Raw genomic sequence first — 112365 nt, 5'->3', positions numbered from 1 at the left:
CCGCCTACGTCCTGCTCCTGGTGGTCATCGGACCGCTCACCGCCCGCTGGACCCAGCCCGTGGCGGTATGGCTCACCGGGCGCCGCACGCCGCCCGCCCCGCCCGTGCTCGCCGCGGTGCCCTCACCGGCGAAGTCCCCGGAGACGGTGCCGGACCGGCTTCCGGTCCAGGACCAGGACCCGGCCGGTCGCGCCTGAGCCCGGCCCGCCCGGGGCCCGCGTACGGCTCCGGGCGGGCCCGTGTCACTGCATGCGCAGCGCCGCGGCGAAGTCCATCTTGTCCTCCAGGCGGGTCAGGTTGCGGCCCGTCAGCGACTCGATGCGGGTGATCCGGTAGCGCAGCGAGTTCACGTGCAGGTGCAGCGCCTCCCCGCACCGGGCCCAGGAGCCGTCGTGGTCCAGGAAGGACCGCAGCGTGGGGACCAGGTCACTGTGGTGGCGGCGGTCGTACTCGAGGAGCGGGGACAGCAGCCGGCGGCTGAACGCCCGCCGGGCCTCCGCCGGGATCAGCGGCAGCAGGGACATCACGTGCGAGGCCATGTCGGCGGGGCCGCACACGCCGACGGACGATCCCGGCCCGGTCCCCGCCGTACCCGGCGCCGCCGCCACCCGGCGGGCGTGGCGTGCCTCCGCCAGGGCGTGCCGCAGGTCGGCCGCCTCCTCGACCGGGTCGCCGAGCCCGAAGCTCAACCGCTCACCGTCCCGCAGCGCGAGGGGTAACGCCCCGCCCGCCACGTGCCGTACGGCCCCGGACGTCAGCCCCCCGCCCCGCGCCAGGAGGACGAAGGCCACCGCCTCGCCCGCGTCCCCGGCCGCCGCCACCGCGATCCGGTGCGCGGCGTCGGGCCCCAGGCAGCGCGGGTGCAGCAGTACCTCCTCCAGCAGCTCGGCCACGGGAGCTCCGCCCGTCGGGGTGTCCAGCCGGGCCGTCACCGGTTGCCAGCGGACCGCCTCGTCGGGCCCGTTCGCCGCGGTCAGGGTCGTGGCCAGACGGGCCGCGGCCTCCGTCGCCGCTGCCACACCGCCCCCCGCGGGGGACTCCAACGCGCCGAGCAGCCGCCCCGCGGCCCTCCGCCCGGGGGCGCGGTCGGCGTACCGGCCGGCGCGTTCCACCGCCATGAGGGCGGCCAGCCGTTCCACGAGGTCGATGTGTTCGCCGGGCCAGTCGCCGCTGTCCGCCTCGACCGCCACCAGCCAGTCGGTCGGCGCGGCCGAGGCCGCCGGAGCGGACCGTACGGGGAACAGCGAGTAGGGCGCGGCACGGACCGTCGTGCGGTGCGGGGCCCGCCTTGTGGTCCGCTCGGCGGTCAGGAACCGGCCGGCGAGGGCCGTCGCCGTCTCCTCGGCCAGGGCCGGTCGGGTGCCCGCGACCAGTCGGCCGGTCGGGGACAGCAGGTGGGCACGCAGGTCCAGTTCGGACAGCAGCAGTTCGAGGAGGGCCTCGGCCCCGCCGCCCGTGCGGCCGGTCGCCGTCAGTCGCCGGTGTCGGTCCACCAGCGCCGCCAGGTTCCCGAGCCGCGCCCCGGCCTGCCGGCGGGCGACGAACTCGGCGATGGAGGTGAAGGAGACGTCCACGCCGATCGCCAGCAGCGGCAGTCCGTGCCGGGTGCAGGCCTCCTCCAACGCGCTGGGCACGTGCCCGAACTCGGCCTCGCCCGCGCCCAGTGCGGCGGCGCCGGCCTCCACGAGGATCCGCACGAAGGCGTCGGTGCGCTCGGGATCCTGCCGTAGCCAAATCAGCCCGGTCAGCACGAGGTCGCCGGGAGAGACGAACCGCCGCGGGTCCGGCAGGTCGATGGTCACCGTGCGGTGCACGGGCCGGTCGAGCGCGTCACCGCCGTCCCGACCGTCCCGGCCACCCCGACCGTCGTCGACGAGCCGAAGGAGCCGGGACGAGATCACATCGCGCAACTGCATGGCCCCAGCCTGTCATGACCCCGCCCGCGGCCCCGGTGCGGACCACATGGTGGGCGAGGTAAAGAAAGCTTGACACGATGTCGTGAGTCCTTGACACTCCACGTGTCTGGTTTTCTTGACATGAGCGGTGGTGGTGGCAGTGGCGGTGGAAGAGAAACGTGCCTGGATCATGCTGGTGGTCGCGGTGACCTCGTACGCGGTGTACCTGTGGTGCGTACTGGAGCGCCCCGCCGGGGTGGCGCTGGATCAAGCGCCCTACGCGGCCGCCCTGTTGTGGACGGTCGGGCTGTCGATCGCCGCCTCCGTCGCGGGGCACGTCGCGGTGGCGGCCTTCGCCTCCGCGGAGGACAACACCAAGGACCGGCGGGACCGGGAGATCCACCGGTTCGGCGAGTACGTCGGCCAGTCGTTCGTCGTGATCGGCGCGGTCGCCGGACTCCTGCTGGCGATGGTCGAGGCCGCGCCCTTCTGGATCGCCAACGCGATCTACCTGGCCTTCGTCCTGTCGTCGGCCCTCGGCTCCACGGTCAAGATCGTCTCCTACCGGTTCGGATTCCACCCGTGGTGAAGCCGACGAGGGTCACCAACACCATCCGGGCCCGGCGCTTCGCCCACGGCGAGATGACCCAGGCCGAACTCGCGCGCCGCATCGGCGTCAGCCGGCAGACGGTCATCGCCATCGAGCAGGGCCGCTACTCGCCCTCCCTGGAGATGGCCTTCCAGATCGCCGCGGTGTTCGGCCTCCCGCTCGACAGCGTCTTCCAGTACGCGGGCGGTTCCACCACGCCCGACACGCCCGCCACGCCCGCACCTTCGGGTGACGAGGGAGGAACCCCATGAGAGCGATCGTCCAGGACGTCTACGGGCCGCCCGAGGTGCTGCGCCTGGAGGACGTGCCCCGGCCCGTGCCCGGTCGGGGCGAGGTGCTCCTGCGGGTGCACGCCGCCGGCGTCGACCAGGGCGTCTGGCACCTGATGACCGGCCGGCCCCACCTGATCCGCGCCGCCGGCTTCGGTCTGCGCAAACCCAGGAACCGGGTCCGAGGCCTGGACGTCGCGGGCCGGGTCGAGGCCGTCGGTCCCGGCGTCACCCGCTTCGGCCCGGGCGACGAGGTGTACGGCATCTGCGACGGCTCGTTCGCGGAGTACGCCTGTGCCAAGGAGGACCGCCTCGCCCCCAGGCCCGCAGGACTCACCCCCGAACAGGCGGCCGCCGTACCGGTGTCGGCCGTCTCGGCCCTCCAGGCGCTGCGCGGCACCGGCCGCCTCCGACCCGGCGGGAGCGTCCTGGTCATCGGGGCGGCGGGCGGCGTCGGATCGTACGCCGTGCAACTCGCCAAGGCCCTCGGGGCCGGCCACGTCACCGGGGTGTGCAGCGCCGGCAAGGCGGACCTGGTCCGCTCGCTCGGCGCCGACGACACCGTCGACTACGCCACCGAGGATCCCGTCGACGGCGCCCGGCGCTACGACCTCGTCCTCGACATCGCCGGGAACCGCCCGCTGCGGAGCCTGCGCAGGGCGCTCGCCCCGCGCGGCACCCTCGTCATCGTCGGCGGCGAGAGCGAGGGCCGCTGGATCGGCGGCAACGACCGCCAACTGCGGGCCCTGCTGCTGTCCCCCTTCGTACGGCACCGCCTGCGGGCCCTCGCGTCCGCGGTCCGCGCGGACGATCTGCTCGCCCTGGCCGAGTTCATCGACTCGGGCGCGCTCGTCCCGGCCGTCGACCGGACGTACGCCCTGGCCGAGGTTCCGGACGCGATAACGCAGCTGCGGGCAGGTCGGGTACGGGGCAAGGTCGTCATCCGGGTGTGACGCGGGCCCGCCCCCGCTACTGTTGCCGCCCGTCGTGCCCCGGACCGTCGAGCAGGCGGGCCGCCGCCGCGCGCATCTCCACCTTGCGGATCTTCCCGGTGACGGTCATCGGGAACTCGTCCACGACGTGCACGTAGCGCGGGATCTTGAAGTGGGCCAGCCGTCCGTGGCAGTACGCGCGGACGGCGTCCGCTGTCAGCGGCTCGGCCCCCTCGCGCATCCGCACCCAGGCCATCAGCTCCTCACCGTACTTGGGGTCGGGCACACCGATCACCTGGACGTCCAGCACGTCCGGGTGGGAGTGCAGGAACTCCTCGATCTCGCGCGGGTAGAGGTTCTCGCCGCCCCGGATCACCATGTCCTTGATCCGGCCGGTGATGGCGAGGTAGCCCTCCCCGTCCATGACCGCCAGGTCCCCGGTGTGCATCCAGCCCTCCGGGTCCACGGCCTCGGCCGTCTTCTCCGGCTCGCCCCAGTAGCCGAGCATGACCGAGTAGCCCCGCGTGCACAGCTCGCCCGGAGTCCCGCGCGGCACCACCCGGCCGGTGTCGGGATCGATCACCTTGACCTCCAGGTGCGGGCCTACCCGGCCCACCGTGGAGACCCGGCGCTCCACCGGATCGTCCGCCCGGGTCTGCGTGGACACCGGGGAGGTCTCCGTCATTCCGTAGCAGATCGACACCTCCGTCATCCCCATCCGCTCGATGACCTCGTTCATCACCTCGACCGGGCAGGGCGAGCCGGCCATGATGCCGGTCCGCAGGCTCGACAGGTCGTACCCCTCGAAGCCCGGGGCGGCCAGTTCCGCGATGAACATGGTGGGCACCCCGTACAGGGAGGTGCACCGCTGCGCCTCGACCGCCGCCAGGGTGGCCACCGGGTCGAAGGCGGGTGCGGGGATCACCATCGCCGCACCGTGGCTGGTGCAGGCGAGGTTTCCCATGACCATGCCGAAACAGTGGTAGAAGGGCACCGGGACGCAGACCCGGTCCTGCTCGGTGTAGCCGCAGGACTCCCCGACGAAGAAACCGTTGTTGAGGATGTTGCGGTGCGAGAGCGTGGCGCCCTTCGGGAAGCCCGTGGTGCCCGAGGTGTACTGGATGTTGATCGGATCGTCCGGGTTCAGGGCGGCCTGCGCCCGGACCAGCGCGGCCCGATCGGCCGTTCGCCCCCGGGCGAACAGCGAGTGCCACAAGGGTCCGTCCAGCAGGGCGACGAACTCCAACCCGGCGCGGCGGGAGCGCACCTCCTCGATCATCGCCGCGTAGTCGGAGGACTTGAAGCGTTCCGCCGCGACCAGCAGTCGGATCCCCGACTGGCCCAGGACGTACTCCAACTCGTGCGAGCGGTAAGCGGGGTTGACGGTGACGAGGATCGCCCCGATCTTCGCGGTGGCGTACTGGACCAGCGTCCACTCGGCGCGGTTGGGGGACCAGATGCCGACCCGGTCGCCCTTGACGATGCCCAGGTCCAGCAGCCCGAGGGCGAGGGCGTCCACGTCGGCCGCCAGCTCCGCGTACGTCCACGTGCGGCCGGCGGCCACGTCGACGAGGGCGTCGCGCTCAGGATGCGCGCGCACCGTACGGTCGAGGTTGTCCCCGATCGTCTCGTCCAGCAGTGGAACCTCCACGCTTCCGGACGCACAACTCGACGCGACGGACACACGTACCTCCTGGACTCACCGCCGCCGCCGCGGTGGTGGCGGCAGCGGACGGGCGACGGGCTGACGACGGGCGTGCGCGCGGCCCCGGTGGGCCCGGCGCGCCCATGATCCTCTCCAGGGCGCCCCGGGCCAACCCCCTGGGCCGTCGCCTGAGACCTACAGGCCGAACCGGGCCGCGTACGTCGTCGCACCCGCGGCCGTATCGCCCGCCCAGCCGACGTAGCCGTCGGGGCGGATCAGGAACACCCCGTCCCCGTAGGCCCCGTACGAGGGGATCCGCACGGCGCGGACGGCGGGCGAGTCCCGGAGCCCGGTTCCGGGGGTGGTGGTGTCCGGGCCGACGGTCAGCAGGGTCCAGTGCGGGCCCCTGAACTCCGTGAAGAGGCGAACGCCGTCGCGCAGTCCGTCGGGCGCCCGGTCGCCCGCCCGAAGGGCCTCCTCGGGCAGGCCCGCGCGCGTCTCGACCGCGAGTGACGAATCCCGGTAGCCGAGGCCGAGTTGGCTGGTGGCCCCGCCGCGCCGGGTCTCGCCGCGATGGACCCGGGTCGACAGGCCGAGCATGTCGGCGGCGACGGGCAGGCGTTCCTCCTCGTAGGTGTCGAGCAGGGCCTCGGGGGCGCCGCCGCTCAGGACCGCGCCCAGCTTCCAGCCGAGGTTGTACGCGTCCTGGACGCTGGTGTTGAGGCCCTGGCCGCCCGCGGGCGAATGCACGTGCGCGGCGTCGCCGGCGAGGAAGACGCGGCCCGCCCGGAACCGGTCCGCCATCGCGGCCCGCGGCCTGAAGTCGGAGGCCCACCTGACCTCGGTCACGTCGGTGGGCGCGAGGTGCGAGCGGGCGGCGACGGCCGTGCGGATGCCGTCGAGGGAGAGGTCGGGCTCGCCCTCGGGGAACTGCGCCATCACCTGGAAGTCGTCCGTACCGGCCAGCGGGCAGACGGAGAGGTAGCCCCCACCGGGCGCCGGCGGGAAGAGGTGCCAGTGGTCGCGGTCCAGGCCGGTGATCCGGACGTCCGCCACCAGCATGGCTGAGGGGTCGACGGTCTCCCCGGTCATGCCGATGCCCAGGGTGCGCCGCACCGCGGACCGGCCGCCGTCCGCGGCGACGGCGTACCGCGCGCGGACGGGCGCGCCGGACGCGAAGCGGGCCGTCACCCCGTCCGCGTCCTGGGACAGGCCGACCAGCTCCCGGCCGAACGCGACCGCCGCGCCCAGCTCGCGCAGGCGGCCGTGGAGGATCTCCTGCGTCCGCCACTGCGGCACCATCCAGGGCGTCGCGTACGGCGAGCCCTCGTCCGGCTCGCCCGGGTCGAACATCGCGTGCTCGCCCTGCCGGGCCCCGTCCTGCCAGACCATGCCGACCGGGTACGGGGCTCCGGCCGCGCGGACGGCGTCGTGCAGGCCCAGGTCGTCGAGCACCTCCAGGGTGCGGGGCTGGAGCCCTTTGCCGCGCGAGCCGGGGAACAGGCGGTCGGCCCGTTCGACGACGAGGGCGCGCACCCCGCGCCGGGCGAGGTCGACGGCGAGGGCGAGCCCGGTCGGGCCGGCGCCGACGACGAGCACATCGGTGTCCTGATGCACGGGAATCTCCTTAACGCTGTTAAGTGGCTACCGTCCGAGAGTGCACTTAACGGTGTTAAGCTGTCAAGCGTGGCAACGAGGAGAACCCCCAGGCTGGACAAGAGGCAGGCCGTCGACACGGCGCTGCGGCTGCTGAACGAGGTCGGGCTCGACGGCCTGACCCTGCGCGCGATCGCCAAGGAGTTGGACGTCCAGGCGCCCGCCCTCTACTGGCACTTCAAGAACAAGCAGGAACTGCTCGACGAGATGGCCACGGAGATGTATCGCCGGATGGCCGCGGCGGAGCCGCCCGCGCCGGACGCCACATGGCAACAGCGCCTCACGGCGACCAGTGCGGGCCTGCGCGCCGTGCTGCTCGGCTACCGGGACGGCGCCAAGGTCTACAGCGGCTCGCGCTTCACCGGCACCGAGCACGCCGTCCGGATGGAGGAGAACCTCCGCGCGTTCGTCGATGCCGGATTCACCCTCCCCCAGGCCGTCCGGGCCACGTCCACGGCCTACTTCTTCACCCTCGGCTTCGTCACCGAGGAGCAGGGCGTCGAGCCCGTCGCGGGTGAGCGCCGCGAGGGCTACGACGTCGACGAACGCGCGGCGCGGATGGCCGACTTCCCCCTCGCCGCGGCTGCGGGCGCCGAGCTCTTCCAGGACTACGGAACGGGTTTCGAGGAGAGCCTGCGCCTGCTGATCGCGGGCATCGAGGCGCGGTACGGCATCGCCTGACCCCGCCCGGTCGCCGCCCCGCGGGGGCGGACCCTCACTCCGGGCGCAGGCTCATCACCAGGTCGCGTGGCAGGCCGTGGGTGTCGTGCAGGTAGTGGAAGTCGCCTTCCTCCAGCGGACCCCGGAACCGGGGCCGGGCCAGTACCCGCCGGCCGCGCTCGAGGAGCCGGCCGAAGCGCCGCTCCTCCTCCAGCAGGATCCGGCGCACCTCGCCCGGGTCCACGTCCTGCCGGAAGTGGTCCAGGGTGTGCCGCAGCAACTCGTCCGGCAGGTCACCGAGACCACGCGAGCGCTCGCCGCGCCACAGCACGGTGAGGACCCGCCGCACGAGCCGGCGCAGTACGTAGCCCCGGCCGGTGCCGGCCGGGCGGACCCCGTCGCCGATCACGACGACGGCGGAGCGCAGGTGGTCCTGGACCAGGCGCAGGGACGGCTCGTCCAGGGCCCACAAGGCCGGTACGAGGCGGCGCCAGGGGTCGAACACGTCGCAGTCGAACACCGAGGTGCGGCCCTGGAGCAGGGCGGCCAGGCGTTCCAGACCGAGTCCGGTGTCGACGTTGCGCTGGGGCAACGGGACCAGCGAGCCGTCGTCGAGCCGGCGGTGGCGCATCATCACGTGGTTCCACACCTCCACCCAGCGGTCGTCGCCGGTGGGGGTGGACGTCGGTGGGGTGTCACCGGTCCACAGGAAGATCTCCGAGTCGGGTCCGCACGGGCCGGTCGGCCCGTTCGACCACCAGTTGTCCTCGACGGTGGGCTCCACGGGAACCCCGAGGCCCTGCCACAGCTCCAGGGAGGCGGTGTCCGGGCCGATCCGGTCGTCGCCGCCGAAGACCGTGGCGTGCAGCCGTCCCGGATCGACGCCCAGCCCTTCGGTGAGCAGCCCGTACCCCCACTCCAGGCTCTGCGGGCCCTCGTAGTCGCCCAGCGACCAGGTGCCGAGCATGTCGAAGACCGTCAGGTGGGTGGCGTCGCCGACCTCCTCCAGGTCCGTGGTGCGCAGGCAGCGCTGGGTGTTGACCAGCCGGCTGCCCAGCGGGTGGGGGCGCCCCTCCAGGTGGGGGGTGAGCGGGTGCATGCCGGAGGTGGTGAACAGGACCGGATCGCCGGGCGGCGGCAGCAGCGTCGAGCCGCCGATGAGGCGGTGGCCGCGCTCCTGGAAGTATTCGACGAACGTGCGGACCACGTGTTCCGTCTGCATTGGGGTGGCTCCTTCGCGTGGGGCGGGGAGGCACCGGACGACGGGAACCGCGAAGGCGGGGGATCCGGACGAGGAAACGTCACGGGAGCCACCGGCGGACCGTTGTCCGGTCGCCGGGGGAGGGGGAACGTCAGGCGGCGGCCGGCGAGCTGGTCGCTCGCGCGGTCGCGGTGGTGGTTCGGCCGGTGACGTTCATGGGATCGACGGTAGCGGGCCCCCTGCGCCGCGGCACCCGAATTTCGGCGTGGGGGGCTCGCACGTACGGGGGCGGCGGGGTGCGTTCCGCACTCCGCCGCCCGCCGGGGTCGGCGCACCGGGATCAGCGCACCGGGCCCGTATCCGCCTCGCGGTGCATGCCCGTGCACAGGGCCCAGATGATGAAGACGTTGATGGCGATCAGCACCAGCGCCCACAGGGGGTAGTACGGCAGCCAGAGGAAGTTGGCGATCGCGCCCAGGCCCGCGATGGCCACGCCGAAGTAGCGCGCCCACAGGGCGCCGCTGAGCACCGCGCAACCGGCGAGGACGAGGATGGCACCGAGGATCACGTGGATCCAGCCCCAGCCCGTCAGGCTGAGCCGGAACACGTAGTGGCGGGTCATCAGGAACAGGCCGTCGCGCGAGATGGCCGCGATCCCCTCGAAGATCGCCATGATGCCGCCGAAGATCATCAGTGCGGCGGCGAAGACGGTGGTCCCGGACGTGTGCGCGTGCGTGGGGCTCGGGTGCGCGCGCCCTGGTTGGGGTCGGGTGGCGTCACTGGCCATGTGGGTCTCCTCGGATGGCAGAGCCGGACGAGCAGCCGGGACGGGTGATCCCCCGATTCAGCGTGGCACAGGGCCATGGCGTCGGCACTCCGGCCGGGAGGAGGCGGTGGCGGGGCCGCGCGTGTCGACGCCGACGCACGAATTCGAGCGTATGTTCGGATCCAGGGGTATCGTGGAACCATGCACGCGCTCCAGGGCTCCCTCTTCGACCAGACCGACGAGATCCGACTCGGCCCGCTCGCCGGGATGCGACGCACGCACCTCGGCGCCGGGGCCTGGGTGGACCGGCTGCCCGGCTGGCTGACCGGAGCCGACGCCCTCTTCGAGAGCCTCGCCGGCGAGGTCCCGTGGCGCGCCGAACGCCGGCAGATGTACGAACGCGAGGTCGAAGTGCCCCGGCTGCTCGCGTTCTACGGGGACGGCGCGGAACTGCCCCACCCCGTCCTCACCGAAGCCCGCACGGCGCTCGGCCGGCACTACGCCGCCGAGCTGAACGAACCCTTCGTCACCGCCGGTCTGTGCCTCTACCGCGACGGCCGCGACAGCGTCGCCTGGCACGGCGACCGCACCGGCCGCTCCGCGACGCAGGACACCATGGTCGCGATCCTCTCCGTCGGTGATCCCCGCGACCTCGTACTGCGCCCGCGCGACGGCGGCGCCACCCTGCTCCGGCTGCCCCTGGGCCACGGCGACCTCGTCGTCATGGGCGGCTCCTGCCAGCGGACCATGGAGCACGCCGTCCCCAAGACGCTCCGCGCCGTCGGCCCCCGGATCAGCGTCCAGTTCCGCACCCGCGGCGTCATGTGAGGACACGGCGCGCCGCCGCCCCGGGCGCCGCCGCGTTGAGGTGTCATGGGACCCGCCCGAACCGCACCCCTCGCGAGCCGGATGGGATCGAAAGCCGGTGAACATGAGCGTCGAACCCGACCGGGGCCGATGGGCCGGCCTCACGCCCGCTGCCGGCGGCGTCGTCATGGCCGCCGGCATCCTCTCCGTCGGCCTGGACCTCGTCGGCCGCACCTGGATCTCCCTCGTGGCGCTCGCCGCCGCCGGCGCGCTGTGGCTGGTACTGGCCGCAGACTTCGCGGGCCTGCTCGTCGCCGACCGCGGCCGGTTCCGGGCCGAGGCCTACACCCCCTCCGCCCTCACCGCGGTCGCCGCCACCACCGTGATCGGCACCCGCGTCGCGCAGCTCGACCGGCCGGCCGCGCAGAGCGTCGCCACCGCGCTCCTGGTACTCGCCGCCGTCCTGTGGCCCGGGCTGCTCGGCGCCGTCGTCCGGCACTGGCGCCGACGGATGCCCGGCGCCGCCTTCCTGGCCTGCGTCGCCACCCAAGGCCTCGCCGTACTCGCCGCCACCCTGGCCGACAGCCGGCACGTCGAGTGGCTCGCCCGCGCCGCCCTGGCCTGCTTCTGCCTCGGCCTGCTGCTCTACGCGCTGGCCCTGCCCCGCTTCGACTTCCGGGAGGTCACCGGCGGGGCGGGCGACCACTGGGTGGCCGGCGGAGCCCTGTCCATCACGGCCCTGGCGGGCGCGAAACTCACCGCCTCCCCCCTCTGGACCGGCGCCGCGCACACCGCGCTGCGCACCCTCACCCTGGCCTGCCTCGCCGTTTCCCTCGTCTGGTACGCCGTCCTCCTCGCCGCCGAAGTGCGCAGCCCCCGACCGCACTACGACATCCGCCGCTGGTCGACCGTCTTCCCGCTCGGCATGACCGCCACGGCCTGCCTGTCCGCCGCGGCCGCCACCGGTCCGGGGTGGCTGCGTCCGCTGGGCGAGGTGCTGCTCTGGATCGCGGTCGGAGCGTGCGTCCTCACGTGCGCGGCCTTCTGCCTGTCCCGCCGGGGCGGCCGGTCCCGCCCCGGCCCCGGTTCCGGCGCACCCGGGCCCTGACGCCGTACCGGGCCCGTGCGGGCGCACCGCACGGGAGGCGGGCCGGCCCTTCCGGTGGCGGGACGCGGGGGCACTCAGTAGGGTCCCGGCATGGCGTACACGTTCCAGGTGACCATCGACTCCACGGACCCGCACCCGCTCGCCGACTGGTGGGCCGAGGCCCTCGGCTGGGAAGTGGAGCCCAGTGACGAACAGTTCATCCGCGGCGTGATCGCGGCGGGGCACGCGAGCGACGAGGACACCACCACCCACCGCGGCGTGCTGGTCTGGAAGCTCGGCGCGGCCATCCGCCACCCCGAGGGGCTCGAACAGGCGCCGCGCGTCCTGTTCCAGTTGGTGCCGGAGCCCAAGACCGTGAAGAACCGGGTCCACCTCGACGTCCGCATCGGCGAGGACGACCCGCAGGGCGTCGTCGACCGACTCCTCGCCATGGGCGCCACCCACCTGCACGAAGCGGCCCAGGGCCCCTTCCGCTGGACCACCCTCGCCGATCCCGAGGGCAACGAGCTCTGCATCACGTACTGACGGGACGTAGGCTGCCCGCGTGAACGTCATCCTCCTCGGCGCAACCGGCATGATCGGGCGGGGCGTCCTGCGCGAATGCCTGCGCGACGACGCCGTCACCGGCGTCCTGGCGATCGGGCGCACCCCGCTCGGCGTCAGCCACCCCAAGCTGCGCGAAGTCGTACAGCCGGACCCGTCCGACCTGTCGGCCCTCGCCGCCGAGCTGCCCGACCACGACGCCTGCTTCTTCTGCCTCGGCGTCTCCTCCGTCGGCATGAAGGAGGAGGAATACCGCCGCGTCACCCACGACCTGACGCTCGCCGTGGCCCGGCCGCTCGCCGCCGCCAACCCCCGGCTCACCTTCGTCTACGTCTCCGGCGAAGGCACCGACAGCACCGGCCGGGGGCGCTCCATGTGGGCCCGGGTCAAGGGTCGAACCGAGAACGACCTCCTGGAACTCCCCTTCAGGGCCTACATGTTCCGCCCCGGGATCGTCCAGCCCGTCCGCGGGGTGCCTTCGAAGACCCGGCTCTACCGCACCCTCTACACCGTCACCGCGCCGCTGATCGCGGTGCTCCGGCGGATCAATCCGAACCTCGTCACCACCACCGAGGACCTCGGCCGCGCCATGATCGCCGTCGCCGCTCGAGGTGACGGGGTCCCCGGGCGCGAGGTCCCCGGCCGCATCCTGCGCCCCCGGGACATCAACCGCCTGGGCGCCGCTCCGACCAGGCATAATTGACTACCGGACACCCCCTCCCACAGGCGAGAATGAGCCATCTCAAACCGGGAGGAACCCATGAGCCAGGACCACCTGACTCTGCATGACCTGGTGCCCGCCCAGGCACTGGCCGAGTCGATCGCCGCAGGGTACGTCACCCGCAAGCCGCACCCCGAACTGCCGCTGTCGATCTACACCTACACCAGGTCGGCCCAGTACGAAGGCGTCTGGAACCAGGTCACCACACGGTGCCGCGGACTCGTCGCCGACGACAGCACCGGCGCCGTCGTCGCCCTGCCGCTGCCGAAGTTCTTCAACGTCGGCGAGCACGAGGCCGGCATGCCCTACGCGCCCGCCCTCCCGGACGAGCCGTTCGAGGTGTACGACAAGGTCGACGGCAGCCTCGCCGTCGTCTTCCACTACGCGGACCGCTGGCGGGTCGCCTCCAAGGGATCCTTCGTCAGCACCCAGGCCACCTGGGCCCAGCGGCGCCTCGACGGCAAGGACACCGGCGCGCTGCGCCCGGGCGTCACCTACCTCGCGGAGATCCTGTACCCGCAGAACCGCATCGTCGTGAACTACGGCGAGCGCCGCGACCTCGTCCTGCTCGCCGCCTTCGGTCCGGACGGAACCGAGGTCCCCCTCGCCGAGGCCGCCACCCACTGGGACGGCGTCGGCTCCGTCGTCAAGGTGTGGCCCGCCATGCCGCTGGGCGAGCTGATGGCGCTGACGGAGTCCAACACCATGCCCGGCGGCGCGCCCGCCACCGGCACCGACGCCGAGGGCTTCGTGCTGCGCTTCGCCTCCGGCGTGCGCGCCAAGGCCAAGCTGTCCGAGTACGTCCGGCTCCACCACGTCCTCACCGGCGTCAACGAGCGCGACATCTGGCGCGGCCACGGCATCCAGCGGTTCGCCGACGTGCCCGCCAAGCGGCTCGCGCAGGGCCTCAACTGCACCGTCGCCGAGGTCGAGGCCTCGGGCGGCAAGCCGTTGGACGCCCTGCTGGAGCAGGTGCCCGACGAGTTCGACGCCTGGGTCCGCGAAGTGATCGCGCGCCTGGAGCAGCAGGCGGCGGAGCACGAACGGGCCATCGACGAGGCCTACGCGGGCCTCGCACACCTGGCCGCCGACCGGGGCGCCTTCGCCCGCGCCGTGAAGGAACTGCCGAACCGGGACCTCCGCCCGGCGATGTTCCTGCGGCTCGACGGCCGGCCGACCGAACTCGCCGGCTGGCGACACGTACGCCCCGACGTGGCCGACGCCTACACCACCGACGAGGAGGGCGCGGAGGGGCCCGCCGGCACTCCCCGTCCCGTGCCCGGGGACTCGCCGCGCGCCGTCGTACCGGCCGCGGCCCGACCGACGGCCCCCGCCGGTCGGCAGTCCGTCGTGCGGAACTCCGCAGCGGGCGAGGCCGCTCCGCGGGAAGCCGCGGACGGCGACGGGGCCGGGGCGACCGTGCTGCCCGTCGTGCACCTCATGACGGGACTGCCGGCCTCCGGCAAGACGACCGCCGCCCGCGCGCTGCAGGCGCGGTCGGGCGGCCGGATGCGGCGCGTCAACCTCGATGACCTGCGGGCCATGCTCGACCTGCCGGACCCCGAGCGGAGCCGGTCCTTCGCCCACGAGCAGACCGTCCTGGAGATCCAGGACGCGGCCGTCCGCGCCGCCGTCGACGGCGGGTTCGACGTGGTCGTCGACAACACCCACCTGACCAAGAACATCCCGAAGCGACTCAAGGCGGCGGTCGGCGGCCTCGCCACCTTCGTCGTGCACGACTTCACCGACGTGCCCCTGGAGGAGTGCCTGCGCCGGGACGCCGCCCGGGAACGCCAGGTCGGCGAGGAGATCATCCGGATCCTGGCGGACAAGCACCAAAAGGCCCGCAAGGGCGGCTGGCGGCTCACCGCGGAGTGGATGAACGGCGGTTCCGGCGGGGCGGCCCTGCCCGCCGTGCGGCCCTACGTCCCCGACCCGGCGCTGCCCTCCGCGGTCATGTGCGACATCGACGGGACCCTCGCGCTGATCGGCAACCGGGGACCGTACGACTTCTCGCGCTGCGAACTCGACCTGCTCAACGAGCCGGTGAGCCGCGCCCTGGACGCCTTCCGGCGGGCCGACGGCGACGTGATCGTGCTGCTGTCGGGGCGCAGCGAGGAACACCGGCCGCAGACGGAGTCCTGGCTGCGGAGCCACCGGGTGCCCTACGACGAGCTGTGGATGCGGGCCGCCGGGGACGTGCGCCGCGACGACGTGGTCAAGGCGGAGCTCTTCGACGCGCACGTGCGCGACCGCTACGCGGTCCGCGTCTCGCTCGACGACCGGGACCGCGTCGTGGCGATCTGGCGCCGGATGGGCCTGCCGACCTGGCAGGTCAACTACGGCGACTTCTGAGGGGTGACGCCGTGACGGTCCTCATCGTGGACGCCGCGAACGTGGTGGGGTCCGTCCCCGACGGCTGGTGGCGGGACCGGCGCGCCGCCGCCGAGCGGCTGCGCGACCGGCTCGCGCTGCGGGACGCGGGGGAGGAGATCATCCTCGTGGTCGAGGGCGCCGCCCGGGGCGTCCCGTCCGTGCCCGGGGTACGGGTGGACGAGGCCCCCGGCAGCGGTGACGACCGGATCGTCGAGCTGGCCGCGGCCCACGCGGGCCGCGGCTGCGTCGTGGTCACGGCGGACCGTGAACTGCGCGAGCGGGTGCGGGCGTACGGAGCCGAGTGCGCGGGGCCCCGGAGCGTACGCCCGCCGCAATGACCCGGAAGGTCAGCGGCACCACTTCACGGGCGTGATGTTGTTGACGTAACGGGCGGAGACCCAGGCCTCCCGGTGGTCCATGCGGCGCTCGTCGCCGCGGGGGCCGTCCGACTCGTCGCCGCGGACCGGCTCGCCGTTCATGTCCTCCTGGCGGTCCTTGCGGTCCAGGAGGTACCAGAGGTCGTTCCCGTCGACGCGCTCACCGCGCTGCTTGCACTCGATCGCCAGCTTCTGGTTCGGGTACACCTTGCCCAGCTCGTACCCGCGCGTGCTCGGCTTGCTGCGGACCTTGAGCGGCCCGCGGGAGACGACCTTGCCCAGGGCGTGGCGCGGCTTGGGGTAGATGACCGGCCCGCCGGTCTGGACGTCGTCGTACACGTCTTCCTGCGCGGGCCGGTCGCCGAACGGACCCTCGTCCGCGACGGAGACGCCCGCACCGACCAGGCCGAGCACCAGGCTTCCGGCGGCGAGAGCGAGGATGGTCCTGGTGGGCTTCAGCATGAGCCGCTCCTCTACGAAGACTTCCGCCCGGCCCGCGACGCGCGGCCCGGGGCGGCAACCAGGCGGCTGCCAGGGACGACTATGGCGAGGCGACGCCGCCTGGGCCGTCCGACGCACCGCCCTTTAGCCCGATATGCCCAATGCGCGACCGGGGTCGGGATGGCGCGCCGGCGGCCCCACAGGCTGTCCGGTCTCCGGGCGAGCCGTTCCGGTAGGGGGCAACTGCCCTTCCTACTCAGGTGATCGGGTTCACGTACTCAGGCGGCCGGCCCCCCGCGCCGGCTACGGTGTGCGGAACAGGGGGAACCGACGGCAGTTCAGGGGGCGGTCATGCGTCGTGCGAGGGCGTTGGCGGGAGCAGGGGCACTGGGCGGGGCGCTCGTGGCGTCCCTGCTCCTGGCCGGGTGCGGTACGGACGCAGGCGGGGCCGAGCCGGGGCCCGGTCCCACCGGGACGGCCGCCACGGCGAAGCCCTCCGGGACGGTCGCCGGCGCACCGCCCGCCGGGACGCCCGTGCCGCTCCCCTCGGGCTCGACGCCTCCCGGGACCCTGCCGACCGCGTACACCTTCACCGCCGACCCGGCGCGCGTCCCGCGCACCGCCGAGGACGCGCGCCGGTTCACCCGGGCCGCCGCGCTGGACCCGGACTCCTGGTCGGCCGGCCTGGTCCGGCACGACCCGTACGAGGGCGGTGGCGACCGGCCCGTCCTGTCGGCCGATTGCGCGTGGTCGCGCGGACCGCTGCCCGCCGACGTGCTCGACAGCCACACCCGCAGGATCGACATGCCGGCCAAGGACGGCAAGGGCCGCGTCCTCGGCTCCGTGACGCTCACCGTGCACCGCGACCAGGCCTCCGCGGACCGCGACATGCAGGACACGGTGCAGCAGAGCTTCCGCTGCCCCGACCAGGACCTGGGCGGCGGGCAGTTCCTGCGCGGCCTGATGTCCATGCACCAGCCGAAGGAGTCGGTCCTGAACGCCGACGCCTCCCTGTTCGAGTCCGGAAAGTTCGTTTCGGCCGAATCGGGCGGCGCCGGCGCACCGCAGGGCTACGTGTGGACCAAGTCCCGGATCGGCAGCGTCGTGATGGCCCTCTCCGTCAAGGGCGCGCAGGGGTACGAGACCCGCGACCTGCTCCTGCTGGCCGCCGAGGGCGCCGCCAAGGCCCTGTACCGCATCGAACTGGAGCTGAAGTGAGCCGCCGAGCCACCGCACGGGGCGGGAGCGCCCGCTGATGCGGCCCCTGCACGCCGTCGACCCGGCCCGGGTCGGCGGCTACCGCATCCTCGGCCGCCTCGGCGCGGGCGGGATGGGCGTCGTCCTGCTCGGCCGCTCCGCCGGCGGCGCGCTCGCCGCCGTCAAACTCGTCCGCGCCGAGTACGCCGACGACCCCGCCTTCCGGGTGCGCTTCCGCCGCGAGGTGGCCATCGCCCGCCGGGTGCGCAGCCCCTGGGCCGTGCCCGTCGTCGACGCCGACACGGAGGCCGCCGCGCCCTGGCTGGCCACGGAGTTCGTGCCCGGGCCGCCGCTGAGCGACGCCGTCGCCCGGACCGGTGGACTACCGCCCGACAGCGTGCGCTTCCTCGGGGCGCGGCTCGCGGAGGCCCTCGGTGCCGTCCACGGCGCCGGCCTGGTGCACCGCGACGTCAAGCCCGCGAACGTCCTGCTCGCCACCGACGGACCCCGACTCATCGACTTCGGGATCGCCCGGGCCCTGGACGACACCGTGCTGACCGCCACCGACGTCGTCATCGGATCCCCGGGCTTCCTGTCCCCGGAACAGGCACAGGGCGGCCGCATCGGGCCGCCGAGCGACATCTTCGCGCTGGGCTGCGTCCTGGCGTACGCGGTCACCGGACGCCGACCCTTCGGTTCGGGACCCGTCGAAGCCATGCTCTTCCGCACCGTCCACGACACCGCCGACACCGTCGGGATCCCGCACGACCTGCTGCCCGTCATCGCCGGCTGCCTCGCCAAGGCACCCGCCGACCGGCCGACGGCCGAGGGGCTCCGTCAGGCCCTGACCGGGGACCTGCCCGGCCCCTGGCTCCCCGCGCCGCTGCTCCAACTGATCGCGGAACGCTCGGCGCGGATGCTGCAACTCCCCGACATCGAACCGACCCGCCCGACGGCTCCCGTGCCCGGCCCCGACGCCGCCCCGGGCACCCAGGCACCGCCGCCCGCCGACCCGGCCCCGCCCGCGGCCGTCCCGGTGCGTCCCGCACCGCGCCGCCGTACCGTCCTCGCCGCGGCCGCGCTGACCCTGACGGCCGGTGGCGGCGCGGCCGCCTGGTTCGCACGGCGCCCCGACCCGCCCCGGGAGCCCGAAGCGCGCCCCGAGCGACCCACCCTCGCCATCGGCCTCCAGGCCGACCTGACCGGCCCCGGCCGGGCCGTCGGCGAGGCCCAGCGCGACGGCGCCCGACTGGCCGTGGAGGAGCTCACCGGCCGCACCGAACTGCCCTTCGCCTACCGGCTGTCCGAGACCGACGACCGGGGCGCGGCCGGTCCCGCTGCCGCGGCGGCCGAGGGCTTCGCCGCCGACGCCTCGGTGGTGGCCGTACTCGCGGCCACCGGAGGGCCGGCCGTCGCCGCCGCGCTCGGCCACTACGACCGGGCGGGCCTGCCCCTCCTCAGCGCCTCCGACGGGGACACCACGCGGATCAACCGCGTCTTCACCTGCCTGCGGCCCAACGACGCCTACCAGATGCGGCCCGTCGTGGAATACCTGACCGGACGCGACCGGGGCACGACGATGATCGTGGACGACGGGACCCCGTACGGCTGGCAGACCACCCGTGCCCTCAGCGAGGCCCTGCGCGCGGGCAAACGGCCCGTCACCCCGGCGACGGTGGCGGCGGACGCCGACCACGCGGCGGTCGCCCGGGACGCCGCCGGTGCGGGCGCGGTGCTCTACGGCGGCGGTCCCGCCGGCGCGGCCCGCTTCGCCCGGGCCCTGGCCGGAACGGGCTACCGGGGCAGGGTGATCGGCACCCGGGCGGTGCACGACCCGCTGTTCCTCGCGGAGGCGGCCGGGAGCGCGGAGGGCTGGCTGGTGGTCTCCACCGCCGTGGATCCGTCCGCCGCTCCCTCGGCCCGGGCCTTCGACGCCGCCTACCGGGCCCGGCACGGCCGCCCGGCCCCGCTGCACGCGGCCGAGGCCTACGACGCGGTGCACCTGTTGGCCCGGTGCGCGCAGGGCCTGGGCCGCAGCCGGGTGGAACGCGGTGACCTGCTCGCGACGGTGCGCGCGACGACGTACGAGGGGGTGTCCAAGAAGTACGCCTTCGAAGCGGCGAACGGTACCTTCACCGGCGACGGCGGCCTGTACTTCTACACGGTCTCCTCGGGCCGGTTCCGGCTGCTCGGGGACCGCCCGACGGTCTGGCCCGCGTGACGGCGCGGTCCGTGCGGGGCGGACAGAACCGGCCGGAACTGGCCGATACGCGAGCACCCTTTCGGGGGACTCCCGTTCGGCGCCGGCGTGGCTAGCATTCTCGTAAGTGCTTGTCGTGCAATCCCATATGGGATTGCGTGATCATGAGTGTCCGACGAGAAGGGGACCGAACATGCGGTTACGCAATGGGGTCGTGGCGAGCGAGATTCCCGACGTGACGTGGGTGAAGAGCAGTTCCAGCGTGGGCAACGGCAACTGCGTGGAGGTCGCCGCACTCGACGGCGGCGGGGTGGCGATGAGGAACTCGCGCTTCCCCGACGGACCCGCGCTGGTCTTCACGGCGGCCGAGATCGAGGCGTTCGTCGACGGCGCGAAGCGGTCCGAATTCGATCACCTGGCGGGATGACGGCCGGACCTCGGTCCGTTTGGCAGGCCGAATTCCGGGCTAAATCGTAGGCCAAAGCTTGGACGGTCGGGTGGAGAGACTCCATGGTGATGACTGGGACCCGCCTCAGTCGTATAGGAGTTCACATGCCCGCGCTCCCCGAGCCGCTGCCCGATCATCAGGTCGCTCCGGTACTGCCGCTGGGGCGAGAGCCGGGCCGGGCGGCGGCCGGCCGCGTCCTGGGGCAGGCGCTTCGCGGGTTCCGTGAGGACCGCGGCCTCACCCTGCGGGACGTGGCCCCCGTCATCCGCGGATCCGTCTCGAAGATCAGCCGCCTGGAGCGGGGCGAGAGCCCGCCCAAGCCCAAAGACGTCATGGACCTGGCCCGGCACTACGGACTGGACGCCGAGGAAACGCGGACGCTCGAACGGCTCCTGGAGTTCGCCCAGGACTGCGAGTGGTACGAGCAGTACAGCGACGTGACTCCCGGATACCTCAGGCGTCTCATCCAACTGGAGGGCGACGCCGAGGAGATCTGTCTCTACGAGAACCTCGTGGTCCCCGGCATCCTCCAAACGCCCGACTACGCCGCGCACATGGTCCGGGCCGTCATGCCCAGCGCCCCGCACGAGGAGATCGTCCGGGTCGTACAACTGCGCACCCAGCGCCGCCTGCGCCTCATGGAGGCCGAGGTGCCGCGGTTGACGGTGTTGCTCGACCAGGGCGTCCTCAAGCGCCGTTGCGGCAGTGCCGAGGTGATGCGCGAACAGCTGTCGTACCTACTGAGCGCCGGCGACACCGCCAAGGTCAACATCCGCATCCTCGACATGACGTCGGGATACGTCGCCGCACCGCCCTACCCGATCACGCACCTCACGTTCCGCGACGGCGGGCCCGGCGAGCTGGCCTACGTCGAGCACATCAACGGCGCGAACTACGTGACCCGGCCGCGGGCCCTGGACGACCACCGCAACGCGCTGAGCAACCTGCGGGTCGCGGCGGCCTCCCGGGACCGCAGCCGGGAACTGATCGTCGAGGCGTTGGACGCCTTCCGCTGAACCGGGTTCAGCGCAGGCGACCCACGCCGCCCCATTCGACCCAGTCCTTCGGTCGGAGCTCGGCGGGGGGCGGAGTGCTGTCGGGCCGCCAGTCGACCACGTCGACCAGGCGCGGTTCGAGGATGTCCAGCCCGTCGAAGTACCGCTCCACCTCGTGGGTTTCGCGCACCCGGCCCCAATGGCCGTGCGTGCTCACGTCCATGAGTCGGGTGACGTCCTCACGCACGACCGGATCGTCGCTGACGAGCTGGCAGATCACCATGAAGCTGCCCGGCGGCAGCATGGCCGCGGTCCGGCGCACGACCGCCGCCGGATCCAACTCGTCGCCGGTGTCCGGGATGCAGTGCAGGACCGACACGAACAGGGCGGCCATCGGTGCCTCCCAGTCCAGGAAGGTGTCCGTCGCCCGCCGGATCGATTCCGTGTCCCGCATGTCCCGCGAGATGACCAGGGTGCCCGCGTTGTCGTGGAGGGTCGTCTGGGCGTGCGCGAGGACCATCGGATCGTTGTCGACGTACGCGACCTTGCAGCGGGGATCGACGCGCTGGGCCACCTCGTGGACGTTGTCCTGGGTGGGGAGGCCGGATCCGTGGTCGAGGAACTGCCGGATGCCGTAGTCCTCGACGAGGGTCCGCACGACCCGGGTGAGGAACGCCCGGTTGTTCCGGGCCAGGAGCTGGGTGCTGGGCGCGATCTCCAGCAACTTGGCGCAGGCGGTGCGGTCGCTGTCGTAGTTCTCCACGCCGCCCAGGAGCCAGTCGTACATGCGCGCCACGCTCGGGGTGTGCATGTCGATCACGGGTGGCTGGGGGTTCTGCCCTAAGTCCATGTGCCCTCCTCGTGGCCCTGTCGGGCCTGTGCCGTGGAACCGGCCCATGGTAGGGAGTGCCCGGTACCCCTGCCAATGGTCCGTACCCGGTTCCGGCCGTCCTGCGGGCGGTGGCCGCCCGGTGATGTCGTCGGCCCTCAGTAGGTGACGACGATCCGCCGCGCCGGTCCGTCCACCCGGATGTTTCCGCCGACCGGCACCACGAGTTGCGGGTCGGTGTGGCCGAGGTCGACGTCGAACACGGCCGTCGTGTCCGGGGCGTACTCCCGCAGCGCCCGCAGGACGGCCTCCCGCTGCCGCTGCCGGAACAGGGCCCTGCCCGACGGGTCGAGGAGGTTGTCGAACGACCAGCTCTTGGCCCGCCCCATCAGCAGCGCGGGGAACTGCCGCAGGAGCCCGCGCTCGCCCATGCTCCGCAGGACGCGGTACACCTCCTCGGCGCGCGGCATGTCCTCCGAGGTCTCCAGGAACAGGACCCGGCCCGCGTGGGATGCCGAGGGCCCGATGCGGCCTGCCATCAGGAGTTGGGCGAGGATCTCCAGGTTGCCGCCCCAGCCGGGGCCCTCGACGACCCGGTCACCGCCGTACCAGGTCCAGCCGTCGACCGGCTCCGTCGGCGGTTCCGAGTCGAAGGTGCGCGGGTCGTCCCAGGGGCTGTTGACGTCCCCCGAGGCGGACGCCGGGGTGAGTTCGTACGGGCCCGAGGTGAACAGCGCCGCGCGGAGCGAGGCCGCCGTCGCCGGGTGCAGCTTCCCGGGTCGGCCCAGCTCGACCATCACCGAGCCGCCGTGGTAGGCGACCATGCCGAGGTCCCGCAGGAACAGCAGCAGGTTGGTGTTGTCGCTGTACCCGAAGAAGGGCTTGGGGTGGGCGGCGAGCAGCTCGCGGTCCAGGTACGGCAGGACGGCGATCTGGTCGTCGCCGCCGATGCTGGCGATCACGGCCTTGACCTCGGGGTCCGCGAAGGCCGCATGGAGGTCCGCGGCCCGTTCCGCCGGCGTCGCGCCGAGGCGCCGGGTGGTCGGATACTCCACGGTCCGCAGCCCGAAGTCCTCGCGGAGCCTGCGCAGGCCCAGCTCGTGCGGCAGCGGGAACAGGCCGGGCAGCCCTGCCGAGGGGGACACCACCGCGACCAGGTCGCCGGGGCGGGGCTTGGCCGGGTGAACGGGCTCGATCATGGTCATCGGGTGATCGTAGACGAGGCCGCGGGCCGGTCCCGAAGGAGTTGCGCGGAGCCCTCCGACGGCCGCCGAATCGAACGGACGTGCGTCGCGGTCCGGGTTGCGGATGCGGGGCGGCGTGGGTCGCGCCACAGTGGGCCCATGGGTATTGAAGACTACGGCGGCGGGCCCGGCGCCCAGCAGACCGGCGTACTGGTGGTCACCACCAACGACGTCCCCGGATACCGGGTCGAGCAGGTCATCGGAGAGGTCTTCGGACTCACCGTGCGCTCCCGGCACCTGGGCAGCCAGATCGGCGCGGGGCTGAAGTCCATGATCGGCGGCGAGCTGAAGGGCCTGACCAAGACCCTCGTCGAAACCCGCAACCAGGCCATGGACCGCCTCATCGACCAGGCCAAGGCGCGCGGCGCGAACGCGGTGCTGATGATGCGCTTCGACGTCACCGAAGCCGCGGACATCGGCACCGAGGTGTGCGCCTACGGCACGGCGGTCGTGCTGGTGCCGGCTTCCTGACCGGGCGCCCGCCCGCCCCCACCCCGTAAGTCCAGGACGGCGACGCGCTTTGTCCATGGGCCGACAGCCGTGCGGTCCGCAAGCTGACAGATCAGTGAGCGGACCGCACGGCTCCGGCAGTCGTGCGGTCTTCCGCGTCAGGAAGCGCCGACTCCCGGAGGCCCGATGCGCACCCCCCTCTGGCCGGCCGCGACAGCGGTCGCCGGCCTCATCGCCACCCTGCTCGGCTCCGCGCCCGAGGCGGTCGCCCCGCCGGCGGCGCCCGGCGCCGCCCCGCTGACGATCACCTCGGCCGAGCTGTCCGTCGCCGTGGACGGCGCCTTCCCCCGCGTCATCGGCTACACCCGGCGCGCCACCGGCGACGTGCTCCACGGCAACGAGGATCCGCTGGGCGCGATCCTCGTCAACGGGACCGCGCACACGCCCGCGGTCACCGCGGTCGCCTCCGCGTCGGCCGTCGACTACGCGCTGAACTTCTCCGGAGTGACCGTCAGATTCCGCCTGTCCGTGACGGGTTCGGTCGTGGAGTTCAAGGTCACCGCGATCGAGGACACGCCCGCCCTGCGGGTGCGCAGCCTCTCGATCCCCGACCACACCCTCGTCAGCGTCCGCAGCGACCAGCCGGGCGCCGCACTGTCGACGGCGACCATGCACACCGCCACCACCGGAACCGGTGACACCTTCACCCCGGTCACGGGCACCACCGCCGTCGACGCCGCCGCCGGCACCGTCATGTACGGCATGCTCAACACCGGCCGGCTGGCCGCGGCCATCGAGTCCAACTCCCTCCACGACCAGCCGTCGGGCGGCGCCGCCCGCGAGAACGGACGGATCGCCAAGCAGATCACCGACCAGGGGGCCTACCGGCGGGCCGGCCTGTGGAGCGGCGCCTGGCTGTACCGGGCCCAGGGCGCGGCGGACGCCGACACCGAACCCCTCCCGTACGCCAGGGTCGCGATCACCGCCGACCGCAACGCGGACTCCGTCGTCGACTGGCAGGACGCGGCCATCGCCCACCGCGACATTTGGACCCCGCCCACCGGCGCCCAGGACACCGCGCGCCGCGTCGTCCAGCGCATCCCGTTCAACTTCGCCTCCCAGGCCACCCACCCCTTCGCGCAGACCCTCGACGAGACCAAGCGGGTGGCCCTCGCCACCGACCACCTGGGCCAGTTCGTCCTGTTGAAGGGCTACGCCTCGGAGGGCCACGACTCGGCCCACATGGACTACGAGGACATCGGCGCCAAGCTCGGCGGCGCCGCGGACCTCAACACGCTCACCACCGTCGGGCAGGCCTACAACGCCGACTTCGGCGTCCACGTCAACGCCACCGAGGAGTATCCCGTCTCGGACACCTTCGACCCCGCCCGTCACAGCGGCGGCCTCGGCTGGGACTGGCTCGACCAGTCGTACTACGTGGACACCCGCAAGGACGGTCAGTCCGGCCAACGGCTGCGGCGCCTGGCGGACCTCAAGGCGGCCGCGCCCGGACTCGACTTCCTCTACGTCGACGTCTGGTACGGCGACGGCTACGTCTCGCGGCAGCTCCAGCGCGAGATCTCCGGACTCGGCCTGCAACTCGCCACCGAGTTCCCCCACACCCTCACCGAACAGTCGCTCTGGCACCACTGGGCCACCGACGTCAACTACGGCGGCAGCGATCTGAAGGGCATCAACTCCACCATCGCCCGCTTCCTCGCCAACCACACCAAGGACGACTGGATCGCCCGCCACCCGCTGCTCGGCGGCGCCGAGGTGAGCGCCTACGAGGGCTGGCAGGGCAAGAAGGACTACCCGGCCTTCCTCCGCACCACCTTCGGCGTGAACCTGCCGACCAAGTACCTCCAGGAGTCCCCGATCGTGAAGTGGACCGCCGACACGATCACCCTGGCCAACGGAACCACCGTGACCACCTCGGGCGGCACCCGCAGGATCACCACCGACGGCCGCACCGTCCTCAGCGGCTCCGCCTACCTCCTCCCGCGCGACGGCAAGCTCTACCACTGGAACGACGCGGGCGGCGTCACCACCTGGAACCTCCCGGCCGGCTGGACCGCACCGAAGCTCTACCGGCTGACCGACACCGGACGCCGGCTCGTCGGCGACCTCCCCGTCACCGGCGGCCGGATCACCGTCGACGCCGCCGCCCGCACCGCCTACGTGGTCACCGACGGCGCCGCGCCCGACCGGCCCGCCCCCCACTGGGGCGAGGGCACGCCCGTGAAGGACCCCTCCTTCCACGCGGGCGACCTCTCTGCCTGGACCGTCACGGGAACCGGCGCCGCCGTCGTCCGCAACACCATGGGCCAGCAGGAACTCACCTTCGCCGCCGGGGCCTCCGGGACCGTCTCCCAGCAGCTCACCGGCCTGACCCCCGGCACGTACACCGCCTCCGTCTGGGTCTCCACCTCCACCGGTCGGGCCGCCGGCCTCACCGTCACGCCGGCGGGCGGCGGACCCGCCGCGTCCGTGTACGCGGACTCCTCACCGCTCGTGAACACCCTGGGCGGTAGCGAGAAGAACGGCACGCGGATGCAGCGGATGAAAGTGTCCTTCGACGTTCCGGCAGGCGGGTCCACGGCCGACCTCGCCCTGTCCGCCGCCACCGGAGCGGGCACGGTGTCGCTGGACGACGTACGGGTGGTCCGCTCCGCCCGCACCCCGGCGGGTGGACACTGGTTCGCCGAGGACTTCGAGAGCGTCGACGCCGGCTGGGGCCCCTTCGTCCTCGGAGGCGCCGGCGGATCGGCCACGGACCCCCGTACGCACATCGCGCAGCGCAACGCGCCCTACACGCAGGCGGGATGGAACGGCAAGCTCGTCGACGACGTGATCGGCGGCCGGAACTCCCTCAAATCGCACGAGGAACGCACCGGCCTCGTGTACCGCACGCTGCCCCAGACCCTCCGGCTCACCCAGGGACGCTCCTACCGGGTGACCTTCACCTACGAGAACGGCTTCGCCGACGACTACCGGTTCGTCACCGGAGCGGGCACCACCGAGACGTCCACCGTGCTCGGCGAGGCCCGCACCCCCACCACCTTCACCCGGACCTTCACCGCCGGCGCCGACGCCTGGATCGGCCTGCGCAAGATCAGCCCGGAAGGCTCCCACAACGAGGCCGACTTCGTCCTCGACGATCTGACCGTCGATGACCTCGGTCCGGCCGGCGGCGGCGAACTCCTCGTCCCCCAGGACCGGATGCGGGTCAGCGCCGTGGACAGCCAGGAGACGACCGGCGAGAACGGCGCCGCCGCCAACGTCCTGGACGGCGACGCCGCCACGCTCTGGCACACCCGGTGGTACGGGGCCACCGCGCCGATGCCGCACGAGATCACCCTCGACCTCGGAGCCACCTACGACGTCAGCGCCCTGCACCTCCTGCCCCGCCGGACACAGAGCAACGGACGCATCGCCGACCACCAGGTGTTCACTTCCGTCGACGGGGTGAACTGGGGAACGCCCGCCGCCTCCGGCACGTTCGCCGACGGCGCCGCCCAGCAGGACGTGACCTTCGCCCCGAGGGCCGCGCGCTACGTCCGGCTCAAGGTCACGAGGGAGGTGGGCGGCAACCCCTGGACCTCCCTCGCCGAGCTCAACGTCGGCCACCGGCCCTGACGCCGGAACACCGCAAGTGGCCCCGGCCGGCGCCGACCGCCAGTACGGTGGCCTCCCGGGACGAGGAGGAGCGATGACCCGACGCAAGTCAGCGGCAGAGGTGTTCGACGCACTGGGGGAACGGTACGAGGACCTGTTCGGGCAGGTCCCCGGCCAGCTCGAAGCCCTCGACTGGCTCGCGGAACGGCTTCCCGCCGGCGCCCGGGTGCTGGACGTCGGCAGCGGCACCGGCCGGCCCACCGCCGAGGTGCTGGCCCGGGCGGGACACGCCGTCACCGGCATCGACGTCTCGGCGGCGATGGTCGAAGCGGCCCGCGCCCGGGTCCCCGGGGCCCGCTTCGACCAGGCCGACGTACGCACGTACGCGCCGCGGCCGGGCGGGTACGACGCGGTGTGCTCCTTCTTCCCGCTGCTCGTCATGGACCAACCGGACATCGCGGCGGCGCTGCGCCGCATGGCGTCCTGGGTGGTGCCCGGCGGCTACTTCGTGCTGGCCACGGTGCCCGGTGACATCCGGGGCCTGGACATCGAGTGGATGGGCCACCCGGTCACCGTCAGCAGCCTCTCCACGGAAGTCCACCTCTCGCTGCTCGCGGAGGCGGGCCTCGACGTGGTGCGCCACCACACGGCGTTCTTCACCCCGACCGACCCGCTCGCGGGCCCCGAGGAACACCTGTTCTGCTACGCGCACCGGCCGGCCTGAGCCGGACCGGTCCGTCCGGGAGGCGCTCCGGAGCCGTCGGCACGATCGCCCGGTGCGTCAGGGCAGCGGAGGGCGGCCCGCCTGCTGGGCGCGGAAGCGCACCGGCGCCGTCCCGACGCGGCGGCTGAACAGGCGGCTGAAGTACGCGGGGTCCTCGTAGCCCACCCGGCGCGCTATCCCGGCCACCGGCAGGTCGGTGCGCGCCAGGAGTTCCTTCGCGCGGCTCAGCCTGATCCCGAGGAGGTACTCCTTGACCCCCTCGCCGGTGGTGCGCCGGACGGCGCCGCGCAGTTCCGCCAAGGTGATGCCGAGGCGCGCGGCGTGCTCCGCGACCGGGATCGGCAGCAGCGCGTCCCTGGCCAGGGCCTCCATCACCGCGTCCCCGTGCCGGGACACCTCGGCGCGGGCATAGCGCAACGCCACGAGCAACGCGTGCACGGCGGCGGCGGCCTCCACCTCCAGCAGCGGCCCGCCGCTCCGGGCGGCGCGGACGATCCCGTCGACGACGTGCCGCACCCCGGCCGTTGCGCTCAGCGGCACCAGGGGACGGTCGGGGGTCACGTAGCCGAGGTCCGTGTACGCCGCCACGGCCGGTCCCGCGAAGTCGACGAAGCACTCGTCCCAGCCGCCCGGGCCCGGGCCGTAGTGGTGCTCGACCCCCGGCACCAGCCACAGCAGGGCCGGCGCGGTGACCGGCTGGGGCGGCCGCCCGGCGTGGGCGAACCAGCCCCGGCCCCGGGTGACGACGACGGCCACGTGGTGGTCCAGGAACCGGGGCCCCACCACCGGGAGTTCGCCCTCCTGCACGCCCACGCCGAGGCAGACCAGGCCGAGCCGGCGATGCCCCGCGGTCGGCGAGAAGTACCGCATCCAGCTGTTGTACGGAGGCGTCGGCATCTGCGGATTGTGATCCACGGGCCCGGTGGTGCTCAAGGGGCCGCGGCCCCCGTCCCACCCCGGGGTCCCGGCTCGGGCCGCCGCTGCCGGGCCGCACCCCCGGCGCGGGACCGGCGACCACCACCTGGCACCGGGGGCGGCCGGGCCCGCCGGGGCTGCTCCTCGGCCACGCCGCCGGGTCGACGGGCGAGATCGAGGAAGGAGCGGCCCTGCTCGGCGCGGCCCCGCGGAAGCAACGTCAAGATCATCGACGTTGACAGGGGCCTGCACAGTGCGTCTAATGGTGCCCGGTGTCGCGTGACTCCGGCCACAGAGCAGTGGGCCGGCCGGTGATCGGGCGAACACCCTTCACACCCGAGGACGCGCCTTGAGCCAGAGCTCCGCGCCCCGCAGCTGACGCCTTCGCGGCCGCACACCGGCCCCGCACAGCTCCGCAGCACCTCCACCCCCCCCCGGGCATGCCACCACGACCCCGCCGCGCCGTTCGGCGTCGGCGGGATCCTCCGTCCGCATGCCTGCCCCGCCCTGCCGCGCCTCGCCCCGGTCCGTACCGTCGGCCCGGTGGCGTGCCCGCTCCCGCCCTGAGAGGGAAACAGTCGTGCCCACGTCCTTCAACCAGTCCGTCATCGAGGAGTTCCGAGCCCACGGGGGGAAGGTGGGCGGCCCGTTCGAGGGATCGGAGCTGCTCCTGCTGACCACCACCGGCGCGAGGTCGGGCGCCGAGCGGACCACGCCGCTCGGTTTCGTCCGCCACGGCGAGGGCCTCCTCGTCGTCGCCTCCAACCTCGGCGCCCCCCACCACCCCGACTGGTACCACAACCTCCTCGCCCACCCCCAGGTACGGGTGGAGCTCGGCGCCGAAAGCTTCGAAGCCCTCGCCGTCCCGGCCGAAGGGGCGAGGCGGGAGGAACTCTTCGCCCACGTGCTCGACGCCGAGCCCGGATACGGGGATTACCAGGACGCGACGGACCGGATCCTGCCGGTCGTGCTCCTCGGACCGGCCGACCCCGACGGGTGGCAGTCTCCCGGAGAGGTCCGCGACCTCGCGGCCAAGGTCATGGAGGTCCACAGCTGGCTGCGGGCCCAACTGCGGCACGTGGGCGTCGAGACCGAAGCCCACTTCACCGCCCGCGCCTCGCACACCGGCCCGGGCGAGCCGCCGCCGCCGGGACTCGGCCTGCAGATCCGCCAGCGCTGCCTGGCGTTCTGCCAGGCCCTCGCGTTCCACCACGCGAGCGAGGACGACCACCTGTTCCCCGGCATGGCCCCCCACCACCCGCACCTGGCCGCCACGTTCGCCCGGCTGCGGGAGGAACACGAGGAACTCGCCCGGATCCAGGCCGAACTCGTGACCCTGCTCCACGGCGTCCACATCGCGGAACCGGACCGGTTCCGCACCGAACTGGCACGGATGACCGCCGAACTGACCGCGCACCTCGACCACGAGGAGGCGGAACTCATCCCGCTGCTCGCCGAGATCCCCTGGCCGCCGCTGCCGCCGGGCCGCGACTGAACGCCGCCAACGGTCGGGGGAGGGGAACGAGGACCCGTGCCGGAACCGGGGCGACGAGCTCCCGGGACGGTCCGGGAAAAGTTTTTCGGAAACGGTGACAACCGAACGGACCGCCGCGCGTCGTGCGGGGGTGAAGGGCGTGGTTGAGCGCCCTCGACCCGACCGTGGAGAACCACTGTGAAGAACCTCAAGCGCGTCCCCCTCTCCGCCCGCCGGGCGGCCGTCGCCCTCGCCGTCGCCGCGGGAGCGACCGTCGTCCTCGGCGGGCCGGCCGTGGCCGCGCAGGGGGCGGCCGGTGCTCCGGTGCCCACCGCCAGTGCGACCCCGAGCGCCGCGCCCAGCGGCGTGCCGACGCACCCGGCCGGCGCGAAGCCGACCCCGTCCGCGAGCGTCGGGGCGAGCTCGAAGCCCGCCCCGAGCACGAGCGTGCCCGCGAGTGCGAAGCCCACCGCCCCGACGAGCGCGAAGCCGAGCCCGAGCGTCAGCGCGCCGGGCAGCGCGTCGCCGTCCGTCCCGGGTGCGACGCCGTCCGCGACGCCCTCCGCCGCTCCCGGCGGATCCGAGCTGGCGCATACTGGCTCCTCGGCGACCACCGTCGCCCTCGGCGCGGGAGCGGCCGGGCTCGTCGCCGTCGGTGGCGGAGCCCTGTACGCCGTACGGCGCCGCGCCGCCAACTGAGGACCTCCGTGCTCGACCTCGCACCAACCATCGGCCCCCTCACGCCCGGGTTCGCCCGGGCGTGGCGGGGCTTGTGGTGGTGGCTCTCGCGCCGCGACCGCACCGCCCCGCCGGCCGGTCCCGGCACGCGCCCGTACGCGTACACGTACGACCACGCCCGCACGTACGACCACGCCGGGACCTTCGGCGACGACGGGACGCGCGGCGCGGACGAGCCACCGCCCAAACCCACCATCAGTGAGCTCTACCACGCGCACCGGCTGGGCATGGTCCGCCTCGCGGTGCTCCTCGTCGACGACCCGGCCACGGCCGAGGACGTGGTCCAGGACGCCTTCACCGCCCTGTACCGCCGGTACGGAGAACAGATCACGGAGGTGGACAACGCGCTGGGCTACCTCCGCACCTCGGTGGTGAACACCTCGCGCTCCGTGCTGCGCCGGCGGCGCACCGCCCGGGCGTGGGTGCCGCCGGTGACGGCCGACATGCCCTCCGCCGAGGCGTCGGTCGTCCTCGGGGAGGCGCACCGTGAGGTGCTGGCCGCGCTCCGCGAACTGTCCCCGCGCCGCCGCCAGGTACTGGTGCTGCGCTACTGGGCCGATCTGAGCGAGGCGGAGATCGCCGCCACCCTCGGCATCAGCCGGGGATCGGTGAAGTCGAACGCCAGCCGCGGGCTGGACGCGCTGGAGAGGATTCTGGAGGGCCGGGTATGACGGGTACGACGGACAGGGAGCGGCACGACGGCGAACGCCCCGTGGAGTACCGACTGCGGCAGGCCCTGGCCGCGCGGGCGGACGAGGTGACGGTCATCGGGCTCCGGCCCGCCGATCCGCCGGGTCCGCACCTGCGCCGGCTGTCGGTGCGCGCGCTGTGGCGGCGCCGCTCGACCTGGGCCTTCGTCGGACTCTCCGGTCTGGCCGCGGCCGCTCTGGCCGGGTACCTGGTGCTCGGGCCCGACACGGTGGCGCCCCGCCCGGTGCCGCCCGCCGCGCCGCCCGAGCTCACCTCGCCGAGCCCGACGCCCACCCCGAAGCCGACCCCGACACCGAGCCGGCCGTCGACGTCCCCCGCACCCGGCGCGGTGCCGTCGCCCTCGGCGTCGCCCTCGGGGCAGGTCGGTCCGTCCCGGATGCCGCCGTCGGGCACCGCGGGGTCCGGTTCCTCACCGGTACCGTCGCGGGCACCCGCGACGACCCCGGCGAACTCCGTCCCGCCGTCCACTGCATCCCCTTCGGCGGCCAAGCCCTTCCCCACGCCGAGCTCCCCGGCGACCTGACCCGGCCCTGCCGGCCGGAACAGGACGGTCCGCGGCGAGAGCCGTCGGCACCTCACGCACGGCCTTACGCGCGCGTTGAGCCCGTGGCCTCGATCGCCTTGACCAAAGGGGCCAGTTCGGGGCGGGTGGAGGCTTCGTCCAGGGCCTCGCGGAGGGCGGTGGCGTTGGTCGGGCGGGCCTGGGACAGGAGGGCCAGGCCCGCTGCGCTGACGTCGGTGTAGATGCCCCGGCGATCGGTGTCGCAGATGTAGCGGTTCAGCAGGCCGCGGTCCTCCAGCCGGCTGACCAGGCGGGTCGTCGCGCTCTGGCTGAGCACCACCGAGTCCGCGACCTGGTGCATCCGCAGGTGTCCGCCCGGGCCGTTGTGCTGCCTGCTGAGCACGTCCAGCAGCGAGTACTCGCGCACGCTCAATCCGTGCCCCGCCTGGAGAGCCCGTTCGATGTGGGCCTCGATGCGGCCGTGGAGGAGGGAGAGGGCGCACCAGCCCTGTGAGAGGGCGGTCAGTGCGCTGTCCGTGGCCGTCATGACTCCTCCGTCGCTTGCCGGTGGCGTCGCCCTACGACGCGTACCGCCAGGATAGGCCACACACGCAATAGCCCGCGCTTGCAAATATCCCGCGTCTGCAATTAATGTGGACGAAGGCAAACGGCGAACGCATGCATGTGACGCCGCCTTCGACCGGACCCCCACCGGACACCGGACCCCCCACCGGACCCCTCCACCCCTCACTCGAACCCTGAAGGGCACCTCCCTCATGCCTCTCGCGCTCCTCGCCCTCGCCATCGGGGCCTTCGGGATCGGCACCACCGAATTCGTGATCATGGGCCTGCTCCCCGAGGTCGCCGCCGGATACGGCGTCACGATCCCCACGGCCGGCCTGCTGGTCACGGGCTACGCCCTCGGCGTCGTCCTCGGCGCCCCGCTGATGACCGTCCTCGGCACCCGCGTCCCCCGCAAGCGCATGCTCATGCTGCTGATGGGCCTCTTCATCGTGGGCAACGTGCTCTCCGCGCTCGCCCCCACCTTCGGCCTCATGCTCACCGGCCGGGTGGTCGCCTCCCTGGCCCACGGCGCCTTCTTCGGGATCGGCTCGGTGGTCGCCGCCGGGCTCGTCGCACCCGAGAAGAAGGCCGGAGCCATCGCCATGATGTTCACCGGCCTGACCGTCGCCAACGTCGTGGGCGTGCCGCTCGGCACCCTCGTCGGACAGCACCTCGGCTGGCGCGTCACCTTCCTGATCGTCGCCGCGCTCGGCGTCCTCGGGCTCCTCGGCATCGCCCGCCTGGTTCCCGACCTGCCCCGCCCCGAGGGCGTACGGATCCGCCACGAGATCGCCGCGTTCCGCAACGTGCAGGTACTGCTCGCCATGGCGATGACCGTCCTCGGCTTCGGCGGGGTCTTCGCCGCCATCACCTACATCACCCCGATGATGACCAACGTCGCCGGATTCGCCGACACCTCCGTGACCTGGCTGCTCGTCCTCTTCGGTCTCGGCATGGTCGCCGGGAACCTCGTCGGAGGCCGGTTCGCCGACCGCGCGCTGATGCCGATGCTGTACGTGTCCCTGGGCGCGCTGGCCCTCGTACTGGCCGTCTTCACGCTCACCGCCCACACCAAGGCGGGCGCCGCGATCACCATCGTCCTCATCGGCGCCCTGGGCTTCGCGACCGTGCCCCCGTTGCAGAAGCGGGTACTCGACCAGGCCGCCGGCGCCCCCACCCTGGCCTCAGCCGTCAACATCGGTGCCTTCAACCTGGGCAACGCCCTCGCCGCCTGGCTCGGCGGGCTCGTGATCGCCGCCGGACTCGGCTGGACCGCGCCGAACTGGGTCGGCGCCGCCCTCGCCGCCTCCGCGCTCGTCCTCGCCGTCGTCTCCGGAACCCTGGAACGCCGTACGGGACGCCGCACGGCGGCGGAAACCGGCCGCGTCGTCACCGCGGGCGCCGCACCGTCGGTACCCGCGCCCGCGCCCGTGTCAGCCCGTCGCTGACGCCCGCCCTCCCTCCCCGCCCCCTCCCACGCAACAGGAGCCCCACATGTCCGACACCACCGCCACCCGCGCCACCATCACCCCCCTGACCGGCGAGGACGCCGACCTGCTCGTCGCCGCCGCCCGCGGCGCCGCCGAGGCCGCCGGGGTCGCGGTCAGCGTCACCGTCCTCGACGCGGGCGGCCACCTCCTCGCCTTCCGCCGCGACGACCGGGCCGTACTGATCTCCGGCGAGACCAGCACCCGCAAGGCCTTCACCGCCCTCCAGCTCGACGCCCCCACCGCCGACCTCGTCGACGCCGTGCAGCCCGGCGGGCCCTTCCACACCCTGCCCACCGCCCTCGACCGGCCGCTCCTCTTCATCGCCGGTGGCCTGCCCGTCCACCGCGACGGCCGGCTCATCGGGGCGATCGGCGTCGGCGGCGGCGCCCCCGACCAGGACCACGGCTTCGCCGTCGCCGCGCTCGACGCCCTGGTCTGAGCCCCGACATCGCCCCCGGGTCGCGCGCCCGTGTCCCCCGTGCCAGGTTGGTACAGGGGATACGGGCACACCATGCGACAGACGACCGGGAAGTTCGGGAGAGTCAGGACCATCGCGACGGCAACGGCCGCCGCCCTGGTCACCCTCGCGGTGCCCGCCTGCTCGGCGTCCTCCGGAACGCCCGCCGCGCCCCCCACCCCGGGAGCGGCCGCGACGACCGGAGCCGCCACCGCGAGCGCGGCGCCCGATCCGACGCCCCCGCCGGAACCCTCGTACCCGATGTCCTCCACTCCGAGCACCGTCCCGGCCGTACGGGAACACCAGCCCGCGCGGGGCCCCGGCTGGAAGCCCGCGCCCGGCTCGCGGGTCGTCGTGGCCCCCGCCGACAGCGCGGCCCTCGCCGACGAGGGGAAGCTGCTCGCCGGCGAACTGCGCCTGGGATACGCGGAGTCCGACGAGGTCAAGCCGGGCGACGTCCAACTGGACCTCGCCGCCGAGGGATCCGGCCCCGCCGAGTCCTACACGCTCACCGTCCGGGACGGCCGGGTCCACATAGCCGGACCCGACGAGGCGGGCGTCTTCTACGGCACCCGCACCCTCAAGCAGGCGGTGCGCGGCGCCGGTTCGGCGCCGGAGGGAACCGTCAAGGACGGGCCCGCCAAACCGCAGCGCGGCCTCAACCTCGACATCGCACGCAAGTACTTCGCCCCCGAGTGGATCGAGGACCGGCTGCGCGAGATGGCCGACCTCAAGCTCAATCAGCTGGGCCTGCACTTCTCCGACGACCAGGCCCTCCGGATCCAGTCCGACAGCCATCCCGAGATCGTCTCGACCCCGCACCTGACCAAGGCCGAGGTCCGCCGGATCACCGCGCTCGCCGCCCGGCTGCACATCGCCGTCGTCCCCGAGATCGACTCGCCCGGACACCTCGGCGCCGTCCTGCGCGCCCACCCCGACCTGCAATTGCGCGACGTACAGGGCAAGGCGGTCAAGGGCGCGGTCGACATATCCGACCCGGCGTCGGCCAAGCTGGTGGACGAACTGCTGCGCGAGTTCATCCCGCTGTTCCCCGCCGGAGCGTGGCACCTGGGCGCCGACGAGTACCAGGCCCTCGTCGTCCGCGACCCGCAGGCCTCCTTCCCCCGGCTCGCGGCAGCCGCCCGGCAGCGCTACGGCCCCGCGGCCCGGGTCCAGGACCTGGCGACGGGCTGGCTGAACGACCGGGCCGCGGTGGTCCGCCCTTCGGGCAAGGCCCTCAAGGCCTGGAACGACGGCTTCTTCCGCGGGGGAGTGGTCGCGGCGGCGCCGGACCTCCAGGTCGAGTACTGGACCGGCAAGGAGATCGGCGCCCGGCCGCCGCTGCAATACCTCGACGCGGGCCGCAAGGTCGTCAACCTCAACGACGAGTACCTCTACTACGTGCTCGGCGAACCGAACGAGTTCACCTATCCCACGGGCCGTCGCATCTACGAGCAGTGGACCCCGCTGGTCCTGCGCGGCACCACGGCCGTACCCGCGCGCTACGACGCGCAGGTACTCGGTGCCCGACTCGCCATCTGGGCCGACCTGGCCGGGGCACAGACCCCCGCGCAGGTGGCGGCCGGCATCCGGCTGCCGCTGGCGGCCCTGTCCCAGAAGGTGTGGGACGCGCGGCCCCCGCAGCGGCCCTGGCCACAGTTCCAGGCCCTCGCCGACCGGCTGCGCACCCCGTAGCGCCCGGGCCTGCCGGCCCGTGTACGTCGCCACGTCGCCCCTTCCCGAAACGGGGCGGTTCCCCCCGACCGGAGTTCCATGCCACCCCCACGCGGATTCAGCCGAACGGGTGGGCGCGCGGTGCGGGGGCGCCGGGCGCCTCGCTAGCGTGGGCCGCCGATCGCAACGGAGGCGCCCATGGACGGACGTGACCGGTCGCCGGACGGAGCCGCGGGGCCCGCCCCGACCGGGGAGGATACGGGCGCGGAAGGAGCCGCCGGGGCCGGCGCCGGCCCGGCGGGGGACTTCGGGGCGGCGCTCCGCCAGGTCCGGACGGAGCGCGGGCTGTCGCTCTCCGCGCTGGCCCGCCTCATGCACTACAGCAAGGGCTACCTCAGCAAGATCGAGAACGGCGGCAAGCCGCCCACCGCCGACCTCGCCCAACGCTTCGACGAGGCGCTCGGGGCGGGCGGTGCGCTGGCCCGCCTGGTGCCCGACACGCTGCCGCAGGCCCGTCGGCCGGAGCCCGAGCCCGCCGCCTGCCCGTACCGGGGACTGGCCGCGTTCGGCCCCGGCGACGCCGACTGGTTCTTCGGACGGGAACGGGCCACCTCGACGCTGCTGCAACGGCTGGCTGGGCAGGCGGGCAAGGGTCCCCTGGCGGTGGTGGCGCCGTCGGGAGCCGGCAAGTCCTCGCTGTTGCGGGCCGGCCTCGTGCCCGCCCTGCGGCGGGGCGGCGCCGGACTCTTCGGGGACCGGGCGCCGCGGGTGCTGCTCTGCACACCGACGGCCCACCCGATGCGGGAGTTGGCACGGCTGCTGGAGTCGGCCACCGGACCGGGCCCGACGTCACGGCAGCAGGACGGCTCCGCGCCCGACGGGGCCACGCTGGTCCTGGTGGTCGACCAGTTCGAGGAGGTGTTCACGCTCTGCCGCGACGAGGCCGAACGGCGCGCCTTCATCACCGCGCTCACCGAACTCTCCGCCCTCTCCGGCGGCGACGCCGACGCCCGCGCACTCGTCGTCCTCGGCCTGCGCGCGGACTTCAGCGGGCGCTGCCTGGACCACCCCGAACTCGCCGACGTGTTCACCCGCGGGGTGTTCGTCCTGGCCCCGATGACCGCCGAGGAGCTGCGCGCGGCCATCACCCGGCCCGCGGAGCGGGCCGGACTGTTGCTCGAACCCGGCCTGGTGGAACTGCTGGCGCGGGACGCCGGAGCGGAGGACGGCACCCCGGCGGGTTCGGCGGGCGCCCTTCCGCTGTTGTCGCACGCCCTCCTGATGACCTGGGGCGCCCGCTCGGGCCGCACCCTCACGGTCGCCGGATACGAGGCGACGGGAGGCCTGCGCGGCGCGGTGGCGCGCACGGCGGAGGACGTGTTCACCGGGCTGGACGCGGCCGGCAAGGACGCGGCCCGGCGCGTGCTGTTGCGCTTGGTGCGGGTCGCCGATGGCGACGTGGAGACCCGGCGCCGCGTCGACCCCGACCGGCTGTTGGCGGGGCTGCGCGACGCCGGCGCGGCGGGCGCCGCGCTGGACGCCTTCGTACGGGCCCGCCTCGTGACGGCCGGGGAGTCCGCCGTACGGATCACCCACGAGGCCCTGCTCCGGGCCTGGCCCCGGCTGCGCGAATGGATCCACTCCGACAGGGCCGGCCTGCTGCTGCGCCAGCAACTCGCCGACGCCGCCGCGGCCTGGGTGCGCGGCGACCGGGACGCGGAACTCCTCTACCGGGGCGGCCGGCTGGCGGCGGCCGGGGAATGGGCCGAGCGACAGGACGGCCGTGACCCGCCGGGGCCGTGGGAGGGCGAGTTCCTCGAGGCGAGCCGGGCCGAGGAGCACGGCCGCCGGCTGCGGTCCCTGCGCCGGGCGCGGACGCGCCGCAGGCTGCTGGTGACGCTGGGCCTGCTGCTGGTCGTCGCGCTGACCGCCGGCGGCCTGGCCTTCCACCAGTGGTCGCGGGCGGTGGAGGAACGGCTCGTCGCGCAGTCGCAGGCGCTGGCGGTGCGGTCCGGGGCGATGGCCTCCGGCCAGCCCGAGGCGTCGATGCTGCTGGCGGCGGAGGCGTACCGGACGGCGCCGACGACCGAGGCGCGGGGCGCCCTGCTCAGCACCCAGGCGCAGGCCTTCACGGGCCGGCTGTCCGGGCACACGGGCCCGGTCAACGGGGTCGCCTTCGCCCCGGACGGCAAGCTGCTCGCGACGGCCAGCGCCGACGCGACCGTACGGCTGTGGGGCGGCGCCGGCCACCGCTCGGCGGTGGCCACGCTCACCGGGCACGGCGGGCCCGTGCTGGGGGTGGCCTTCGCCCCGGACGGCAGGCTGCTGGCGTCGGCGAGCGCGGACGGGACGGTCCGGCTGTGGCGGCTGCCGGACCGTCAGCCGGCGGGCACGCTCTACGGGCACGGCGGCGGGGTCCGTTCCCTGGCCTTCTCGCCCGACGGCGCGACCCTCGTGACGGGGGGCGTCGACGCGACGGTACGCCTGTGGGACACGGCGTCCGGGCAGCAGCGGAGCATCCTGCGCGGGCACACCGACGCCGTGCACGGGGTCGCGTTCTCCCCGGACGGGCGGCGGGTGGTCTCGGGCGCGGCCGATCGGACGGTCCGGCTGTGGGAGGTGGGCGACGCCGGTGCGGACGGGCACGCGGAGGTGCTCGAAGGGCACGACGACGGCGTGCTCGGGGTCGCCTTCGCACCGGACGGGCGCGGCGTCGCCTCGGGCGGCGCCGACCGTACCGTCCGGATCTGGGACGTCTCGGGCCCGGGCCGCCCCACGGTGACCGAGGTGCTGCGCGGGCACAGCGACGACGTCAACGCCGTCGCCTACACGCGGGACGGCACCACCGTCGTCAGCACGAGCGGCGACGGCACCGCCAAGCTGTGGGACACGGCCGGACACCGGGTCACCCAGGTCCTCGCCGGGCACACCGACTACGTGCTCGCGGTCGCCGTAGGACCGGACGACCTGCTGGCCACCGGCGGGTTCGACCAGTCGGCGGTGGTGTGGGACCCGGGCCGGACCGCGCTGGTGGTCCGGCCCTTCGCCGAGGTGTGGCAGGCGGCGTTCGCCCCCGGCGGGCGACTGCTCGCCTCGGCGGGCGCGGACCGGGCCGTGCGCCTGTGGGACCTGCGACAGCGCCGCCCCGCCGGGACGTTGACCGGCCACCAGGGGGCCGTCTTCGCGGTGGCGTTCTCGCCCGACGGCCGGCTCGTGGCCTCGGCGGGCGCCGACCGCACGGTCAGGTTGTGGGACTGCGCCCGGCGGACGCTCCTGGCCACCCTCGTCGGGCACGGCGGATCGGTGTTCGCGCTGGCTTTCTCACCGGACGGCCGCACCCTCGCGTCGGCGAGCGCGGACCGCACGGTGAAACTGTGGGACACCGCTCGACGGAGCCAGCTGAGCACCCTGACCGCGCACCAGGACTTCGTCAACGCGGTCGCGTTCTCCCCGGACGGACGGCTCCTGGCCTCCGGGAGCGACGACCTGACCGTGCGGCTCTGGGACGTCGCCGGCCGATCCGCGCGGACGGTCCTGCGCGGGCACGGCGGAGCCGTGCGCAGCGTGTCCTTCAGTCCTGCCGGCGCGCGCCTGGCGAGCAGCGCCAACGACGGGACGGTCCGGGTGTGGGAGCCCGCTTCGGGCCGGTCCCTCGCCACCCTCACCGGGCACACCGGCGCGGTCCGCGCCGTCGCCTACGGGCCCGACGGCCGGGTCCTGGCCTCCGGCGGCATCGACGGCACGGTGCGGCTGTGGGACGCGGTCGGCTTCCGGCCGGTCGCCACCCTCGCCGGACACGGCGGGGCCGTGTGGGGCATCGCCTACGACCCGTCCAGCGGACGCCCGGCGAGCAGCGGCACCGACGGGACCGTCCGCTTCTGGTCCGTGGACCCGGGGGAGCGGACGGCCGCGATCTGCACCCTGATCGGGGACCCGACGCCGGACCGCTGGCGTTTCCTGCTGCCGGGACGTCCGTACCGGCCGCCGTGCGCGGCCGCCGCGCCCGCCGCCGGCCCACAGGGCTGACGGCGGGTCAAAAGCCCTGACGGGAGGGGGTTTCCCCAGGGTTTCCCGTTTCCCGTCGCGGTGGGCGACCGTGCGGTCCTCGACACGGAGGGGGGCCGGGGAACAGTCTCGAAGTGCCCGGCGGAGCGCCGGAACGCGATCACGGGGACCACACCGCGGCACCACCGCGACGGGGACGGGGAGACGTACATGGGGATGCGGAGAACGGTGGGGGCGGCGGTGGCGGCGGTGCTGCTCCTGGCCGGGTGGGGAGGCGCTCGCGCCACGGCGGCGGCGCCGCCGGCGGTGGCGCCCGCGGCGTCCTGCGGGGTGCTCGCCACCGGCGCCTCGGCGGTGGCGGAGGCCGCCGTACGGGCCGCCTGCGAGCAGGTCGGCGTCTGGTACAGCTGGGGCGGCGGCCACGGGCCGCAGCCGGGGCCGACGTACGGCCAGGTCGACCCGAGCGATCCGGCCAGCGAACACGACCCGCAGCGGCTGGGCTTCGACTGCTCGGGCCTGGTCCGGTACGCCTGGGCCCGCGCCGCCGGCGGTGATCCGCTGTCCGGCAACGCGTACCACCAGTTCAACTCCCCGCGGGTGAAGCAGCGTTTCGCGGCGGGGCAGGGGACGGCGCCGTTGCTGCCGGGGGACCTCCTTGCCTGGGGGTCCGGGGGCTCCGTCCACCACATCGCGATCTACCTGGGTGCCGGGAAGATGGTCGAGGCCCGGCAGTCGGGTACCCGGATCGCGGTCGGCGACGTGCGGCTGGGCGGGGACTACGCGGGCGCGGTCCGCATCGACGCGGCGGCGCGGGCCCCGGGCACGTTCAGCACCTGGGGCACCGATGTGTGGACCCACACGGAACCCTCCACGGGCAGCGCACGGGTGCACCGGTTCGCCGGCCCGACCTCGGTGCGCGTCGAGTGCCAAAAGCGCGCCGAGATGGTGACGGCGGACGGCTACACGAACGACGCCTGGTCCTACCTGCCCGAGTACCGGGCGTGGATCACCAACATCTACCTCAAGGGCCCCGCCTGGCTGGACGGCGTACCCACCTGCCCCTGACCGCCGACGGTCGGCCGGTCACCACCCGCCGGTCGTCCCTCACCACCACCACACCCATCACCGGCTCCCGACGGAGCCCTTCGAAGGAGGAAGCATGTCCGCACGCAAGAAGATCGCCCTCGGTCTCGCCGCAGCCGCCCTGGCGGGCGGCCTGGCCACCGCGACCGGTCCCGCGATGGCGACGCCCACGGCCGTGAAGGGTGCGGCCGCCGAATGCGGGGTCCGCTCCGACGGCAAGCTGTGGTGCGGCAACCGGGCCGGCGCCAAGGGCTACGAGCACCGCTCCTACGGCTCCGCGGTGCGCGGCCCGCTGAACACGGGCTTCAGCTGGTTCCAGTGCTGGGGTCGCGGTGACAACCACCCCGGCGGCAACAACATCTGGTACTGGACCCAGCTGGACAACGGCCAGTGGGGCAACGTCCCGGCCGTGGACGTCCACACGTCGGTCGACCCCGCGCCGGGCCTGCGCCAGTGCTGACGGGCTGATGGGCCGACGGTTCGACGAAGCCGTCCCTTCCCGCACGGGGAGGGACGGCTTCGCGCGCGTGTGCCGTGGCCCGCCGGGGGCCTGGCGCGGAGCCCCGGCGCGGGCGTCGTACGGGGCTCAGGCGGGGGCGTCGGCGTACTGGGCCGCGTACTGCGCGGACGGCGGGACGACTGTGATCACGTCGATCAGGACGCCGTCCGGGGCGCCGACGATGAAGTGCCGCTGGCCGAACTCCTCCGTGCGCAGCGGTAGGAGCTCGGCCAGACCCGCCCCCGTCACGAGGCGGTGGTGTTCGGCGTCCACGTCGGCCACCTCGAAGTTCAGCAGGAGGCCCCCGCGCAGTGGCACGCGGTGTCCCTCGGGGACGGTCGGGTGCGTGGCGTCCAGCAGGGCCAGTTCGTACTGGGGGGCGTCGGGGCGGCGCAGGCTCACGTACCAGTCGGCCTCGAAGGTGATCTCGAAGCCGAGGTGGCGGGTGTAGAAGTCCCGGGAGGCGGTCACGTCGGTGGTCGCGATCACCGGGTAGAAGCCGCCGAGTGCGTTCGTCATGACCGTTCTCCTCCACGTCAGGACGGCGTCCGGCGCCGACCCGCTCTCTTCGCATACCCGGAGTATGTGAATGATGGGGCTAGCATACCCCGGGTATGCGAAATGGGAAGGCGGTGCGGGCGATGGTGGTCAACCGGGCGCAGCAGCGGGAAGCCACGCGCAGGGCGCTGTTGGCCGAAGGGCGGCTGCGGTTCGCGGGCGACGGGTACCACCACGTCGTGCTGGCCGACGTGGCGCAGGCGGTCGGGGTCACCAAGGGGGCCGCGTACCACCACTTCGACAGCAAGGCGGGGCTCTTCCGGGCCGTCGTCGCCGAGGTCCAGCGCGAGCTGGGGGAGCGGGTCGCGGTCGCGGCGCAGGAGTACGAGGACCCCTGGGAGCAGCTCAGGGCCGGCTGTCGGGCCTTCCTGGCCGCGGGGGCCGACCCCTCGGTACGGCAGATCCTGCTGGTGGACGCGCCGGCGGTACTCGGCTGGGACGAGTGGCGGGCCCTGGACGAGGAGCACTCCGCCCGGCACCTCGCGGACGCCCTGACGGCCCTCGTCGTGGCCGGGGTCATCCCCGACCAGCCGGTGGAACCGGCGGCCCGGCTGCTTTCCGGTGCGATGAACGAGGCCGCGCTCTGGCTGGCCCGCGGCGGCGACCTGCCGGCCACGGAACTCGCCCTCGACCGCCTCCTGTCGGGCCTGCGCGCCCCGTGACGCACCCGTCCCCCGCCGCCGCGCGACCGGCCGGGCCGATGTCGGCATCACGCGGGCGCGGGGCGGACGACGGCCCGGTCCCGGCCCGGTGACGAGCCGGGATCGGGCCGGGACCGGGCCATCGCGCGGTCCGGGTCCCTCTACCAGATGGCCCCGACCCACTCCGGGTGGTCGATGAACGGGTTGCGGTTGTGCTGGTAGGTGTCGTAGATGACCTGGTTGCGACGCTGCTCGAAGGCGTCCGGCGGGTCCTGCTGGTGCCACTGCTTCAGCAGGCTGATCCGGCCCATCGCGGGCGCGCTGCCGTTGTTGACGCTGTCGTTCATCTCCAGGTTGGCGAAGCCGTCACCGCCCTCGTACCGCACCGCCATGTACAGCAGCATGCGTGCGACGTCGCCCTTGACCGCGTTGCGCGGCTCGAAGGAGTCCCCGTCGGTGAAGCTGCCGGCGGCCTCGGAGACCGGGCTGCCGCCCTTGTCGAAGTCCTTGTTGCCGCGCGTGCTGTTGACCGTGACGTCCTCGGGCCGCAGGTGGTGCAGGTCGGTGCCCGGGCCGGTGGCGGTGCCGAAGTCGCCGTGGCTCTTGGCCCAGACGTGCTCGCGGTTCCAGTCGTTGACGCCGCCACCGTTGGTGGACTTGGACTGGGAGCGACCCGAGTAGAGCAGGATGACGTTGTTGGAGTTGGCCGGGTCCTGGTCGGTGACCTTGAGCGCGTTCCACACTCCGTCGTAGGACACCTTGGACTGGTTCTTGATGATGCCGTGCAGCGCGGACTTCAGCGCCGCGCCGGTCTTGCCCGCGGCGGGTGCCCAGTAGTCCGCGTAGGGGTCGGCGGCGGTCGCCGGGGCGGCCGCGGTGGTGTCGTGGACCTGGCCGGCGTGGGGAGCCGCCGCCGTCCGTTCCTGGACCGCCGAGGCGGTCGCGGGTATGAGGAGCAGGGAGGCGGCCGCGAGGGCACTTGCCCAGGTGGCCGTACGGGAGATTCTCATGACGTGGGGGATGCCTCTCCACACGCACCGTCCCCGCCATGGCAGTTGGCGGGGTGTCTGGTGGCAGAGCGAGGTTCACATTGTCATGTGCCCTACAGGTTGATTCCATGTGTCGGGCGTGAAGATCCCGAGGGTGTTTCGGGCCCTCCCGCGGGGCAGGGTACGGGTGGCCCCGGGTGGGGTCCGACCGTGCGCGAACAGCCCCGACAGGAGCCGTACATGCCAGTGAAGATCCTCATCGTGACCGGTGACGCCGCGGAGTCGCTGGAGGTCCTCTACCCCTACCAGCGCCTGCGCGAGGAGGGCTACGAGGTGCACATCGCGGCCCCCGCCGTCAAGAAGCTGCGGTTCGTGGTGCACGACTTCGAGGAGGGCTTCGACACCTACACGGAGAAGCCGGGTTACACCTGGCCGGCCGACATCGCCTTCGCCGACGTCGTCCCCGAGGAGTACGCGGCCGTGGTCGTTCCGGGCGGCCGCGCACCGGAGTACCTGCGCAACGACCCCGAGGTGCGGCGGATCCTGGCAGGCTTCGCCGACGTCGACAAGCCGATCGCGCAGATCTGTCACGGCCCGCTGATCACCGCCGCGAGCGGGGTGCTGGAGGGGCGGCGGGTCACCGCCTATCCCGCGCTGGAGCCGGACATGCGGACGGCCGGGGCCTCCTTCGAGGACTCGGAGGCCGTCGTCGACGGCACCCTCGTCTCCGCCCGCGCCTGGCCCGACCACTCCGCCTGGATGAGGGAGTTCCTCACCGTGCTGCGCGCCAAGGCGCCGCAGGACTGACCCACGGGCGTGCGGGGCGACCTACCCCGGCGCCCTCCCGCCCCCGCCGGAGGCGCCCGACGCGCCGAACCCGCCGTCCGCAGGCCTCCGTGGGGCCGCGGCCGGCGGGCGCGGGGGAAGGTGGGCCCTGTCGGCCGGGGGCGTCAGCCGCTCGTCGTGACCTGGGGGGCGGGCTCGTACTTGTAGTTGGCCGGGCCGAAGTTCTTCTTCACCGCGGCCTCCCAGGAGCCGTCCGAGACCATCTTGGTCAGCGCGGAGTTGATCTTCCGCTGGAGGTCCCCGTCGCCCTTCTTGACGCCGATGCCGTAGTTCTCGTTGCTCAGGCTCAGACCGACCAGCCGGAACTTGCCCTCGTTGCCCTTCTTCGCCGCGTACCCGGCGAGGATGGAATTGTCGGTGGTCATCGCGTCGACCAGGTTGTCCTGGAGGGCGACCAGGCATTCGGAGTACCCGCCGAGCTCCAACACGCTCGCCTTGGGGGCGAGGTTGCGCTTGACGTTCTCGGCGGAGGTGGAGCCGGTCACCGAGCACAGCCTCTTGGTGTTGAGGTCCTCGCCCTTGGTGATGGAGGTGTCGTCCGCGCGGACGAGCAGGTCCTGGTGCGCGACGAAGTAGGGGCCGGCGAAGTCGACCTTCTCCTTGCGCTTGTCGCTGATCGAGTAGCTGGCCGCGACGAACTTGACCTCGTTGTACTGGATCAGGAGTTCCCGGTCTGAGCTGTAGACCTGCTTGAACTCGATCTCGTTCGGCTTGTAACCGAGCTCCTTCGCGATGTACGTGGCCACGTCGACGTCGAAACCGGTGAAGGTGCCGTCGCTCTCGCGCATCCCGATGCCGGGCTGGTCGAACTTGATCCCGATGGCGAGGGGCTCCTTGGGGTCCTCACCGGCACAGCCCGAGGCGGTGACGGCGATGGCGATCGCGGCGGCGACCGCACCGGCCTTGGGAACCTTCATGCTGAACTCTTTCCTCGGGAACGCGGGACCACGGGGGTGAATCGCGGGAACGGGGCACGTGGGGGACCGCGGCGTGGGAACGCACATGTGAACGCACGTGTACTACGAGGAAGCTAGGAAGGTCACGGGCTCAGCGTCACTACATCTGAGTAAAACTTGAGGATAACGATCCGGTTCAACCGAAGATCCTGCGGCCGTCCGGCCCCGGCGGGGGAAGGGTGACGGCCGGAGTGGTCGGCGCGGAGTGAGAGGGTCGGTACTCCCCGCTATCGGACGAACCGGATCGAACCGGGGTGATGCAGACATTACGCCGCGTTCGTTCGGCTGTGCCCCGCACGGGAGTTGCTCAAACAGGTGATCGAGTGTCGGATGCTCCCGCCGCTATGATCACCACGCCGAGGCCGTGGCGCAGAGGTCGCCGCGCCCAGGCGTCGAGCTGGAGGACGTCGGTTCGAATCCGACCTGTCCTTCGTCTCCTTCCCGCCGCGGCGGTACGTCCGCGTACCGCCACGGCCTCGTCCTCGAAGTCGCCGGGCCGCCGGGTGCCGGTGAAGGAAGCGGTGGAGCGGTGATGACACGGCCAACGCCCGTCCGGTGCCCCGCGCTCGGACATCCGGACCTGCCGCTCGCCGATCCGGCGGACCTCGGCCCGCTCCTCGGCCGGCTCGCCGAGGACCGGCCGGTGGAGGCGGACGAGACCTTTCCCCTCGGTACCCTGCGCGCGGACGGCCGCGTCGACCTGTGCAAGCAGGGCCTCGGCCCCGCCGGAGCGGCCCTGCTGCTGCCCGCGGCCGTCGCCTCCCCGCACGCGAAGCACCTCCTGCTCGGCACCAACGGCCTCGCCGACGACGGAGCCCGCACCCTGGCCGGCGCCCTGCGCGGCGGCGCCCACGGGCTGCACACCCTCTACCTCGGCTGCAACCGGATCGGCCCCGACGGCGCCCTCGCCCTCGCCCGCGTACTCACCGGGGACGACACCGTCCGCGCCCTCTGGCTCAAGCGCAACCCCCTCCACGAGGACGGCGCCCGCATCCTCGCCGCCCTGCTGCGCCGCAACACCGCGCTGCGGACCCTGGACCTCGTCAACACCGGAACGGGCGCCGCCGGCATCCGCCTGCTCCTCGACGCCCTCCTCGTCCGCGACCGGCCGCTGGAGCGGATCTTCCTCGGCGGCAACGGCCTCACCGCCGAAGCCGCCCCGCTCCTCGCCGCCCTCATCCGCGACGCCGGAGTGCGCGAACTGTACGTACCGGCCAACCACCTCGGCGACGAGGGCGCCGAGATCCTCGCCGCCGCGGCCACCGAATCCGCCCGTCCCGTCCGCCTCGGCCTCGGCGGCAACGGCATCGGGGCCCGCGGAACCCGCGCCCTCGCCGCCGCCCTCGGCGCCATCGACGCCCTGGACCTGGGCCGGGCCCTGTCCGAGCGCACCCTCGGAGCCGCCGGCAACGACCCCGGTGACGAAGGGGCGTACGCCCTCGCCGCCGCCCTTCCCGGCAGCCCGCTGCGCCGCCTCGACCTGCGCCACACCGGCATCACCGGACGCGGCGCCAAGAGCCTGCTCGCCGCGCTGCCCGAGGGCGCCCCCCTCGAACACATCGGCCTGGGCCCCGGCACGCCACGCCGGGTCAAGCGCGCCTTCGCCGAACGGCTGCGCCCCGCCACGGCCGCCCACCCGGACGTGCGGGCCATCGGGAGCGTGTACCGGTGACCGGGGGCGCCCCGGAGCCCTGCGCGGCCGCTCCGACTGGCCGGGAACGTACGGTCGTCCGGCCCGCGAGCGACCGGCCGTGACAGCATGGCGGGGCAGCGTGGATCAGGCAACACGGGCCGAAGCGCCCGAGCGGAGGGGGAGTTCGGTGAGCGGAGTACGCAAGAGCCTGGCCAAGGTGGAGATAGCCCTGCGTTGGGACCCGAGTCCGGCCGGAACACCCGCCAACGACCTCGACATCGTCGCCGCCGTGTACGCCGCGGACGACCCGCAGGGGGAGCCCGTTTACCTCGTGCACTTCGGCAGCCGGGCGCCCGACGGCACGATCACCCTGAGCCGGGACAGCCGTACGGGTCAGGGCTTCGGTTTCGACGAGGTGATGGTCCTCGAACTGGATCGATTGGCACCCGAGTTGGGCCGCGTCGTGGTCGGTGTGGTGATACAGGACTCCGACCACGGGGGTACGGGGGAGCGCAAGACCTTCGCCTCGATCGCCGGGACCGGACTGCGCATCCGCGAGGGCTACGAGGACCTCGCGCAGACGGACTTCGCCGGGGTCGCGGACGCCACGGCGGCCAGGGTCGCCGAGTTCGTCCGTGACACGCACGGCGGCTGGGCCCTGGAGGCGAGGCCGCACGGATTCGATGTGGAACCGCAGGAGTTCGCCCGGGTGATGGGCGCCGTACGCGGGTGATCACCGCCGTGCGGTGACCGTACGGACCGGGCGGCGGTCACTCTGCTCGGGAGTGACCGCCACCCCGTCCGGTGGCGCGCTGCCGCCGTCCCCACGAGGCAGCGCGAGTGGGTCGCCGTCCGGTCATCGTGGACGGCGGCCCACCGGTTCAGGGGGTGATGCCGAGTGCGGGCAGCAGGGCCGCGTCGACGAACCTGACCAGGTAGTCGGCGTCGGCGTACCGCCCCTCCAGCACCGGCCGGATGCGCAGTACACCCATCAACTGCGCCGGTAGGAATTCGACCGCGGGGTGGTCCGCGCGGATCTCGCCCCGTGCCACCGCCCGCGCGACGATCGTGTCGAAGGCGGCGAGCTCGGGCTCCACCAGGGCTTCGCGCAGCGCGCGCTGGAGCTCCTCGTCGCTGAGGACGGCGTGCCCCAGGGCCTGGGTGAGCCGGGTGTCCCTGCCCGAGGTGCCGGCCGCGATGCGGGCGGCCTCGCGCAGGTCCCCGACGAGGGTCCCGGTGTCCACGCTGGCCAGCGTCCGGTCGGTCCGGCTCGCACGCAGGGCCGCGGCGACGAGCTGCGGCTTGGTCCGCCACTGGCGGTAGAGCGTGGACTTGCCGCAGCTGGCGCGGGCGGCGACACCTTCCATGGTCAGGGCCTCGTACCCGTGCTCGCGCAAGGCGTCCAGGACCGCGTCGTAGAACTCCTGCTCGCGCTCCGGGCTGATCTTGGAGCGGCGCGCGGTGACCTGCGGCGTCGACGTCATGGGGGTGCGGCTCTCCTCGCGGGCTCCTGGGCGGCCTGGTCCGTGCTCCGAGTGTACGGCTCCCCGCAGGCTATCGGAACACCAGCGTATCGATACGCGAATGTATCGATACACTGGCGTGTCGATGCGGTGCGGATCCGGCCGGCGGTCACCCCGCCGCGCCGCCCGCTTCCGGCCCGGAAGCCGCACCGGCACGGCAGCGCCACCGCAGCACCACCCGAAAGAAGTGAGACCGGGGGATGACCTCCCACACCACACCCGGCGGGCCACGCGCCGCCGGGAAGAAGGACGAAAGGCGCCGGCTCCTACGTGAGCTGCTGCTCGTCGCGGGGCTGTTCGCCGTCTACAAGGCGGGACGGACGCTTTCCACGGGCCGCACCGGCGAGGCCTTCCGCAACGCCGACCGGGTGTGGGACGCCGAACGCGTCATGCACCTGCCCGGCGAGGGCGTCGTACAGCGGCTCCTGCTGCACTCGGACGCCGTCGTGCACACCGCCAACACCTACTACGCGGCCGTGCACTTCCCGGCGACCGCGCTGTTCCTGATCTGGCTCTACCTGCGCAGACCCGCCCACTACCTCTGGACCCGGCGGGTCCTCGCGCTGCTCACCGGCGCCGCCCTGGTCCTGCACCTCACCTTTCCGCTCGCGCCGCCGCGGATGCTGGCCGCCGCGCACCTGGTGGACACCGGCCAGGTCTACGGACCCTCCGTCTACGGGGCCGCCCCCGCCGCCGACACGATGGCCAACCAGTTCGCCGCGATGCCCTCGCTGCACTTCGGGTGGGCGCTGATGCTGGCCCTCGGCATGATCGCCGCGACCTCCTCGCGGTGGCGCGCGCTGTGGCTGCTCCACCCGCTGGTGACCCTGCTCGTGGTCGTCGGCACGGCCAACCACTACTGGCTCGACGCCCTCGTGGCGACCGCGCTGCTGGCCGGGGCCCTGCTGTTGGTCCCCCGGCCGGTGACGGCGCCGGTCGCGCCGCTCGCCGTGCCGGACACCGTTCCGGGCGGACGGGCCGTGCCGGTCGCGGCCCCGGCGCCGGCACCCGGGCAGGGCGTCGCCCCCGCGCACGCCGTGCGCGCCGTACCGGATCGCGCCTTCGTACCACCGCGGGTGCGGGCCGGAGCCGGCGCGCCCGGTCCGGGCGTGGGTGCCGGGGCGGTCTCCGCAGCGGCCTCCGGGGCGCGGGGGGCCGGGCGGTGAACGCCACCGCGCTCGCCGTCGCCCTCTGCCTGGCCTCCGCCGTGACGTACGCGGCCGCCGCCGTCGCCCAGGAACGCCTCGCCCGCCGGGCCGTCGCCCGCAGCGCCTCCGCCCTCCTGGGCAACGGGGCCTGGTGGTGGTCGGCCGGCCTGAACGCCGCCGCGGCCCTCCTGCACGCCGCCGCCCTGCGCTACGGCCCGCTCACCCTGGTCCAGCCCCTCGGCGCGCTCACCCTGGTGGCCGCCGTACCCCTCGGCGCCCGCGGCGCCGGACGCCGGGTCGCGGCCACCGAGTGGCGGGGCACCGCCGCGACCGTCGCCGGACTCGGACTGCTGCTGCTCCCCGCCTCCGGCCCCGCCCCCGACGACACCCTCACCCTCGCCGAGGCCCTCGCCGTCTCCGGGGCCACCGCCGCCGTGATCCTGCTGCTCACCGCCCGCAAGGACCCCCGTACCGGGCTGCGGCACGCGACCGCCTCCGGGCTGGCCTCCGCCGCCGCCTCCGCACTGACCCAGACCGTGGCCGTCGCCGCGGGCCGGGGAGGCGCCCTGCTCAGCTTCCGGGTCGCCGCCGTCGCCCTGCTCGTGGCCGTGTTCGCGGTCGGCGGCATGCTGCTCTCCCAGCGGGCGTACCGGGGCGGGCTCGGCGCACCGCTGGCCGTGGTGAACCTCGCCAACCCGCTGGCCGCCGCCGCGATCGGCATGGTCCTGCTCGGCGAACGCCTCCAGGGCGGCGCGGTGGGAGTCCTCCTCGCGGCCGGCGGGGCCCTCGCCGCCACCCGCGGAGTCCTGCTGCTGACCCGCACGTCGCAGCCCCCGGCGCCCCCGGAGCGGACAGCCGCGGAAACCCGGCCCGACGCCCCGGCCCCGCCCGCCGTCCGCCCGCCCATGGCGCAGGTCCCGGCGGGCCCCGCACTGCCGCGACCCTAGAGTTCGTCGAACTCCCCGAACTCCCGCCCGGCTCCGGGCCGCGCCGGGAGTTCGACGACGGGCTCTCGCCCTTCTCCACGCGATCCGGATCCCGCCGGGTCCACACCACCCGGTACCGGCTCGCGGCGTTGCCGGGCCGCCCGAGTGCGTCCGGTAGCGGGACGCCCCGGTGCCTTGGACGCACGGCACCGAACGAAGCGGACCCGGCCGACAGGATGCCGACAGGGTCCGCGACGAACGCCCCCCCCGGCCGTCATACGGGCGCCGCTCGGCCCGCCGCATCCCGCCGGCCCGTGGACCCGTACGCCACGCGACGCGGGTCCGCGCCTACGCTGGGCCCGCACGGCGCGACGTACGAACCGCGAGGAGCCACGGATCCACATGAGCGTCACCCCCGTCCCCACCGCCGACCTGTACGACGAGCACGGCGAGGGCCTCGGCATCTGCGCCACCCCCTTCCGACGCATCGGCGGCAGGGCCCTCTTCGCCGGGCCCGTGCGCACCGTCCGCTGCCACGAGGACAACGCCCTGCTGCGCGAACTCCTGCACACCCCCGGCGACGGCGCGGTCCTCGTCGTGGACGGCGGCGGCTCGCTGCGCACCGCCCTGGTCGGCGACCTCATCGCCGGGGCTGCGGAGCGCTCCGGCTGGTCCGGGCTGATCGTCAACGGCGCCGTCCGCGACAGCGTCGCCCTGGGCGGGCTCGACCTCGGCGTGCAGGCGCTCGGTACCTGCCCGCGCAAGAGCGGCAAGACCGGCGCGGGCGCCGTGGACGAACCCGTCACCATCGGCGGGGTCACCTTCCGCCCCGGCGACACCGTGTACGTCGACGACGACGGCGTCGTGGTGCTGCCCGCCGGTCGCTGAGCGCCCCCGGGCAGGGGCGAGATCCCGCCACGTCGGGGCCGGCGACCCTGGCGGCCCACGGCCCCGACGCGTTTCACTGCGGGTCCATGAGACGACTCAGGATCATGGGCCTGCTCGCCGCGCTCACCCTCGCCGCGGGCACCCCGGCGGTGACCGCGCCACCCGCGGCGGCCGCCCCCGCCCCGGCCGCGGCGCGATCCACCGCCGAGCCGGACCCCGCCCCGCCCGCCGAGTTCGGCACGGACTGGCACGACCCCCTCACCGCCGCCCCGCCGGTCGAGCGGCCCGCGACCCGTTCCTGCCGGGTGACCCTGGCCGAGACCCGGTTCAGCGACTTCACCCCCTACCGCGGGACCTACGCCCCGCCCGGGGACTGCGGCCACGGCCACTGGGCGAAGGTCGTGCTGCGCCTCGACGGAGCCGTCAAGGGACGCCAGTACGACCGCCTGGGCAACCTCACCGTCGGTGGCGTCGAGATCCTGCGCACCTCCACCCCGCAGCCCTCGCCCGACGGCATCACCTGGTCCGTGGAGAAGGACGTCACCCGCTACCGCGACACCCTCAGCCGTCCGCAACCGGTCGAGATGCTGATCGGCAACGTCGTCAACGACACCTACACCGGCGTCATCGACGTCAAGGTCACCCTCACCTTCTACGCCGCCGAGGGCGCCACCGCCCCCGCCGACACCCCCGATCTGGTCCTCCCGCTCACCACCCCCGCCGTCACCACCCCGCGCAACACCGAGCGGCTCATCGCCGAGGTGTACGCCACCGGCTCGGGCGGCGGCTGCGAGGAGTACTGGTACATGACCGTCCCGGACGCGGCCCCCTACTCCTGCAAGGCCGCCGACGGGCCCTACCGCGAGGTCCGGGTGTCCGTCGACGGCCGGCTCGCCGGCCTCGCCGCGCCCTTCCCCACCGTCTGGACGGGCGGCTGGTCCAACCCGTTCCTCTGGTACGTCACCCCCGGCCCGCGCGCCTTCGACGTCCAGCCGATCCGCTACGACCTCACCCCCTACGCCGCCCTCCTCAACGACGGCCGGCCCCACCGGGTCGAGGTGTCCGTCGCCGGCGTCCCCGCCGGACAGAGCGGCTGGAGCACCCCCACCAACCTGCTGCTCTGGCAGGACCACGGCCGCCGGATCGTCACCGGCGCGCTCACCCGCCACGAGGAGGACACCCCGGCCAACTCCTCCCGCTGGACCCCCGCCCCGCCCGGCGGCGAACACCGCCTCGACACCGGGGGCGGCCACCGGCTCACCGTCGCCGGATACCTGGACACCTCCCACGGCCGGATCACGACCACCGTCACCCGGTCCGTCCACAACACCTCAGCGCACCGCTGGACCGACGGCGAGAGCCGGGACGCCCTGACCGCCTCGTGGACCGACGAGGAGAGCGTGACCCGCGGCCCCACGACGACCCGCACCGTCCGCACGTACACGATGGACGGCGCGACCACCCTCGGCGCAGGCGACCGGCTGCGCACCGTCCTCGCGCTCGGCGACCGCGCCGAGTCGCTCACCCTCCGCGGCGGACGCGAGGTCGACCGCTCGACGCTCGACGACCGTTACGCGGGCGACGCCACGTACACGGCGAACGTTCCGCGCGATCAGCGGCACGCGGTGGGCACCACGACCGCCCGGTACCGCCTGTACGGGGCCGGAAGCGGGGACGGATGCTACGACCGGACGGTGTCCACCACCCAGGGCACGCTCACGGTGGACCGCCGCCACTGCTGACGGCGGCGCCCCCTACGATGACGCCCCATGGAGACGAGTGAGGCCGGTAGACGGCTCGTGGACGGCCGCTTCGAGCTGATCGGCCCGCTGGGCGCCGGCGGGATGGGAACGGTGTGGCGCGCCCGCGACATCGCCCTGCACCGCGACGTCGCACTGAAGGAAGTGCGCCCGCCGGACCCGGCCATGGCCGCCGCCCAGCCCGACCTCACCGTCCAACTGCGCGAACGGGCCGTCCGGGAGGCACGCGCCCTCGCCCGGCTCGCGCACCCGAACGTGGTCACCATCCACCACATCGTCGAACCCGCGCAGGGCTCGGAGGGCCACCCCTGGATCGTCATGGAGCTGGTCAAGGGCGGCTCCCTGCACGACCGGCTCGCCGGCGGGCCGATGCCCGTCGCCGACGTGCTGCGACTCGGGCTCGACGTCCTCGCGGCGCTCCGGGCCGCCCACGCCGAGGGCGTGCTCCACCGCGACGTGAAACCGGCCAACGTGCTGCTGCGGCCCGACGGCTCGGCCGTCCTGACCGACTTCGGCATCGCCGCCCTGCACGGCTCGACCGCGCTCACCTCGACGGGCGTCCTGATCGGCTCACCGGAGTACATCGCGCCCGAGCGGGTGCGCGGCGAGGAGGGGCTGGCCGCCTCCGACCTCTGGTCGCTCGGCATGCTCCTGTACGTCGCCGCCGAGGGGGCCCACCCGCTGCGCCGCGCCACCAGCCTGGCCACCGTCGTCGCGATCCTGGACGAACCGATCCCCGCTCCCACCCGGTCCGGCCCGCTGGGTCCCGTACTCGAGGCGCTGCTTGTCCGGGATCCGGCCGTGCGGCCCGACGGCGCCGCCCTCGAAGCGCTGCTCCGCGGCGCGCAGGGCGGCGGATCCGGGCCGTACCCGCCGGCCGCCCTCGGCCGGTACGGCCCGCCCGCCGCCGGCGGGCCCGTGCCGCTGCCCGGTACGCCCCCGACCGGCGCGCCCAACCCGTACGCGACGCCGGGGGCGTTCCCGCGACCGGGGTTCGCCCCGGGGCCCGGGACCACCTCGGTGTCGGGCGCGTCCGGCGCCGCCCGCCCGGCCCGGTCCCGGCTCGCGGCGGCCGTACTGCTGACGGCGGTGCTGGCCGGCGCCGCGTTCGGCGCGTTCCAACTGCTCCCCGACGACGACTCGGACGGCGGGAACGAGGCCAAGGGGAGCAACCCGACGGCTTCCACCCCGGCCACACCCCCGCCCTCCGCCGTCGGCGCCACGGGCACACCGAGGACGGGCACTTCGGGGACGTCCAAGGCCCCGAGCACGGGCACGAGGACCGGCGGGAACCTGCTCGCCCCGGACGGCGTCCGCACGGCCCTTGCCGCGCTGAAGGAGAAGACCGGCACCACCACCTTCGTCGACCTGAAGGTCTACGAGGAGTACGTGATCGCCGCCGTACCCTCCGCCCCCGGCGCCAGGACCGTCGACTCCTGGCAGTACCGCGACGGCGTGGCCAGGCGCACCGGACCCCGGGGCACGGTGAAGGACGGCGAGCCGCTCATCGACATGGCGGCCGTCAACTGGGACGCCCTGCCGGGGCTGTTGGAGCAGGCGCAACGCGATCTGAAGGTCGACAGGCCGACCTCGCGGTACGTCATCGTCGACCCCTGGATGATGGACAAGGAGCCCTGCATGCGGCCCTACCTCAGCGACGAGTACGGTCAGGGCGGCTATGTCCTCGCCGGTATCGACGGCAAGGTCAGGAAGGTGGTGCCCTCCTGACATCGTGTACCCGTACGCGCCCCTCGGCGCGGACGGTCCGCACGGTTCGAGGAGCACCGACACCATGCCCAGCTGGCGCACCACCCTCACCGGGGCGGGGATCACCGCTCCCGGACCCAGGGCCGACTACACCCACACGGCCCGCCGGGTCCTGCGCCGCGAACCGGCCCCGTACCTGACGCTGCGGCTGTTGGCCGCGCCGCCGCTGGTCCCCGCGCTCACGGCCGGCCTGGCCTTCATGAACCGGGTCGACGACGTCGCGGAGACCGGCACCCCGGCCGGTCGGGCCTCGGCCCTCGCCAGGTTGACCGAACGCACCGAAGCCGCGCTGGCCACCGGGGAGAGCGCCGACCCGCTGCTCCGGGCCTACGCCCACGCCGTGCGCACCCGGGGACTGCCCGTCGACCGGGTCGCCCGCTTCCTCGAGGGCGCCGCCACCGCCGAGGCCGCCTTCGACGGCTTCGCGACCGAGCGGGACTTCCAGGACTACCTCGACGCCTATGCCTGGCCCGGGGTGATGGTCTTCACCGGCCTCCAGTACCAGGGCGGCCCCGACGAGGAACAGGCCCTGGGCTGGCGGAGGTTCGTGGACGCCGCCCAACGGGTCGACTTCCTCGCGGACCTGGCCGGGGACCTCGCCGACGGGCGGCTGTGCGTGCCCCGGGACCGGCTCGCCGCACACGGCGTGACCCGCGCCGACCTGGAGGCGGCCCGTGACACCCCGGCCGTCCGCGGCCTCCTCGCCGCGGAATGCCTGCGTGCCCGTACCGCTCTGCGCGCCGCCGAGGGGGTCGTCGACCTGGCCGACCCCGGGCTGCGGCCCGTCGTCGCGACCATGACGGAGTTGATGGGCCACCAGCTGACGGCCGTGGAACGAGCCGGTGCGCACGCCCTGCGCGAGGACGTCGGCTACGGTCTGGTGGCCCCGCTGCGCACCCTGGGGCGCGCGCTGCTGCGGCGTCGCCGCGTGGAGCCCGTCAGTACGCGCCGTTGACGTTGTCGATCGAGCCGTAGCGGGCTGCCGCGTAGTTGCAGGCGGCCGTGATGTTGGCGACCGGGTCGTACGAGTCGTGCGGGGTGCCGGGCACGTGGTAGGCGCGGAAGGTCGGATCGATGACCTGCAGCAGCCCCTTGGAGGGAATGCCGGCCGCGGCGTTGGAGTCCCAGTTGTTGATCGCCCGCGGATTTCCGGAGGACTCGCGCATCACATTGCGGTGGATTCCGTTGTAGCTGCCGGGAATTCCGTGCCGGGCCATGACGTCCAGGGACTCGCGGATCCAGCCGTCGAGGTTGTCCGGGTAGGACGTGGCGGCCTTTGAGGTGCTCGCGACGCTGGTCTTCGCGGCCGTCTCCGGGGCTGCCCCGGCGGCGCCGCCGGCGAGTTTCAGGGTGAGTCCCGGTCGGATCACCGAGGGGTCGCCGCCGACCGCGGTGCGGTTCGCCGCGTACAACTGCGCCCAACCGCCGCTGAGGGAGTGCTTCGCCGCGATCTTGGAAAGGGTGTCGCCGGCGACGACGGAATAGGTGGAGGGGGCGGCGACGGAATGCGCGGCGGGCGCCGCGACGGTCTCCGCCGCGCCGGCCGTGGTGGCGCTGATCAGCGGGAGGGCGAGAGCTGCCGTCCCCGTGCCGGCGAATGCCAGGCCGCGGGTGATCGGGTTCTGCTTCGGCCTGCGGTGCTTACCCTTTGCGGGCATGGCGCTATTCCTCACGTGGGGGTACGGGAGAGCCCCGGCGGCGGCCGTATTCGGCGGTCGGCCGCTGGGAGTGAGGGTGACCGTAGGCGAGTGCGCGGCGCCGCAACAAGATGCGAATTTCGGGGGTAGATCGACTTCCCGGTTCCCGTGGGTGAATGACCATGAAAGGGAGTTCGGTCCATGGCGGATTTCCTTTCGGGGAAAAGGGAATCCGCCATTTCGAAGAAATGATGTTGACCCGGGCCGCGTGACCGACATCACGGTTTCGAGGGCCCTGCGTCATTTCGGGCAATTACGAACCCGATGGGCCCGATTCGGGCTACCGGGCCGTTGGCGGCGAATCGCCCATAACGGGGCCTAGTGGCGCGCCCGCGGGCCGGCGCCGGCCGGTCCGGACGCCGGGAGTTCCGCGAGCGCACTCAGCGCGGCCCCGACCGCGGCCTCCGACGCCGGGAGCAGGGGGAGTCGTACGTCGGGCGACGGGATCCGGCCCCGGGCGTGCAGCACCCCCTTGAGCACCACCGGGTTCGGCTCGGCGAAGACGGTCGACGAGAGCCGGGCCAGCGCGTGGCCCAGGGCCCGGGCGCGCGGGACGTCACCGGCCTCCCAGGCGGCGGCGAGCTCCACGAACCGCCCCGTCGCCAGGTGCGCCGAGGCCAGGATCCCGCCGGCGGCCCCGAGGACGAGCATCGGCGACAGGTACGCGTCGTCCCCCGCCAGCGCCGCGAAACCGGCCGGGAGTCCGCCCAGGAGTTCCACCGTGTCCTGGTCGATCCCGCCGGCCGCGTACTTCACCCCGGCGACCCGCGGAAGGGACCCCAGCGCCAGCAGCGTCGCCGCGTCCAACTGCCGCCCCGTGCGGTACGGGACGTGATAGACGATCAGCGGTACGGGGCTCACCTCCACCAGACGCGCGAAGTGTGCCAGCACCCCCGCCGGCGAGGGCCGAACGAACGGCGGCACCGTCACCAGGGCCGCCCCGACCTCCGGCCACCGCGCCAGCCGGACCAGCGCGGCCTCCGCCGCCCGGGTGGCGGAGGCCCCGGCGCCCACGGTCAGCAGCGCGCCGCGCTCCCGGCAGACGCGGGCGCAGACCCCCGTGACGAGGTCCCGCTCGGCCTCGTCGAGGGCGGCGCTCTCGGCGGTGGTTCCGAGGGCGACGATCCCGGTCGCCCCGGCGTCGAGCGCCTCCCGGGCGAGGGCTTCCAACGCCTCGACCGCGACGTCCCCGGCCGGCGTGAAGGGCGTGATGAGCGGGACGTGGATCCCGCCGAGCGCGAGAGGTCGCGCGATGTCCCGTGCGGCGCCACGGGCGGGGTCGGGGGCGGGGTCGGGGGCGAGGCCCTGGGTGGGGTGCTGAGCGGTGGCCTGGGAGAAGTCCTGAACGGTGTCCTGGTCCATGGACAGAGCCTGACCCGCCCCGAGCGTCGAATCCAGTTCGCGTTCCTTACCGGAACCGTAAGCTGAGCCGATGCTCGACGTACGCCGCCTGCGCCTGCTGCGCGAACTCGCCCGGCGCGGCACCATCGCCGCCGTGGCCGACGCCCTGGCCTTCAGCCCATCGGCCGTGTCCCAGCAACTCGGCGTCCTGGAACGCGAGGCGGGACTGCCCCTGCTGGAGCGCACCGGGCGCGGGGTCCGCCTCACCCCGGCCGCGCAGAACCTGGTCCGCCACGCCGAGGCCGTCCTCGAACGGCTGGAACGGGCCGACGCGGAACTGGCCGAGGCCCGCACCGGCCTGGCCGGCGCCCTGCGCATCGGGGCGTTCCCCACCGCCACCCGGGCCATCGTCCCGGCGGCCCTGGCCGACCTGGCCCGGCGCCACCCGGGGCTGGAGCCCATGCTCAGCGAGACCGACCCGGCGGCCGTCGCGCACGCGCTGCGGGCCGGCGAGCTGGACGTGGCCCTGGTCCACTCGTACGACTTCGTCCCCGACCCGGACGAACCGGGGTTGACCACCCGACCCTTGTACCGGGAGGCCATGTACTTGGCGGCGCCCGCCGCGGGGTCGGGCAGCACGTGGACCGCCGAGGCGGGCGGCCCCGCCCCCGCCCCCGCCCCCAGCCCCACCCCCGCCCCCGACGCCCCGTCCGGACAGGACGAGGTCCTGCGGGCCCACCGTGACGCCCCCTGGATCACCGCCACACCCGGGACCCTCTGCCACGCCATGACGGTGCGGGCCTGCCAGGCCGCCGGATTCAGCCCGCGCGTCCGGCACCGGGTCGACGAGTTCGCCACCGTCCTCGCCCTGGTCGCCGCAGGGCTCGGAGTCGCCGTCGTGCCGCAGCTCGGCACCCCCGGACCGGACGTGCCGGGCGTCGCCCTCACCCGGCTGCGCATGGAACGCCGTACCCGGATCGCCTTCCGCAGCGGGGCCGGCGCCCACCCCGCCGTGGCCGCGTTCGCCGCTTCGCTGCGCTCCGCCCTCCCGTCGGATCTGGCCGGTCCGGGGGCCGGAGCGTGACACTGCTCCCGCGCCGACCGCGGCCCGTGTACGTTCGTTGATCCAGAGGTTCCGGAGATCCGGAGGTCCAGAGACCCTGAGACCACCCGATCCCGGCACCAGGAGCGACCTAAAGGACTGGGGTACGACGTGACGCATCGTGTACGAGGGGTCATCGCGCGCGGCAAGGGCGCACCGGTTGAGGTGACCACGATCCTCGTGCCCGACCCGGGGCCCGGGGAGGCCCTGGTCAAGATCCAGGCCTGCGGGGTCTGTCACACCGATCTGCACTACCGGGAGGGCGGGATCAACGACGAGTTCCCGTTCCTCCTCGGCCACGAGGCGGCCGGCGTCGTCGAGTCCGTCGGCGCGGACGTCACCTCCGTCGCCCCCGGCGACTTCGTGGTCCTCAACTGGCGTGCGGTGTGCGGGAACTGTCGGGCGTGCCGGCGGGGCCGCCCCTGGTACTGCTTCGCCACGCACAACGCCGGCCAGTCCATGACGCTGGAGGACGGCACCCCGCTGTCCCCGGCGCTGGGCATCGGAGCCTTCGCCGAGAAGACCCTCGTGGCCGCCGGACAGTGCACCAAGGTGGACCCGGCCGCCTCGCCCGCCGCCGCCGGCCTCCTGGGCTGCGGGGTGATGGCCGGCCTCGGCGCCGCCCTGAACACGGGCAACGTCGGCCGCGGGGACTCCGTCGCCGTCATCGGCTGCGGGGGAGTGGGCAACGCGGCGGTCGCCGGAGCCCGGCTCGCGGGCGCCTCCCGGATCATCGCCGTCGACCTCGACGACCGGAAGCTGGAGTGGGCGCGCGGCCTCGGCGCCACCCACACGGTCAACGGCGGTACGGAGGACGTCGTCAAGGCGATCCAGGAGCTGACCGGCGGCAACGGCGCGGACGTCGTCATCGAGGCCGTCGGCCGTCCCGAGACGTACCGACAGGCCTTCTACGCGCGCGACCTGGCCGGGACCGTCGTCCTGGTCGGGGTCCCGACGCCCGAGATGAAGCTCGAACTCCCGCTGCTGGACGTCTTCGGGCGTGGCGGCGCCCTCAAGTCCTCCTGGTACGGGGACTGCCTGCCCGAGCGGGACTTCCCCCTCCTGATCGACCTGTACCTCCAGGGCCGGCTCGACCTCGACGCCTTCGTCTCCGAGACCATCCCGCTCGACGGCGTCGAGGAGGCCTTCGGCCGGATGGAGCGGGGCGAGGTCCTCCGCTCGGTGGTCCAGTTCTGACGGCGTGACGAACGGAAGGCACGACGGCGTGCCGCCGGTCCGGCATGGTGATCTGACCGCCTGACCGCCTGACCGCCTGACCGCCTGACCGCCCGACCGCCCGACCGCCCGACCGAGTGGCCGTGTGAGGCCCGCCCCGACCGACGCCGGGGCGGGCGTACGTCCCCACCGCCCCGCCCGCGGTCACCCCCGCCACCCGGCAGGCCCCCGGGTCACGGCCTACACTCGGCCCGACCGCCGAACCGCCCGCTCCCGCCCCCGCCGCGACCCGGCCGGAGGCGCCGGCGCGCGGGATCCGTACCCACACCCCAGGGGCCGTCCGTGACCGTCGCCCGCAGCTACCGCCAGCCCGGTGTCCTCCTCACCGATCACCACTTCACCGTCCCCCTCGACCACGCCCGCCCGGACGGCGAGCGGATCGAGCTGTACGGCCGTGAGGTCGTGGCCACCGGCCAGGACCCGGAGCGGCTGCCCTGGCTGCTGTACTTGGAGGGCGGGCCCGGCTTCGGCGCGCGACGTTTCATCGGCCGTCAGGCCTGGCTGGAGCGGGCGCTCACCGGCTACCGGGTCCTGCTCCTCGATCAGCGCGGAACGGGCCGCTCCACGCCCCTGACCCGGCAGACGCTGCCCGTACGCGGGACCCCCGCCCAGCAGGCCGAGTACCTGGCGCACTTCCGGTCCGACTCGATCGTCCGCGACGCCGAGGCCGTCCGCACCGGCCTGACGGGAGGCGCCCCCTGGACCGTCCTCGGTCAGAGCTTCGGCGGATTCTGTGTCACCCACTACCTCTCCACCGCCCCCGAGGGACTCACCGCCGCCCTCGTCACCGGCGGGCTGCCGTCCCTCGACGCGACCGCGGACCAGGTGTACGAGGCCGCGTACCCGCGCGTCGAGCGCAAGAACCTCGCCCACTACGCCCGCTACCCCATGGACGTGGAGCGCGCCCGGCGCATCGGCGCCCACCTCGCCGAACGGCCCGCCCTCCTGCCCGGCGGCTACCGGATGACCGTCGAGGCGTTCCAGTCCCTCGGGATGCTCCTCGGCTCCGGCGACGGCAGCCACCAGCTGCACCACCTCCTGGAGAACGCCTTCGTCCCCACCATCGGCGGGCCCGCCCTCTCCGACGCCTTCCTGGAGAACGCCCACGCGCACCTCTCCTTCGCCGGGCACCCCCTCTACGCGCTGCTGCACGAGTCGATCTACGCACAGGATCCGGCCGTACCCACGGACTGGGCCGCCGAACGGATCCGCGCGGGCCACACCCGTTTCGACGCCGCCAAGACCCTCGCCGGTGACGAACCGCTGCTGTTCACCGGGGAGACCATCCACCCCTGGCACTTCACCTCGGACCCGGCCCTCGCCCCGCTGCGCGAGACCGCCGAACTGCTGGCCGCCCGTACCGGCTGGCAGCCGCTCTACGACTCCGCCCGTCTCGCCGCCAACGAGGTGCCGGTCGCCGCCGCCGTCTACCACGACGACATGTACGTCGACACCGACCACTCCCTGCGCACCGCCCGCACCATCAAGGGCCTGAAGACGTGGGTGACGGACGAGTTCGAGCACGACGGCGTCCGCGCGGGCGGCCCCCGCGTCCTGGACCGGTTGCTCTCCTTGCTCGACGACTGAGTGCGACGCGCGGTCCGGACGGTGCTCCGGACCGCGCGGGTGCGCCGACCGGTCCGACGCCGCGCGTCGCACGGCCCGAAGCCCACCCGCCACGCGGGGCCGGCACGGGCCCGTGGGCGGCCGTTCGCCTATGGTGCGGGCATGAGCGAACGAGCCGATCAGCAGTCCCCCTTGCAGCCCATGCCCACCGACTGGCGGCGCGCCCTCGCGGTGGTCGCGCACCCCGATGACCTGGAGTACGGCTGCTCGGCGGCGATCGCGGACTGGACGGACGGCGGCCGCGAGGTCGTCTACGTGCTGGCCACGCGCGGCGAGGCGGGCATCGACACGATCGCCCCGGCCGAGTGCGCCCCGCTGCGCGAGGCCGAGCAGCGCGCGAGCGCGGCCGCCGTCGGGGTTTCCACGGTGGAGTTCCTCGACCACCAGGACGGGGTCGTGGAGTACGGCCTGGACCTGCGTCGGGACATCGCCGCCGCCATCCGGCGCCACCGCCCCGAGCTGGTGATCACCCTCAACCACCGGGACACCTGGGGCGGCGCCGAGGGCGGCGGCTTCTGGAACACGCCCGACCACCGCGCCGTCGGCCGGGCCACCCTGGACGCCGCCGCCGACGCCGGCAACCGTTGGATCTTCCCGGAGCTGATCTCCGAGCAGGGCTTGGAGCCGTGGAACGGGGTCCGCTGGGTCGCCGTCTCCGGATCCGTCACGCCGACGCACGCCTGCGACGCCGGCCCCGGTCTGGAGCGCGCCATCAAGTCCCTCTTGGAACACAAGGCGTACATCGAGGTGCTGACGGACCAGGATCCCGAGGAGTACGTCCGTTCGTTCCTGACGGGCAACGTCCAGCAGGCGGCGGCCCGCTTCGGCGGCCGGCCCGCGGTCCCGTTCGAGGTCTTCCCCCGTTGATCCCCCCGCCCTAGTCTGACGAAGCGTCAGATCCTGGGGCGGGGCTTCTACGGGACGGGGGGCGGGCACCGTGATCGACACCATCAGCACGGAGATCGGCGAGGGTGCGGAACGCATCCGACTGGACGTCGAGGAGTCGGTCGCGGTCCTCACCCTGTGCCGCCCCGACAAGCTGAACGGCTGGAGCTGGGAGTCCACCCGCCAGTTGGGCCTCCTCGCGGACCGGATCCGCTTCGACCCGTCGGTGCGCGCCGTCCTGCTCCGGGCCGAGGGGCGGGCCTTCTGCGCGGGCATCGACGTGAGCGCCCCGGGCGGTGCCATCACGGGAGGGTCCGCCGCGGAGCGGACCCGCAACTACTACGAGGGCATCCGCTGGGTCCACGAACGCTTCTCGGTCCTCGCCCGGCTCCCGCAGCCGGTCGTCGCCGCCGTCCAGGGCTACTGCCTGGGCTTCGGCTTCGAGCTGGCCCTGATGGCGGACATCCGGGTGGCCGCCACCGACGCCGTCTTCGCCCTCCCCGAAGCCCGTCTGGGCGTGGCCGTGGACGCCGGCGGGGACCTGCGCATCGCCCGCGAGGCCGGCGCGGGCTGGGCCAAGTACCTGGCCCTCACCGGCCGCCGGATCGACGCCGTCACCGCGGAGCGCCTCAACCTGGTCCAACTGGTCGTCCCCGGAGCCGAACTGGACGCCACCTCACGCGCGCTGGCGGCCGAGATCGCCGCCAACGCCCCGCTCGCGGTCCAGGGCATCAAGCGGGCCGTCGACTCCTACGCGGACGCCGCCCTGCCCGCGGCCCTCGACCGCGTCGCGATGACCGCGGCCCTCACCCTCACCTCCGACGACTGCCGCGAGGGCTACGGAGCGGGCGCCGCCCGTCGCCCCCCGGAGTTCAGGGGAGCGTGAGGACGGGCCGGGTGGAGAACTCCTCGCCCAGGTCCTCGCCGTCGGGTCCGTACGAGAACTCGGCCATCCCCGGGTTCCGGCAGGCCGTGGCCAGCGGCAACCATTCCAACAGGCTCCCGTACCCGCCGCAGGCGGCGGCCCCGCCGTCACCGCCGTGGAAGGCCCCTCGGTCGGAGCTCAATTCGCCGCCGTAGATGTCGTAGGCGATGTGCAGGCCGAACGCGTTCGGCTCGTGCCGCAGGGTGCCGTTCCCGTACGAGGGCTCGTCGAGCGGGCACTCGTCGCCCCAGCGGAACAGGGTGCCCGCGCCGGCCCCGCAGGCGTGCTCCCACTCGTCCGCGCTCGGCATCCGCAGCCCGTCCGCCGCCAACGCCACCGGTATGTCGTCCGGAACCTCCGATACCTCCTCGTCCTCCACCGCCATCAGGACGGTGTCCAGCGCCACCGTCCGTACGGGGCTCAGCTCATGGGCGAGGTGGGCCAACAGGTCGGGTCCGAAACCGAACCCGGCGCTCACGGACTCGGCGTAGTCGGCCAGTTGCGCGGATGTCGGACGCCAGGATTCCGGGTCGAAGCCGAGACGGACGCGGCCGCCGGGTATCAGGGCGAACGCCCGGCCACCCCGCTCGATCCGTACCCGGTGCAGCGGGCCGCCAAGGTGCTCGACCGTGTCGACGCGGGCCACCGTGCCGCCCACGGCGGCGGCCGCCTCCCCGGCGAGGCGGCGGGCGGAGGCGAGGTCGAGCGACCGCCACCGGTCGAAGGTCAGGTTCGCGAAGGTCATGCCACCAGTCTGCGGGTGGCCACCGACACCGGCGGACCGGCGCCGGTCCCACGCACGCCGGCCCCGCACTTCCCCCGGGGCGCGATCCGGTCAGTGGCCGAAGGGCGGACGGCCCAACTGCTCGCGCAGCGGCACGACCTCCGGGCTCACCAGGCTCCGGCGCTGCCAGTTGGCGCCGTCGACCACGAGGGTGTGGCCGGTGACGAAACGGGCGTACGGAGAGGCCAGGAAGGTGGCCGCCCAGCCCAGTTCGCGGGGTGCGCCCACGCGCAGGGCGGGCTGCCGGGCGTCCTTGGCGCCGGGAGCGGCCCGCTCCAGGCCGCCGCGGATGTCCTCGGACATGTCCTCGTGCGGGAACAGGCCGGGGACGAGTCCGTTGATCTGGATGCCGTACGGTCCCCACTCGACGGCGAGGGTCTCCACCAGGTTCTTCACCCCGGCCTTCGCCGCGGCGCTGTGGGCGAATCCGGGACCGCCCGTCCAGGCGTACGAGGCGCCGATGTTGACGATCGACCCCGCGGTGCCCGCCGAGAGGTGGCGGCGGCCGAACTCGCGCGTCATGAACCAGGTACCGGTCAGCGTGGTGTCGACGACGGCCCGCCAGGCGTTGGGGGACAGGTCCTCCGCCGGGCAGGGGAAGTTGGCGGCGGCGTTGTTGATCAGCACGTCGGGGAGGCCGAGCGCCGCCTCGGCCGCGTCGAAGACGTCCGCGACCCGCTCGGGATCGCGGATGTCGCAGACGGCGGCCGTCACCCGGCCCGCCCCCGGCACCGCGGCGAGTTCCCCGCAGGCCGCCTCCAACTGTGCGGTGCGACGGCCCGCGATGACCAGATCGCCGCCGAGCCGGGCGAACTCGGCGGCGATGGCCTTGCCCAGCCCCGACCCGCCGCCCGTCACGAGGACGACCTGCCCCGCGTAGGTACCGGGGGGCAGAGCGGCGGTTCCGGGCGGGGGAGGCGCGGGCAGCCCGCGCGGTCGGTTGTCCATGCGCCCATCGATAGCGTGCGGACGCTCGGATCACCATGCCCGTGACGGGGCGGACCGGCTCCGGGACCTCGCCGGGTCCCACCCGTCCCGTCCCGTCACGGCCGGGGCTCAGCCCTTGGAGTGCGCCTGCTTGCTCGCGCACGTCCAGATGACCGCGACGCTCTCGCGCGTCTCCCGGTCGAGGACCGTGCCGCCCACCCGGTCGTCGTCGGTGGCGGCGAAGGCCCGGCTGAGGGTGTTGTGGGTGGAGCCCGCGGGGTGCGGCAGTGCGAGCGGGGCACCCTTGCCCGTCCAGTGGACGGCCTGGAAGTGGCTTTGGTAGCTCTCCTCGAAGATCGTGGCGGTGCCGACGGCCACGTTGGTGGTCGGGCTGCTGCCGTTGAACTCCAGGTCGTTGCTGTACGCGGCGAGCCGTCCCGGGTCGGTCGGCAGGGTGTCGTACGGCTTCTTCCAGACGGCCGGCGTCCGCCGCGGGTCGTTGCGGTAGTGGTACCGCTCCAGGCCGACCACCCGGCCGCGGTCGTCGATGTCCTGGCCGATGGTGGCGAACGAGGCGTGGTATCCGTTCCACACCTGGAGGCTGTAGGGCGGGTAGCCGCCCCCGGCGGGCCAGACCACCGGGAAGGTCTTGGTGACCATGATGTCGTTCTCGTGGTCGAAGTAGGAGCCGCTGACGGTTCCGACGATGTCGCCGCGCTTGTTGATCCCGTTCAGCGAGGTGATCCTGCTTCCGGCGATCGCGTCGGCGGGCACCGGCAGTTCGCGCACGATCTTGCCGTTCACCCATTCCTTCGCGACGTCGCCGTCCACGAAGACGACCCGGCCCGACTCGTTGATGTCGACCCCCACGCCCCCGACGTGCGGCGCGGTCAGGGCCTGGGAGGTCGCCGAGCCCTGCTGGTGCACGAAGGCGACGACGGCCTGGTCCGAGTTGCGGGTGGCGGTCCCCACCATCAGGCCCTTGGCACTGACGGCCTTGACGGTGCCGAACTCGAAGCCCGTGGGCAGCGGGACGGCGTGCGGCGTGTGCTCGGGGCCGGTCCAGTAGGCCGGACCACTGCCACTGGCGCCGACGACGAGGCCACTCGAGCCGAAGCCCTCCACGACACCTCCGGCGGCTCCCGCGACGGTGGGCAGCAGTTCGATGCCCGGCGTGCACGAGGTCCCGGCGGCGGCGGCGGGACCCGCCGCGGTCATGAGCCCGGCGAGGACGACGGCGGCTCCCGCCACGTGCGCGGCGCGTCCCCTGGTGATGTTCTGCAAGGTCAAGTCCCCCTGATGGCATGGGCGGCGGCGCGCGCCCGGTCCGATCCGGCCCGGGCGCGGTCGCCATCCGCCGCACGGTGTCGAGTGGTTGCGATGATCAGACCGTCAACCCCGCGGAATGGTTGCCTGTTGGGAGGCGCGCGTCCAGTCCCGCCGGAGCGACCGGGGCCCCCGCCGCTGCCGTCATGCGCTTCACCTCGGTTCCCCCGGGTCGGGTGACCCCACCCCGCCAGGTCATGACGCGTACGGGTCACATGCTGCCCGTTGAGACGTGCGGCGGTGGCCGAAAGGATGCCCCTCGCTCGCGGGTCGTCCGGATTTCGCCCCGGACGGGCCGGTTCCCAAGAGCGCAAGCGACCGCTTAGTATGCCGCCGAGTATGGTTCCTCGACGGCGGCTGGAGGCCCCGGATGCAGGCATGGCGCGTACACACCCACGGAGAGCCCCGCGAGGCCATGCGCCTCGAAGAGGTTCCCGAACCCGTACCCGGGGAGGGTGAGGTGAGGCTCAAGGTACTCGCCGCCAACATCAACTTCCCCGACGCACTGCTGGTGCGCGGGCAGTACCAGATCCGGCCGCCGCTGCCGTTCACCCCCGGCGTGGAGATCTGCGGCGAAACCGATGACGGCCGCCGCGTCATCGCCAACCCGAGCCTGCCCCACGGCGGTTTCGCCGAGTACGTCACCGCCCCCGCCCGGGGCCTGCTCCCGGCCCCCGACACCCTCGACGACGCCGAGGCGGCGGCGCTGCACATCGGCTACCAGACAGGCTGGTTCGGCCTGCACCGCCGCGCCCGCCTGCGCGGCGGAGAGACGCTCCTCGTGCACGCCGCCGCCGGCGGGGTCGGCAGCGCCGCCGTCCAACTCGGCAAGGCCGCCGGGGCCACCGTCATCGGAGTCGTCGGCGGCAAGGCCAAGGCGCACATCGCCGAGGAACTCGGCTGCGACCTCGTCATCGACCGCACGCAGGAGGACACCGCCGGGATCGCCGCCCGGGTCAAGGAGTTCACCGGCGGGCACGGCGCCGACGTCGTCTACGACCCCGTCGGCGGCGAGGCCTACACCGCCTCCACCAAGTGCGTCGCCTTCGAGGGCCGCATCGTGATCGTCGGCTTCGCCGGCGGTACCGTCCCCACCCCCGCCCTCAACCACGCCCTCGTCAAGAACTACGCCGTCCTCGGCCTGCACTGGGGCCTGTACGCGACGAAGGACCCCGCGGCCGTCCTCGCCTGCCACGGCGAACTCACCCGCCTCGCCGCCGAAGGCGCGATCAAACCCCTGATCAGCGAACGCGTCCCGCTCGGCGGCGCCGCCGACGCCGTACAGCGCCTCGCCGACGGCGCCACGACCGGTCGGCTGGTCGTCGTACCGGCCCTCCGCGGAGGCACCCGATGACCCTCACCGCCTCCGACCTCGCCACCCGCGCCCGCGACCTGCTCGCCGCCCACCCGCCGGCCACCACCGCGCCCACCGACTTCCTGCGCGCCCGCTTCGACGCGGGCCTCGCCTGGGTGCACTACCCCGAGGGCCTGGGCGGCCTCGGAGCCCCCCGCTCCCTCCAAGGCGCCGTGGACGGCGTGCTGGAAGCCGCCGGGGCGCCCGACAACGACCCGCGACGCATCGGCATCGGCCTCGGCATGGCCGCGCCCACGATCCTCGCCTACGGCACCGACGAGCAGAAGGCCCGCTTCCTGCGTCCCCTGTGGACCGGCGAGGAAGTCTGGTGCCAGCTCTTCAGCGAGCCCGGCGCCGGATCCGACCTCGCCGCGCTCGGCACCCGCGCCGTCCTCGACGAGGAACGCGGCGAGTGGGTCGTCGACGGGCAGAAGGTGTGGACCTCCAGCGCCCACACCGCCCGCTGGGCCATCCTGATCGCCCGCACCGACCCCACCCTGCCCAAGCACCGCGGCATCACCTACTTCCTGTGCGACATGCACGCCCCCGGCGTCGAGGTCCGGCCGCTGCGACAGATCACCGGAGAAGCCGAGTTCAACGAGGTCTTCCTCACCGGCGTCCGCATCCCCGACGCCCACCGCCTCGGCGCCGTCGGCGACGGCTGGGCGGTCGCCCGCACCACCCTGATGAACGAACGCGTCTCCATCGGCGGCATGCGCATCCCCCGCGAAGGCGGCATGATCGCCCCCGTCGCCGCCGCCTGGCGCGAACGCCCCGCCCTGCGCACCCACGCCCTGCACCAGCGGCTCCTCGACCTGTGGGTCGAGGCCGAAGTCGCCCGACTCACCGGCGAGCGCCTGCGCCAGCAGCTCTCCGCCGGACAACCCGGCCCCGAGGGCAGCGGCATGAAGCTCACCTTCGCCCGCCTCAACCAGGAGATCAGCGGCCTGGAGGTGGAACTCCTCGGCGAGGAGGGCCTGCTGTACGAGGACTGGACGATGCGCCGCCCCGAAACCGTCGACTTCACCGGCCGCGACGCCGGATACCGCTACCTCCGCGCCAAGGGCAACAGCATCGAGGGCGGCACCAGCGAAATCCTCCTCAACATCGTCGCCGAGCGCGTCCTCGGCCTGCCCGCCGAGCCGCGCGACGACAAGGACCTCGCCTGGAAGGACCTCTCCCGATGACGGCCGAGCGCGCCCCCTTCGACCTGCTGTACTCCGAGACCGAGGAGGAACTCCGCTCCGCCGTACGGGCCCTGCTCGCCGACCGCTGCGACGCGGCGACCGTCCTCGCGCGCGCCGAGACCGGCCGGCCCCACGACCCGCAGCTGTGGCGCACCCTCGCCACCGGGATCGGGGCCGCCGGACTCCTCGTCCCCGAGAAGCTGGGCGGCCAGGGAGCGAGCCACCGGGAGGCCGCGGTGGTCCTGGAGGAACTCGGGCGCCGCGTCGCCCCCCTCCCGTACCTCACGAGCTCCGTCCTCGCCACGGAGATCCTGCTCGGCTGCGACACCTCGACCCCCGAAGTGGCCGCGCTGCTCGGGGAACTCGCCTCCGGACGGCAGATCTGCGTACCGGCCCTGCCGCTGACCCTCGCCCCGGGAGCCCCGCAGCCGGACCCCGCGCGGGACTCCGGGGGAGGGGTTCTGCACGGCACGGTCACCTCCGTCGCGGACGCGGGGGCCGCCGACGTCCTGCTGGTCATCGCCGACACCGGGCTCCACGCCGTCCCCGCTGCCTCCGCCGGCCTCACGGCGCCGGTCCCGCTGGACCTGACCCGGCCCCTGGCCACCGTCACCCTCGACGGCTCGCCCGGCACCCGCCTCGCGGACCCCGCCACCGCCCGCGCGGCCATCGCCGGGGCGTTGCTCAGCGGGGCCGGACTGCTCGCGTCCGAACAGCTCGGCCTCGCCGAGTGGTGCCTGACGGAGACCGTCGGATACGTGCGGGGCCGCCACCAGTTCAACCGGCCCGTCGGCTCCTTCCAGGCCCTCAAGCACCGCCTCGCCCGCCTGTGGCTCGATGTGGCCTCCGCCCGCGCGGCGGCCCGGGCCGCCGCCGACGCCCTCGCCACCGGAGCCCCGGACGCACCGCTCACGGTCGCCGTGGCGCAGGCCTACTGCTCGGGGGTCGCGGTCCGGGCGGCCGAGGAGTGCGTCCAGCTCCACGGCGGCATCGGCATGACCTGGGAGCACCCGGCCCACCTCTACCTCAAGCGGGCCAAGGCCGATTCGCTGACCCTGGGCACGGCCGGCCACCACCGTGGCCTCGTCGCGGACTTCGCGGAACTCCCGGCTCCGTAGGCCCCGCGGCGGGAGGCGCGTCCCCCGCGCGGGGATGGCGCCTCCCCGGTGGTGCACGAACGTGCGTGGACCGGCGCTCAGGACGGGCGCCGGCCCCGATCCGCCGGCTACTGCCTACCGGCTGAGCGACTTGAGTGCCGCCGCGTCGTACGGCTTCAGCTCGTCGAAGCGGTTGCCGAGGACCTTCGCCGCCCACTGGGGGTCCTGGAGCAGGGCCCGGCCGACGGCGACCATGTCGAACTCGTCGCGTTCCATGCGGTCCAGCAGGTTGTCGATGTCGCCGAGCGCCGCGCCCTCGCCGGCGAAGGCCCGGAGGAAGTCGCCGTCGAGGCCGACCGAGCCGACGGTGATGGTCGGCCGACCGGTGAGTTTCTTGGTCCAGCCCGCGAGGTTCAGGTCCGAGCCCTCGAACTCGGGGATCCAGTAGCGCCGGGTGGACGCGTGGAACACGTCGACGCCGGCCGCCGCCAGTGGGGCCAAGATCGCCTCCAGCTCCTCCGGGGTCTGCGCGAGCCGGGCGTCGTAAGCCTCCTGCTTCCACTGCGAGTAGCGGAAGATCACCGGGAAGTCGGCCGGGACGCGCTCGCGCACCGCCGCGACGATCTCCGCGGCGAACTTGGTACGGGCCACCGCGTCGCCGCCGTACGCGTCGGTGCGGCGGTTGGTCCGCTCCCACAGGAACTGGTCGAGCAGGTAACCGTGCGCGCCGTGCAGTTCGACACCGTCGAAGCCGATCCGTGCGGCCTCCTCGGCGGCGTCGGCGAACGCACCGATGACGTCGTCGAGGTCGGAGAGGGTCATCGCGTTGCCGGTCCCCTCGGTGCCGTCGACGCGGATGCCGGAGGGGCCGACGGCGGGCGCGTCGGCGTAGGGCGCCTCGCCCTGCTTGCGCACCATGCCTATGTGCCACAGCTGGGGCACGATCGTGCCGCCCGCCTCGTGCACGGCCGATGCGACCTTCGCCCACCCCGCCAGCTGGTCCTCGCCGTGGAACCGCGGAACCCGGTCGCTCTGCCCGGCGGAATCGTGACCGACGTAGGTGCCCTCGGTGACGATCAGGCCCACTCCCGCGGCGGCCCGTCCGGCGTAGTACGCGCGCACGTCCTCGCCGGGCACACCGCCCGGGGAGAACATGCGCGTCATCGGAGCCATCGCGATGCGGTTGGGGACGGTCAGTCCGTTCAGCGTGACGGGCCGGGAAAGGATCTCGGCGGCGCGGGAGGCGGTGGACGTGGTGACGGTCATGCGGGCCCTCCGGGTTGAGGCTGCGGCTCGTCGGGTGACAACGAGGAGGAGTGCATAGTACACACGATATGTATCATGCATATTGCAGCCCGGTCCCGGGCCCGCCCGTGCGGGGCCGTCCGCGGCCCGCCCCCGCAAGGGTCCGGCGGGATGCGGGTCCGCGATAATGGGAGCGCCGGAAGGAGCGGGGAGGTGTGGGAGGCGCAGTGCTGGAGAAACTCGAACGGGAGCTGATGCTGCTCTCGCGGCACCAGGTGCTGGCCCGACGCGAGCGCGACCCCGAACGCCTGGAGCGGTCGGCGTACCTGCTGCTCTGCCGGATCGACACCCAAGGCCCGATGTCCATCGGGCAGTTGGCGGAGGCGTTCGGACTCGACACCTCCACGGTGAACCGCCAGACGGCCGCCCTGCTGCGCTGCGGACTGGCCGAACGCGTCGCGGACCCGGACGGTGGCATGGCCCGCAAGCTGCGCATCACCGCCGAGGGCGGGCTTCGCCTGGCCGAGGACCGCGAGGTCAACCGCTCCTGCCTGGCCCGGGTCGTCGCCGGCTGGTCCCCGGAGGAGGTGCGGGAGCTGGAGGACGTCCTGATCCGCCTCAACCGCAGCGCCGAGGCCCTCGAAGGCCGGTACTGGCCGCGCGCGGAGGAAGGGGTGGAGGAAGGCGCCGCCATCGCGTCGGGTCAACCCTGACGGACTTGATGGCGCGCCCGCTCCCCGTGGAACTCCACGGCGGCCCGAAACCCACCCGTGCCGTGAGCCTGCCGCAGGCGGGTGCGGCCGACCGAAGTTATTTGTAACAGACCTTCACGCCCACGCACCGGACGGCGTCGGCCGCGCCTCGCGTCGCACCTCGAGGCACGGGACCCGTGGGACAACCGCGAACAGGGGAGGGGGGTCTGTCTGGGTGAGGCTCGTGGTCGGCCGTTCGGCCGCGGTGGGAGTCCGCCACCGCGGCCGAGGGGGATCAGGTCGTGGTTCCCGGTGAACAGCCGCCGCAGGGTGTTGCCACCGATGTGAACGTCCCGTTCGCCGGAGGGTGTGGCCCTGTCCACTCGACTCCCGCCTTCTCCAGCTCGGTCAGCCGGGCGAGGACCCGCTGGGGGAGTTCCGCAGCCGTCAGCCGGAACTGGCTCCAGCGATCCATGGAGTTCGGTTTCATCGACGCCGAGAACCGGAAGCGACCTTTGCTGTTGGGCTCGGTCACCATCTCGCCGAACGCCGCGCTCGGTATGAGCCAGGCCATCATGATCGCCCCCAACTCGACGTCCACGGCGACGAACAGCATGTCCAGGTCGGTCCGTGGTTGGAACGTCTGCGACCGGACGAAGGCCATCAACCTGCCCTGCTGAACCTGGGTTCCGGTGGACATGCGCGCCTTCACCTGCACCGCCAGGGTCTGGGAGCTTCCACGCCGGTGGAAGACGAGGTCCACCCCCTCGTCGTCGACGAGCGAGGTGGAGACGTTCAGCTCACCGCCCGTGGCGAGGATGCACGAGGCCGCGACCAGGTACTCCGCCGCCTTCCCCATGCGTCCGGCAGCCGGACTCTTGTCGAGGTAGTCCTCATCGTCGCTCATGGTGGGAATCTACCGAGCGTGCTCTTGGTCGGTGGGCATCCTCCCGACAGATCCGTCGGACAACGGGCATGCGGGCAGCGGGGCAGGAGGCTGCTCGGCCTCAGGACGGCGTACGTACGGTGATGTCCTCGTTCCCTCGGCTTTGTCGCACGCCCCGCCGCGATGGCGGCCGGGCTTGAACTCGTCCTGCACGCCGTCCGTATGATGTTCCGACAGGTCGACGGCGCATCTCGGCGCGGTGCGGGCGCGGGGGTGAACATTCCATCGCTGCCCCGACCTTTCGAGTGCTCGGCCGAGTGCGTGGCGTACTGATGCGGCTGACGACGACCACGGGGGATGGACGCCAAGTTGAGCGAGCTGTACCTGCGCGAGGGCGCGGACGCACCGACACCGGCCGTTTCTGCTGCACCCGACACTTGGGAACCTGCTGAAGGAAACGACTTCATCGAGCCGCCGGAGCCTATAGAGGCGCTGGAGGGCTCGGCTGAGTTCCAGTACGAAGAACAGGACGCCGGCGAACCCGACGTACCCGGAGAGGTGGACGGCCCGGCCGAACCCCATCGCGATCTATCCGAGGAGCCAGAGGAGCCCGAGGAGCTTTCGGTCGTGCAGGATGCTTCGGCCGATGTGGACGATCCCGTCGAATCTCCGGAGGAGCCCGTCGAATCTCAGGGCATGTTCCGCAAGGACGTCTTCGGAGGTCAGGAGCTGCCCAGCAATCTCAGCCCCGAAAAGCAGATTGCGATTGAGGGGCTCTACTCGGAGGCGGAGGAGAAGGATATCGCCATCATCTCCGGCGAAGAAGCAGATTCCTACTTCGAATGGGTCGCCAGCAGGGAAGAGGGGGATGGTGCCGACCCGGAAGCCTATTATGCGGTTACTCTGGGTGATACGATCTTGGTTAGAGATTCCCACAAGTTCGATACCCGGACAATCGGCGAGGAGATGATCCATTCGCAGCAGCAGATGGACGGTAGGGGCGATGTTTTCGAGTGTGAGGTGGAGGCGAGGGAAGGATTGCTTGCGAATCCGGAAAAGTACGCCCTTACCGACGAGGAAATCGGTGAGTTGGAGGCAGAGGTCTCCACTCTGAAGGAACGCGGATACTACTGATGAAGGGGCAGCGGGTGAACCGGGCAGAGATTACTGATGTTTTTGTCTTCGCCAAGGGGGACAGCGCGGTCTACGTCGATCCCCTCGACGGAGATTTCAAGGCAGGGGATCACGTGAGAATCATTCGCGAGGGAATCGAGGCCGCCGAGGCTGTTATTTTTCCTCGGGATGGCAGCATGAGTGCCGCGGAGAAAATCGGTCGACGGCCACATGCGCTGGTGAAGGGATTTGCTTGCGCCGTCGGGGACATTATTGAAGCGGATTGATCGGCGCAGCGTTGATCGAGGCGGCGTCCCCACGCCCTGCTCGTTGGACACACCTCCCGTTCTTGCACGACGTCAACGACGGCCGGGTTGGGGCTGGTGACCGTTCGGGGGAGAGGGAAGTGGTCGGGCGGCCGATGCGGGCGGGCGGTGGGGTGGGGCAGCCTCGACGAGTTGTCCGTCCGGCCGTCGCAGATGCGGCCGGAGCCCGCCCGCACCGTGAAGGAGGAGCCGTGCTGCACGCCCTCTACCTCCTCGGCATCGCCGCCTTCGCCGCCTCCGGCGTCCTCGCCGCGCACCGCGCGAACATGGACCCCTTCGGCGGGTTCGTCCTCGCCTTCGCCGCCGCCATCTCCGGCGGCACCCTCCGCGATCTCATCCTGGACCGGCACCCGCTGTACTGGACGCGGGACTGGCCGCTGCTCGTACTGATCGCCTCGGTGGCCGCCCTCACCATGCTCTACCTGCGCCGCCGCAGCCTCCCGCACCGCACCCTCATGGTGGTCGACGCCGTCGGTCTCTCCGTGGTCACCGTCATCGGCGCCCGCGCCGCCCTCGACGCCCACGTGACGCCGGTGGCCGTCCTCGTCCTCGCGGTCATGACCGGAGTCACCGGCGAGGTGATCCGGGACGTGCTGTGCGGCGAGTTCCCTCCGCTGCTGCTGCGCGAGGAGGTCTACGCGACCGCCGCCCTGGCCGGCGCGGCAGCCTATCTGGGCCTGCGCGAAGCCGGAGTCCGCGACGGCGTGGGCATCGCGGTCGGCGCCGGCCTGGTCTTCGTCCTGCGGCTGGCCGCCGTCTTCCGGGACCTCCACCTGCCCCGGCTCCAGCGGACGCCGCACTGATGCCTATCCTCACCGCATGACGCACCGCACGACGGCCACCATCACCCGGCTCCGCGCCGCCGGCCTGCGGGCCCACCGCGACGAACTCGCCGCTCTCCTAGTCGACATCGTCGAGGGCGGTGCCTCCCTCGGGTTCCTCTCCGGACTGGACCACGCGGGCGCCGCCGCCTGGTGGGACTCCCTGGCGCCCTCCGTCGAGGAAGGCTCCCTCGCCCTGTGGGTCGCCCGCGGCGCGGACGGCGGCCTCGACGGCACCGTCGCCTGGTACCGCGAATCCAAGCCCAACGGCCGCCACCGTGCCGAACTGCGCAAGCTGATGGTCCACCCTGCCGCCCGCGGCCGCGGTACGGCACGCGCGCTGCTCGCCGAGGCCGAGACGCAGGCCGCCCGCGCCGGAGTGGTCCTGATGTTCCTCGACACCGAGACCGGCAGCGGCGCCGAGCGAGTGTACCGGTCCGCCGGCTGGACCGAGGCCGGCACCATCCCGGACTACGCCACCGACCCCGAGGGCCGGTTGCGCCCGACCACCCTCTTCTACAAGCACCCGAAGGACGACGCCCCCGAGAGGTGACCTCGCCCGCCGCTCCGCGTTAGACCCCGTAACGCGGACCACCGAGCGAGGGAGACCGTATGTACGCAAGCCCCGGCGCCGCACCACTCACCCGTCGCGCGTTCCTCCGTACGGCCTTCACCGCGGCGGTGCTCGCCGGGACGGCCGCGGCCGTGGCTCCCGTACTGCGGGCCCGCCGACCCCGCCAGACGCTGACGCCGGCCCCCCTCGCCGAGGAGACGTACCGCGGCCGGCACATCGCGGTCGACCCGGTCTCGGCGTCGGTCCGCATCGACGGCCGCCCCCTGCACGTGATGCGCCGCGCCGACGGCAGCTACCTGAGCGGAATCAACCACTTCCAGTCGTACGGGACCCCGATGGAGCTGGCCCGCGCGGCTGTCGACGAGCTCGGCACGACCCAGCTGGCCCTCGCGGCCCCGCACCACGGCTGACGGACGGCCGGCGGGATTCGGCCGGCGGGATTCGGCGATCGGGATTCGGCAATCGGGAATGGGGAGGAGCCCCTTGTACACCCGGCAGAACCAGAAGAACCTGACCAGCGCCCAGAAGAAGCGCTTCACGGCGGCCGTGCTGGAGCTCAAGCGCAACGGCACCTACGACGCGTTCGTGCGCACCCACGACAAGTACTTCGTCCCCGACCGGGACCGCAAGCTCCGGGTGGGCCACATGTCCCCGTCGTTCTTCCCCTGGCACCGGCGCTACCTGTTGGAGTTCGAGCAGCAGCTGCGGACCGTCGATCCGGGGGTCTCCGTCCCGTACTGGGACTGGACGACCGACACCAGCCCCGTCTCCTCCCTCTGGGCGGACGATTTCCTCGGCGGCACCGGCCGGGAGAGCGACCGCCGGGTCATGACCGGCCCCTTCGCGTACGACCGGGGCAACTGGACGGTCACCGTCGGCGTCTCCGAGGCCCGTTTCCTCACCCGCAACCTGGGCCGCCCGGCCAACCCGATCACCCTGCCGACGGCGGCCGAGCTCCAGTGGGCGCTCGACGACCCCGCCTATGACACCTCGCCGTGGGACTCCACCGCCACGGCGGGCGGTTTCCGCAACAAGCTGGAGGGCTGGGCGGCGCCGAAGAGCGAGCGCTGGCGCAACCACAACAAGGTCCACCAGTGGATCGGCGGGCACATGACCGGCGGGACGGCCCCCAACGACCCGGCCTTTTGGTTGCACCACGCCTTCGTGGACCTGCTCTGGGACCGCTGGCAGCAGAAGCACCCGCGCTCCGGCTACCTGCCGGCGGCCCCGCTCCCCCTGGGTGACTTCCAGCGCGGCCGGGTCATCGCGCTCGACGAGCCGATGCCCCCGTGGGACGTCACCCCGCGCGAGATGCTCGGCCACCAGGGCACCTACCGCTACGAGTGATCCCGAGCGGGGTCACGTCCCCCGCGCACGCGAAGGGCCCCCGGCCGCGAGCCGGGGGCCCTTCGATCAGTGGGGCGCGATCAGCCGCCGTAGCCCTCGGTGTGGTGCTCGCCGGTGGTCTCGCCGCCGCCCGAGGCGTTGACGCAGGTGTTGCCGAAGGCCGGGTTCAGCAGGCCGATCACGTTCACGGTGTTGCCGCAGACGTTGACGGGGACGTGAACCGGAACCTGGAGCAGGTTGCCCGACAGAACACCGGGGGAGCCGACCGCCGCACCCTGCGCTCCGGCATCGGCGACGGCCAGACCCGCACCGGCGACCACGGCGCTACCGGTGACGGCGGTGATGGCGAATGCCTTCGCGATACGCGACATCAAGATCTCCTCGTGAAACGTGGGGCGCCGCAAACAATGCAGCATTTGACATGGCATACAACGCCGCGACCGCCGAGTGGTCACGGCTCAGGGGTCTACCCGGTGACCGAAAAACGGGCGGAAGCGAAGTACGGACGCACCTGAGTGACCGTTCCCGGCCTCAGTTCCGCCACCACGGCGCCCCGACAGCCGGGTTCGCGGTAGAGGGTCGCGGTGCCCCGCGTCCGGTTCGTGACGGCCCGGGAACCGCCGCCCTCGGCCTCCACACAGCCCTTCGGCGCGGTCAGCCCGTGGACCTGGTCGTCCTGGCCGACGTACTGGAAGTCGGGGCCGGCCGCCAGGGCGGGACCGGCCGCACCCGACACGGCCAGCAGCAGCAGGGGAAGGAGTCCGTTGAGGGCGCGGGGCCCGAGGATCGCTCGCATGGCCGGTCAACCCGCGGGGCCCCCGCGGGGGTCACGCCTTGTCACCCGTTGGACGGTTGTGCGACCGTGCCCCAGGGTGTGATGTGACAGGAGAAACACCGGCTGCTCCCCGCCGCCGCACCACCGCGGGGAGCACGGCGGACGCGGGAGGGACTCATGAGCGCAACGGGCGGGAACCGGCCCCGGGCCGCCACCGGACACGGCATCGTCGAGGGCCGCTGGGAGGCAGGCGGGACCGCGGTCTTCCGGGGCATCCCCTACGCAGCCCCGCCGGTCGGCGCCCTGGGCTTCGCCCCGCCGGCGCCCCCGGCGCGCTGGGACGGCGTACGGGACGCCGGCGCGTTCGGGGCCACCGCGCCCAAGGTCCCCTACCCGCCCACGTTCGCGGCGCTGCTCCCCGATCCGGAGATCCCGGGCGAGGACTGCCTCAACCTCAACGTGTGGACCCCCGACCCCGCCCCCGGCGCCGGGCTGCCGGTCATGGTGTGGATCCACGGAGGCGCCCACAGCCGGGGCTCCTCCGCCGTCCCCGTCTACGACGGCTCCGCCTTCGCCCGCGACGGGGTCGTGCTGGTCTCCGTCAACTTCCGGCTCGGCGTCCTCGGCTACGGGCTCTTCCCCGACGCCCCCGCCAACCGGGGGCTCCTCGATCAGATCGCCGCCCTGGAGTGGGTCCGGGACAACATCGCGGCGTTCGGCGGCGACCCGACCCGGGTCACCCTCTTCGGCGAGTCCGCCGGAGCGATCAGCATCGGCGCCCTGCTCGGCGCCCCCCGCGCGTCCGGCCTCTTCGCCCGGGCCGTCCTGCAGAGCGGCGCCCCCGAGGCGACGCCCCGCGAGAAGGTGCGCGCGATGGTGCGCCGCATGGCTTCGCTGCTCAAGGTGCCCGCCACCGCGACCGCCTTCGAGGCGGCCGGTACGCCCGCCCTGCTCGCCGCCCAGGCAGCGGTGCTGCGTCGCTCCTCGCCCGTGCTGGGCGGCCCCGCCTTCGGTCTGGTCACCGACCCGGACACGCTTCCCGCCGACCCGCTGGAGGCGGCCGTCGCCTCGGACGTACCGCTCCTGGTGGGCTGGACCGCGCAGGAGCACCGGCTCTGGCTCGCGCCCACCGGGGGCATGCGGCTGCTGGACCGGCTCGGTCCCTCGGCCGTTTCCCTGGCGCGGGTGCGCAGCGGCAAGGACCGGTCGGCCGTACGGGCGCTGCGCGCCGCGCATCCCGGGATCGGAGCGGCCGACCTGGCCGGGCAGTTGCTGACCGACCGGATCCTGCGCGACCCCCTGCGGCTGCTCGCCGGTGCGCCGCGGCGGGCGCCGAGCCACCTCTACGAGTTCCGGTGGAGCAGCGGCGTGCCGGGTCTCGGCGCCTGCCACGCCTTGGAGCTGGGGTTCGTCTTCGACACGCTCGGGGTCCCGGAGTCCTCCTGGCTGGCCGGGCCCGACGCCCCGCAGGCGCTGGCCGACGAGATGCACGCGGCCTGGGTCGCCTTCGCGGTCTCGGGGGACCCGGGCTGGGCGCCCTGGGACGGCTCCGGCCCGCCGAAGGGGTTCGGCGGGCCGGAGCGGGCGGAGCGGGGCGTGCCGGACGGGCCCCGGGGCGTGTCCGTTACTCGACCGGGCCCTGCATGACCTGGCTGATGAACTGGATCGGGCCCTCGCCCATGTTCGGCACGTAGGTCTTGGCGTTGTGCTTGCCGCCCGGGATGACCTTCAGGCTGGTGTGGATGGGGCCCTTGCCGTAGGTGGCGACGAACTTCTGCACGTCGGGCAACGTCTTCTTGTTGTTCTCGCTGTCCCCGACCTGGAAGGCCAGGTAGACCTCCGGGCCCTTCTTGTCGATGAGCTGCTTGGCGAGCAGCTCGGGGTTGTTCTCGGCCTTCTCCTTGTCGTGGCCCTTCCACAGGGAGGAGTCCGGGACGATGTCCGGCCCGGAGGCGATCACGGCCTTGAACTTGTCGGGGTGCTTGAGGACGGCCTTGAGGCCCGCGAACCCGCCGGTGGAGGAGCCCATGAAGGCCCAACCGTCGCGGGACTTCACCGTGCGGAAGTTCTCCCGCATCAGGTCCGGGACGTCCTCGGTCAGCCAGGTGCCCATCTTGGGCTGGCCGGGGATGTCGGAGCCGTCCCAGTAGACGCCCTTGTCGTCCGGTCCGGGGTTCAGCACCGGCATCGCCAGGATGAAGGGCTTGCTCTTGCCCTCGGAGTACCACTTGCTGATGCTCGTCTGAAGGCCGAGGTCGGTGCCCATCCAGTAGTTGCTGGGGTAGCCGGCGCCACCGGGCAGGGCGATCATGACGGGGAAGCCGCTCTTGGCGAACTTCGGGTCGTCGTACTCCTTGGGCGCCCACACCCAGACCTTGCCGGTGAACCCGGACTTCTTGCCGGTCACCGTGGTGACCGCGACGTGGGTGCCGTCGCCCAGGGTCATCGAGTTCTTGAACTCGGCCGCCGGGCCGGTGGGCATCGACATCTTCGAGTTCGCGGCGGCCTTGCCGTTGCCCTTGCCGCTCGGCCCGCCGAAGGACACGGCCTTGCCCTTGTCGGTGAACGGGGGTATCTCGAAGTGGTTCATCACGAGCGCCGCGATGCCCGCGAGGGCCAGGACGGTGGTGCCCGCGATCACCCAGCGCCTGACCCGCGACGGGCGGCGTGGCGGCTCCGTCCCGTACGGGGGCTCGTGACCGCCGTACTGGTCCTGCTGCCCGTAGCCCTGTGGGCCGTGGTCCGGCCGGCCGTACGACACCTGGGGTTGGCCGTAGGGCGGCGTGGCCTGGGGCTGCCGGGCGTACCGAGGCTGACCGTAGGGCTGCTGCGGCGGCTGTGGAGGCTGCCCCTGCGGCCGGTGCGGCGGCTGGTGCGGCCCGTCGGGTGAGTACGACATGTGCGGTGGCTCTCCGGCTGTTGCTGCCCCGTCGGGGGGTGGACGCTTCCGTTCGAATGATGAACGAAACATCCCCGGGGTTCCGCATTTTCCCTTCTCTTGGCATTCCGTAGGGGAGGCCATTGCCAACGACCCCGCCGGCCGCCGGCGCGGGGCCGGGGGGTCGGCGGGGTCGGCGGGGTCGGACGTGCCCGGACGGGCCCGTACGGCGCATCGAAGTGCGCCGTACGGGCAGGGCCGTTACGCCGGGATCAGTGTCTTGCGGCGCCGCTTGCGGGGCGTGGCGCCCGAGATCCGCAGTTCGATGACCGACCGGACGGTGGGCCATTCCTCGTCGAGCACCGAGTAGAAGGCCGTACTGCGCACCGCGCCGTCCAGCCCCCGCGAGTGGGCCCGACGGACCCCTTCGCAGGTGAAGCCGAGACGTTCCATCGCGGCGCGCGAGCGACCGTTGCGGGCGTCGGCCCGCAACGAGATCCGGCGCACGCCCCAGGTTTCGAAGGCGTGCCGGAGCATGAGTAGCTTCGCCTCGGTGTTGATGCCGGTTCCCTGGGCGCCCGGGGACAGCCAGGTGTTCCCGATTTCGGCCGCATCGGGGATCGCGGTCGTCGGATCACCGAACGGAACTCCGGGGACGGCGGGCCACACCAGCGGACCCTGCCAGTAGTCGAGTTCGAGGAAGCGGGTCGAACCGACGACCCGCCCATCGGTGGCTCTGACCACGGCAAACGCCAGCGATCGACCCGCCGCCTGATCGGCGAGCGCGCGTTCGATGTACTCGTGGGACGCCTGCAACCCGTGCGGCACGGGAGTGAAGGCGTAAGTCGTACGATCCTCGGCCCCGGCCACGGCCAGGGCCTCGGTGTGGTGGGGGGCGAGGGGCTCGAGCCGCACGGAGCGGCCGGCGAGGAGTACGGGTACGGGCACGGAGCCTTCGGTCCTTCTGGGCGGTGGGGTGGTTGCACAGTCTGCGCTCCTGACGTCACCCCCCGCGCAAAACGCGAGTGAAAGGCAACGGGCTGTCAGGTGAACGCGAGTGGCTCAATGTAGCCCCTTAAAGTCCTCTCATGAACCCCCAATTCGGCAACGACGCGGCACTGATTTTCGACGACTTCGGTCCCCGTGACGGAGAGCCCGTGATCCTGATCCACGGGCACCCGTTCAACCGGTCCATGTGGGCCCCGCAGACGGCGGCCCTGACGGCGGCCGGCTACCGAGTCATCACTCCTGACCTGCGGGGATACGGGGAGAGTCCGGTCAGTCCGGGCAAGATCCTGCTCGCCGGGTTCGCGGACGATCTCGCCGCGCTGCTCGCCGGTCTCGGCATCGAACAGGCGGTCGTCGGCGGTGTGTCCATGGGTGGGCAGATCGCTCTGGAGGTCAGGTTGCGCCACCCGGGTCTGGTACGGGCCCTCGTGCTCTGCGACACCTCTCCCGTCCCCGAGACCGAGGACGGCAGGAAGTTCCGTCGGGAGCTCGCCGAGCGGCTCCTCGCGGAGGGCATGGAGCCGTATGCGAACGAGGTCATGGACAAGATGTTGGCGCCTTACAACGTGATCGGCCTGCCCGAGGCGGCCGCGCGGGTGAGGGCCATGATGTGCGCCACCGATCCGGAGGGTGCGGCGGCCGCGCTGCGCGGGCGGGCCGAGCGGCCCGACTACCGGCCCGTGCTGCGGGCGCTGCCCACGACGGTCCCCTGCCTCCTGCTGGTCGGCGCCGACGACGTCTACACCCCGGTCTCGGAGGCCGAGGGCATGAGGGAACTCGCCCCGCACGCCCGGCTCGCCGTGATCGACCGGGCCGGTCACCTGCCGGGTGTGGAGCGCCCCGAGGCCGTCAACCGCGCGCTGCTGGAGTTCCTCGCCGGCCGGTGAGCGGCGGCCCTCGGCCGCCGGGCCCACCGGTGAGCCGTTGCCGCCGTACGGCGGGCCGTTGACGACCCGCCCGCGGATCAGGGCCTTTCGTCGTGCGCCCGGGTGCCCAAGGGCGCCCGGGCGCACGCGCGCGGCGTGTCAGTCTGTCTGGAGGGTGGTGCGCAGCCGGTAGCGGTCCCCGCTGTACTCCACCGTCGACAGCAGCAACGGCCGCTGGTCACGCGTGTACACGGTCTGGTCCAGCACCAGGACGGGCGCGCCCCGGGGGATCGCGAGGTGCCCGGAGAGCGGTTCGTCGGCGGTGCGCGCCTCGATGGTGGCCTCGGCGCGCTCCGGCTGGACGCCCCAGCGCCGCAGCTCCTCGAACAGGGACGCCGTCGTGAAGTCGGTCCCGGTCAGGTCGGGGGCCAGGTCGGCGACCAGGAGGGTGCGGTCGAGGGCGATCCGCACGTCGTTCAGGAGCCGCACGCGTTCCAGGCGCATCAGCGGGGTGCCGGCCGGGACGCCGAGCCGGTCGGCGTCGTCCAGGGACGCGGCGACGGTGTCGTGGCGCAGCACGATCGAGCCGGGCCGCATGTGCTTGCGGCGGGCGGTGGCGGTGAAGGACTCCAGGTCCTTGGGCCAGTCGCGGGCGGGAGCGGGCGCCGAACGGGCGGCGACGAACCAGCCCCGCCCGTGGGAGGAGGTGACCAGGCCCAGTTCCACCAGGTGGGCCAAGGCTCGGCGCAGGGTGACGCGGGAGACGTCCAACCGGGTGCAGAGCTCACGCTCGGGCGGCAGTTTGCTGCCCTCGGTCAGGCCGCGGCGGGCGATCTCCTCACGGATCCGGTCGGCGGCCCGAGCCCAGAGCGGATCGGCCCCGCGGGTGGGGGAGGTGGCGGCAGGGGCGTCGTCGGTCATGCCCGCGAGAATACCACTGGCTACCAGTTGGTCTGGGACTGAAGTCCTCGGGTGGTGAGGACTTTGGGGGGTGATTCCTTGTTAGGGGAGATACCACTTAAGACCACTATTGACCACTTACAAACCACTCACTACCTTCGGGAGCGTCCCCCTTCGCTCGTTCCCACCCCTCACCCCTCACCTCCCTTCATCCGCTCGACGAGGAGTACCGCGATGAGTACGGCCACCGTTCCGGCCGCCCCGCCGGCCGCCGGCAAGAAGCCGGCCCGGATCATGCCGGTCATGCAGCGCATCGGTCGCAGTCTGATGCTGCCCGTGGCCACGCTGCCGGCCGCCGCCCTGCTGACCCGGCTCGGCGGCGCCGACCTGCTGGGCCGCGAGAACTTCCCGCTGATCGTGCGGAAGCTCGCCATGGTGCTGGCCGCGGCCGGCGACGCGGTGTTCGCCAACCTGCCGCTGCTCTTCGCGGTCGGCGTGGCCATCGGCTTCGCGAAGAAGGCCGACGGCTCCACCGCGCTCTCGGCGGTGGTCGGCTACCTGGTCTTCAAGGCCGTACTGGCCAGCCCCGCCTTCCCCCACGGCGCCGACGGCGAACCCCTCGACGCCAAGGTGCTCGGCGGCATCGTCATGGGGCTGATCGCGGCCCTCCTCTACCAGCGCTTCAGTCGGACCAAGCTGCCCGATTGGCTCGGCTTCTTCGGTGGCCGGCGCCTCGTACCCATCCTGAGCGCCTTCGCGGGCGTCGGCACCGGAGTGGTGTTCGGAGTGGTCTGGCCGACCGTCGGCAACTGGTTCTTCCACTTCGGCGAGTGGCTGGTCGGTACCGGCGCCTGGGGCGCCGGCATCTTCGGCCTCGTCGTCCGGGCGCTCATCCCCATCGGGATGCACCACTTCTTCTCGTTCTTCCCCTGGTTCGAGGCCGGTACGTTCGTCAACCCGACCACCGGCGCCGAGGTCCACGGGGACATCCACCGCTTCCTCGCCGGTGACCCGACCGCGGGCCAGTTCATGACCGGCGGGTTCCCGATCTACATGTTCGCGCTCCCGGCCGCCGCCATGGCCATCGCGCACACCGCACGCCCCGAGAACCGCGCCATGGTCAAGGGCATGATGATCTCCGTCGCGCTGACCTCCTTCGTCACCGGGGTCACCGAACCCATCGAGTTCGCCTTCATGTTCGTGGCGCCCGTCCTCTACGCCATCCACGCCGCGCTCTTCGGGGTCTCGATGGCCCTCTGCTACGCCCTGGGCATCCGCGACGGGTTCGGCTTCTCCTCCGGAGCCATCGACTACGTCGTCAATTTCGGCATCGCGACCAAGCCGCTGCTGCTCATCCCCATCGGCCTCGCCTTCGCGGCCATCTACTACGTGATCTTCCGCTTCGCCATCGTCAGGTTCGACCTGCCGACACCGGGACGCGAACGCGATCCGGACGCCGAACCCGCCAAGAGCGACGCGAGCACCTGAGGCCCGCCGCCTCCGTCCCGCACCGCCCCACCCGCCCCGTAAGGAGCCACCATGTCCGGATCCCGCATCACCTTCCTCCAGGGCCAGGCCGCCCAGGGCGCCGCCCTCGCCCGGATCGCCGCCCGCGTCCGCACGCGACTCGCCTCCCCGGAGCTCGCCGCGCTGCGCGCCGCCCGCCGCCCCTTGTTCACCGGCATCGGAGCCTCGTACGCCGCCCTCGCCGTCCCCGTACAGCAACTGCGGGACGCGGGGGTCGTGAGCCAGCGGGTGCTGTCCAGCGAGATCGAGGCCGGCACCGGCGGGTTCGACACCGACTGCCTGATCGCCGTCTCCCAGGGCGGCCGCAGCTCCGAGACCCTGGCCGCCTTCCAGTGCGCCGCCCCGGGCATCGTGAAGGCAGCCCTGCTCAACGTCGTGCCGTCCCCCCTCGGCGATCTCGCCGACGTCACCGTGGACCTGGGCAACGAGCCGGACTCGTACGCCTCGACCATCGGCTACACCGGCACCGTCGTCGCCCTCGACCTGATCGCCGGGGCCCTGGCCGGGCGGGACGGCGACCCCTGGGACGGCATCGAGGAGCGTGTCACCGCCGTCCAACTGCAGGCCGTCGAGGCCGTCGCGGGACTGTGCGAGCGCGGCGCCCGCTGCGTCGCCTCCGACGGGGTGGCCGCCGGCGCGTCCCGGGCCTCGGCCGAGGAGGGCGCCCTGCTGCTGCGCGAGGTGGTCCGGATGACCGCGGCCGCCTCCGCCACCCGCAACTACCTGCACGGCGAGATGGAATCGGCGGGCAACACCCTGCACCTGGTGTACGGCGACGGACGCGAGATCGAGCTGGCCCGCTCGCTGGCCGGCGCGGGCCACCTCACGCTCCTGATCACCACGGCCGACGTCGACATCGCCGAGAACCTCTTCACCGTCCGTCTGCCGAGGACCGCCGACGCGGTGCGCGTCGTCCTGGAGACCGTGGTCCTCCAGGAACTGGTGGCCCGGCTCAGCGCCGAGCGGGACGTACCGATCGAATCCTTCGTCTTCGCCAACGACGACACGAAGGAAGGCGGCCTGGACATGTCCGACTTCGAGGTCGCGGCCCACTCCCCGGCCGGCTGAGCCGTCCGCCGCCCTGAGATCATCCGGGGCATGGACATGGACGACGCACTGCGGGAACTGGCCGCCGTCGGGCCGTTCTTCGCCGTGCCGTACGGCAAGGAACCGCCCGGGCCCGGTTTCCGGCCGCTCACGGCGCTGTACGGGGAGCACCTCGACCCTTGGGTCGGCGAGGTGGGCCGCCGGATCGGCAGCGGCCCCGACCGGGTGGCGGCTTCCACCGCCCAGTTCGGGATCGCCTCCCGGTTGTGGTCGATCGGCCTGGGCTGCGCCGCGCTGGCGGGCCGGGTGCCGGACCTGGCCGTCGACCGGGTGCGGTGGCGGCTGCCCGCTACGGGATCGCTGGAACTGTGGCTCCCGGACCCGGGCGAACTGCCCGCCGAGGCGCTGGGGGAGACCGTCCTCGGCAACCTGGACCTCCTGGAGGGGCCGCTGCGCGAACGGTTCGGGGTCTCGGCGAAGGTCCTGCGCGGCAACGCCGCCTCCGGACTCGTCGGAGCCCTGCGCGTCCTGCTCGACCGGGTCGAGGGCGGCCCGGCCGTCGACCTGGCCGGCGCCCTGCTCGCCGAGGGCGGGCCCCTGGCCGGCGCCGGCACCTTCATCCACGAGGAGGGCCTCGGCGTGGCCTTCGTGCGGCGCAGTTGCTGCCTCTACTACCAGGTCCCCGGCGGCGGCTTCTGCGGTGACTGCGTGTTGCGCACCCGGCGCGGGTGAACCCGGGACGCGCCCCGGCCCCGGACCGTCGGGCCCGGTCCGGGGCGGGGCCGTTCGGGTCGGTCGGGGTGTGGCGGGCCCGCGCCGCGCCCGAACGCCTCCTACGGTCCGCTCCATGAACGCGCGCACCCCGCACCCGCCGGCCGGGCTCTCCCGCCGCGCCGCACTGACCGGCCTCGCCACCGGGGCCGGATCCCTCACCCTGAACGCAACGACGTCCGCCGCCGCAGCCGTCCCGGGCGGGACCACGACACCCCGCGCGGTCGCACCGAGGGCGACGGAGCTCTTCACCGACCCGGGGCTCGACTTCACCGGGCTGCGGGCGCTCGGCGCGGCCGGGATGGGCGCCTCCGAGGTCGGCGAGGTACTGGGCGCCGTCCACACCGTCAACGCCGCCGGGCCGTCAGAGCAGAGCTACACCGACACCTTCCGCTCCTGGGGCGAGCGGCTCGCCCCGGCCCCGCCCACCGGCCGCGGTCACCCCGGGGCCGCCTCCCAGACCCACCGGTTCCGCTCGTTGCGCGCCGCGCAGTACTACGCCCAGGCCCTGTTCCACGTACTGGGCACCAGGAACCCGGCCGACGAGAAGACGCTCTACCTGGCCGGCCGGGAGGCCTGGGACACCTTCGCCCGGCTCTGCTCCCCGGCCGCCGTGCACGCGCGGGTCCCGTACGCGGGGACCCGCCTGCCCGTGTGGTTCTTCCGCCCGGACGGCCCGCCGCGGCCGCGCCCCACCGTCATCCTGACCAACGGCAGCGACGGCCAGAACGTGGACATGTGGACGTACGGGGTCCGCGCCGCCCTCGACCGGGGCTGGAACGCCCTGGTCCACGACGGCCCCGGGCAGGGGCAGTTGCTGTTCGTCGAGGAGATCCCCTTCACCACCCGCTGGGAGGAGGTGGTGGGCCCGCTCGTCGACTGGCTGGCCGCCCGGAAGGACGTGGACGGCTCCCGGATCGCGCTCACCGGCCTCGGCATGGGCGGCAACCTGGTCGCGCGCGCCGCCGCCTTCGAGCACCGCCTCGCCGCCGTGGTCTGCCAACCGGGATGCGTCAGCCCCTGGCTCGGTTTCGACGCGGAGCTGCGCGCCGTCGTCACCTCCGACAAGGCGCGGACCAACCGGGTCTGGAACGAGGAGGTGGTCCCGCGGCTGACCCCGCGGGCCGCCTCCACCGTAAGGAAACGCTTCGGGGCCTTCGACCGGCGGGCACTGCTCCTGGCCCGGCGGGGACGGGTGCCCACCGACATCTGGACGCCCGCCCGGATCGCCATCGGCCTGGACGTCAGCAAGGTGGTCCCGCTGATCAAGGCGCCCGCGCTCGTCCTGGACTACGACTTCGAGCCGTTCTACCCGGGGCAGCCGCAGCAGATGTACGACCTGCTGCGCGGCCGGCGCGCCTACGTGAAAATGACGCAGGCCACCGGGGCGCAGTGGCACTGCTCCCCGATGGCCCCGCAGCAACACTGCGACGTCGTCTTCGACTGGCTGGAGGACGTGTTGAGTCCTTAGGGACCCACGGCTCCCCGGCCCCCGGACCTGCTAGAAGGTCAGGTTCCAGGCGTCGATCCTGCCGGTGTCGCCACCGGCGTTGTCGTTGACGCGCAGCTTCCAGGTGCCGTTCGCGACCTCGGAGGAGGCGTTGACGGTGTAGGTCTGGTTGATGTTGTCGGTGCTGCCGCCGGCGCGGTTGTGGACGGTGTAGACCGAGCCGTCGGGCGCGATCAGGTCCACCTTCAGGTCACCGATGTAGGTGTGCGCGATGTTCACGCCGACCTTGAGGGCGGCCGGCGCGTTGCCGCTCACCCCGCTGACGGTGACGGGGCTCTCGACCGTGGTGTTGTCACCGATGGCGAAGTCGGCCGTGTTCTCGAAGTACTTGCCGGGGGGCGGGGTGGACCCGACCGCCTTCAGGGCGTCGACCTGGCCCTCGCCGAAGAAGCCGTTCTTGGCCGTGGTGCCCTTGCAGCGGCTGTCCGACGGGCAGGCGACGTCGTTGGCCTGGGTGGCCAGCTTGTCGCGCAGTTGCGCCGGGGTGATGCCCGGGTTGGTGCTCGCGAGCAGCGCCGCCACACCGGCGACGTGCGGGGAGGCCATCGACGTACCGCTCATGCTGCCGTACTTGCCGCCCGGCAGGGTGCTGTAGATGCCGGTGGCGTCTCCGCCGGGAGCCGTCACGTCGACCACGTTCAGGCCGTAGTTGGAGTACGAGGCCTTCGCGGTGGTGCCCATCGCAGAAACCGTGACCACGCCCGGGAGCTCGGTCGGGATGTCCAGGCAGGCGTTGGTGATGGTGCGGGTGACCGGCGTCGAGTCGTTCGGGCTCTCGGTGTCGGTCGTCTTGTTGGCCAGGTCCAGGTTGCTGTTTCCGGCCGCCGCGACCTGGAGCGAACCCTTGCCCTCCGCGTACTCCTGGGCGCGCTTGACGCCCTCGATGATCGCGGCCTGGTCGGCGTTGTCCGGGCAGTTGAACTGCCACGGGTCGGTGTAGTAGCTGTTGTTGGTGACCTTGAAGCCGTGGTCACCGGCCCACATGAAGCCGCAGACGGTGTTCTCGGCGAAGAAGAGCGAGGAGCCCGGCTCGGCGATGCGCACCGAGGAGATCTTCACGCCCGGGGCCACACCGATGACGCCCTTGCCGTTCTTCGCTGCGGCGACCGTACCGGCCACGTGGGTGCCGTGGGTGCCCACGTCCCGCCAGGAGCCGCTGCGTGTGTCGGCCTTGCCGTACGCGCAGGACGCGGAGTCGGCCGCGTTGAAGTTGGGCGCCAGGTCCTGGTGCTGGTCGTCCACACCGGTGTCCAGGATGCCGACCTTGACGGTGGCGGAACCGGTGGTGACGGCCCAGGCCTGGTCGGCCTTGATCTGCGTCATGTCGACGCGGACCGGCTCGCCCGCCGGGGTGCTGGACTGCGCCGGGTTGGCGGGCAGGGCCGGGTTGTAGGCGTCCGCCGGGACGTCCGAGGTACGGGTTGCGCCGACCTGCTGGACGCCGCTCACGCCGCGCATGACGGTGGCGAAGGAAGCGGAGGAGGAGTGGGCGACGATGACGCCGATGGCGTCGTAGTTCGCGAAGACCGTGCCGCCGTTGGCGGTCACGGCGTTGCGCACCGCCGTGCTGTCACCGGCTGCGGTGATCACCAGGTAGGAACGGGTGCCGGCAGCCCAGGTCGCACTCTGGGAAGCGGGCGCCGCGGACTTGGCCATGGCAGCGGGGGCGGACGGGGCGGGGGAGACGGGGTCGGTGCCCGCGAACGCGGCGGGGGCTCCGAAGACGAGGGCCGCACCGAGTGCGGTGGCCAGCGCCAGGGTACGTCGAGGTCGGCTGGATATGTGGGGTATCAATGCGTCCTCCGATGACCCGGTGGCGCTGATGGCGCCTACCGGGCCGTACGAAACGAGTGGTGGACGCAAGATGTCAGACGCGCGGCCCCGTAGGGAAGTACCTTTTACCGCAGCAGAATTGGCGGGCCGATGGCTGAAAACAGCCGTCGGCCGGGCAGGGCACCGTGGGGGCGAGCCCTGCTCGGCCGACTTCGGCGGATTCGTACCGGACGTAGGGGGCGTCGCGGCACGAATCCCGACCGGCAGGCGTGGCGGCTACGCCGGTACGCCGTCCTTGGAGCCGGCGCGGGTGTCGTCGGCGGAGGTGTCCGGCTGGTCGGACGACGGCGCGGGCAGGGGGGTTCGTGGCGCGCCCGGCTCCGGGGCGTGGTCGTCCACGAGCGTGGACTCGTCGAAGGGGGTCCGGCCCGCGAGGACCTCGGTGGCTCGCTCGCGGTCGAACTCCTTCGTCCACGTTCCGATCAGGACGGTGGCGATCGCGTTGCCCGCGAAGTTCGTCAGGGCCCGCGCCTCGCTCATGAAGCGGTCGATCCCGACGATGAGCCCCACTCCGTCGACCAGTTCCGGCCGGTGGGACTGGAGCCCGCCCGCGAGGGTGGCCAGGCCCGCCCCGGTGACCCCGGCGGCTCCCTTCGACGCCACGATCATGAAGAGCAGCAGGGAGATCTGCTCGCCCAGCGCGAGCGGCTTGCCCATGGCCTCGGCCACGAACAGCGACGACATCGTCAGGTAGATCGCGGTGCCGTCCAGGTTGAAGGAGTACCCGGTCGGAACGGTGATCCCGGTGACCGGCCGGGACACGCCGAGGTGCTCCATCTTGGCGATCAGGCGCGGCAGCGCCGACTCCGAGGAGGAGGTCGACAGGATCAGCAGGAACTCCCGACCCAGGTAGCGCAGGAGCGCGAAGACGCTGATGCCCGTACAGACCCGCAGCAGGGTGCCCAGGACGACGAAGACGAAGAGCACGCAGGTCAGGTAGAAGCCGATCATGATGACGGCGAGGGACTTGAGCGCGTCGACGCCCGTGGCCCCGACCACCGCGGCGATCGCCCCGAAGGCGCCCACCGGAGCCACCCACATGATCATCGCGAGGATGCGGAAGACCAGCTTCTGTACGTGACCGATACCGCGCAGGAGCGGCTCGCCGGCCGTGCCCATGGCCTGGAGCGCGAACCCGCAGAGCAGCGCCACCAGCAGCGTCTGGAGCACCTCGCCCCCGGTGAAGGCCGAGACCAGGGTGGTCGGGATGATCCCGAGCAGGAAGTCCGGGGTGCTCTCCGCCCCGCCCGCCTTGGCCTGGGCCTCGCCGGCGCTGCGCACCGCCTCGGTCAGGTGCAGGCCGCTGCCCGGCTCCAGCAGGTTGCCCACGAGCAGGCCGATGGCCAGGGCCACCGTGGACATGACCATGAAGTAGCCGAGGGCGAGCCCGCCCACCGCCCCCACCTTGGCGGCCTTGCGCACCGATCCGATGCCCAGCACGATCGTGCAGAAGATCACGGGCGAGATCATCATCTTGATGAGGTTCACGAAGCCGGTGCCCAGCGGCTTGAGCTCCACGGCCACGCCCGGTGCGGCGAAGCCGACGGCGATGCCGAGGAGCACCGCGGCGATCACCGCGATGTAGAGGTAGTGCGTCTTGTCGCGTCTGGCGGCCACGTCGCCTCCTGGTGGTGAATGCGTTCCGGGAGACCATCGCCCAGCATGTGACCCCGGTCACCCTTGCGTTCATTGAGTTCACGGCCGGGTGCACACTGAGCGCCATGTTCCGCTTCCCCCGACCGCCCCGGAGCCTCGCCGGCCAGCTGTTCGCGATGCAGGTCCTGCTGGTCGCCGTCGTCGTCGCCGGTTGCGCGGTCTTCGCCTACGCGGCCGCCCGCGGCCAGGCCGAGGACGCCGCGCGGCGGCAGGCCGGGGCCGTGGCCCGGGCCGTCGCCGACTCGCCGTCCGTCCAGGAGGCCGTCGGCGTCGCCGCCCACGGGAGCGACCCCTCCGCCGCCCTCCAGCCCTACGCGGAGCGGGTGCGGGCCGACTCCGGCGTGGACTTCGTGACGATCATGGCCCCGGACGGGAGGCGCTGGACCCACCCCGACCCGCGCCGCATCGGCGAGCCCTTCCTCGGCAACACCGCCCCCGCGCTGCGCGGCGAGACCTTCAGCGAGACCTACACGGGCACCCTCGGCCCCTCGATCCGCGTGGTCACCCCGTTGACGGACCGGGACGGCCGCATCGTCGGGCTGGTCAGCGCGGGCATCACCGTCCGCGCGGTCAGCGACCGGCTGGCGGCGCAGCTCTCCGCCCTGGCCTGGGTGGCGGCCGGGGCGCTGGCGCTGGGCGCGGTGGGTACGTACGTCGTGAACGCCCGACTGCGCCGGCACACCCACGGGATGAACGCGGCCGAGCTGAGCCGGATGTACGACTACCACCAGGCGGCCCTGCACGGGGTCCGGGAGGGGCTGCTGATGCTCGACGGGCAACGCAGGATCACCCTCATCAACGACGCGGGCCGCGAACTCCTGGGTCTGCACGGCGAGGTCACCGGCACGGGGCCGGCCGAACTGGGGCTGCCCGCCCCGCTGACGGGCGCCCTGCTCTCCGACCGGCCCCGGGTCGACGAGGTGCACCTCAGCGCGCAACGGGTGCTCGTCGTCAACAGTTCCCCGGTCGCGGGCGGAGGCCGCCGGGGCACGGTGGTGACCCTGCGCGACCACACCGAACTCCAGTCCTTGACCGGCGAGTTGGATCACGAACGCGGATTCACCCAGGCCCTGCGCGCCCAGGCGCACGAGGCGGCCAACCGGCTGCACACCGTGGTCTCCCTCATCGAACTGGGCCGCAGCGACGAGGCGGTGGACTTCGCCACCGCCGAACTGGAGCTGGCCCAGGCCCTGACCGACGAGGTGGTCACCGCCGTGGGGGAACCGGTCCTGGTGGCCCTGCTCCTCGGCAAGGCCGCGCAGGCGCACGAGCGCGGCATCGAGCTGGTCGTCACCCCGGACAGCGGGGCCGTCGACGGGACGCCGGGGATCCCGCCCGCCCGGGACCTCGTCACGGTGCTCGGCAACCTCATCGACAACGCCGTCGACGCCCTCACCGGAGTCCCGGGAGGGCGGATCGCCGTCACCGTGCGCCGGGAAGCGGACGGACTGCTCCTGCGGGTCGCGGACAACGGCCCGGGCCTGCCCGAGGGGGTGGACGTCTTCCGGCGCGGCTGGTCCGGCAAGGGCGAGGGGCGCGGGCTGGGCCTCGCGCTGGTCAGGCAGGTGGCGCACCGGCACGGGGGCGCCGCCGACGCCGCCTCGGGCACGTCCGGGTACGGCGCGGAATTCACCGTACGGCTGCCACTGGCGGCGGGGCCGGAACCGGCGCGGGTCGAGGGCCCCGCACGGAAGCGGAATCCGGACGCCGGTCAGGGGCCGGATCCCGACCCGGACCGGCGGGCCCCCGGCGGTTCCGGCGTGCGGATACCGGGTCAGCGGCGCGGTGGGGAGGGGACGGCATGAGCGCCCCGCAGGTGCGGGTCCTCGTCGTCGAGGACGATCCGGTGGCGGCCGACGCCCACGCGCTCTACGTCGGCCGGGTGCCCGGTTTCACCGTCGTGGCCGTCGTCCACACGCTCGCCGAGGCCACCCGGACCCTGGAGCGCGCCCGGATCGACCTGCTGCTCCTCGACCTCACCCTGCCGGACGGCAACGGGCTGCGCTTCGCGCGCGGACTGCGCGCCGGCGGCCATCCCGCCGACGTGATCGCGGTGACCTCGGCGCGGGACCTCGCCGTGGTGCGCGAGAGCGTTTCCCTGGGCATCGTGCAGTACGTACTGAAGCCCTTCGCCTTCCCGACCCTGCGCGAACGACTGCTGCGCTACGCGGAGTTCCGTGCGGCGGCGGGCGAGGCGGCCGGTCAGGACGACGTGGACCGGACGCTCGCCGCCCTGCGCGCGCCCGGTCCGGCGGAGTTGCCCAAGGGGCTCAGCGCCCCGACCCTGGACCGGGTCGCGGCGCTGCTGCGGGCGGCGCCCGAGGGCCTCACCGCCGCCGGGGCGGCCGAGGCGGCCGGGACGTCCCGGATCACCGCCCGGCGCTACCTGGAGCACCTGGTGGACACCGGTCGCGCGGACCGGGCCCCCCGGTACGGCCAGGTCGGCCGCCCCGAACTGCACTACCGCTGGCGGCCGGCCGCGACGGGCTCGGTGTCGAACGTGTAGAACTTCCGGTGGTCCAGCATGTCGGCCGGGGTCACGTCGTTCCACGGCCGCATCGTGTCCCGCAGGTCCACCACGTTCGGCGTACCGGCGGCCGGGAGGTACGTGGACTGCGGGTGGCGGGCCTGCCAGTCGGCCCACAGCTTGTCGATGAAGGCGTGGTGCATCCAGAAGACGGGGTCGTTGGGGGAGACGCCGGTGGCCATCTGGCCGCCGACCCACACGTGCACCCGGTTGTGGAGGTTGGCGCCGCGCCAGCCCTCCAGGTTGTTGCGGAAACCGTTCGAGGAACTGTTCCAGGGGGCCATGTCGTAGACGGGCATGGCCAGCACCGCGTCCACCTCGGCCTTGGTGGGCAGCTCGGCCACACCGCCGCCCAGGGCCCGGCGCAGGTAGTTGCGCCCGTCCACGCGGACGTTCACGTCCCACTTGCCGGTCGCGTACGCGAACGGTCCGTCGAGGACCTGTCCGTCGCGGGCCCGGCCGGTCCCGCCGAGGAAGTCGGCGGCCCAGAGGGAGGAGCGGGTGGTGCGGTCGACGCTCCAGTCCCAGTACGGGATCGCCACACTCGCGTCCACCGCCTGAAGAGCCGCCTCGAACTCCAGGAGAAAGCGGCGGTGCCAGGGCAGGAAGGAGGGGGAGCGGTGGCCCACCCGGTCGCCCGAGTCGGTGTCGCTCATGATGAACCCGTTGTGGGTCGTGACGAAGCGGTCGTAGCGACCGGTGCGCTTGAGTTCGAGCAGCGCGTTGGTGAAGGCGCGCTTCTCCTCGGGGGTGAGCGCGGCCTGGTTCTTGCGGACGGTCATGCCGTGCCTCCCATCGGTGCGAACGGCGCGAGGACCGCGCCCTGGAGCTCGCGCACGGCGGCGCGGGCGAGCGTGGTCGGATCGGCGAAGGTCTCGTAGTGGTTGACCACGCTGATCCAGGTGCCGTCGGCGTTGCGCATGACGTGCAGCTCGCGGCCGTCTATGAGGACGGTCGGCATGCCGGGGGAGTGGTGGCCGCCGTGGTGGCCGCCCTGGCCGGTGGTTATCCGGATGCGTCGGCCCTGGTACACCTCGTCGACCGTGCCGGCGGGGGTGGCTGCGGCGCGGGAGTCGGTGGCGGCGGCGTGCGCGGTGGCGCCCGCGAGGCCGAGGGCGGTGAGTGCGCCGGCAGTGGTGCCCAAGGCCTGCCGACGGGTGATCTTGTTCATGGCCGTAGAACTATCAGGGCAGCGTGGGCAGTTGACCGCTATCCGGACATCGCGCGATAAGTTTCATATAAAACGATTGAGCCGATCTTCCCGTTCCGACCGGCCGTGGTGACCTGGACGGGAAGATCTACGGATCAAATACTACTCGTCAGTAATTCTTGCGGCGAAGTCGGGGTTCCTATGGAGGGGATCACATCGCGGACTCGGCCGGAAGCGGCGACGTGAACCCCGTGATGTGAGACGGGTTCGTGGCGATATTCAACGTATAGTCCGGATATGGCTCTTCATGAGACGAAGGACGCGCAATCCCGGGACGCCGACGTGGACGTGTTCGCGTCCGTCCTGAGCGGTCAGATCCTTCCGAAGTTCCGCATGCCCGACGAACCCTCGCCCTCCGAGGTCGTCTACTCCCTCCTGCACGACGAGCTGCTCCTCGACGGCAACGCCGCACAGAACCTGGCCACCTTCTGCACCACCTGGTCGGACGACGGCGTGCACCGCCTGATGAACGAGTGCCTCGACAAGAACATGATCGACAAGGACGAGTACCCCCAGACGGCCGAGATCGAGGCCCGCTGCGTCAACATCCTGGCCGACCTGTGGAACGCCCCCGCCGGTACGGCGGGCACCGGCTGCTCCACCACCGGCTCCAGCGAGGCGGCCATGCTCGGCGGCCTCGCCCTCAAGTGGCGCTGGCGGGCCCGGCGCCGCGCGGAGGGCAAGCCCGCGGACCGCCCCAACCTGGTGTGCGGCCCGGTGCAGATCTGCTGGGAGAAGTTCGGCCGGTACTTCGACGTCGAACTCCGCCAGGTCCCGCTGGAGCCCGGGGCCACCGGCCTGCTCCCGCACCAGCTCGCCGCGCACGTCGACGAGAACACCATCGGGGTCGTCGCCATCCTCGGCGTCACCTACACCTGCGACTACGAGCCCGTCGCCGAACTCTCCGCCGAACTCGACCGGATCCAGGCCGAGCACGGCTGGGACGTCCCGATCCACGTGGACGGCGCCAGCGGCGGCTTCGTCGCCCCCTTCCTCCACCCCGACGTGGTGTGGGACTTCCGGCTGCCGCGCGTGGCCTCCATCAACACCTCCGGCCACAAGTACGGACTCGCACCGCTCGGCGTCGGTTGGATCGTGTGGCGCACCGCCGACCTGCTGCCGGCCGACCTCGTCTTCGACGTGGACTACCTCGGCGGCGACATGCCGACCTTCGCCCTCAACTTCTCCCGGCCCGGCGGCGAGGTCATCGCCCAGTACTACCTGTTCCTGCGGCTGGGCAGGGAGGGCTACCGGCGCGTCCAACAGGCCTGCGCCGACACCGCCCGCTACCTGGCCGGGCAGATCGCCGACATCGGCGCCTTCACCCTGCTCTACGACGGGGAGGGCGCCCTGCCCGCCGTCTCCTACACCCTCTCCGACCCGGCGGGCGCCGGGTTCAGCCTCTACGACCTCTCCGACCGGCTGCGGATGCGCGGCTGGCAGGTGCCCTCGTACCCGCTGCCCGCCGACCGCCAGGACACCGTCATCCAACGCGTCCTGATCCGGCACGGGGTGACCCGCGACCAGATCGCCCTGCTCGTCGCCGACCTGCGCCGGGCCGTGGAACACCTCGGCGCCCACCCGCAGCCCGTTCCCACCACCGAGCCCCGGTCCGGCTTCCACCACTGAGGCGAGGCCGGCCGACCGATCAGGGGGACGCGGACCAGCGCATGCCGAGGGCGCTCAGGGCGGCCGTCCGGTCCGGGGCGAGGCTCCCGGCCCGGGCGCGCTGGTTCGCGATCCACGCGCCGAGCCGCACCTCGCGGTCGCCGACGGACTCCACGTGCGTACGGGGCACCCGCAGGTGCCGCTCCCGGGCGTGGAACCGCCGGGCGGCCTCCAGGTGATCGGCCCAGGCAGCCGCGTGACTGCGGCGTGGCGGGGGGCGTTCCGCCGGGGCCGCGGGGGCCAGGCCCAGCGTGTGCTCCAGCAGCCACCGCTGGGCCCACACCAGCCGGTCCCAGCCCAGCCCCTGGGCCCGTACCCACTGGCCCAGGTCCTCGCCCTGGACCACCACGCGGCCGGGCTCCGGGGGCATCGGGCCGCCCGCGTCCCGATGGGCCCGGGTCAGCAGGAAGGCCCGCTGCCAGCCGATGTCCCAGGCCGGACACCAGGACGGGTCGATCTCCTCCAGGGCCTCCCGCCGCTCCCGCGACAGCGCCCCGGGCCCCTCCCGGCGGGCCGCGGCCCGGTTGTTCTTGACCCACACCCCGACGGGAACGCCCCGCCAGGTCGCCTCCACGGGCGGCAGCAGGTGCCCGTGGTCGGCGGCCCAGGCCCGGGCCGCCGCGAGCCCCTCCTCGAAGGCCACGTCGAAGTGGTTCCACACCATGCCGAGTTCGTCCAGCTCCCATGTCCGCTCCCGGCCCAACGCGCCCCTGCGGTACGTGCGCCGCGCGTCGGCGATCCACTGGCCGAGCGGAAACCCCGCCAGGGCCGCCGGCAGCCCCTCGACCGCCGGGACCTTGTACGCGAACGGCACCTTCAGGTTCCCGGCCGCGGCGGCGTAGACCCGGGCCGCCTCCGCGCCCCGCCGCCACCGCGTGTGCTCCGGGTTCAGCACGCGCAGCCGGATGAACGCGGCCAGCAGCGCCGGGTCGTGGGGCGTGGAGAAGCTCAGCAGGGCCGCCGCTCCCGGGCCGGGACCGGTGTACGGCCCCGCCGTACCCGAGGGCGCCGGCGTCCGGCTGGCCGCCTGCGGTTGGGCCAACGCCTCCACGAGCCGGGAGTCGTGCGCCCGCAGCGCCTCCAGCAGCCGGGCGAGGTCGCCGTACGCGCGGGAGGTCAGCATCGACTCGGGGCTCTCTCCGGGACCCAGCAGGACCGGAACGACCAGCGAGGCGACCTTCCCCTCGCCCGGCCGGATCCGCAACGCCCGGCCGACGGCCTGCACCAGGTCCGGCATGGAGCCGCGCACGTCGGCCCAGAAGACGGAGTCGCACTCCTTGGTGTCCACCCCCTCACCCAGCACCCGGACGCTCCCGAGGAAGGCCTTGTCGGCGATCCGGTCGTCGGCGAACGCCTCCAGCACCCGCCGCCGGTGCCCGGCCGCGTGCTGCCCGCTCAACCAGTCCGCCCACACCGTGCGCGGGTACGGGGGCAACGGGCTTCGGCTCGTCGCCCGCATCCGCGCCGCGACGGCGGGCAGCCCCGCCGCGAAGGCCTCGGCCTCCTTCGTCAGGTGGTGGAAGACCAGCGTCCGCCGGAATCCCTGGTCGGCCGCCGCCTTGACCAGCGCCGCCTGCAAGGCCGCCAACCGCATCCCGCGCACCTCGTCCGAGCGGCTGTCCGTGCCCAGCAGCAGCGCCGAACGGAACCCCGGATCCGAGACGTCCACGCACACGACGCGGTACGGGGCGCAGATCCCCCGGTCGATGGCCTCCGACAGGGACAGGGTGTGGCAGCGCGCGCCGAACGGCCCCAGCGGATCGTCCTCCATCGACGCGACGAGGGCCCCCCCGCCCCGCAGGCCCTCGGCGCCGACCGTTCCCTCGCCGTCCTCCGTCCCCTCGGCGTACTCGGCGTCCTCGCCGTCGCGCCACACGCGGGGCGTCGCCGTCATGTACAGCCGCCGGACGGACGCGATCCGGGCGTTGTCGTGCACCACCGCCCAGGGCTTGCCGATCCGCCCGGACGTCCGGTGGGCCTCGTCGACCACGATCAGGTCCCAGGACGGCAGGGCCGCCCGATGCGCCCGCTCGATGGTGCCCAGGCCCAGCGAGGCGTACGTGGCGAACACGGTCACCCGCTGCGCCGGCCCGCTGGCCCACCGGGCGAGCTCGGCCGGATCGGTGGTCGTGGGCAGGCCCACGTCCTCGCCGCGCAGCGAGCAGACGGCGAAGGCCCGGCCGGTTCGGCCGCCCTCGCGCCAGGCGGCCACCGTCTGCACCAGCAGGTCCAGGGAGGGCACCAGGACGAGCACCCGCCGCGCCCGCAACTCCTCGGCGGAGCGCACCGCGACGAGGGACTTGCCGGACCCGGTGGCCATGATCACCTGGGTCCGCAGGCCCCGCTCCGGAAGCCGGCCGTCCGCGGGCAGCTGAAGCGCGCGGACCACGGCGTCGACGGCTTCGCGCTGGTGCGGTCGCAGTTCCTTGCTCGCCACTGCTCTCACCCCACCCGCTCTCATCTGCCCCTTCGGCTCCAGGTCCCATCTTGCCCGGATTTTGAGTCAGCGGGGTGACGGAGCGCGGGCGGGCCGGGAGAGCGGCCGGCGGAGCGACCTCGGGGCGGTCTAGCGCGCGCCGAAGTTCTGCGTCCACCAAGGGCCGCCGGCGCCCGGCTGCATGCCCACGCCCAGGTCCTTGAAGGAGCAGTTGAGGATGTTCGCGCGGTGCCCCGGGCTCTTCATCCACGAGTCCATCACCGCCTGCGCGGTCTGCTGGCCCTTGGCTATGTTCTCGCCGTACGTCGACCAGCGGTACCCGGACGCGGTCGTCCGGGCCCCGGGGTCGGCCCCGTCGGGGTTGGTGTGCGCGAAGAAGTTCCGCTGCGCCATGTCCGCCGAGTGCGCCTGGGCGGCCGAGCGCAGTTGCGCGTCGTCCTTGAGCGGGCCGCAGCCGGCGGCTGCCCGCTCGGAGTTGGCCAGGGCCAGTACCTGGCCGACGACACCCTGCGGGGCGGGCGCCGGAGCCGGCGCGGCGGCCTTCGTGGTCGGCGGGTTGCTCCGCGTCGGCGAGGGCGCCGCCGAGGAGGACTTGACGACGGACGGCGACGGCGAGGCGGACCGCGAAGCGGAGACCGACGGGGAGGGCGAGGCCGACCCGGAAACGGAAGCGGAGGGGGAGGCCGGGACGGAGGGCAGCGGGGCCCCGGTGTCGGGCGCCGACAGGGCTGCCGGAGAGGCGGGGGCGGCTCCGGTCGCCTCGGTGTCTCCCGCGCCGGGGAGCGAGCCCAGGTAGACCAGCCCGCCGCCCGCCACACAGGCGGCGACGACCGCGCCGCCGATCGCCCGGCGTCGGTTCTGGCGCCGCTTGCGCACCACCCCGCGGCCGGCCGCCGCCTCTGCGCCGGGGCCGCCGTCACCCGTCCTGCGGCGCGCGGCGCGGCCCGGCCCCGACACCACCGGGGTGAGCTGCGTCGCCGCGTCGGCGAACGAGGCGGCCGGGACCGGGGTCCAGCCGGCCGCGACGGCCGACCGTACGCCCGCCAGCAGCGCCGCCGTGACGGGCACCAGGGCCAGCCCGGCCAGCAACCCCTCCGCGGGCACCAGCCCGTTCCACAGCCCCGAGCAGCGCAGGCACTCGCGGGCGTGCCGGGCTATTCGCTTGCGCCACAGCGCCGAGGGACGCCCGTCCCAGCCGGCCGTCATCGCGCGCAGCCCGTCGCACGGGGGCTGCGCGTCCAGGGCCCGCTCCACCACCCGGGCGGCTTCCAGCTGCGCCTTCATCCGCTGCACCCGCACCGCGGTGTGCTGCGGGCTCAGCTCCAGCGCCGAGGCGACGTCGGCCCGGGTCACCTCACCGGCGCACTCCAACCACCACAGGGACAACAGCGCCCGGTCGTCGGGCTCCAGCCAGCGCGTCGCCCGGGCGGTCTCGCGCCGCTGACCCGACAGGTGGAGCCGGACGACGGTCAGGTCGGCGAAGTCGGCGCCCGGGTCGGCGACGTCACCGGCCTCCTCCAGCCCGCTCTCGCCGGGCCCGCCGGAGCGGGCCTGCCAGTGCGCCCTGATCCGGTTCATCGTGATCGCGACCAGCCAGGAGCGGAAGCTCTCGTCCGACCGCAGTCCGCCCAGTCCGTCGAGCGCCCGCAGCATGGTGTCCTGCACGACGTCGTCCACGTCGCAGGACCCGTTCAGAGCCCGGCCGACGATGTTGTAGACGAGCGGCAGGTGAGCGCTGACGAGCTCGTCCTGCGCGCGGGGATCGCCCGCGCGGGCTGCTGCCACCAGTGCTGCCGTGTGCTGTGTGCTCATGTGAAAGTCCCTGTCCGTACCGGCGGTCGATGATGCCCAATAACCGGGAGACCGTCGAGAGGGGCCCCGATAACACTTATCCGGAAGAAGTTTTCGGCGCCGGCTCCGCGAGCGCCTCCGCCGCGCCCGCCGGTGGTCACAGCAGGGGGGTCAGCGCCTCCGCGGCGGCGCGCAGGGCCGGGGCGTACGCCTCGATCTCCTCCCGGGAGACCAGGAACGTGACGGTGGTCACCGAGACTCCGCCGACCGGGCGACCGTCGGCGCCGAGGACGGCCGCGCCGATGCACCGGATCGTCGGCTCGTTCTCCTCGTCGTCCACGGCGAACCCGCGTTGCCGTACCGCTTCCAGTTCGGCGGCCAGGGCCTTCGCGGTGGTCAGCGTTCGCGGCGTGCGCGCGGGCAACCCGGTGGCCCCGAGCAGCTCCGTCGACTCCCGCGGGGGGAGATGGGCGAGGACGGCCTTGCCGATGGCCGTGGTGTGCAGCGGCACCCGCATGCCGATCCGGGAGGCGGTGCGGAAGGGCTGACCGCTCTCCAGTTTGTGGATGTAGGTGATGGTCTCTCCGCTGTGCAGGGCCAGGTGCACCGTCTGGCCCGTGGCCTGCCGCAGCTCGTCCAGGATCTGCTGGACGCTCGCCGGCTCGCCGCCGCCGACCATGGCGGACAGCCCGCGCAGCCGTGGGCCCACCCCGTAACGGCCGTCGCCGGCGGAGCGTACGAAGCCCTGCTCCACCAGCGCCGCCAGGATGCGGAAGGTGCTCGACTTGGGTACCGCCGCCGCCGTCATGACGTCCGTCAGCCGGTGCGGCCCGCCGGGCGCCGCCACGGCCTCCAGGATCCGCAACGACTTCTCCAGCGCGGACCCGGCCGCCGAAGTCCGGCCGCCGGTCCGGGGAGCGGGGCCGGCCAGGTTGCCCGGACCGGCGGGGCCGTCTTCGTACGCCGGGTCCGTCGACGGTGCTCGCTCCGTTGACACGCGGGCTCCCTGGGTGTGTAAGGTCTGGACCACTGAGTTCCATTACACGATATGCAGTTCCGCTACGTGGAACAAATCGGGGGGTCCGATGTCCTGTCATCCGTACGCGGTGATGGCCGCCCAGCGCCTGCTCCCGGTGCTGCGCGACCCCGGCCCGGACGAGGCCGTCCGACGCACGGGCGCCCTGCTCGCAGCGGGCTGCCGCGCCGTAGAGCTGACCACCTCCACCCCCGGCTGGGCCACGGCCGTCGCCCGCACCGCCCCGCTCACCGACGCGCACGGACGCCCCGCCCTCATCGGCGTCGGCACGATCACCACCTCGGACCAGGCGCGGGAAGCCCTCGCCGCCGGCGCCGGCTTCCTGATCTCCCCCTACCCGGCGCCCGAGGTCCGCGAGTTCGCCGCGCGGCACGACGCCGTGTTCGTCGAAGGGGGCTTCACCCCCGGTGAGATCGCCGCCGCCGCCCGCCACGCGGGAGCGGCCAAGGTCTTCCCGGCACACGTGGGCGGCCCCGGATTCATCCGCTCCCTCAAGGCCGTCCTGCCCGACGCGTTCCTCGTGCCGACCGGCGGCATCCGGCCGGGCGAGGTCCGGGAGTGGCTCGCCGCCGGAGCGGGCGCCGTCGGCATCGGCAACGGCCTGCCCGACGACCCGGCCGAACTGGCCGCCGTCTTCGCGGAACTGGCCGGTCCGTGCTGCGCCGACTGCGCCCGGGAGCGTTGACCGTGCCCGCCTCCCCGGACTACGACGTCCTCGTCCTCGGCGAGGTCTTGGTCGAGATCCACACCGACACCGCCCCGCGCGAAGCCGTCGACGGCACCCCGGCCCGCATCTCCTACTCCGGCGACGCGCTCAACGCCGCGGCCGCCGCCGCGGCCGCCGGAGCCCGTACCGCCCTGCTGGCCGTCGTCGGCGACGACGACCTCAGCGTCCCGCTGCTGCGCCGCGCCACCGACCTCGGCGTGGACGTCTCCCACGTCCGCCGGGCCCCGCGCCCCAACGGCGCCTACCTGCTCTGCGCCGACACCGAGGGAGAGCGCGAGTTCGTCTACTGGCGCACCGCGGGCGCCGGCTCCACACTCGCCCCGTCCCACGTCGACTCCTGGCGCTCCCTGCTGACGTCCGCCCGCTCCCTCATCACCAGCGGGATCACCGGCGCCCTCTCCCCGACCGCACGCGAAGCCGTGCTGGAGGCCGCCCGGACCGTGCACGAGGCCGGCGGCCACCTCACGTACGACCCCAACTACCGCGCCCGGCTCACCGGGCGGGACCAGGCCCGGGAGCTGCTGGCCCGGATCGCCCCGCTGACGGGGTTGCTCAAGACCTCCTGCCCGGGGGACGCCCTCGCCCTGGTGGACACCGCCGACCCGGCCACCGCGGCGGCCCGCTGCCGGGCCCTGGGCGCCCGCGCCGTCGCCATCACCGCGGGCGCGGGCCGGCTGCTCCTGGACGACGGCAGCGGGGTGGCCCACCACCCCGTCCCCGTGAACCCGCACGCCGTCGACGCGACCGGCGCAGGGGACTGCTTCACCGGCACCACCACCGCCCGCCTCGTCCTCGGCGACACCCTCGCCGACGCGGTGTCCTACGGCACGGCCGCCGCCTCCCTGTCGGTGTCCGGCCGCGGCGGCACCGGCCGCGTCCCCGCCTTCGCCGAAACGGCGGCCCTGGCGAGGACCCACCGGGGCCCCTCGTGAGGGCCGCCGCGGCCTTCGCCCAGTTCCTCACGCGCGGCGGCCACGTGGTGGGCGCCGCCGGGCCGGTGCGATGTTCGCGGCCCGGCGGCGCCGGTAAGGGGGGTCGGCCGGCCGGTGGATCCGAGGATCCACCGGCCGGCCCGACCCGTCAGTGGCCCCGCAGGCCCCGGTCGACGGCCTTCGTCAGTTCACCGTCGGCGGTGTCGCCGTCCAGGGACCAGAACATCGCGCCGCCCAGGCCCTCGTCGCGGACGTACTCGGCCTTGCGCCGCAGCACCTGCGGGTCGTCGTACGTCCACAGGGTGGTGCCGTCGAACAGCCAGGCGTGGCCGCCGCGCCGATCGCGGTGGACCTTGTACGTCCCCGAGTCCGCGAGCTGCTTGAGGACCTTGTAGTCCTCGTACCCCGCCGCCCAGGTCGCCGGCGCCGGCCCCGTCGCGGGCTGCCCGATGCCGTCACCGCCGCCGCGGACCCCGGTCCAGCCCTGCCCGTAGAACGGCATGCCGACCACCAGCTTGTGCGCGGGCGCCCCCCGGTCGCGCCAGGCCCGGACCGTGCCGTCCACGCTGAAGTCCTTCCGGGCGTACAGCGCCGACTGCTGGGCGGTGTTCTTCTCGCCCGACACGTGGAAGTCGTAGCCCTGGAGGTTGACGAAGTCCAGGTCGCGCATGATCCGGCGGACGTCGAAGCCTGCGTCGATCTTCGCGGGGGCGGTCGGGACGAAGGCCGTCAGCTCGTACTTCCGCTTCTGGGCGCGCCCGTAGGCGTCGAGCTGCGTGCGGAACTCCTTGACCAGTTCGGTGAAGTTGCGCTTGTCCTCGGGCCGGAACGTGGTGCCGGTGTTCGCCTCGGAACCGGGCCACTCCCAGTCCAGGTCGATGCCGTCGAACACCCCCGCTGCCGCTCCGGCGCCACCCCGCGCGCCGTCCTGCGGCAGGTTCCCCTTCACGTACAGGTCGATGCAGGACTCCACGAAGGCCTTGCGGGAGGCAGGGGTGAGGGAGGCGTCCGAGAAGTGGGTGGACCAGCTCCAACCACCGAGCGAAATCAGCACCTTGAGGTTCGGGTGCTTGGCCTTGAGCTCCTTGAGCTGGTTGAAGTTGCCCGCGAGGGGCTGCTCCGCGGTGTCGGCCACCCCGTCCACGGAGTTCGCGGCGTCCAGCGGGCGCGCGTAGTCCGCCCAGGCGTCGGCCTGACCGGCCACGTTGCCGGTGAAGCACTTCCCCTCGGCGCTGACGTTGCCGAAGGCGTAGTTGATGTGGGTGAGCTTGCCCGCGGTCCCGTTCGCATCGAGGTCCTGGACCTGGAAGTCACGTCCGTAGACGCCCCATTGCGTGAAGTATCCGACCTTCTTGTACGTGCGGCCGTGACCGGCGCTGTCGCCCTGCGCGCCGGTGGCGGCGGGTGCGAAGGCGGTCAGCAGGGAGAGGGAGCAGGCGGCGACGGCGAGTCTGCCGATCGTGCTGCGGCGCATGGGCTTCCTTTGCGGATCCGGGGAGTGGTGCTCCTGAGCCGTGCGTAACGCGTGCGCTGTGCAATCCGGAAACTATTGGTCTGGACCATCTGGGTCAAGGGGGTGTCCACCTCGGATTACGCCCGCCGGGGGGTCCGTCCGAAATTCATCGTTCACGGCCCTGGGCACCTCATGAGCTCCTCGCTACCCTCCGCGCATGATTTCCACGGTGGTCTGGGGCACGGGCAACGTAGGCCGCGCGGCGATCCGCGCCGTCGAGGCCCACCCGGCGCTCAAACTCACGGCAGTGATCGTCCACAACCCCGACAAGGTCGGCCGCGACGCCGGCGAACTCGCCGGTCTCGAGTACCTGTTGGGGGTGGCGGCGACCGACGACGTCGAAGCGGTGCTCGCCGCCCGACCCGCCGCCGTCGTGTACGCGGCGTCCGGCGACGTCCGCCCCGACGACGCGCTCGCCGACCTGGTGCGCGCCGTATCCGCCGGCGCGGCCGTCGTCAGCCCCGCCCTCTACCCGCTCTACGACCACCGCAACGCCCCACCGGAGTTCCGCGACCCGGTGCTCGCCGCCGTCGCGGAGGGCGGCGGCTCCCTCTTCGCCTCCGGAGTCGACCCCGGCTGGGGCAACGACGTCCTTCCGCTGCTGCTGAGCGGCCTCGGCACCACCATCGACGTGATCCGCTGCCAGGAGATCTTCGACTACTCCACGTACGACCAACCGGACTCGGTCCGCTACCTCGTCGGCATGGGCCAACCGATGGACTTCGAGCCCATGATGCTCATGCCCTCGGTCCCCACCATGGTCTGGGGAGGGCAGGTCCGCATGATGGCCCGCGCCCTCGGCGTCGAACTCGACGAGATCCGCGAGACCTCCGACCGCCGCGCCCTGGACACCACCGTCACCACCCGGACCATGGGCGACTTCGAAGCCGGCACCCAGGGCGCCATCCGCTTCGAGGTCCAGGGCATCGTCGAGGGCGAACCCCGCATCGTCATCGAACACGTCACCCGCATCCACGCCTCCTGCGCCCCCGACTGGCCCAGTCCGCCGGACGGCGCCGGGGCCCACCGCGTGATCATCGAAGGGCGCCCCCGCATCGAGGTCACCATCGAGGCGACCGACGAGGGCGAGAACCGCTCCGCGGGCGGCAACGCCACCGCGGTCGGCCGGCTGGTCGGGGCCATCGACTGGCTCGTGGCCGCCGAACCCGGACTCTACGACGCGCTCGACATCCCGCTGCGTCCCGCAGTCGGCAAACTCGGAAGGAAGCAGCCGTGAACATCGACATTCCCGAGGGGCAGCACCCCATCGAGTACGTATGGGGGGACATGGTTCCCGGCATCGGCATGGCAGCCGCCAACTTCTCCCTCTCCGTCTACGCCCACACCACCCTGGGCCTGCGGGAGTTCGAGGCGGCCCGACTGCGCATCGCGCAGATCAACGGGTGCGTCTTCTGCCTCGACTGGCGCACCGACCGGGACGGGGAGAAGGTCGAGGAGGAGTTCGCCGACGCGGTCACCGAGTGGCGCACCACCAAGGCCTTCGACGACCGCACCCGCTTGGCCGCCGAGTACGCGGAACGCTACGCCCTGGACCACCACAACCTCGACGAGGAGTTCTGGGAGCGGATGACCGCGCACTACAGCCAGTTGGAGATCGTCGAGCTGAGCATGAGCATCGGCTCCTGGCTCGCCTTCGGGCGCCTGAACCACGTGCTGGGGCTCGACAGCGTGTGCATGCTGCCGGGCAGCTGAGCCGGTACGGGGCGACCGACGTGGTGCGGGGCCGGCCGGAGAGTCCGGCCGGCCCCGTCGTCGTCGGGCCCCCGCTAGAGGTCCGTGGCGATGATCTTCTCGATGTTGCGCTCGGCGAGCGCCGTGATCGTCACGAACGGGTTGACGCTGGTGTTGCCGGGGATCAGCGCTCCGTCGATCACGTACAGGCCGGGGTGCCCGTGCAGACGACCGTAGTTGTCGGTCGCCTTGTTCAACACCGCACCGCCCAGCGGGTGGTAGGTGAGGTGGTCGCCCCAGATCTTGTTCAGGCCGAAGAGGTCGGTCCTGTAGATCGTGCCTTCCTTCGAGTTGATCTTGTCGAAGATGCTCTTCGCCATGTCGATGGACGGTTGCTTCCAGGAGGTCTGCCAGTTCAGGCCCACCTTCTGCGCCGCGGCGTCCCAGGTGAACTCGGCACGGTGCGGGTTCTTCGTGATCGACAGGTAGAACGAGGCGTACGTCTCGATCCCGGTGGGCAGCGGCGCCACTTCGGCGAAGGCCCCACCGGCGTCCCAGTTGTCGATGCCCCCGCAGGGGATGGAGGCCTGGACCTTCCCCGTCGCGTCCCACATGTGGTTGGCGCGGCCGCACATGACGTTGCCGTTGTCGCCCCAGCCCTTGCCGATCTCGTTGTTGAGGTTCGGCAGCGCTCCGGTGGCCTTCAGCTTCACGAGCAGCTTGCTCGTGCCGACGCTGCCGGCCGCGAAGAACACCTTGTCGGCGACGACGGTCTTGGTGGTGATCGTGGCGCCCGTGGTGTCCAGTTGCTCGATGACGACCGTGTAGCCGCCACCGGCCGAGGGGGAGACGGTGGTGACCCGGTGCAGGGGCGAGATGCTGACCTTGCCGGTGGCGCGGGCCGCGGCGATGTAGGTCTGTTGGAGGGACTTCTTACCGGCGTTGTTGCCGTAGAGGATCTCACCGGCCACCGCGGACTTGGGGACGGTACCGGCGACCTCCTTCTTCATGTAGTCCCAGTCGTAGACGTCCGGCACGAACACGAAGGGGAAGCCGGAGCGCTGGGCGTGCTTGCGACCGACGCGGGAGAACTGGTAGCAGTCCACCGTCTCGAACCAGTTGGGGTCGATGAGGCTCACCCCGAGGCCGGCGTTGGCGCGCGGGTAATAGGTGTTGTACATCTCGTCGGCGTTCACGGACGGCAGGATCGACGCGAAGTTCTGCCGCTTGGGCGTCACCGCCATGCCGCCGTTGACGAGCGAGCCGCCGCCGACGCCGCGACCCTGGTAGACGATGATCCCGCCCATCTCCTCGGCGTCGAGGATGCCCGTGTACTTCGGGACGTCCTTGTCGATGGGGAAGCCGAGGAAGTTGCTGAGCGGGGCCTTCGTCCGTGTGCGCAGCCAGTAGGAACGGTAGTCCGGCTTGGTGGTGTTGGCGAAGATCTTCCCGTCGGTGCCCGGGGTGTCCCAGGCCATGCCCATCTCGATCATGTGTACGTCGACACCCGCCTGGGCGAGGCGCAGCGCGGCGACGGAGCCGCCGTACCCGGTGCCGATGACCAGGGCCGGGACACGGGCCCCGGACTCGATGGGCGCGTTCGCGACGGCGGCTCCCGCGGCGGCCCCGGCGTGGGCCGGGGTCGCGTTGACCGTGAGAGCCATGGCTCCCAGAATAGAACCAGTTCCAGCGATGAATCCGCGACGGGAAACACCGTTGGAAACCTTGCTGTTCAGGCCTTTGTCACTCATGTGACGTTCCTCACTCTCGACGGAGTGAGAACAAGTTCTACTGTTGGGTGCTTGGTAAGTCACTACATACGGCGAGGTAACTTGTGACTGATTCCGGTTGCTGGGGAGCCTGAGGATCCGGAGGCGCGGGTGCGGGGCGAGGGGTCAGGGAAGGCTCCAGTGGCCGACGTCGTCGGCGAGCCCGGCGTCGAGTGCGAACTGCACCGCGGCCGGGCGGGCGTCCGACGGCAGACGGAAGGTGACGAAGCCGTCGGCCGAGTCGCCGGGGGCGAGGGTCAGGGAGGCGGGGAACGACCTGCCCGCCGTGGTCGACTCGTTGGTCCCGGTGAACCGGTGGCCGTCGGCGTCGAGCAGGTGGGTGGCGGGCGCGGGGGAGTCCTCGTAGGCAACCGTGCCGGTGTTCTCCAGGCGCAGCGCGACCGACACCAGCCGCTCGGCCCCGCCGTCGGCGTTCGTGCCGGCTGCCGAGGGCGCCGCCGGGTCGACGACCCGGGTCAGGGTGACGTCGAGGCGCGCGCCCGGCCGGTTTCCGTCGAGGGGGACCGTCTCGCCCGAGCCGCCGCCGGGACCGGCGGCCACCAGGAGGAGCGGGAAGAGAGCGCCGAGGACGAGGAGGAGCAGAGCGCGGGGGTGGAGGCGGGGGCTGCGGTGGTGCACGGCGGGGACCTCACTCCCTCCCCCCCTCACGCCTCCCCTTTCCTCCCACGATCCTCCGCGCCCGTTCCTCCTGCCACCAGCGCCGGTCGCGCGGCAGACCGTAGCCTGGACGGATGCAGGTACTCGAATCGGACGATCCGCGGGCGATCGCCGTCACGGCCGCCATCCGCACCGGAGACCTCCCCGCACTGCGACGGCTGCTGGACGCCGACCCCGGGCTCGCGACCATCCGTATCGTCCGGCGCGGCGCGGCCGCGGGGGAGCGCGGGCTGTTGCACATCGCGACCGACTGGCCCGGCCACCACCCGCGCACGGCCGAGGTCATCCGTGCCCTCGTGGCAGCCGGCGCGGACCCGACGGCGAGGTTCGTGGGCGCCCACGAGGAGACCCCGCTGCACTGGGCCGCGAGCAACGACGACGTTCCCGCCCTCGACGCCCTCGTCGAGGCCGGCGCCGACATCGAGGCCCGGGGCGGCGTCATCGGTGGCGGCACCCCGCTCGCCGACGCCCGCGCCTTCGGACAGTGGAGGGCCGCCCACCGGCTGCTGGCGCACGGAGCCCGCGCCGACCTCCACGACGCCGCGACCCTGGGGCTGCTCGACCGCGTAACCGCCCTGCTCGCCGCCTCGCCCGCGCCCCCGGACGACATCACGAGTGCCTTCTGGGGGGCCTGCCAAGGCGGCCACCTGTCCACGGCCCAGTACCTGTTGTCCCGAGGCGCGGACATCAACTGGATCGGCTACGACGACCTGACCCCCCTCGATGTGGCGCTGACCAGCGCGGACGCCTCGCTCGGCGACTGGCTTCGTGCGCGGGGCGCTGTCACCCGAGCCGAAATTTCATCCGGTTGACCCCCTGAAACATGTGGATCTTCGGGCGGCGTCGTGTCATGGTTGGTCTCGCCGAAGGGGTGTAGCTCAGCTGGCCAGAGCAACGGTCTCCAAAACCGTAGGTCGCAGGTTCGACTCCTGCCGCCCCTGCCACATGTGAACGACGCGGTAGCAGAGCGCAAACGACGAACGCCCGGGCGGGATCACCTTCCGCCCGGGCGTTCGTCGTTTGCTGTCCGCCCGGTCCGTGCCTTCCTGCTTTCGTGTCTTTGTGTCTGCCGGGTGTGCCTGTCGGGCCCTTCGCGGCGGGTGAATGCGCAGGCCCCGGGTCGCAGGCCCCGATAGCCTGGCCGCTCACCGAACCGGGGGATCACGATGAGCGACACGACCGCGCTGGGCGACCGCATGAAGCGGTACGAGGCCGCACACAGGACGGTCCTGCCGCGCTCGACCTACACGATCCTCCGCCTCGACGGCCGGGCCTTCCACACCTACCTGCGGGACGCCGACAAACCGTTCGACATGGCGTTCGTGCAGGACATGGGCGCCGTCACCGAAGCGCTCTGCGCGGAGGCGGCGGGCGCGGCAATCGCCTACACGCAGTCCGACGAGATCAGCCTGCTCCTCACCGACTTCGCCACGCCCGCGACCGAGCCCTGGTTCGGCGGGGTGGTGGCCAAGCAACTGTCCGTTTCGGCGTCCCTGGCCACGGCCGTCCTCAACGAGCGGCGCCCGGGCCGTCGGGCGCTGTTCGACGCGCGCGTGTTCACCATGACGGATCCGGTGGAGGTGGCGAACTACTTCCTGTGGCGCCAGCGGGACGCCGTCCGCAACAGTGTCGCCATGGCGGCGCAGGCCCACTTCCCGCACAAG

Annotated in this window: 104 protein-coding genes and 1 tRNA gene (2 of these 105 running past the window's edge); 69 read left to right on the top strand and 36 right to left on the bottom strand. The window is 73.2% G+C overall.

Annotated features, from left to right (window positions below):
• Positions 1-197, top strand: partial view of a cation:proton antiporter gene (locus ACFY0I_RS05455; protein ID WP_388890481.1) — the final stretch only. 1069 nt of this gene lie to the left of the window's left edge; the window shows 197 of its 1266 coding nt (coding positions 1070-1266); its start codon lies beyond the left edge, outside the window; its stop codon occupies positions 195-197.
• A gap of 45 nt (positions 198-242) precedes the next feature.
• On the opposite strand, the gene ACFY0I_RS05450 is transcribed toward ACFY0I_RS05455, so the two are convergent.
• Positions 243-1916: a PucR family transcriptional regulator ligand-binding domain-containing protein gene (locus ACFY0I_RS05450; protein WP_388890478.1), complete on the bottom strand. Its 1674-nt coding sequence runs from the start codon at positions 1914-1916 to the stop codon at positions 243-245.
• A 145-nt stretch (positions 1917-2061) separates the two neighbouring features.
• On the opposite strand from ACFY0I_RS05450, the gene ACFY0I_RS05445 reads away from it, so the two are divergent.
• The 3 genes from ACFY0I_RS05445 to ACFY0I_RS05435 are packed head-to-tail and all read left to right on the top strand — an operon-like array spanning position 2062 to position 3727.
• Positions 2062-2484, top strand: coding sequence for a hypothetical protein (locus tag ACFY0I_RS05445; protein ID WP_388890476.1), 423 nt, complete (start codon positions 2062-2064; stop codon positions 2482-2484).
• Positions 2478-2756, top strand: coding sequence for a helix-turn-helix transcriptional regulator (locus ACFY0I_RS05440; protein ID WP_388890474.1), 279 nt, complete (start codon positions 2478-2480; stop codon positions 2754-2756). The genes ACFY0I_RS05445 and ACFY0I_RS05440 overlap by 7 nt, the downstream gene beginning before the upstream one ends.
• Positions 2753-3727 carry an NAD(P)-dependent alcohol dehydrogenase gene (locus ACFY0I_RS05435; RefSeq protein ID WP_388890472.1) on the top strand — a complete coding sequence of 325 codons (975 nt, stop codon included), beginning with the start codon at positions 2753-2755 and terminating at the stop codon, positions 3725-3727. Before ACFY0I_RS05440 ends, ACFY0I_RS05435 begins: the two co-directional genes overlap by 4 nt.
• Positions 3728-3743: 16 nt before the next feature.
• Here the strand turns inward: ACFY0I_RS05435 and ACFY0I_RS05430 are convergent, their stop codons facing one another.
• Complete coding sequence (locus ACFY0I_RS05430) at positions 3744-5390, bottom strand: AMP-binding protein (protein ID WP_388890470.1); 1647 nt, start codon at positions 5388-5390, stop codon at positions 3744-3746.
• 156 nt (positions 5391-5546) lie between these two features.
• Complete coding sequence (locus tag ACFY0I_RS05425) at positions 5547-6968, bottom strand: FAD-dependent oxidoreductase (protein WP_388890467.1); 1422 nt, start codon at positions 6966-6968, stop codon at positions 5547-5549.
• 69 nt (positions 6969-7037) lie between these two features.
• Here ACFY0I_RS05425 and ACFY0I_RS05420 point away from each other — a divergent pair, with 69 nt between their 5' ends.
• Positions 7038-7688: a TetR/AcrR family transcriptional regulator C-terminal domain-containing protein gene (locus tag ACFY0I_RS05420; RefSeq protein ID WP_388890465.1), complete on the top strand. Its 651-nt coding sequence runs from the start codon at positions 7038-7040 to the stop codon at positions 7686-7688.
• 34 nt (positions 7689-7722) lie between these two features.
• Here the strand turns inward: ACFY0I_RS05420 and ACFY0I_RS05415 are convergent, their stop codons facing one another.
• Both ACFY0I_RS05415 and ACFY0I_RS05410 read right to left on the bottom strand, forming a co-directional pair.
• Entirely contained in the window at positions 7723-8889 is a 1167-nt protein-coding gene (locus ACFY0I_RS05415) for an alanine--tRNA ligase-related protein (protein WP_388890463.1), read from the bottom strand.
• 319 nt (positions 8890-9208) lie between these two features.
• A complete protein-coding gene (locus tag ACFY0I_RS05410) occupies positions 9209-9655 on the bottom strand; it encodes a hypothetical protein (protein ID WP_388890461.1) in 447 nt (148 codons plus the stop codon).
• A 180-nt stretch (positions 9656-9835) separates the two neighbouring features.
• Here ACFY0I_RS05410 and ACFY0I_RS05405 point away from each other — a divergent pair, with 180 nt between their 5' ends.
• The 6 genes from ACFY0I_RS05405 to ACFY0I_RS05380 all read left to right on the top strand — a co-directional run bounded on the left by ACFY0I_RS05405 (position 9836) and on the right by ACFY0I_RS05380 (position 15527).
• Positions 9836-10462, top strand: coding sequence for an alpha-ketoglutarate-dependent dioxygenase AlkB (locus ACFY0I_RS05405; RefSeq protein ID WP_388890459.1), 627 nt, complete (start codon positions 9836-9838; stop codon positions 10460-10462).
• 103 nt (positions 10463-10565) lie between these two features.
• Positions 10566-11549, top strand: coding sequence for a tellurite resistance/C4-dicarboxylate transporter family protein (locus tag ACFY0I_RS05400; protein WP_388890456.1), 984 nt, complete (start codon positions 10566-10568; stop codon positions 11547-11549).
• A gap of 90 nt (positions 11550-11639) precedes the next feature.
• The gene (locus ACFY0I_RS05395) at positions 11640-12074 is read left to right on the top strand and encodes a VOC family protein (protein WP_388890455.1); all 435 of its coding nucleotides are present in this window, start codon (positions 11640-11642) and stop codon (positions 12072-12074) included.
• Between the two features lie 19 nt (positions 12075-12093).
• On the top strand, positions 12094-12795 hold the full coding sequence (locus ACFY0I_RS05390) for an epimerase (protein WP_388890452.1): 702 nt from the start codon (positions 12094-12096) through the stop codon (positions 12793-12795).
• A 57-nt stretch (positions 12796-12852) separates the two neighbouring features.
• Positions 12853-15168 carry an AAA family ATPase gene (locus ACFY0I_RS05385; RefSeq protein WP_388890449.1) on the top strand — a complete coding sequence of 772 codons (2316 nt, stop codon included), beginning with the start codon at positions 12853-12855 and terminating at the stop codon, positions 15166-15168.
• An 11-nt stretch (positions 15169-15179) separates the two neighbouring features.
• Complete coding sequence (locus ACFY0I_RS05380; protein WP_388890447.1) at positions 15180-15527, top strand: NTP pyrophosphohydrolase; 348 nt, start codon at positions 15180-15182, stop codon at positions 15525-15527.
• Positions 15528-15536: 9 nt separating this feature from the next.
• Here the strand turns inward: ACFY0I_RS05380 and ACFY0I_RS05375 are convergent, their stop codons facing one another.
• On the bottom strand, positions 15537-16028 hold the full coding sequence (locus ACFY0I_RS05375; RefSeq protein ID WP_388890444.1) for a hypothetical protein: 492 nt from the start codon (positions 16026-16028) through the stop codon (positions 15537-15539).
• Between the two features lie 330 nt (positions 16029-16358).
• Here ACFY0I_RS05375 and ACFY0I_RS05370 point away from each other — a divergent pair, with 330 nt between their 5' ends.
• The 4 genes from ACFY0I_RS05370 to ACFY0I_RS05355 all read left to right on the top strand — a co-directional run bounded on the left by ACFY0I_RS05370 (position 16359) and on the right by ACFY0I_RS05355 (position 20868).
• Complete coding sequence (locus ACFY0I_RS05370) at positions 16359-17225, top strand: hypothetical protein (RefSeq protein WP_388890441.1); 867 nt, start codon at positions 16359-16361, stop codon at positions 17223-17225.
• Between the two features lie 37 nt (positions 17226-17262).
• Positions 17263-19425 carry a bifunctional serine/threonine-protein kinase/ABC transporter substrate-binding protein gene (locus ACFY0I_RS05365; RefSeq protein ID WP_388890437.1) on the top strand — a complete coding sequence of 721 codons (2163 nt, stop codon included), beginning with the start codon at positions 17263-17265 and terminating at the stop codon, positions 19423-19425.
• Positions 19426-19597: 172 nt separating this feature from the next.
• Positions 19598-19831, top strand: a complete 234-nt coding sequence (locus ACFY0I_RS05360; protein WP_388890434.1) for a DUF397 domain-containing protein — start codon at positions 19598-19600, stop codon at positions 19829-19831.
• Between the two features lie 125 nt (positions 19832-19956).
• Complete coding sequence (locus ACFY0I_RS05355) at positions 19957-20868, top strand: helix-turn-helix domain-containing protein (RefSeq protein ID WP_388890432.1); 912 nt, start codon at positions 19957-19959, stop codon at positions 20866-20868.
• 7 nt (positions 20869-20875) lie between these two features.
• On the opposite strand, the gene ACFY0I_RS05350 is transcribed toward ACFY0I_RS05355, so the two are convergent.
• On the bottom strand, positions 20876-21697 hold the full coding sequence (locus tag ACFY0I_RS05350) for an SAM-dependent methyltransferase (RefSeq protein ID WP_388890429.1): 822 nt from the start codon (positions 21695-21697) through the stop codon (positions 20876-20878).
• Between the two features lie 137 nt (positions 21698-21834).
• Positions 21835-22875, bottom strand: a complete 1041-nt coding sequence (locus ACFY0I_RS05345; protein WP_388890688.1) for a S66 peptidase family protein — start codon at positions 22873-22875, stop codon at positions 21835-21837.
• A 144-nt stretch (positions 22876-23019) separates the two neighbouring features.
• Between ACFY0I_RS05345 and ACFY0I_RS05340 the strand changes: the two genes are divergently transcribed.
• The 3 genes from ACFY0I_RS05340 to ACFY0I_RS05330 all read left to right on the top strand — a co-directional run bounded on the left by ACFY0I_RS05340 (position 23020) and on the right by ACFY0I_RS05330 (position 27712).
• Positions 23020-23391: a YbjQ family protein gene (locus tag ACFY0I_RS05340; protein ID WP_388890426.1), complete on the top strand. Its 372-nt coding sequence runs from the start codon at positions 23020-23022 to the stop codon at positions 23389-23391.
• Between the two features lie 165 nt (positions 23392-23556).
• Positions 23557-27009: an endo-alpha-N-acetylgalactosaminidase family protein gene (locus tag ACFY0I_RS05335; protein ID WP_388890424.1), complete on the top strand. Its 3453-nt coding sequence runs from the start codon at positions 23557-23559 to the stop codon at positions 27007-27009.
• Positions 27010-27082: 73 nt separating this feature from the next.
• On the top strand, positions 27083-27712 hold the full coding sequence (locus ACFY0I_RS05330; RefSeq protein WP_388890421.1) for a class I SAM-dependent methyltransferase: 630 nt from the start codon (positions 27083-27085) through the stop codon (positions 27710-27712).
• 57 nt (positions 27713-27769) lie between these two features.
• On the opposite strand, the gene ACFY0I_RS05325 is transcribed toward ACFY0I_RS05330, so the two are convergent.
• Positions 27770-28609 carry a helix-turn-helix domain-containing protein gene (locus tag ACFY0I_RS05325; RefSeq protein WP_388890418.1) on the bottom strand — a complete coding sequence of 280 codons (840 nt, stop codon included), beginning with the start codon at positions 28607-28609 and terminating at the stop codon, positions 27770-27772.
• 598 nt (positions 28610-29207) lie between these two features.
• Between ACFY0I_RS05325 and ACFY0I_RS05320 the strand changes: the two genes are divergently transcribed.
• From ACFY0I_RS05320 to ACFY0I_RS05305, 4 genes are all read left to right on the top strand, one after another.
• Positions 29208-30122, top strand: coding sequence for a nitroreductase/quinone reductase family protein (locus tag ACFY0I_RS05320; RefSeq protein WP_388890415.1), 915 nt, complete (start codon positions 29208-29210; stop codon positions 30120-30122).
• Positions 30123-30299: 177 nt separating this feature from the next.
• The gene (locus ACFY0I_RS05315; protein ID WP_388890412.1) at positions 30300-30800 is read left to right on the top strand and encodes an LAETG motif-containing sortase-dependent surface protein; all 501 of its coding nucleotides are present in this window, start codon (positions 30300-30302) and stop codon (positions 30798-30800) included.
• 8 nt (positions 30801-30808) lie between these two features.
• Complete coding sequence (locus tag ACFY0I_RS05310) at positions 30809-31510, top strand: RNA polymerase sigma factor (protein WP_388890409.1); 702 nt, start codon at positions 30809-30811, stop codon at positions 31508-31510.
• The gene (locus ACFY0I_RS05305) at positions 31507-32073 is read left to right on the top strand and encodes a hypothetical protein (protein WP_388890406.1); all 567 of its coding nucleotides are present in this window, start codon (positions 31507-31509) and stop codon (positions 32071-32073) included. Before ACFY0I_RS05310 ends, ACFY0I_RS05305 begins: the two co-directional genes overlap by 4 nt.
• Before the next feature lie 64 nt (positions 32074-32137).
• On the opposite strand, the gene ACFY0I_RS05300 is transcribed toward ACFY0I_RS05305, so the two are convergent.
• Complete coding sequence (locus ACFY0I_RS05300) at positions 32138-32599, bottom strand: MarR family winged helix-turn-helix transcriptional regulator (protein WP_388890404.1); 462 nt, start codon at positions 32597-32599, stop codon at positions 32138-32140.
• 229 nt (positions 32600-32828) lie between these two features.
• On the opposite strand from ACFY0I_RS05300, the gene ACFY0I_RS05295 reads away from it, so the two are divergent.
• The 6 genes from ACFY0I_RS05295 (at position 32829) to ACFY0I_RS05270 (ending at position 41785) form a co-directional block, all read left to right on the top strand.
• Entirely contained in the window at positions 32829-34064 is a 1236-nt protein-coding gene (locus ACFY0I_RS05295) for an MFS transporter (protein WP_388890402.1), read from the top strand.
• Positions 34065-34110: 46 nt separating this feature from the next.
• The gene (locus tag ACFY0I_RS05290; protein ID WP_388890399.1) at positions 34111-34545 is read left to right on the top strand and encodes a heme-binding protein; all 435 of its coding nucleotides are present in this window, start codon (positions 34111-34113) and stop codon (positions 34543-34545) included.
• A gap of 72 nt (positions 34546-34617) precedes the next feature.
• Entirely contained in the window at positions 34618-36258 is a 1641-nt protein-coding gene (locus ACFY0I_RS05285; protein ID WP_388890396.1) for a glycoside hydrolase family 20 protein, read from the top strand.
• Positions 36259-36435: 177 nt separating this feature from the next.
• Positions 36436-40263 (top strand): helix-turn-helix domain-containing protein, encoded by a 3828-nt coding sequence (locus ACFY0I_RS05280; RefSeq protein WP_388890393.1) that lies wholly within the window; start codon positions 36436-36438, stop codon positions 40261-40263.
• A gap of 189 nt (positions 40264-40452) precedes the next feature.
• Positions 40453-41307, top strand: a complete 855-nt coding sequence (locus tag ACFY0I_RS05275; protein WP_388890390.1) for a C40 family peptidase — start codon at positions 40453-40455, stop codon at positions 41305-41307.
• Positions 41308-41401: 94 nt separating this feature from the next.
• Positions 41402-41785, top strand: coding sequence for a hypothetical protein (locus ACFY0I_RS05270; protein WP_388890387.1), 384 nt, complete (start codon positions 41402-41404; stop codon positions 41783-41785).
• Positions 41786-41911: 126 nt separating this feature from the next.
• On the opposite strand, the gene ACFY0I_RS05265 is transcribed toward ACFY0I_RS05270, so the two are convergent.
• Positions 41912-42343 carry a VOC family protein gene (locus tag ACFY0I_RS05265; protein ID WP_388890385.1) on the bottom strand — a complete coding sequence of 144 codons (432 nt, stop codon included), beginning with the start codon at positions 42341-42343 and terminating at the stop codon, positions 41912-41914.
• Positions 42344-42438: 95 nt separating this feature from the next.
• On the opposite strand from ACFY0I_RS05265, the gene ACFY0I_RS05260 reads away from it, so the two are divergent.
• On the top strand, positions 42439-43044 hold the full coding sequence (locus ACFY0I_RS05260; RefSeq protein ID WP_388890382.1) for a TetR/AcrR family transcriptional regulator: 606 nt from the start codon (positions 42439-42441) through the stop codon (positions 43042-43044).
• A gap of 140 nt (positions 43045-43184) precedes the next feature.
• Here the strand turns inward: ACFY0I_RS05260 and ACFY0I_RS05255 are convergent, their stop codons facing one another.
• A complete protein-coding gene (locus tag ACFY0I_RS05255) occupies positions 43185-44033 on the bottom strand; it encodes an endonuclease I family protein (RefSeq protein WP_388890379.1) in 849 nt (282 codons plus the stop codon).
• A 219-nt stretch (positions 44034-44252) separates the two neighbouring features.
• Between ACFY0I_RS05255 and ACFY0I_RS05250 the strand changes: the two genes are divergently transcribed.
• Positions 44253-44819: a DJ-1/PfpI family protein gene (locus tag ACFY0I_RS05250; protein WP_388890377.1), complete on the top strand. Its 567-nt coding sequence runs from the start codon at positions 44253-44255 to the stop codon at positions 44817-44819.
• A gap of 143 nt (positions 44820-44962) precedes the next feature.
• Here the strand turns inward: ACFY0I_RS05250 and ACFY0I_RS05245 are convergent, their stop codons facing one another.
• A complete protein-coding gene (locus ACFY0I_RS05245) occupies positions 44963-45775 on the bottom strand; it encodes a glutamate ABC transporter substrate-binding protein (protein ID WP_388890374.1) in 813 nt (270 codons plus the stop codon).
• A gap of 571 nt (positions 45776-46346) precedes the next feature.
• Between ACFY0I_RS05245 and ACFY0I_RS05240 the strand changes: the two genes are divergently transcribed.
• Together ACFY0I_RS05240 and ACFY0I_RS05235 are read left to right on the top strand one after the other, a co-directional pair.
• Positions 46347-47486 carry a gala protein gene (locus ACFY0I_RS05240; protein WP_388890372.1) on the top strand — a complete coding sequence of 380 codons (1140 nt, stop codon included), beginning with the start codon at positions 46347-46349 and terminating at the stop codon, positions 47484-47486.
• Positions 47487-47634: 148 nt separating this feature from the next.
• Positions 47635-48180: a TerD family protein gene (locus ACFY0I_RS05235; RefSeq protein WP_388890370.1), complete on the top strand. Its 546-nt coding sequence runs from the start codon at positions 47635-47637 to the stop codon at positions 48178-48180.
• A gap of 148 nt (positions 48181-48328) precedes the next feature.
• On the opposite strand, the gene ACFY0I_RS05230 is transcribed toward ACFY0I_RS05235, so the two are convergent.
• Complete coding sequence (locus ACFY0I_RS05230) at positions 48329-48931, bottom strand: TetR/AcrR family transcriptional regulator (RefSeq protein ID WP_388890367.1); 603 nt, start codon at positions 48929-48931, stop codon at positions 48329-48331.
• A gap of 239 nt (positions 48932-49170) precedes the next feature.
• Between ACFY0I_RS05230 and ACFY0I_RS05225 the strand changes: the two genes are divergently transcribed.
• From ACFY0I_RS05225 to ACFY0I_RS05200, 6 genes are all read left to right on the top strand, one after another.
• Positions 49171-50136 carry a phosphatase PAP2 family protein gene (locus ACFY0I_RS05225; RefSeq protein WP_388890365.1) on the top strand — a complete coding sequence of 322 codons (966 nt, stop codon included), beginning with the start codon at positions 49171-49173 and terminating at the stop codon, positions 50134-50136.
• Positions 50133-51065 (top strand): hypothetical protein, encoded by a 933-nt coding sequence (locus tag ACFY0I_RS05220; protein ID WP_388890362.1) that lies wholly within the window; start codon positions 50133-50135, stop codon positions 51063-51065. The genes ACFY0I_RS05225 and ACFY0I_RS05220 overlap by 4 nt, the downstream gene beginning before the upstream one ends.
• Before the next feature lie 381 nt (positions 51066-51446).
• Entirely contained in the window at positions 51447-51932 is a 486-nt protein-coding gene (gene rraA / locus ACFY0I_RS05215) for a ribonuclease E activity regulator RraA (RefSeq protein WP_388890360.1), read from the top strand.
• A gap of 86 nt (positions 51933-52018) precedes the next feature.
• Entirely contained in the window at positions 52019-53674 is a 1656-nt protein-coding gene (locus tag ACFY0I_RS05210) for a peptide-N4-asparagine amidase (protein ID WP_388890357.1), read from the top strand.
• Positions 53675-53701: 27 nt separating this feature from the next.
• Entirely contained in the window at positions 53702-55420 is a 1719-nt protein-coding gene (locus tag ACFY0I_RS05205) for a protein kinase (RefSeq protein WP_388890355.1), read from the top strand.
• 64 nt (positions 55421-55484) lie between these two features.
• Positions 55485-56414 carry a phytoene/squalene synthase family protein gene (locus tag ACFY0I_RS05200; protein ID WP_388890352.1) on the top strand — a complete coding sequence of 310 codons (930 nt, stop codon included), beginning with the start codon at positions 55485-55487 and terminating at the stop codon, positions 56412-56414.
• Here the strand turns inward: ACFY0I_RS05200 and ACFY0I_RS05195 are convergent.
• Together ACFY0I_RS05195 and ACFY0I_RS05190 are read right to left on the bottom strand one after the other, a co-directional pair.
• Complete coding sequence (locus tag ACFY0I_RS05195) at positions 56398-57117, bottom strand: transglycosylase SLT domain-containing protein (RefSeq protein ID WP_388890350.1); 720 nt, start codon at positions 57115-57117, stop codon at positions 56398-56400. The genes ACFY0I_RS05200 and ACFY0I_RS05195 overlap by 17 nt on opposite strands.
• 357 nt (positions 57118-57474) lie before the next feature.
• Entirely contained in the window at positions 57475-58518 is a 1044-nt protein-coding gene (locus ACFY0I_RS05190; RefSeq protein ID WP_388890347.1) for a dihydrodipicolinate synthase family protein, read from the bottom strand.
• Positions 58519-58588: 70 nt separating this feature from the next.
• Between ACFY0I_RS05190 and ACFY0I_RS05185 the strand changes: the two genes are divergently transcribed.
• The 5 genes from ACFY0I_RS05185 to ACFY0I_RS05165 all read left to right on the top strand — a co-directional run bounded on the left by ACFY0I_RS05185 (position 58589) and on the right by ACFY0I_RS05165 (position 64232).
• Positions 58589-59581: a LysR substrate-binding domain-containing protein gene (locus tag ACFY0I_RS05185; RefSeq protein WP_388890344.1), complete on the top strand. Its 993-nt coding sequence runs from the start codon at positions 58589-58591 to the stop codon at positions 59579-59581.
• Positions 59582-59710: 129 nt separating this feature from the next.
• Positions 59711-60796, top strand: coding sequence for an S-(hydroxymethyl)mycothiol dehydrogenase (locus ACFY0I_RS05180; protein WP_388890342.1), 1086 nt, complete (start codon positions 59711-59713; stop codon positions 60794-60796).
• A gap of 321 nt (positions 60797-61117) precedes the next feature.
• Positions 61118-62422: an alpha/beta fold hydrolase gene (locus tag ACFY0I_RS05175; RefSeq protein WP_388890340.1), complete on the top strand. Its 1305-nt coding sequence runs from the start codon at positions 61118-61120 to the stop codon at positions 62420-62422.
• 141 nt (positions 62423-62563) lie between these two features.
• Positions 62564-63328, top strand: a complete 765-nt coding sequence (locus tag ACFY0I_RS05170) for a PIG-L deacetylase family protein (RefSeq protein WP_388890337.1) — start codon at positions 62564-62566, stop codon at positions 63326-63328.
• Between the two features lie 70 nt (positions 63329-63398).
• On the top strand, positions 63399-64232 hold the full coding sequence (locus ACFY0I_RS05165) for an enoyl-CoA hydratase/isomerase family protein (protein ID WP_388890334.1): 834 nt from the start codon (positions 63399-63401) through the stop codon (positions 64230-64232).
• Here the strand turns inward: ACFY0I_RS05165 and ACFY0I_RS05160 are convergent.
• The 3 genes from ACFY0I_RS05160 to ACFY0I_RS05150 form a co-directional block, all read right to left on the bottom strand.
• Positions 64219-65016, bottom strand: coding sequence for a hypothetical protein (locus tag ACFY0I_RS05160; RefSeq protein ID WP_388890331.1), 798 nt, complete (start codon positions 65014-65016; stop codon positions 64219-64221). The two genes, ACFY0I_RS05165 and ACFY0I_RS05160, sit on opposite strands and share 14 nt — an antisense overlap.
• Positions 65017-65106: 90 nt before the next feature.
• Positions 65107-66003, bottom strand: a complete 897-nt coding sequence (locus ACFY0I_RS05155) for an SDR family oxidoreductase (protein WP_388890328.1) — start codon at positions 66001-66003, stop codon at positions 65107-65109.
• Positions 66004-66111: 108 nt separating this feature from the next.
• Positions 66112-67272, bottom strand: coding sequence for a hypothetical protein (locus tag ACFY0I_RS05150; RefSeq protein ID WP_388890326.1), 1161 nt, complete (start codon positions 67270-67272; stop codon positions 66112-66114).
• A gap of 406 nt (positions 67273-67678) precedes the next feature.
• Here ACFY0I_RS05150 and ACFY0I_RS05145 point away from each other — a divergent pair, with 406 nt between their 5' ends.
• Genes ACFY0I_RS05145 through ACFY0I_RS05135 form a run of 3 tightly spaced genes read left to right on the top strand, consistent with a single transcriptional unit; the run spans position 67679 to position 70967 of the window.
• Positions 67679-68662 carry an NADPH:quinone oxidoreductase family protein gene (locus ACFY0I_RS05145; RefSeq protein WP_388890323.1) on the top strand — a complete coding sequence of 328 codons (984 nt, stop codon included), beginning with the start codon at positions 67679-67681 and terminating at the stop codon, positions 68660-68662.
• Positions 68659-69849, top strand: a complete 1191-nt coding sequence (locus ACFY0I_RS05140; protein WP_388890321.1) for an acyl-CoA dehydrogenase family protein — start codon at positions 68659-68661, stop codon at positions 69847-69849. Before ACFY0I_RS05145 ends, ACFY0I_RS05140 begins: the two co-directional genes overlap by 4 nt.
• Entirely contained in the window at positions 69846-70967 is a 1122-nt protein-coding gene (locus ACFY0I_RS05135; protein ID WP_388890318.1) for an acyl-CoA dehydrogenase family protein, read from the top strand. The genes ACFY0I_RS05140 and ACFY0I_RS05135 overlap by 4 nt, the downstream gene beginning before the upstream one ends.
• 114 nt (positions 70968-71081) lie before the next feature.
• On the opposite strand, the gene ACFY0I_RS05130 is transcribed toward ACFY0I_RS05135, so the two are convergent.
• A complete protein-coding gene (locus ACFY0I_RS05130) occupies positions 71082-72212 on the bottom strand; it encodes an NADH:flavin oxidoreductase (RefSeq protein WP_388890315.1) in 1131 nt (376 codons plus the stop codon).
• 233 nt (positions 72213-72445) lie between these two features.
• On the opposite strand from ACFY0I_RS05130, the gene ACFY0I_RS05125 reads away from it, so the two are divergent.
• Positions 72446-72904 (top strand): MarR family winged helix-turn-helix transcriptional regulator, encoded by a 459-nt coding sequence (locus tag ACFY0I_RS05125; protein WP_388890685.1) that lies wholly within the window; start codon positions 72446-72448, stop codon positions 72902-72904.
• A gap of 274 nt (positions 72905-73178) precedes the next feature.
• On the opposite strand, the gene ACFY0I_RS05120 is transcribed toward ACFY0I_RS05125, so the two are convergent.
• On the bottom strand, positions 73179-73790 hold the full coding sequence (locus tag ACFY0I_RS05120; protein ID WP_388890313.1) for a hypothetical protein: 612 nt from the start codon (positions 73788-73790) through the stop codon (positions 73179-73181).
• Positions 73791-74138: 348 nt separating this feature from the next.
• On the opposite strand from ACFY0I_RS05120, the gene ACFY0I_RS05115 reads away from it, so the two are divergent.
• The 6 genes from ACFY0I_RS05115 to ACFY0I_RS05090 all read left to right on the top strand — a co-directional run bounded on the left by ACFY0I_RS05115 (position 74139) and on the right by ACFY0I_RS05090 (position 77950).
• Positions 74139-74903, top strand: coding sequence for a hypothetical protein (locus ACFY0I_RS05115; protein ID WP_388890310.1), 765 nt, complete (start codon positions 74139-74141; stop codon positions 74901-74903).
• Positions 74903-75169, top strand: coding sequence for a hypothetical protein (locus ACFY0I_RS05110; protein ID WP_388890307.1), 267 nt, complete (start codon positions 74903-74905; stop codon positions 75167-75169). The genes ACFY0I_RS05115 and ACFY0I_RS05110 overlap by 1 nt, the downstream gene beginning before the upstream one ends.
• Before the next feature lie 230 nt (positions 75170-75399).
• A complete protein-coding gene (locus ACFY0I_RS05105) occupies positions 75400-76011 on the top strand; it encodes a trimeric intracellular cation channel family protein (RefSeq protein ID WP_388890304.1) in 612 nt (203 codons plus the stop codon).
• Between the two features lie 16 nt (positions 76012-76027).
• Entirely contained in the window at positions 76028-76582 is a 555-nt protein-coding gene (locus tag ACFY0I_RS05100) for a GNAT family N-acetyltransferase (protein ID WP_388890301.1), read from the top strand.
• A gap of 59 nt (positions 76583-76641) precedes the next feature.
• Positions 76642-77013 carry a tyrosinase family oxidase copper chaperone gene (locus tag ACFY0I_RS05095; RefSeq protein WP_388890298.1) on the top strand — a complete coding sequence of 124 codons (372 nt, stop codon included), beginning with the start codon at positions 76642-76644 and terminating at the stop codon, positions 77011-77013.
• Positions 77014-77086: 73 nt separating this feature from the next.
• Complete coding sequence (locus tag ACFY0I_RS05090) at positions 77087-77950, top strand: tyrosinase family protein (protein ID WP_388890296.1); 864 nt, start codon at positions 77087-77089, stop codon at positions 77948-77950.
• An 80-nt stretch (positions 77951-78030) separates the two neighbouring features.
• Here the strand turns inward: ACFY0I_RS05090 and ACFY0I_RS05085 are convergent, their stop codons facing one another.
• Both ACFY0I_RS05085 and ACFY0I_RS05080 read right to left on the bottom strand, forming a co-directional pair.
• Entirely contained in the window at positions 78031-78321 is a 291-nt protein-coding gene (locus tag ACFY0I_RS05085; protein ID WP_388890294.1) for a chaplin, read from the bottom strand.
• 95 nt (positions 78322-78416) lie between these two features.
• Entirely contained in the window at positions 78417-78746 is a 330-nt protein-coding gene (locus ACFY0I_RS05080; RefSeq protein ID WP_388890292.1) for a hypothetical protein, read from the bottom strand.
• A gap of 156 nt (positions 78747-78902) precedes the next feature.
• Here ACFY0I_RS05080 and ACFY0I_RS05075 point away from each other — a divergent pair, with 156 nt between their 5' ends.
• A complete protein-coding gene (locus ACFY0I_RS05075) occupies positions 78903-80372 on the top strand; it encodes a carboxylesterase/lipase family protein (RefSeq protein ID WP_388890290.1) in 1470 nt (489 codons plus the stop codon).
• Here the strand turns inward: ACFY0I_RS05075 and ACFY0I_RS05070 are convergent.
• Both ACFY0I_RS05070 and ACFY0I_RS05065 read right to left on the bottom strand, forming a co-directional pair.
• Positions 80350-81315, bottom strand: coding sequence for an alpha/beta hydrolase (locus ACFY0I_RS05070; RefSeq protein WP_388890682.1), 966 nt, complete (start codon positions 81313-81315; stop codon positions 80350-80352). The two genes, ACFY0I_RS05075 and ACFY0I_RS05070, sit on opposite strands and share 23 nt — an antisense overlap.
• Positions 81316-81864: 549 nt before the next feature.
• Positions 81865-82551, bottom strand: coding sequence for a GNAT family N-acetyltransferase (locus ACFY0I_RS05065; RefSeq protein ID WP_388890287.1), 687 nt, complete (start codon positions 82549-82551; stop codon positions 81865-81867).
• Positions 82552-82691: 140 nt separating this feature from the next.
• Here ACFY0I_RS05065 and ACFY0I_RS05060 point away from each other — a divergent pair, with 140 nt between their 5' ends.
• The gene (locus ACFY0I_RS05060) at positions 82692-83498 is read left to right on the top strand and encodes an alpha/beta fold hydrolase (RefSeq protein ID WP_388890284.1); all 807 of its coding nucleotides are present in this window, start codon (positions 82692-82694) and stop codon (positions 83496-83498) included.
• A gap of 138 nt (positions 83499-83636) precedes the next feature.
• Here ACFY0I_RS05060 and ACFY0I_RS05055 read toward each other — a convergent pair whose 3' ends face one another.
• Positions 83637-84398: a GntR family transcriptional regulator gene (locus ACFY0I_RS05055; RefSeq protein WP_388890281.1), complete on the bottom strand. Its 762-nt coding sequence runs from the start codon at positions 84396-84398 to the stop codon at positions 83637-83639.
• Between the two features lie 213 nt (positions 84399-84611).
• Between ACFY0I_RS05055 and ACFY0I_RS05050 the strand changes: the two genes are divergently transcribed.
• The 4 genes from ACFY0I_RS05050 (at position 84612) to ACFY0I_RS05035 (ending at position 89193) form a co-directional block, all read left to right on the top strand.
• Positions 84612-85865, top strand: a complete 1254-nt coding sequence (locus ACFY0I_RS05050) for a PTS transporter subunit EIIC (protein WP_388890278.1) — start codon at positions 84612-84614, stop codon at positions 85863-85865.
• A gap of 51 nt (positions 85866-85916) precedes the next feature.
• On the top strand, positions 85917-86972 hold the full coding sequence (locus tag ACFY0I_RS05045) for a hypothetical protein (RefSeq protein ID WP_388890276.1): 1056 nt from the start codon (positions 85917-85919) through the stop codon (positions 86970-86972).
• Positions 86973-87002: 30 nt separating this feature from the next.
• On the top strand, positions 87003-87683 hold the full coding sequence (locus tag ACFY0I_RS05040) for a (2Fe-2S)-binding protein (protein ID WP_388890273.1): 681 nt from the start codon (positions 87003-87005) through the stop codon (positions 87681-87683).
• Positions 87684-87798: 115 nt separating this feature from the next.
• Entirely contained in the window at positions 87799-89193 is a 1395-nt protein-coding gene (locus ACFY0I_RS05035; protein WP_388890271.1) for an alpha/beta hydrolase, read from the top strand.
• Between the two features lie 30 nt (positions 89194-89223).
• Here the strand turns inward: ACFY0I_RS05035 and ACFY0I_RS05030 are convergent, their stop codons facing one another.
• Both ACFY0I_RS05030 and ACFY0I_RS05025 read right to left on the bottom strand, forming a co-directional pair.
• On the bottom strand, positions 89224-91026 hold the full coding sequence (locus tag ACFY0I_RS05030; protein WP_388890269.1) for a S8 family serine peptidase: 1803 nt from the start codon (positions 91024-91026) through the stop codon (positions 89224-89226).
• Between the two features lie 255 nt (positions 91027-91281).
• Positions 91282-92682, bottom strand: coding sequence for a cation:dicarboxylate symporter family transporter (locus ACFY0I_RS05025; RefSeq protein ID WP_388890267.1), 1401 nt, complete (start codon positions 92680-92682; stop codon positions 91282-91284).
• Positions 92683-92786: 104 nt separating this feature from the next.
• On the opposite strand from ACFY0I_RS05025, the gene ACFY0I_RS05020 reads away from it, so the two are divergent.
• Together ACFY0I_RS05020 and ACFY0I_RS05015 are read left to right on the top strand one after the other, a co-directional pair.
• Positions 92787-94526, top strand: a complete 1740-nt coding sequence (locus tag ACFY0I_RS05020) for an ATP-binding protein (RefSeq protein ID WP_388890265.1) — start codon at positions 92787-92789, stop codon at positions 94524-94526.
• The gene (locus ACFY0I_RS05015; protein ID WP_388890262.1) at positions 94523-95227 is read left to right on the top strand and encodes a response regulator; all 705 of its coding nucleotides are present in this window, start codon (positions 94523-94525) and stop codon (positions 95225-95227) included. The genes ACFY0I_RS05020 and ACFY0I_RS05015 overlap by 4 nt, the downstream gene beginning before the upstream one ends.
• Here the strand turns inward: ACFY0I_RS05015 and ACFY0I_RS05010 are convergent.
• Positions 95182-96030 (bottom strand): tyrosinase family protein, encoded by an 849-nt coding sequence (locus ACFY0I_RS05010; RefSeq protein ID WP_388890260.1) that lies wholly within the window; start codon positions 96028-96030, stop codon positions 95182-95184. The two genes, ACFY0I_RS05015 and ACFY0I_RS05010, sit on opposite strands and share 46 nt — an antisense overlap.
• The gene (locus ACFY0I_RS05005; RefSeq protein ID WP_388890257.1) at positions 96027-96419 is read right to left on the bottom strand and encodes a tyrosinase family oxidase copper chaperone; all 393 of its coding nucleotides are present in this window, start codon (positions 96417-96419) and stop codon (positions 96027-96029) included. Before ACFY0I_RS05005 ends, ACFY0I_RS05010 begins: the two co-directional genes overlap by 4 nt.
• Before the next feature lie 276 nt (positions 96420-96695).
• On the opposite strand from ACFY0I_RS05005, the gene ACFY0I_RS05000 reads away from it, so the two are divergent.
• Positions 96696-98087, top strand: a complete 1392-nt coding sequence (locus tag ACFY0I_RS05000; RefSeq protein WP_388890254.1) for a glutamate decarboxylase — start codon at positions 96696-96698, stop codon at positions 98085-98087.
• Between the two features lie 19 nt (positions 98088-98106).
• Here ACFY0I_RS05000 and ACFY0I_RS04995 read toward each other — a convergent pair whose 3' ends face one another.
• The 3 genes from ACFY0I_RS04995 to ACFY0I_RS04985 form a co-directional block, all read right to left on the bottom strand.
• On the bottom strand, positions 98107-100563 hold the full coding sequence (locus ACFY0I_RS04995; RefSeq protein ID WP_388890251.1) for a Helicase associated domain protein: 2457 nt from the start codon (positions 100561-100563) through the stop codon (positions 98107-98109).
• Positions 100564-100692: 129 nt separating this feature from the next.
• Positions 100693-102375: a sigma-70 family RNA polymerase sigma factor gene (locus tag ACFY0I_RS04990; RefSeq protein WP_388890249.1), complete on the bottom strand. Its 1683-nt coding sequence runs from the start codon at positions 102373-102375 to the stop codon at positions 100693-100695.
• Positions 102376-102511: 136 nt separating this feature from the next.
• Positions 102512-103351, bottom strand: a complete 840-nt coding sequence (locus ACFY0I_RS04985; protein ID WP_388890246.1) for an IclR family transcriptional regulator — start codon at positions 103349-103351, stop codon at positions 102512-102514.
• A gap of 88 nt (positions 103352-103439) precedes the next feature.
• On the opposite strand from ACFY0I_RS04985, the gene ACFY0I_RS04980 reads away from it, so the two are divergent.
• Positions 103440-104075 (top strand): bifunctional 4-hydroxy-2-oxoglutarate aldolase/2-dehydro-3-deoxy-phosphogluconate aldolase, encoded by a 636-nt coding sequence (locus ACFY0I_RS04980; RefSeq protein WP_388890243.1) that lies wholly within the window; start codon positions 103440-103442, stop codon positions 104073-104075.
• Positions 104076-104077: 2 nt separating this feature from the next.
• A complete protein-coding gene (locus tag ACFY0I_RS04975) occupies positions 104078-105049 on the top strand; it encodes a PfkB family carbohydrate kinase (protein WP_388890241.1) in 972 nt (323 codons plus the stop codon).
• Between the two features lie 148 nt (positions 105050-105197).
• On the opposite strand, the gene ACFY0I_RS04970 is transcribed toward ACFY0I_RS04975, so the two are convergent.
• Positions 105198-106523: a glycoside hydrolase family 18 protein gene (locus ACFY0I_RS04970; protein ID WP_388890238.1), complete on the bottom strand. Its 1326-nt coding sequence runs from the start codon at positions 106521-106523 to the stop codon at positions 105198-105200.
• A gap of 196 nt (positions 106524-106719) precedes the next feature.
• Between ACFY0I_RS04970 and ACFY0I_RS04965 the strand changes: the two genes are divergently transcribed.
• Positions 106720-107799 carry a dihydrodipicolinate reductase gene (locus ACFY0I_RS04965; protein WP_388890235.1) on the top strand — a complete coding sequence of 360 codons (1080 nt, stop codon included), beginning with the start codon at positions 106720-106722 and terminating at the stop codon, positions 107797-107799.
• Positions 107796-108275 carry a carboxymuconolactone decarboxylase family protein gene (locus ACFY0I_RS04960; protein WP_388890233.1) on the top strand — a complete coding sequence of 160 codons (480 nt, stop codon included), beginning with the start codon at positions 107796-107798 and terminating at the stop codon, positions 108273-108275. The genes ACFY0I_RS04965 and ACFY0I_RS04960 overlap by 4 nt, the downstream gene beginning before the upstream one ends.
• A 74-nt stretch (positions 108276-108349) precedes the next feature.
• On the opposite strand, the gene ACFY0I_RS04955 is transcribed toward ACFY0I_RS04960, so the two are convergent.
• Both ACFY0I_RS04955 and ACFY0I_RS04950 read right to left on the bottom strand, forming a co-directional pair.
• Positions 108350-110005 carry a GMC oxidoreductase gene (locus ACFY0I_RS04955; protein ID WP_388890230.1) on the bottom strand — a complete coding sequence of 552 codons (1656 nt, stop codon included), beginning with the start codon at positions 110003-110005 and terminating at the stop codon, positions 108350-108352.
• Between the two features lie 144 nt (positions 110006-110149).
• Positions 110150-110662 (bottom strand): DUF4352 domain-containing protein, encoded by a 513-nt coding sequence (locus tag ACFY0I_RS04950; protein ID WP_388890228.1) that lies wholly within the window; start codon positions 110660-110662, stop codon positions 110150-110152.
• A 113-nt stretch (positions 110663-110775) separates the two neighbouring features.
• Between ACFY0I_RS04950 and ACFY0I_RS04945 the strand changes: the two genes are divergently transcribed.
• The 3 genes from ACFY0I_RS04945 to ACFY0I_RS04935 all read left to right on the top strand — a co-directional run.
• Complete coding sequence (locus ACFY0I_RS04945; RefSeq protein WP_388890226.1) at positions 110776-111513, top strand: ankyrin repeat domain-containing protein; 738 nt, start codon at positions 110776-110778, stop codon at positions 111511-111513.
• A gap of 55 nt (positions 111514-111568) precedes the next feature.
• A tRNA-Trp gene (locus ACFY0I_RS04940) sits at positions 111569-111645 on the top strand.
• Positions 111646-111867: 222 nt separating this feature from the next.
• A protein-coding gene (locus ACFY0I_RS04935) for a tRNA(His) guanylyltransferase Thg1 family protein (protein WP_388890224.1) crosses the window boundary here: on the top strand, positions 111868-112365 show its 5' portion. Its footprint extends 288 nt past the window's final position; 498 of the gene's 786 nt are visible here — the first part of the coding sequence; the start codon lies at positions 111868-111870; its stop codon lies beyond the right edge, outside the window.

The sequence above is a fragment of the Streptomyces sp. NPDC001568 genome, from assembly GCF_042893755.1.
In the GTDB taxonomy this organism is placed as follows: Bacteria; Actinomycetota; Actinomycetes; order Streptomycetales; family Streptomycetaceae; genus Streptomyces.
The sequence above is the reverse complement of the archived record's forward strand: the minus strand, read 5'-3'. Positions and strand labels throughout refer to the sequence as shown.

Coding starts and splice junctions, on each gene's coding strand:
- ACFY0I_RS05095 (WP_388890298.1), top strand. CDS start 76,642: ATGTACGCAAGCCCCGGCGCCGCACCACTCACCCGTCGCGCGTTCCTC.
- ACFY0I_RS05040 (WP_388890273.1), top strand. CDS start 87,003: ATGGACATGGACGACGCACTGCGGGAACTGGCCGCCGTCGGGCCGTTC.
- ACFY0I_RS05140 (WP_388890321.1), top strand. CDS start 68,659: ATGACCCTCACCGCCTCCGACCTCGCCACCCGCGCCCGCGACCTGCTC.
- ACFY0I_RS05145 (WP_388890323.1), top strand. CDS start 67,679: ATGCAGGCATGGCGCGTACACACCCACGGAGAGCCCCGCGAGGCCATG.
- ACFY0I_RS05185 (WP_388890344.1), top strand. CDS start 58,589: ATGCTCGACGTACGCCGCCTGCGCCTGCTGCGCGAACTCGCCCGGCGC.
- ACFY0I_RS05395 (WP_388890455.1), top strand. CDS start 11,640: ATGGCGTACACGTTCCAGGTGACCATCGACTCCACGGACCCGCACCCG.
- ACFY0I_RS05195 (WP_388890350.1), bottom strand. CDS start 57,117: ATGCCCGCAAAGGGTAAGCACCGCAGGCCGAAGCAGAACCCGATCACC.
- ACFY0I_RS05285 (WP_388890396.1), top strand. CDS start 34,618: ATGCGACAGACGACCGGGAAGTTCGGGAGAGTCAGGACCATCGCGACG.
- ACFY0I_RS05345 (WP_388890688.1), bottom strand. CDS start 22,875: ATGATCGAGCCCGTTCACCCGGCCAAGCCCCGCCCCGGCGACCTGGTC.
- ACFY0I_RS05305 (WP_388890406.1), top strand. CDS start 31,507: ATGACGGGTACGACGGACAGGGAGCGGCACGACGGCGAACGCCCCGTG.
- ACFY0I_RS05385 (WP_388890449.1), top strand. CDS start 12,853: ATGAGCCAGGACCACCTGACTCTGCATGACCTGGTGCCCGCCCAGGCA.
- ACFY0I_RS05210 (WP_388890357.1), top strand. CDS start 52,019: ATGAGACGACTCAGGATCATGGGCCTGCTCGCCGCGCTCACCCTCGCC.
- ACFY0I_RS05155 (WP_388890328.1), bottom strand. CDS start 66,003: ATGGACAACCGACCGCGCGGGCTGCCCGCGCCTCCCCCGCCCGGAACC.
- ACFY0I_RS04970 (WP_388890238.1), bottom strand. CDS start 106,523: ATGCGCCGCAGCACGATCGGCAGACTCGCCGTCGCCGCCTGCTCCCTC.
- ACFY0I_RS05005 (WP_388890257.1), bottom strand. CDS start 96,419: ATGAACAAGATCACCCGTCGGCAGGCCTTGGGCACCACTGCCGGCGCA.
- ACFY0I_RS05265 (WP_388890385.1), bottom strand. CDS start 42,343: ATGACGAACGCACTCGGCGGCTTCTACCCGGTGATCGCGACCACCGAC.
- ACFY0I_RS05355 (WP_388890432.1), top strand. CDS start 19,957: ATGCCCGCGCTCCCCGAGCCGCTGCCCGATCATCAGGTCGCTCCGGTA.
- ACFY0I_RS05125 (WP_388890685.1), top strand. CDS start 72,446: ATGCTGCTCTCGCGGCACCAGGTGCTGGCCCGACGCGAGCGCGACCCC.
- ACFY0I_RS05375 (WP_388890444.1), bottom strand. CDS start 16,028: ATGCTGAAGCCCACCAGGACCATCCTCGCTCTCGCCGCCGGAAGCCTG.
- ACFY0I_RS04965 (WP_388890235.1), top strand. CDS start 106,720: ATGATTTCCACGGTGGTCTGGGGCACGGGCAACGTAGGCCGCGCGGCG.
- ACFY0I_RS05340 (WP_388890426.1), top strand. CDS start 23,020: ATGGGTATTGAAGACTACGGCGGCGGGCCCGGCGCCCAGCAGACCGGC.
- ACFY0I_RS05250 (WP_388890377.1), top strand. CDS start 44,253: ATGCCAGTGAAGATCCTCATCGTGACCGGTGACGCCGCGGAGTCGCTG.
- ACFY0I_RS05205 (WP_388890355.1), top strand. CDS start 53,702: ATGGAGACGAGTGAGGCCGGTAGACGGCTCGTGGACGGCCGCTTCGAG.
- ACFY0I_RS05405 (WP_388890459.1), top strand. CDS start 9,836: ATGCACGCGCTCCAGGGCTCCCTCTTCGACCAGACCGACGAGATCCGA.
- ACFY0I_RS05060 (WP_388890284.1), top strand. CDS start 82,692: ATGAACCCCCAATTCGGCAACGACGCGGCACTGATTTTCGACGACTTC.
- ACFY0I_RS05240 (WP_388890372.1), top strand. CDS start 46,347: ATGACACGGCCAACGCCCGTCCGGTGCCCCGCGCTCGGACATCCGGAC.
- ACFY0I_RS05110 (WP_388890307.1), top strand. CDS start 74,903: ATGAAGGGGCAGCGGGTGAACCGGGCAGAGATTACTGATGTTTTTGTC.
- ACFY0I_RS05360 (WP_388890434.1), top strand. CDS start 19,598: ATGCGGTTACGCAATGGGGTCGTGGCGAGCGAGATTCCCGACGTGACG.
- ACFY0I_RS05120 (WP_388890313.1), bottom strand. CDS start 73,790: ATGAGCGACGATGAGGACTACCTCGACAAGAGTCCGGCTGCCGGACGC.
- ACFY0I_RS05000 (WP_388890254.1), top strand. CDS start 96,696: ATGGCTCTTCATGAGACGAAGGACGCGCAATCCCGGGACGCCGACGTG.
- ACFY0I_RS05290 (WP_388890399.1), top strand. CDS start 34,111: ATGTCCGACACCACCGCCACCCGCGCCACCATCACCCCCCTGACCGGC.
- ACFY0I_RS05170 (WP_388890337.1), top strand. CDS start 62,564: ATGAGCGAACGAGCCGATCAGCAGTCCCCCTTGCAGCCCATGCCCACC.
- ACFY0I_RS05055 (WP_388890281.1), bottom strand. CDS start 84,398: ATGACCGACGACGCCCCTGCCGCCACCTCCCCCACCCGCGGGGCCGAT.
- ACFY0I_RS05050 (WP_388890278.1), top strand. CDS start 84,612: ATGAGTACGGCCACCGTTCCGGCCGCCCCGCCGGCCGCCGGCAAGAAG.
- ACFY0I_RS05450 (WP_388890478.1), bottom strand. CDS start 1,916: ATGCAGTTGCGCGATGTGATCTCGTCCCGGCTCCTTCGGCTCGTCGAC.
- ACFY0I_RS05365 (WP_388890437.1), top strand. CDS start 17,263: ATGCGGCCCCTGCACGCCGTCGACCCGGCCCGGGTCGGCGGCTACCGC.
- ACFY0I_RS05045 (WP_388890276.1), top strand. CDS start 85,917: ATGTCCGGATCCCGCATCACCTTCCTCCAGGGCCAGGCCGCCCAGGGC.
- rraA (WP_388890360.1), top strand. CDS start 51,447: ATGAGCGTCACCCCCGTCCCCACCGCCGACCTGTACGACGAGCACGGC.
- ACFY0I_RS05280 (WP_388890393.1), top strand. CDS start 36,436: ATGGACGGACGTGACCGGTCGCCGGACGGAGCCGCGGGGCCCGCCCCG.
- ACFY0I_RS05085 (WP_388890294.1), bottom strand. CDS start 78,321: ATGTCGCGTATCGCGAAGGCATTCGCCATCACCGCCGTCACCGGTAGC.
- ACFY0I_RS05245 (WP_388890374.1), bottom strand. CDS start 45,775: ATGAAGGTTCCCAAGGCCGGTGCGGTCGCCGCCGCGATCGCCATCGCC.
- ACFY0I_RS04990 (WP_388890249.1), bottom strand. CDS start 102,375: ATGAGCACACAGCACACGGCAGCACTGGTGGCAGCAGCCCGCGCGGGC.
- ACFY0I_RS05015 (WP_388890262.1), top strand. CDS start 94,523: ATGAGCGCCCCGCAGGTGCGGGTCCTCGTCGTCGAGGACGATCCGGTG.
- ACFY0I_RS04980 (WP_388890243.1), top strand. CDS start 103,440: ATGTCCTGTCATCCGTACGCGGTGATGGCCGCCCAGCGCCTGCTCCCG.
- ACFY0I_RS05100 (WP_388890301.1), top strand. CDS start 76,028: ATGACGCACCGCACGACGGCCACCATCACCCGGCTCCGCGCCGCCGGC.
- ACFY0I_RS05350 (WP_388890429.1), bottom strand. CDS start 21,697: ATGGACTTAGGGCAGAACCCCCAGCCACCCGTGATCGACATGCACACC.
- ACFY0I_RS05410 (WP_388890461.1), bottom strand. CDS start 9,655: ATGGCCAGTGACGCCACCCGACCCCAACCAGGGCGCGCGCACCCGAGC.
- ACFY0I_RS05080 (WP_388890292.1), bottom strand. CDS start 78,746: ATGCGAGCGATCCTCGGGCCCCGCGCCCTCAACGGACTCCTTCCCCTG.
- ACFY0I_RS05260 (WP_388890382.1), top strand. CDS start 42,439: ATGCGAAATGGGAAGGCGGTGCGGGCGATGGTGGTCAACCGGGCGCAG.
- ACFY0I_RS05330 (WP_388890421.1), top strand. CDS start 27,083: ATGACCCGACGCAAGTCAGCGGCAGAGGTGTTCGACGCACTGGGGGAA.
- ACFY0I_RS05230 (WP_388890367.1), bottom strand. CDS start 48,931: ATGACGTCGACGCCGCAGGTCACCGCGCGCCGCTCCAAGATCAGCCCG.
- ACFY0I_RS05160 (WP_388890331.1), bottom strand. CDS start 65,016: ATGACCTTCGCGAACCTGACCTTCGACCGGTGGCGGTCGCTCGACCTC.
- ACFY0I_RS05295 (WP_388890402.1), top strand. CDS start 32,829: ATGCCTCTCGCGCTCCTCGCCCTCGCCATCGGGGCCTTCGGGATCGGC.
- ACFY0I_RS04955 (WP_388890230.1), bottom strand. CDS start 110,005: ATGAGTGACAAAGGCCTGAACAGCAAGGTTTCCAACGGTGTTTCCCGT.
- ACFY0I_RS05335 (WP_388890424.1), top strand. CDS start 23,557: ATGCGCACCCCCCTCTGGCCGGCCGCGACAGCGGTCGCCGGCCTCATC.
- ACFY0I_RS05075 (WP_388890290.1), top strand. CDS start 78,903: ATGAGCGCAACGGGCGGGAACCGGCCCCGGGCCGCCACCGGACACGGC.
- ACFY0I_RS05275 (WP_388890390.1), top strand. CDS start 40,453: ATGGGGATGCGGAGAACGGTGGGGGCGGCGGTGGCGGCGGTGCTGCTC.
- ACFY0I_RS05325 (WP_388890418.1), bottom strand. CDS start 28,609: ATGCCGACGCCTCCGTACAACAGCTGGATGCGGTACTTCTCGCCGACC.
- ACFY0I_RS05035 (WP_388890271.1), top strand. CDS start 87,799: ATGAACGCGCGCACCCCGCACCCGCCGGCCGGGCTCTCCCGCCGCGCC.
- ACFY0I_RS05415 (WP_388890463.1), bottom strand. CDS start 8,889: ATGCAGACGGAACACGTGGTCCGCACGTTCGTCGAATACTTCCAGGAG.
- ACFY0I_RS04945 (WP_388890226.1), top strand. CDS start 110,776: ATGCAGGTACTCGAATCGGACGATCCGCGGGCGATCGCCGTCACGGCC.
- ACFY0I_RS05225 (WP_388890365.1), top strand. CDS start 49,171: ATGACCTCCCACACCACACCCGGCGGGCCACGCGCCGCCGGGAAGAAG.
- ACFY0I_RS05300 (WP_388890404.1), bottom strand. CDS start 32,599: ATGACGGCCACGGACAGCGCACTGACCGCCCTCTCACAGGGCTGGTGC.
- ACFY0I_RS05135 (WP_388890318.1), top strand. CDS start 69,846: ATGACGGCCGAGCGCGCCCCCTTCGACCTGCTGTACTCCGAGACCGAG.
- ACFY0I_RS05400 (WP_388890456.1), top strand. CDS start 10,566: ATGAGCGTCGAACCCGACCGGGGCCGATGGGCCGGCCTCACGCCCGCT.
- ACFY0I_RS05190 (WP_388890347.1), bottom strand. CDS start 58,518: ATGGACCAGGACACCGTTCAGGACTTCTCCCAGGCCACCGCTCAGCAC.
- ACFY0I_RS05255 (WP_388890379.1), bottom strand. CDS start 44,033: ATGAGAATCTCCCGTACGGCCACCTGGGCAAGTGCCCTCGCGGCCGCC.
- ACFY0I_RS05370 (WP_388890441.1), top strand. CDS start 16,359: ATGCGTCGTGCGAGGGCGTTGGCGGGAGCAGGGGCACTGGGCGGGGCG.
- ACFY0I_RS05270 (WP_388890387.1), top strand. CDS start 41,402: ATGTCCGCACGCAAGAAGATCGCCCTCGGTCTCGCCGCAGCCGCCCTG.
- ACFY0I_RS05200 (WP_388890352.1), top strand. CDS start 55,485: ATGCCCAGCTGGCGCACCACCCTCACCGGGGCGGGGATCACCGCTCCC.
- ACFY0I_RS05020 (WP_388890265.1), top strand. CDS start 92,787: ATGTTCCGCTTCCCCCGACCGCCCCGGAGCCTCGCCGGCCAGCTGTTC.
- ACFY0I_RS05070 (WP_388890682.1), bottom strand. CDS start 81,315: ATGAACCACTTCGAGATACCCCCGTTCACCGACAAGGGCAAGGCCGTG.
- ACFY0I_RS05130 (WP_388890315.1), bottom strand. CDS start 72,212: ATGACCGTCACCACGTCCACCGCCTCCCGCGCCGCCGAGATCCTTTCC.
- ACFY0I_RS05010 (WP_388890260.1), bottom strand. CDS start 96,030: ATGACCGTCCGCAAGAACCAGGCCGCGCTCACCCCCGAGGAGAAGCGC.
- ACFY0I_RS05435 (WP_388890472.1), top strand. CDS start 2,753: ATGAGAGCGATCGTCCAGGACGTCTACGGGCCGCCCGAGGTGCTGCGC.